The organism is Cutibacterium nasicola (assembly GCF_052654715.2).
Window position 1 is genome coordinate 746,982 of record NZ_CP199745.2, and the last position, 115,343, is coordinate 862,324.

Here is a 115,343-nt window from a genome sequence, read left to right on the forward strand (position 1 = left end):
TCCGAGTCGGGGTGGCCGGGGAGTTCGGAGTCACCGACGGCTTCGGGGCGACCGAGGGCTTGGAGGCCGGGGGTGGCGTCACTGACGGCGTGGGAGTCGGTTTGCCCCACGGGGCGGGCAGCTCGGTCTTGTCGCCGACGACCCAGGTGTAGGTGTGCGGCTTGCTCCGGAACGCCTTGCCATCCTTCTCGGCGCTGGCCTGGACGGTCATGGTGTACACGCCCGGCCTGCTGAACACCCAGTTGGCGTGCTCGTGGGTCGGCTGCTTGACGGTGATGGTGCCCGGCAGGGTGGTGGAGTCACCGTCGAGCAGGGAACGCACGTCACCGAGGGTGCCCTGGGAGAACAGATTGACAGTTCCGGGGCCCTTGACGTCGTTGACGTTGATCTTCACAGTGGTGAAGCCGTTGCGTTTGACGTCGAAGGTTTCCCAGCCCGGCCACAGCAGCCCGGACTTCTGGGTCAGCGGCAGCACGTAGCCCTTGGGGGCACCGGGCAGCCCGGAGGGGATGTCGGTCAGCGCGGAGTCCCGCACCTTGAGCAGCACGTTCTCCGGTTCGCGGAGCACACCCTCACCGGTGACGTCCTCCTTGAGCTTGAGGTCGATACCGCCGTCAGCTGAGGATCCGACTCGGAAGGCATCCAGGTGTCCGCGATCGAGCACGACGTTGTTGCTATCGGTGTGGGAGTTGTCGGGAACTGGATCAGGTTTCGGGGCGGGGTCGGCCGGCCTTCCCCGGTCGGGGGCCGACGTGCCGTTCAGCACCTCTCCCTTGCCCTGGCAGGCGTTGGCCACCGCGGCGTCACCGACGGCGTACTGCATCGTGAACGGGACGTAGCGATGCTGTTTCCGGCCGTTGGCGTCGGCCTTGCCGTGCACGGTGTAGTAGCCGCTGATCCGGTAGAACCCCGGCTTGGAGAACCACATCTCCATGGGGGTCTTCTCGGCCTTGTTGACGCGCATCACGGTGCGCAGGCTCGACTCGCTGGACGACAGGACGGTCCGGGTCTGGCCATCGGTGGTGTCGACGACGGACACCTGGCCACCCTGCGGCCCTTCGATCGGGTCCCACGTGATGTCGGCCTCGTAGAGGTTCACAAAATCGGTGCCGGTGGTGTCGAGCACCTGGTTCGGCTGGCCGTTCTGCGCGGAGGTGGGGATGCGATGGAACTGCGATCCAGCGGCGAAGGAGCTGTTGAACTCGTCGGTCCCGGCCTGCGGGGCAGCTGCCTTCAGGGAGTCGGGCACGTTGATGACGCCAGCCTCCCCTCCGATCTGCTTGCCGGAGTCGCCCGAGATGACGCTCATCTTCGGGCGAGCGGGCTTCTGCGGGTCATCGGACTTCCAACTGGCCTGCCAGTCTGCCTTCAGGGTGACGGGGCCACTGGCATGGTGCAGGCACCCTGCCGTGTTCGCGGTGGGGTTGAAGGCCAGCGGATCGTCGGATCGGGTGTCCTGGCCCTTGGCGATGGGGAACTGCTCGGCCGGGGTGGTGATCTCGTGGGCAGGCTGCGTGGAGCCCTTGTCGAGGCCCACCTGCTCGTCGGAACCGACCAACCACGAGACGACGGTGGGGTCGGACTCGATGGTCTTCCCGTCGCGAGTCTCCACGGCTGCCTGCCACGTGAGGTTGTAGCGGCCAGGTTGGGAGAAGGTCCAACTGGTGTGGGTGTGGCTGCCGGGGTGCACGACCTGCCGACGGTGATCGGTGCCAGTCGAGGAGAACAGGTGTGAGACGCCGAGGGGATTGACGGTGAAGGCGTTGAACTCGCCGGGGCCGTCGACGTCGACCAGGTTCAGGTGTAGCGTCTCAGGTTTGATGCGATCCATGAGTTCGTCGGGGAAGCTGTGACCGGCGCCAAATGCGGCTGCCACCGGGGCCCACTTGTCGCTCTCCCTCTGCGGGGCGGTCCACACGATGTCGCCGGGCTCACCGAGGAAACTGAATCGGGGGTCGTCGGGAATCTTGAGGCGAGACGTCTCCTGGCCGTTCGCGTCGGCGTCCGGCCCGAGGCGGATGTAGACGTCCTTGGCCTCCTTGAGCTCACTCTCGTTCCACAGGATCTTGATGGTTGGTCTGCCGCTCGCCTGGTCCCACTCCACGTGGGCGACGTCGGCGTGGCCATTGTGCAGGAGCTCGCGATCCGGTGCTGACGCGTTCGCCAGTGACGGGTTGACCGTCAGGAACGTCAGCAGGATGGCGAGGAGCGATGCTAACCGTTTCACGGTGGCCTCCATTGTCTTCTTGTGATTCACGGCTGACTATATAATGGGAACAGTTCTCAGTTCAATGGGGGGGTAGGTGCCCCGCTGTGGTGATGGGTCATGGTTCGGCGGTGCGCGGCGTGAGGAGTGCGGGCCACCCCCGTGAATGGCCACGCCCCGCTGTTGTGGTGGGTCGGGGTCTGACGATGCGAATCGGCCCCACGGGGTGCGCCGGATGGCGCTTGCAGCGGATTGGTCAGAGTCGATCCACACGTCGGGTGCGACCTCCTGAGAGTCCGGCTACAGGTAGACAGTGCGTTGGCGAAATCGGCCACCGTCCTTCTTGCCACTAGGATTCAACGTGGTCGTGGCCGGTCACGTCGAAGGGCGGCGGAGGGTCGAGCGCGGCCGGGAAGGTACACGTCGTGTTGACGCGCATGTCACAGCTCTTCGTCCGAACCCTGCGAGAGGATCCGGCCGACGCCGAGGTCCCCAGCCATCGTTGGCTGGTGCGGGCCGGGTACATCCGTCGGGTTGCTCCCGGCATCTACTCATGGCTGCCACTGGGTCTCCGGGTGATGCGCAAGATCGAGGCCATCTGCCACGAGGAGATGGCTGGAATTGGAGCTCAGGAGGTGTGCTTCCCCGCACTCCTCGCCTCCGATCCTTACAAGGAGACTGGTCGCTGGGTTGAGTACGGCGACAACCTCTTCCGTCTCAAGGATCGCAAGGGGGTGGAGATGTTGCTGGGCCCGACCCACGAGGAGATGTTCACCCTCATGGTCAAGGACCTGTACTCCTCGTACAAGGATCTGCCACTGTGTCTCTACCAGATCCAGAACAAGTACCGAGACGAGGCTCGTCCGCGCGCTGGCATCCTGCGTGGCCGCGAGTTCGTCATGATGGACGCTTACTCCTTCGACGTCGCCCCGGCGGGTCTCGACGAGGCCTACCAGGCCCAGCGCGACGCCTACATCCGCATCTTCAACCGTCTCGGCCTCGACTATGCCATCGTCAAAGCGATGTCCGGTCCGATGGGTGGTTCTCGCTCCGAGGAGTTCCTGGCCATAGCTGACAATGGTGAGGACACCTTCGTGCGTTCTCCCGGTGGCTATGCAGCCAATGTCGAGGCGGTTCGGATGACTGCCCCGGACCCGCTGCCGATCGAGGGGCTGCCGGATGCGGAGGTCGTCGACACCCCCGAGGTTCCCACCATCGAGTCCCTGGTTCGGATGGCCAACGAGGTGCGTCCTCGCGAGGATCGTCCTTGGACCGGGGCTGACACCCTCAAGAACGTCGTCTTCATGGTGACCCATCCTGACGGCAAGCGTGAGCCGCTGGCCATCGGTCTGCCAGGAAATCGCGAGGTCGACGAGAAGCGGCTCGAGGCCGCACTCGAGCCGGCCGTGGCTGAGCCCTTCACGGAAGAGGACTTCGCTGCCAACCCACAGTTGGTCAAGGGGTACATCGGCCCGGGATCCCTGGGCGAGGAGAACTCCTCGAAGGTGCGCTATCTCGTCGATCCCCGTGTCGTCACCGGCACGTCCTGGATCACCGGCGCCGACCAGACGGATCGTCACGTCTTCAACATGGTGGCAGGACGAGACTTCACCCCCGATGGAGTCATCGACGTCGCCGAGATCCGCGAGGGCGATCCCGCTCCCGACGGCAGTGGTGAGCTGCACCTGTCCCGCGGTATCGAGATTGGCCATATTTTCCAGCTCGGCAAGAAGTACGCCGACGCCCTGGGTCTCAAGGTGCTCGACCAGAATGGCAAGCTCGTGACCGTCACCATGGGTTCCTATGGTCTGGGTGTTTCGCGCGCGGTGGCCGCCATCGCCGAGAGCACCTGTGACGACAAGGGGCTGGCCTGGCCTCGCGAGGTCGCTCCCTTTGACGTCCAGGTGCTCGCCACCGGCAAGGGCTCGGAGATCCTCGAGGAGGCGACCAGGATTGCCAGTGAGTTGGCCGAGGCCGGACTCGAGGTGCTCCTGGACGACCGCAAGGCGTCCCCAGGCGTGAAGTTTGCCGACAGTGAGATCCTCGGTATGCCGACCTCGGTCGTCGTTGGCCGGGGGCTTAAAGATGGCCTGGTCGAAGTGCGCGACCGTGCCACGGGTGAGAACCGTCAGGTTGGAGTAGCCGAGGCTGTGCGCGCCGTCCTCAAGAAGGTGCACGGGTGAAAGCCGAAGTGGTGGCTCACGTTTGATCGACCAACATCTGTACGTTACTGAATGGTCGCCAACTGTTCTCGAAATCTGGCGCGGAAATGACCCAACAAAAGCCTGACAATGGTGTTCGTAAGTCAGGCTGAAAGACCCCTCGACCTTGCGAAAGGTGAACGATGCCGGAGAACGAAGACGAGTTGACCAGAAATGACGACAAGGCGGCCAGAAATACGCTGGGACGGCGGACGTTTCTTGGTGGTATGACCCTGGTCGCCGCTGCGGCGGTGACTGGCACCACCCCAGCGTTGGCCCATGCCTCGAAGCGTCTCCATTCCACGTCCGGCACCACCCTTGAACAGGTGGGTCTGCGGGATCCGGGCAGCGGCTACCGCAGGATCAAGGCACAGCGCGGTTACCCGCTCGTCGTCCGTGAGGAACTCGCTAGGGGCAAGAGCGGACGCGACGACCGCCGCGATGGCTTGGCGTCCTTCGTTCAGGTGACCGACCTGCACGTGACCGACGTACAGTCACCGATGAGGGTCGAATTCCTGCATCCGCTGGCTGGCCCGGCCTTCCGCCCGCAGGAGGCCTTGGGTCCACTTGCCACGGCCTCCCTGGTGCGTCGCGTCAATTCCCTCCGGGGCGGTCCGGCCACCGGACGGGCTTTCGACGCCCTCGTCAGTACTGGTGACAACACCGATAATCACGAACACGTGGAACTCGACTGGTATCTCACGTTGTTGGCCGGTGGCACGATCGTCCCGAATACTGGTGCTCGTGATCGCTGGGAGAGTGTGCAAACCTTCGGGGATCCGCTGTTTTACAATCCTGAAGCGCATCACGGCGACATGTACAAACGTGCCGGCTTTCCCCAGGTCGACGGCTACTTCCGTCGCGTCATGGCCCCGGTGTCGTCCGCGGGTGTGAAGATCCCGTGGTACGCGGTGTTCGGAAACCACGACGACTCAGTCCAAGGCACGCTGCCTGCTGATTGGGAGTTTCTGAAGGCGATGTACACCAGCGATCGAAAGATCACTGGTTTCGCCAGTGACAGGGACGCCAAGGCGTACGTTCAGGCTGCCCAAGGCGGCGGACCGGTCGCGCTGTCCAATGATGCCGTCTCGCTGACTCGGCGGGTCACTGCGGATGAGCGGCGCGTGCCCTTCACTCCTTTTGAGTTCATCAAGGCTCACTTGCGTGAGGATGTTGATGGTGCAGGTCCGCATGGTCACGGTTTCAGCGAAAATGACCTCAACGCGGTACGCGGTTATTACACCTTCCCGATCGCAGAAGGCGTGACCGGTATCAGCCTGGACTCCACCAACCGGGCCGGATACACCAATGGTTCCATCGACGACCGTCAGTGGACGTGGCTTGAATCCGTGCTGCGTGCCGGTAGCAGCGTGTACTACGACGATCTGGGTGTGCGGCAGCATCACGAGGCCAGCGACACCATGTTCGTCCTTTTCAGCCATCATGACTCGAAGACGATGAACAACCCCGTCCTCCCCGGTGACGGCACTGGTATTCGTCATCTCGGCCCTGAACTGGTCTCCCTGCTGTCGCACTACCCGAATGTGGTCGCGTGGGTCAACGGTCATGTGCATGCCAACAACATCACCGCTCACCGGCACGCTCTCGACGCCCGCCGTAGCTGGTGGGAGATCAACACGGCGTCGCATGTCGACTTTCCCCAGATGGCCCGTGTCATCGAGCTTGCTGACAATCACGATGGCACCGTGAGCATCTTCACGACCTTGATCGAGTCCAATGCCCCTTATCAGGCCGACTATGACACCACGGACCCGGATGGTCTGGCCAGTCTGTACCGAGAGTTTGGCGCGAACGACATCCATACGATGGCACGTAGGCTTGGTACATCGGTCGATCACAACACGGAGTTGCTACTGGCACATCCGTGGGCCTGAGGCATTTCCGGACCGAGAACATGTCGGGCCCCGCCCTTTTCAGGAGGCGGGGCCCCTAAGTGTTGGTGTCATACGGAAGGTTGACACGTGACGTCGTGGGTCTTTGCTGGTCTTGTCCTCGCCGCCTTCATGGCAGGGTGGGTCAACGCCGTCGTGGGTGGGGGCGGACTCATCATGCTGCCGTCCTTGTTGGTTGGTTTGCCGACCGAGACGCCGGTGGCGACGATCGTCGGGACGAATAAGACGGCCCAAGTCGTCGGGAACCTCACCGCTGGAGTGGGGTACTTGCGCAAGCAGCGCCCGGACTGGCGGATGTTCCTCTCAGCGGCCGGCATGGCCGTCATCGGCGCGGTGATCGGTGCTCGGATCGTCACTTACATGTCCCGAGCGGTCTACACTCCCATCCTGCTCATCGTCCTCGTGGTCATAGGGATCTACACCTGGAGACGACCAGCCCTGGGCGTGAGCTCGCACGGAGAGGGCGGGAAACACCCCGTTCTGGTTCCGATCATCGGCCTCTTCCTGGGGTGTTACGACGGAGCCATCGGACCGGGGGTCGGGACTTTCTGGGTACTCACCTATGTCGCTGTGGGTGGCTATTCCTTCCTCAAGGCGTCCGGGATGGCGAAGATCTGCAACGCGGTGACGAACCTCGTCACGATCACGACGTTGGCCATTCACGGTCATGTCTGGTGGCATGTCGCCTGGCCGCTCGTCATCGCCAACGTCATGGGTGGGTTGATCGGCACCCGGACGGCCATGAGGTATGGCAATGGTTTCGTCCGGACGATGTTCCTCATCATCACCAGCGTGCTGGCAGTACGGATGCTGGTTCAGCTGATCTGGGGAATCTGAGTCGTGTTGCCGCCGGGGCGCGGCTTCCTGCTCACACCCAGCCGGGCCAGGTCGTCACCCCAGTGCCCAGATGGGCGAGGACCTCAGTCTGGCTGGCCATCGCAGCGACGGCGTGCGGACGTGCCGGAGCCGGGCTCGCGGCTGTCACTCGACCCCAGCCAGACAGCACATTGTCTTCCAGGTCGGACCACAGCGAACGGGTCGCTGCCGCATTGACAGGGGTCGTCGGCATGGGGTAGCCAGGCAGATCAGGGGTCGGGGTAGCAGAGGCCTCGCGGATACCCCGGCGGACCTCGGCGCGCTGGGCGATGACCCGGTCGCGTCGCCGCCATCCCCAGGCGCGAAGCGGGTCGCCCTCGGCAAGGCGACCAATGCCCCATTCCAGGCCTGCCACGAGGGCATTGAGATGGGTCAGGAGTGCCTGCTGGGCATTGACGAGAGGTTCCTGCCCGACGGTGACCGGGACAACCTTGGGCGTGGGACGTGGAGCGGGGGCGTCGGGGTCGAAAGCTGAGCAGAACACCGAGAGACTGGCCCACACCAGGGATTCCGAGGGGTCACCCGCGGCTCGGCAATTCGACAGATATTGGGTAGCGGCAGCCTTTTCGTGACGCTGCAACAAGGCAACTGGCGATCCCTGTCCGGCGGTCAACGGTGAAGGTGAGACCGAGGAGGATGGAGAGCCCGTGTTTCCGGAGAAGGGGTCAGTCTGGCTCAGCACCTGACAATGCCGATGATGGGCAGCAGCGACGCGCTGGTACATCACCTTCCGGCCGCCACCGACGGTACTCGCGGCTTTCGTCGCCAACTGCGCCAGAAGGGCTTCCTGGGACACGGCATCGCGACGTTGTGGGGCTGCGCTGGCGATGGTTGAGCGCACCGGAGTCGTCTTCTTGGCGGGCTCATGATCGCACCCCGTCAGCCCGATGGCGACGAGACTGGCTCCACTGGCAAGAAGGGTTCTCCGAGCGATCATGTGTTCACCCTATCCATACTGAAGCTGTCCCTTCGACGTGACATCGGGGATCACCCAGGTGGGAAGGTGACGATATCCGGGCGACGGGACTGAGCGGCTAGACTCGGTGCGGACAATGTGCAACGACAACAGGATGAGACACAGATGAATGCAGAGAGGCTCACCAGTCTGCTGGAACCAGTCGTGTCCCAGCTCGGGCTCGAAGTCGATCGCGTCGAGATCGTGCCCGCCGGGCGACGCCGCCTGGTGCGAGTGACGGTCGACGGGGATGGCCCTGACGGCCACGGACCCAGCCTTGACGAGATTTCCGAGGCCACCGCCGAGATCTCCCGCTGCCTTGATGAGTCCGACGCCATGGGGGAGTCGCCGTACACCCTCGAGGTGTCGTCGCGTGGTGTCTCCACTCCGTTGACCCAACCGCGTCACTACCGACGCAACCTCGGACGCATGGTGCGATTCACCCTCAATCCAGCCGGGAGCCAGAAGCCGGGGGAGACCCTCGATGGTCGCATCGTCGAGACGGCGGAGGGGAAGGTCACTGTCGAGGTCGAGGCAGAGAACTCGAAGCCTCACAAGCCCGTGTACACCACCCGTGAGGTCCAGCTGGCCGACGTGGCGAAGGCCGTCGTGCAGGTGGAGCTCAATCGTCGCGACGCGCAGGCGTCGGAGGAGGAGAACTGAGATGGACATCGATCTGTCGACCCTGCGCATGATCGAACGGGACAAGGACATCCCGCTCGAGTACCTGCTGACGACCCTCGAGGACGCCCTCCTCAACGCCTACGACAAGACGGAGGCTCCCGAGAAGGGGGCCAAGATCCAGCTCGATCGCAAGACCGGGAACGTCGCCGTCATGATCCCGGAGAAGGACGAGGAGGGGGAGATCGTCGGCTGGTATGACGGCACCCCCGACGATTTCGGGCGCGTGGCTGCCTCAACGGCCCGTCAGGTGATCCTCCAGCGTCTGCGTGAGGCCGAGGACGAGCAGAAGTACGGCCATTTCGCGGCAGTCGAGGGTGACGTCATCACTGGGGTGGTCCAGCAGTCCTACCGCGACACCCGCACGGTTCGCGTCGACCTGGGCGCTCTGGAGGGCATCATGCCCCCGGCCGAGCAGGTCCCCGGTGAGGACTACTCGCATGGCCGTCGTGTCCGCGTCTACGTCGTCGCGGTGCGCAAGGAGCTTCGTGGCCCGCAGGTGATTGTCTCGCGCACCCACCCGAACCTGGTGCGCAAGCTCTTCGCCATGGAGGTCCCCGAGATCGAGCAGGGCGTCGTCGAGATCAAGGCCTTGGCTCGCGAGGCCGGTCATCGCTCCAAGATCGCCGTCGTCTCCCACAATCCCGACGTCTCGGCCAAGGGCGCCTGCATCGGACCGATGGGTCAGCGTGTGCGCGCCGTCATGCATGAGTTGGGCGAGGAGAAGATCGACATCATCGACTGGTCGGAGGATCCCGCCGAGTTCGTGGGTTCGGCTCTCTCACCGGCGAAGGTGGCGTCGGTGACGGTCATCGATCCCAAGGCCAAGGCTGCCAGGGCGATCGTCCCGGACTACCAGCTCTCCCTGGCCATTGGACGTGAGGGGCAGAACGCCCGTCTGGCAGCCCGACTCACGGGGTGGCGTATTGACATCCGTCCTGACAACCAGGTGTGAGACTCCTTGAGGTGGCCGACGCCCCGATCCTCTACGTGGACGATCGGGGCGTCGTGCTTTTCTCCCGCCCTCTCGCCTAGGGTTGTCGGGTGACCAGACGACCCCAACGCACCTGCGTCGGATGCCGACGCGTCGACGATCTAGCCCACATGAGGCGTTATGTGCTGATTGACGGGGTCGTCGTGGCAGACCCGACTGGCAGTGCAGCCGGAAGGGGAGCCCACGTCCATCCTGACGGCGAGTGCTGGAAGTGTGCCGTGGCCGGGGGATTCGCTCGGTCCTTCCGACAGCGGGTGACCGTCGATCAGAGTGACGAGGACACGTGGCCAGTGCGGTGAGTTGGGCTCGATGGGCCATTTTCGGTAAAGTTAACACTGCATGTCCGCCGGGAGGTCCGGCGGCCTCACCGAATCGTGTCCTTGGCAGGTCGGTCATTCTGGCTCGAGGGGACTGAATAGGAAGTGGGCACAAGCTCATGAACACTCGATGAGTTCGCACCAATGAGGATTCACAACAACTAGGCCCAGGTCCACCGCGGCCGGGCCCGAAGGAGAGTAGTGGCCAAGGTCCGCGTCTATGAGCTCGCGAAGGAGCTCGGACTGTCAAGCAAGCAGCTTCTGGGGAAGCTCAACGACATGGGCGAGTTCGTCCGATCGGCTTCCTCAACCATTGAGGCACCAGTTGCGCGGCGACTGCGTGACCAGATCGGTTCGGCTGAACCGGCTGGCGACGCCAAGCCCGCGAAGCCTGCGGCTCGCACGTCGCAGGCGTCTTCCAGGGGAAAGTCCAAGGAGGCCCCGTCGGCCAGGCCGACTCCCGGTCCGAAGCCGGGACCCGCACCGAAGCCGACGCCTGCCCCCCCTCCCGGTACCAGTGGAGGCCCGAAGCCGGGGCGCAGTTCTGCAGCTCGCACCAGCGCGACTCCGCGCCCGGGTCTCATGAAGTCTTCCGGTGGCTCCAAGCAGGAGACCCCGGCACCGAAGAGCGACGCCAAGCCGGCTCCCAAGCCTGGTCAGAATGCCGCCAAGCCCCGTACCCCGGCCCCCGGCCCGAAGCCGGGTGTGTCGGCCAAGTCCGCCATCCCGAAGCCGGGTGCCCGTCCGGGCCCGCGTCCGGGTGGGTCTGGCGGGCTGCCGTCGAGTGCTCGACCCGGTCCGCGTCCGGGTGCTGGTCGTCGGACCGGCGTACCGCGTCCCGGGAACAACCCGTTCGCCTCCAGCCAGGGAATGGGCCAGTCCCGGCATCGTCCTGAGGGCGGACAGCGCTCCGGTGGAGCTCCTCGTCCAGGTCAGGGCGAGCGTATGCCGCGTCCGGGCGGCAGCCAGGGATCGCGTGGCGGTTCCGGTATACCTCGTCCGAACCCGGCGATGATGCCGAAGCACCAGTCGTCCCAGATTGGTCAGGCAAACACTGGCCGTGGTGGCCGCGGCGGCGGTCGTGGTCGCGGCGGATCCCGTGGGGGCGGTTTCGGTGGAGGCTTCGGCGGAGGACCTCGTGGTCCCGTCGCCGGTGGCCGCGGAGGTCGTGGCGGTCGCGGTACCCAGGGTGCCTTCGGTCGTGGTGGTTCCCGGCGTGGTCGAAAGTCCCGCAAGCAGCGCAGGCAAGAGTTCGACGAGATGCAGGCACCGCTGGTTGGCGGTGTGCGTGTTCGCAAGGGTAATGGTGAGACCGTTCGACTGCGTCGTGGTGCCTCGCTGACCGATCTCGCTGAGAAGATCAATGCCGAGTCAGCACAGCTGGTGCAGGTGCTGTTCAACCTTGGCGAAATGGTGACTGCCACCCAGTCTGTGTCTGACGACACCTTGGAGATCCTGGGCGGCGAGCTCAACTACGACATTCAGGTCGTGTCCCCGGAGGACGAGGATCGTGAGCTGCTTGAGTCCTTCGATCTTGAGTTCGGCGAGAACGAGGGCGATGAGGAGGACCTCGTCGCACGTCCGCCGGTCGTCACCGTCATGGGTCACGTTGACCACGGCAAGACCAAGCTGCTGGACGCCCTGCGTCACACCCATGTGGTGGAGGGCGAGGCCGGTGGCATCACCCAGGCCATCGGTGCCTACCAGGTCGAGACCGAGGTCGACGACGTCGAGCGCGCCATCACCTTCATCGACACCCCGGGTCACGAGGCCTTCACGGCCATGCGTGCTCGTGGCGCCAAGTCGACCGACATCGCGGTGTTGGTCGTTGCTGCTGATGACGGCGTCATGCCGCAGACCGTTGAGGCAGTGAACCACGCCAAGGCTGCCGACGTGCCGATCGTGGTGGCCGTCAACAAGATCGACAAGCCGGAGTCCGATCCGGACAAGGTGCGCGGACAGCTCACCGAGTACGGATTGGTTCCTGAGGAGTACGGCGGCGACACCATGTTCGTCAATGTCTCCGCTCGTACCCACGAGGGTCTTGACGATCTGCTCGAGGCCATCATCTTGACCGCCGACGCAGCTCTGGACCTTCGCGCCAACCCGGACATGGCTGCTCAGGGTGTTGCCATCGAGGCCCACCTCGACAGGGGGCGTGGCCCGGTGGCCACCGCCCTCATTCAGCGCGGAACCCTGCACATTGGTGATTCCATCGTTGCCGGGTCCTCCTACGGGCGTGTTCGCGCCATGGTCAATGATCAGGGTGCGAGCGTTGACGAGGCTGCCCCGGCCACCCCGGTACAGGTTCTCGGCCTCACCTCGGTTCCCGGTGCTGGTGACAACTTCCTGGTCGTCGACGATGACCGGATGGCTCGCCAGATCGCCGAGAAGCGCGAGGCGCGCATGCGTGCTGCCCAGCAGGCCAAGTCGTCGCGTCGCAAGACTCTCGACCAGCTGTTCGAGCAGCTCGAGAAGGGCGAGACCGAGGAGCTGCTGCTCATCCTCAAGGGTGACGGCGCCGGCTCGGTCGAGGCTCTGGAGGACGCCTTGGCCAAGATTGACGTGGGCGACGAGGTCGATCTGCGCGTCATTGACCGCGGCGTCGGTGCCATCACCGAGACCAACGTCTCGCTGGCTGCCGCCTCGAATGCCGTCATCGTGGGCTTCAACGTTCGTCCGACCGCCCATGCCCAGCGCATGGCCGACGAGGAGAACGTCGACATCCGCTACTACTCGGTCATCTATGACGCCATTGACGAGATCGAGGCCGCCCTGCGAGGCATGCTCAAGCCGATCTACGAGGAAAAGGCGATGGGAACTGCGGAGATCCGCCAGATCTTCCGTTCTTCCAAGGTTGGTACGATCGCGGGCTGCATGATCACCGACGGCACCATCCGTCGTCATGCCAAGGCTCGTCTCGTCCGCGACGGTGTGGTGATCCAGGAGACCGAGGTCAACACGCTGCAGCGCGAGAAGGACGCCGTCACCGAGGTGCGCGAGGGTTACGAGTGTGGTCTGACCCTGACCAACTACTCCGACATCCACGTGGGCGACGAGATCCAGTGCTACGAGATGGTGGAGAAGCCTCGCGACTGAGGTTCTTGGTCACTGTCCTGAACGGGGCGTCCGTGCGAAAGCATGGTCGCCCCGTTCATGTGTTCCCAGCCACTTGACCCGTGGTCATCCAAATGATAGAATCTCCTGACCGGTCGGCAATGGGGCTGGCCTTGTTCTCCTGCGTATTCTTTTGGATGGGTGGTTGATGAATGTACAAAAGAGCCGCATTGTAGTTTTGTTGATATCTGCGGTGTCTGTCCTTGGCTTGTCCTCTGCTGTACCAGGACTTGCAGACACCGTCAGAGCGACTCCTGTGACAGCGTGGAAGAACTTGTCTGTCAAGGGAGGATCGGCGACAGCATCAGGAAAAACCCAAGGACATAAGAAAGCCTACATGTCATCAGATGGTGTCTGGCATTCTCGGGCTAATTACATTTTCACTGTCGCGGGTCACAAGAAAACTGACAGGGGCGGTTACGGCAAGATCGACGCTTCCGTTCTTTATTATACCTGTCAGCCCATGCCGGGTGGAAACTGTATACCGAAAGTCTTAAGAACCGGGGCATCAGGCAACACTGGGCGTTTGGTTGGTGGAAAGGCGTACAGATGGGATGCTGACGCCAAGATCCGCGTTGGTCGTAATCAAAGAGGCGGTTGGCAACGTTCTTCTAAGATTTGTATCGACCTAGTGGCTCGACGTGATAAGTGCAGCGATGGGTTGAATTGGTGAGTTCTGACACGATTGAACTTGACCAGGTGGTCGTCCGATACCGGTCCGGGTGGCAACTGGGGCCGGTATCGGCGACCTTTCCGGTGGGGGTGAGTGCCCTTGTCGGCCCCAATGGTTCGGGCAAGACGACGATGCTCGGTGTGCTCACCGGAATCAAACGACCGAGGGCCGGGACGCTACGTCGTGACGGGCAACCCGTGAGGAGACGACGGGAGGGCTCTGGGTACCGGGCCCACATCGGGTACGTTCCGCAGGAATGCACCTGGTCACCGTCGTGGCCGGTCGAAGACTTTCTCACCTTCTGTGCGCGCATGTATCGAGTACCGTCCACGCAGGTCAGGCACAGGTGCCAAGGCGTCATGTCCGATCTGAACGTCGATCAATTCGCCCACCAGCCCATCGGTACTCTGTCGGGCGGTCAAAAGCGTCGGGTCTTCCTCGCGGCGGCACTGGTTCACGACCCCGAGGTGCTCATTCTTGATGAGCCGACCGTGGGCCTGGATCCGGGGGAGCGGATCTCATTTCGCCGTCACGTCGTCGAGCAGGCGGCCTCACGGGTCGTCGTGCTGTCCACCCATCTCATGGATGACGTCGCCCTGTCCGCAGACCAGGTGCATCTGGTCGATGGGGGACACATTACCTGGAGCGGCACGCTGCCCGAATTGATGGCTGCAGCAGGAGAATCTGATTCACAGGACCACGTGTCAGTGGCTGAGCAAGGCTACCTGCACCTGATGCAAGGTCGCGCAGAATCCGAGCTCCTTGAGGGAGACCGATGAAAGCCTGTCTTCGGCAGGCCGTCTGGTCTGGGCTGGGGCTTGCCGTGTTGTGGGTCGCCACGAGCGTTGGCCTGATGCACATGTATCCCCGCGTGTGGAAGTCCTTCGCCTTGACGACGGGGAGTGTCTCGGTGGACACGGTCATCCTGTCTCCAGTGTGCTGCGGAGTCGGGGTGGCGTACGGCGCCCGTCTTCGCCGCGCCGGGGTCACGCGTACATCCCGAGCCTGGCCGCGCAGCGCCACCGCCGCCATCGTCACCACCTGGCTGGTGGGTGTCGGAGCCGTTCTGCTCCTGGCTGTGGGGGTAACGACCGCAATCCTCGCATTGGTGGCTTCCGGTGACGCCGATCCGCGACTCGTGATGGGTTCGGTCCTCACCGCCATGGCCGCCACGGCATTCCTGGCCCTGGGGGCCGTCCTTGGAGTGGCGGCTGGTTCCTATCTGCTCGCCGCTGTCGCTGCCATCGCGGTTTACTTGGTGGCGGGGGCCGTTCCTGAGGCCTATGACCTGCTCATTGGATGGTCTGGTCCTGCGGCCATCGACGGCGCCCCTTCGCATCTCACCTGGCACGCCATCGCGTTGTGGGCTGGACTCGATTGTGCCGTCATCGTCGTCTCCTTGGTGCTCGTGGCCGTGATCACGACACCCGGTGGTGGGCCTTGGCGGCGGTGGCTCACGGCGACGATTCTGGTGGCAGTGGTCATCGTTGACGCCGCAGCGACGATTCGGTTGGAGGAGGTGTGGGAATCCACGGATGATTGGCGGTGTCGTGAGGTCGGCAAGCACGGATCCATGGCATGCGTCTCCGGTGACCTGTCCTGGCGGCTGGAGGAATACGCAACGGCTATGGGCCGCGTCGATGACCTGTTGATGGCCAGCGGGGTCCAAAGACGCATTGTCTACGCCCCCGAGGGAGGGCCAGGGAAGGCCGGTTACCTGCCGGTGCGGACGCACGTGTCGACCTCCTCCACAGCGAGAGAATGGGCCGGGGATCTCAACGCACCCCTGCTGGGTGACAACCTGTTGGGAGTCGAGGATTCCACCTCCTCACAGTGTGACGGGACGGTCGAAATCCTTGACGACGCACTGGTGTCGGTCATGGACGGTCAACCCCTCGCCCCGGACTCGCTGCGATCCATGGTGGCACAGGTGAGGGCTTGTCCATGACGGGTCGGCTCTCCTGCTTCGGATGGTTCCTGCGCAGCCGCGGTCTGGTGGCCGTAGTGGCCTATCTGACGGTGGGAATGGTCTGTGCCCATCACCTTGGCGGCGACCTCGTCACCGTCCCGTTTGCCGGCAGCAGGTCGGTTGATGTGGGGCTGGGGCCTTCGAGCCTGAGTGGCATCCTCGCCTCCGTATTGTTCTCCTCCCCGGACCCACAACGGGAACAGGCCTTCCCCGACCGTCCCATTCGCACCATGAGGGTGGTGTGGGCCGTCATCGTGCTCGTCTGGCCAGTGGCATGGGCTGTCCTGTTCAACGGTGACCAACCTATTTCTCAGTGGTGGGTGCTGTGGTTTGCGCGCAACCATGTCCTGCTGGTGGGACTGGCGATGGTCGCCAGCGTCGTGCTGTCGGTGGCCTGGGCGTGGCTGCCGGGAACGATCTTCGTCCTATCGTGCTGGATCCTGGGTACCAAGGATTCCGCGGCGACTCCCTATTGGTGGGCGCTGCTCGACCGCAGTCCCCTTGACCCGTTGAGTCTGGTAGTGGCGGTCGGACTCGTCGTCGCCGGGTTGGCGCTGCAATGGCACACCCCCGGACCCCCTCGTTGACACTGGCTGCCGCGTGCGTCGGTGGGGAGGGTGTGCAAAAATGGTTGATCCGCTCAGGACACCGATGGCGAGGAGAGATCATGAAGCCACCCAATCCCCGGGTTGCCAAACTGGCCGACCAGATCAGGGTTGTCGTCGCCGAGACCCTCGAGCGTCGCGTCAAAGATCCTCGACTGGGGTTCGTGACGATCACCGATGTGCGTCTGACTGGTGATTCGCGTGATGCCACCTTGTTCTGGACCGCCATGGGCACTGACCAGCAGATTGCATCCACAGCAGCTGCGCTCGAATCTGCCAAGGGGCTGCTGCGATCCACGGTAGGCAAGCGGCTTGGTTTGCGCTACGCCCCGACCCTGACCTTCGTGCGCGATGCCACTCCTGAGACCGCCAAGTCGATCGAGGACGCCTTGGTACGAGCTGCCGCCTCTGATGCCGAGATCGCTCGACGCTCCCAAGGTGCCATGCCTGCCGGTGAGGCTGATCCCTACCGTCATAGCGACGAGGAGGAGTGATAACTCCTGACGACATGGCGTGGCCCCGGATATGAGTCCGAGGTCAGCGTTGTGCCGGAGCAATTAGGTCCACAGTCCGTCCGGGGCGAACACCTCCTCGACGAGTTCCTCGTACCACCCCGCCTCACGTGCCAGGTCCAGGACGGTGTAGCGGGAGCGGTAGTACATAGCCTTGGGGAAGGTTGCCCGCACGTCGGCGGCGGTCAGTCCAATGTCCTCGGGACGGGACGGGGCCCCGGCCCGACGGAGCTGGTCGGCGAACACGCGGGCCCTTACTAGCTGTTTCTCAAGGGCTGCTCGGGTCTCGTGCCATCGGTCAACGACCCGATTGAGACGGGCTCGCAGCCCGTCAGCGTCAACGTATTTGACCTTTGTCTCCTTGACGGCGTGGTCGGCCAGCGCACCCTTAAAGGTTGAGCGGATGTCGGACTCCACCGTCCGCCAGTCGGGCCATGCTGCGACTGCCGCGTCGATGTCGAGCCTGGAGAGGTCTCGGTCGAGGAACTTCTCGTAGAAGGCGAGCATGGCGAGGGTCCCGATGGCGACCTTGTGCCCGTGGGACAGTGGTGGGTTGCGGTCGGCACCCACGTGGGCCAGCTCCCAGATGTGGCTGAAGTAGTGTTCGGCCCCGGATGCTGGACGAGTGCCGTCATAAACCTGCATTGCCAGGCCTGACAGGATGAGACCTTCCACGAGTCCGGAGAATGCTTCCGGATCGCCGCGACGCAGGTCGTCGGGACATGATAGGGCGTCCCGGACGCCGCTCTGGACGAGGGCCCATACATGCTGGTTGAGTGGTTCTACCCCGGCGGCGTCAGCGATGATCCAGTCTGCACCACCGGGAATCTTGGCAGCTAGGTCGCCATATCCGGATGCTGTCATGACTTGTGGTGCGGCGGCGGTGATGTCCAGGTCGAATATGACAACTTGCGGTGCCACGCACTGCTTCGTCACTTTGACCCCATTGTCGCTGATGGGCGCCCCGGCCCCTGTGTAACCGTCCATGGAGGCTGCAGTTCCGACGACGGCGTAACGCCGTCCCAAGTCCTTGGCGGCCAGTTTCGTCAGGTCGTTGATGGTTCCTGACCCGACAGCGACCGGGACGACTGCCGAACCGGTCTCGGTGTCCAGGGTTTGCAGCCGGTCGGCGATGGTGTGGGCGTTGTCTAAGGAGGCATACAGGCAAGGCTCGGCAGGGAAGATCAGCGGGTCGCAGACCGCCACCCCGGCCGAGCGTAAGCCGGCGTCGACGGTTTTCCCGGCCACTGCCCAGGTGCGTTCGTCGGCGACGACAAGGGCGGGCAGGTTGTGGTCCTTGACATAGCACATATGCTCAGCCAGGACCTTTCCGACACGAACGAGGACTCCCCGTCCCACTTCGACGACGTCGGTGTCCCCGGCGTCCGTGACGGCTGCGGCGATGATCGCATCACTCATGGTCAATCGTTCCCTTCGTCTAATGCAGTGTGTGGTGTGGGGTCGTTTGTGGCGGACCTGAGGAATGTCCCGACTTCATGCAGTGTCTCAACCTCATCGGGGCCGTCGGCCAGGATCTCGACGATGTCGCCCTCGCGTACGTCCAATCTCAACAGGTCCGCAAGTCGGGTGAGACTGGCCGTCCCGCGCGAGGATCGCAGGAAGACACTGGCCGAGTGGCCGGAGGCCAGCAGTACGGCCTGTGCGGCCACCCTGGCATGGATCCCGGCAGGGTGGCCTATTGTCACCTCAGTGCGGATCATGCCGACTCGATGAGGATTCTGCTGCCTGCCTGTGGTCTGGGCAGCTCGCCATCGCACCGTACGTGGAGGGCTCCCTCGAGCCTGGGACCGTTGGCGCCGTCAAAGATGAGGGTGACGTGCCCTAAGGAGTCGAGGTTGCGCTGTGCGAGGGCGCCAACTGCTGTGATGGGGAAGCGGTGCTCGCCGATGGCGAGGACGTCGCCGACGCCGATTGTGCCGCTCGAGGTCGCCTCGGGTAGGGCGTAACAGAAATCGCGGAGTTCGTCGGGTGCCTTGCCTCCGAATGTGACAAGCATTTTTTCGTTGAGAAAGGACTCGGCCTGCGAGCCGACGGCGCAGATCTGATTGCGATAGATGACAGACATTGATGTTCTCCGGATCAGGTTTGAGTGTCAGGATGCGTACAGGCCGATGCTGCACAGCCAGGCGATGGCGACTCGTGGGACACCGTTAAGGAATCGCGAGTACAGAACGCTGGGAACGCCAACCTCGACTGTTTCCGGAGCAGCTTCGGCTAGTCCTAGGCCGACCGGGATGAAGTCGCAGGCGTTCTGGGTGTTGATGGCGAACAGCGCCGGAAGGGCCAGGCTGGGATGGATGTTGTGTTTGCCGATTTCCACACCGATGAGGGTTCCGATGATCTGACCGATGACGGCTCCTGGGCCGAGTAGGGGGGACAGGAAGGGCAGCGAGCAGATGAGGCCGAGGACGATGAGCCCGATGCCGTTGCCGGCCAGTGGGATGAGCAGTTTGGTGAACCAGGTACCGAATCCGGAGGCGTTGATGATGCCGATGAGCATGGCCACGAACCCCATGAAGGGGATGACGGTGGTCAGCATGGCCTGCACTGCGTCTCGAGCGGCTTGGTAGAACACTGAGATGACCTTGCCGGCGCCGAGGCCGATCTTGTCCATGACGGTCTTGTTCTTCTTCTCGGCGACGGCCTCGGAAATCTTCTTGTCAGTGCTCCATTTCCCTTGGACGGTGCCTGCCGTTCCGGCTTTTGACCGTGGCGCGACGGTGGCAGCTACAGCAGGGGAAGCGGTGGTGGTGGAGGAGGTAGGTGAGTCGGCCAACCGGACTTGGTCGGCGTCGACGGCGGAGACGTAGATCGACTCGTTGATGTATTGGGCTAACGGACCGCTCTTTCCGGTTGGCATGACGTTGATGGTCGGGATTCCCTTGCGGGGGTAGATCCCGCACCTTAGTGTTCCCCCACAATCGATAATGACGGCCATCGTCTGCTCATCGGGGACAGAGGTGTTGAACCCGTTGATCGGTTCGGCACCAGACAGCTCGGCGATGCGATCAACGACCGGGGGTCGAACGCCTCCGCCGACGATGTAGACGAGCTTGTGTTTAGCCTCGGTCGGGGTGATGGTAATGGGACCGCCGTAGCCGCCGGAGCCATGGGAAACGGTGACGGAATGGTACTCGGTCATCTCAGGCCTCCACAAGGGCGTCGACATGGATGATCTTCCCGTCCATGGTGTCGGGGAGGATGACCTTCTGCTGCCTGCTCACGTATCTCGTGGTCAGGTCGGTCACCCAGCCACCGACGAAGTTGAGGACGAGACCAACGAGCAGATAGCGGATCGCCAGCGGCCCGGTCGGTAGTCCAGCTTTCGTGATGCCCTGGGCGATGCCGAGCCAGATAAATAATTCGGCAGGGTTGATGTGTGGGAAGATCCCGTTGCTGGTGTGGCAGAACTGGGCCGCCGAAGCGAAGTAGCTCGGCTTGTAGCGCTCCGGGAGGAATCGGCCCAGGGAGTGCACCATTGGGTTGCACAGCATAAATGAGCCGATGAAGGGGAGCAGAAGATAACGGCTTACGGGATTGTTTCCGGCTTTCTGGGCGAGGTGGTTGATCCGGTCCTCACCGATGAGGCGGATGATCGAGTTCATGGCGATGAGAAGCATAAGCACCAGGGGTACGATGCTTCCCATCCAGCTCACGAATGTCTTCGCACCTTCTTGGAACAGGCCGACGAACCATTCGGCGGCCTCCACTAGGTAGTGCATGGTCAACTCCTTCGTGTGTGGTGGCGTTCGGGATGGCCCCGGCTGCGGAAGCACCGGGGGAGAATTGTGTTGGGCGGAGCCGATCAGTCGATGGCGGTGAGTCCAGGTCTGCGGGCGACGTGCCGGGTGACAGCTGCGGGTTGTTCACGGGTGTGTCCGACTTTCGCGTCGACTCGGTTGACGATTTTCATAAGCGGGGTCGGGGGCTCGACCGGGATCTCGCCGGCCCGGACTGTGAGGAAGTTGTCACGGGCGTTGGCGATGGCGTGCTGCGTTCCCCGATCAGTTCGTACAGTTGCAGGGTTGATCTCTTCGACAGGCAACCCGTCGAAGACTGGGAAGTCCCTGAACCGGGCCAGAACGGTGATGCCGTTCATACGGCGGCCTGCGACGACACGGTCTCTATCGTCGAGCAGGAACATGACGATGGCGCCCCGGCTCAGGGCGTTCTTTTGTTTGCCGATGGTGACTTTCCCGCGTCTGCGCAGCAGTGTGTAGGTCATGGAGAAATTCCTCATCTGACGCATGCCTAGGGTGACGTTGCACACATAGATGATCGCGACGGTGGCAAGAACGGGCCAGAACATCATCTCTCCTCGGAGTTAGACGGAATTGCAGGGGCGGGAGGCCATGAGCCAGAAGACGTCCTCATAGCTGGTGAGCAGGCTTAGCCGGTTAAGCAGGTCGGGCTCGTTGGTCAGGCGAACGATCTCGTCATAGACAGTGACGAGGATGGTGTCGTCGTAGTCGGTTTTGTCCGGAACACCCATTAGGAAGACGACGCGGGCGCCGGGCTGCTCTGGGCTGTGCGGAATGGTCGCCATCGCCAGCACGATGCGTTCGGCCCCTGGGATGGTGGCGTGCGGGAATCCGAAGCATGGTCGCGTCGTCTTCGCGGGCCCGTAGCGTGGCCAGGAAAGACTCGTTGACCAGGCCTTGGTCGACGAGGTGGGTTACGAGGGCCTCGGTCGCCGACCAGTAATCGGTTCCTGCTGGCATGTCCATGAACCGGTCGGGGGACAGCATCGACATGAGTAACGACGAGTTGGCACCAGCGAGTTGAAGATCGACGTGACCACGCAGGTTTAGCCGTGACATCCGGCTGATGAGTTCGGTGGGATCGAAGACCTGGCCGAGCTGAATGACCGGAACTTCACGGACGGCAAGGGCCGTGATGTCGACATCGGGGGTGGCGACGACGAGGTCCATTCTGGCCAGCGTCGACGAGTCGGCCTCGTCGCCGGTCAACATGAGGTATTTGGTGCCGTGGGGGAGCACCTTGTCGAGCTGGATTCGCATGAGGTGAGCCGAGACTCGCCCGGTTGCCGTGACGATCGCCAACCTGAGGTGGTGGCAGGCACGGTGAGAGTCGAGGAATACCTGGTGATAGCCGGCCAGTAGTCCGGTCTCGGAATCACTGATACGCATACCGGTGCGTTCCTCGATGACGTCGCGGCTAATCTCGGCCATCCGGTGGGCTACCGGGTACTGATAGCGAATGCTGTGCACAGAATCCTCGTCGATCGTGACGCGAAATCGCATCCGGTTGAGCATGAAAGTGAGGTGGTGAGCGAACTCGTCAGCAAGCTCGTCTGCGTCCAGATGGATCTGCATGACCTCGGCGATGCGTTCAAATATGGCGTCGACGAGGTCGGGAACCTCCTCGTCAGCGGGGAAGAGCTGACGACCTTGTGCACTGTCGGGGGTACGCATCCCGGCGACCGACATGGCGAGGAAGAGTTCCTCCTTGATTGAGAAGGTGGTCGAAACGAGACTTTCAGCTTCAGCGAGGAGTTCGGAAGCAATGCGGTGGGCGGGGGTGTTGCGAAGACGTTGGTACTCCTCGGGCATCTCGTCTAGTGGGTGGCCGGTGAGGGTTCGATCGAGTAGGACGGTGAGCCAGCGACGCACATAGTGACGTGATGGCCTGGACAGGTGAGCCTGCTCAGTAATCCGGGCAACGACGGCGACGATGTCGTCGTCGATAGGGTACTCGTCGACGAGTTCTTCGGGATAGAGGGTTAGTTCGGCCAGACGCAGATCGAGTTCCTTAGCGGCGAGCCTGAAACCCCAGTTCGAACGCCCCTCAATGCGTACTCCGAGGGGTTTGAGGGCTTCACGCAATCGGGCTGCATCAGCCAGGACGGTTGCTCGGGAGGTGCAGACGATGTCGGCCAGGTCGTCCGAGGTCACCGGGTGTTTGGCAGATAGCAGGACTCTGAACTCCTGTGCGCGGCGATGACGCGGGTCGTTGAGGGAGTCCGTGGCACGGACCAGATGACCACGAATTCGGCTGTATCCCTGTGGGTCGAGAATGTAGAGGCGGTAACAGCCGTTGGCGGGACGTACGGATGCTGCAGGGGCCAGCATACGGTTGAGCGTGGTGATGGCGTTGGTGATGGTGCGAGGGCTGACCTGTAGGCGCTCTGCCAGCGCTTCGGTGGAGGCTGCCAATGATGTTTCCAGTTGCCTGAGGATCCACATCTCTCGGTCCATGACGATCACCTCCTTGTGCTTGACCTCGTTGGTTGGCATGAAATTAACACCGCACCTGCGTCCCGGTCTTGCAACATTGTGTGTGTTTCTTTCCGACTCTTGGAAAGGCAGTGGCGCGATAGTCGCCCCGTGCGGTCGTGGCACACACGCAGCTGCATACTGCTGGAGGGGATAGCGCCCGAGTCGCCCCGTGCGGTCGTGGCACACACTCGCTGTTCGTCAGCTAGAGGATGATCTGCTGTTTGCTGTTCTGATGCCGGTTTTGATCCTCTCAGGACGACGATGCGGCATGTCCGTCGGCCTTGATCCCTCTGCGGTTGGCTGCTTGAGTCGACGCGCCATAGAAGGCGTGCGGTTTTCGATAGCTACCAGGCCCAGGGCTCTGCAGTACGATGCAGGACTCTGACTGGTCTTCTTGGGGATTCTGCACGGCAGCTGCGACATTCCAGTGAGCGCCGATTGGCGGTCCAACGTTACCGACTACTCCCACGCCACCGGCTGCTTGTGCGACGCAAGGTGCATTGATGCTATTACCGGAGCAGACCTTCCGGATTCGACCCCCGCCGTGCAGTTGGTGAACCGAATCGAAACACCTTCTTGACGTCAGTAAGAGATCCCCGCGTCGATCATCGCTCTGCACGGGGCGGGGCAACTTGCCCTCTGCTCCGTTGGGTTGACGACGGTGTCGATTATGAAGGGTAAGGCGGTCCTGACATGGTGTGTGAGTTTGAAGGCACGCTGTGAGGTCCTCTCCCCCCATGATGACTGTCCAACTGGCGGTGTCGGCATGATGCTGAACCCTCGAGGCACTTGACTGTCAGCTCGAAACACTGCCGAGGGGGCGCCGTGACTCTGAACTCTGGCGGCCTAGTGCATGTCGCAACGCGGCTGCCCCACGCGGTCAGAGAAGTTAATGCCCAGAAGAATGGCCTCGTACATAGTTATCGCGCACCTTTGCAGCAGGCCAGCTTGTTGGAGCCCTCCTGGGTCGGGATACTGGTTCCGATGAATACTCTCCAGTCTGGCGTCCTCGTCGTCGACAAGCCCGCCGGAGTGACCTCCCACCAGGTCGTCGGGCAGGTGCGTCGTCTCATGGGAACCCGCAAGGTCGGTCATGCTGGGACTCTCGACCCGATGGCCAGCGGGGTCCTCGTTGTCGGGGTGAATCGTGCAACTCGGCTGTTGGGCCACCTGTCCCTGCACGACAAGGACTACACCGCCACGATGAGGCTGGGGGAGAGCACTGTCACCGACGACGCCGAGGGAGACGTCACCGCGACCACCGACGCCTCGGTGATTGACGACGTGGCCATCCGTGCCGCAATGTCGCGTCAGACTGGGGACATCCAGCAGGTTCCCACTGCCGTCAGTGCGATCAAGATCGACGGCCAGCGTGCCTACGCCAAGGTACGAGCTGGCGAGGACGTCGTCTTGCAGCCCCGTGCCGTCACCGTTTCTCGATTTGAAGCGACTGGTATTCGACGGCAGGGTGACGTTGTTGACGTTGACGTCAAGGTGACGTGCTCCTCGGGAACCTATGTTCGGGCGCTGGCTCGCGACGTGGGTGCCGATCTTGGAGTCGGGGGACACCTCACGGCGCTGCGTCGCACCCGTGTCGGGCCTTTTGATCTGAGCACCGCATGTTCAGATGTTTTCGCGGCAGATGCCGTTCCCCCCGTCCCGATGACGATGGCTGAGGCTGCTCGGCTGAGTTTCCCCATCGTCCACCTCACGGCGGAACAAGAAGCCGCTATCCGGGTTGGAAGACCCCTACATTTCGTTGTGCCATCGGAAGTGACCGCAATGGTTTCCAGAAACGGTGAATTGTTGGCGCTGTATCGTCCCGATGACGACCATCCCGCTCAGAGTCGCGCAATATGCGTGCTGGTCTGATGGCCGGGAACGAACCACGTGAGGGAGAACGCCCCACAACGGCCCCAGACATGGCGCAACGTTGACGTGGCTGTTGGCGCGCTCATCAATGTTACCCGCGTATAAGTGTGTGCCCATGCCATAGTTGTATAAGTCTCACAACAATTCTACTTCTGTAATTAAAGATATTCGTGCTTGCGGGTGGCGATTTTGCATGATATCATAAAAAAGTTGTTTTGTGCTGATGTCGGCCCATCATTTCGGTGTCTGATATCGCCGTGGCGTGAGGCCGTGGTGTTTGTTGCGCCGCCTGAGTTATTTTCCAATCGTCAATACGAAAGGTAACGTACGACGTGGATTTGGTTCGAGCATCCCACCTGTACAAGGTTTTCGGTAAACACGAGCGACAAGTGATCGAAAGACTCAAGGCAGGTGAGTCTCGAGAAGATCTGGCATCTCTCGGCACTGCGGCTGTCATCGACGTGAACTTCAAGGTTGCCAAAGGTGAGACCTTCGTCGTCATGGGCCTGTCGGGGTCCGGAAAATCCACTCTCATCCGGATGATCAATGGGCTGTGGGCGCCCTCCGAGGGCACTGTTGAGGTCGCCGGCAAGGTCGTTTCCGACATGAACGACGCCCAATTGCGCGAGCTTCGTCGCGACCATGTGTCGATGGTCTTCCAGCACTTTGCCCTTCTTCCTCACTTGACTGTTCGCGAGAACGCGGCCTACGGGCTGAAGCTGCAGGGCAAGCTCAAGTCGAAGGACCGACTCGAGAAGGCCAATGAGTGGTTGCACACCGTGGGTCTCAAGGGATGGGGTGACAAGTACCCCCATCAGCTCTCGGGTGGTATGCAGCAGCGAGTCGGTCTGGCTCGCGCTCTGGCCGCGGAGACCGACATCCTTCTCATGGACGAGGCCTTCTCGGCCCTTGACCCGCTCATCCGTCGCGAGATGCAGGACCAGCTCCTCGAGCTGCAGAGCACTCTCAACAAGACGATCATCTTCATCACCCACGACCTCAACGAGGCCATGTACCTCGGCGATCACATCGCGGTCATGCGCAATGGTCGTGTCGCCCAGATCGGCACCTCTGACGAGATCCTCACCCAACCGGCCGACGACTACGTCGCTGACTTCGTCCAGGATGTCGACCGCAGCCGAGTGCTCACGGCATCGGCGGTCATGCGCCCGACAGAGGCCATCGTCTCCAAGTCGGCAGATCCTCGCCAGGTCCAGCGCATCATGGACCAACACGACTGGGCGGGCGTCTTCGTCGTTGACGAGCACCGCCGTCTGCTCGGCATGGTCGGTGACCAAGAGGTCATCGAGGCTGCTCGTCGTGGCGATCGCAGCATTGCTGGAGTCGTCGAGACCGGCGGCATCCTCACCGTTCGCACGGACACCCCATTGTCCGATCTTTTCGCCCCGTCCAAGGACGCACGAGTGCCCCTGGCCGTCGTCGACGAGGACTTCCACCTCATGGGAGTCATTTCCCGAGTCGCCCTGCTCGACTCCATGTCGCGTTCCCAGGACAAGGTGTCCGAGGGATCCGTGATGTCCCTGGAGGACACCGGGAAGCTACCCGTCATCAAGGGCGTCGGAGACCCCGTTGGTCTTCCACCAGCTGACCAGACGATGACCGCGACGGTTGCGTCCACTCCGACCATCGAGAAGGAGGCCTGATCGAGATGGGCTTCAATTTCGTCAACCCCCGTATTCCGTTGGGAAGCTGGATCGAGACCTTCTTCGACTGGTTCCAGCACGCCTTTGACTGGCTCATCACCTTCACCAACGTCGTCATCGGCGGTATGTACGACGGGCTCAACCTCGTCCTGTCCAAGCCGCTGTATCTGGTCATGCTGGTCGTCTTCGCCGCCATCGGCTGGGCCTGTGCGAACTGGAAGGTGGCAGTGTTCGCCCTCATTGGGTTCTACCTGGTCCGGGCGATGGATCAGTGGAACAACACCATGCAGACCCTGGCGCTGGTGGTTGTGGCCGTCATCCTGGCCCTCATCCTGGCGATCCCGTTGGGTATCTGGGCAGCCAAGTCGAAACGCTTCTCGGCCATCATCAAGCCGATTCTCGACTTCATGCAAACGATGCCCTCGCTGGCATACTTGGTTCCGGTCATCGTCCTCTTCGGAATCGGCCAAGTTCCCGGTGCCATCGCGACGATCATCTTCGCCCTGCCGCCTGGCGTGCGCTTCACCGAGTTGGGTATTCGCGGCGTCGACACCGAGACGGTGGAGGCCGGCGCAGCCTTCGGTGCTAGTCCGCGTCACATCCTGTGGCGTATCCAGATGCCGTTGGCCATGCCGACGGTGATGGCCGGCGTCAACCAGGTCATCATGCTGGCCCTGTCCATGGTCGTGCTGTCGGGCATGGTTGGTGCCGGTGGTCTTGGCGGTGACGTCGTCGCAGCCCTGTCCCAGGTCGACATCGGTCTGGGCATGGAGGCTGGACTGGCAGTGGTGATCGTGGCCGTCTACCTGGACCGCATCACCAATGGACTGGCCAATCGCACCTCGCTCGCCCGGGCACAGCGCGCCAACTGATCACAACAGGGCAGCTGAACCCAATAGGACGACTGAGTCCCATGCAGAACATGAACACGAGGTAACAATGAGGAGTACAAGTATGGTTCGACGCAAGTTCATCGCCGTGGCCTCCATCCTGACGATGGGTGCCCTGACCCTGTCTGGATGCGATGCCTCCAACAGCGGAAACGGAGAGTCCGGCAGCTCTGACACGGCCTCCGACAATGTCAACACGAAGTGGGCCGACTGCACCCCGGGCGACGGATCCAAGGACACGACGTCCATGAAGGCCGATGGCAAGAAGGACATCACGATTGGCGCCTTCAATGGCTGGGATGAGTCCTTCGCCACCGCCGGGATCATCAAGAACGTCCTGGAGAAGGACGGTTACAAGGTGACGATCAAGGGCTTTGACGCCGGTCCAGGCTATGCCGGACTTGTCGCCGGGGACATCGACCTCATCACCGACGGTTGGCTTCCCCTGACTCATGCCGACTACGTCAAGCGCTACGGAGACAAGATGGAGAACCTTGGCTGTTGGTACGACAACGCCAAACTCACCATCGCCGTCAACAAGGACTCCAAGGCGAAGACCATCGGCGATCTGAAGTCGATGGGTGATGAGTACGGCAATACCCTTTATGGCATCGAGGCAGGCGCCGGACTGACGAAGGCCACCAAGGATTCGGCCATCCCGAAGTACGGTTTGAAGAACATCAACTTCAAGATCTCGTCAACGCCGGCGATGTTGTCCCAATTGAAGAAGGCCACTGCCGCCAAACGTGACATCGCGGTGACGCTGTGGCGTCCGCACTGGGCCTACGGCGCGTTCCCGATCCGCGACCTCAAGGATCCCAAGAACGCCCTGGGCGACGCTGAGGTGATTTACAGCTTCGCTCGTCCGGGCTTCGAGAAGGACTTCCCGAAGGCCGCTCAGTTGATGCGCAACATGGCTTTCGACGACAAGACGCTTTCCGATCTTGAGGACACCATGTTCTCCGCGGACAAGTACGGTGGCAAGAACCAGGAGAAGGCCGTGGCGGAGTGGACCTCGCACAACGAGGCGTGGGTCGACAAGCTCAAGTCCGGTGAACTCACCGAGCGCTGAGTGGCTACGGACCGCATATGTAGGCGTCCCACCGCGTCATGACGCGGTGGGACGCCTACATATTCCACGAGGGCGACGCGCAGTGATGATTTTCGAATTCGGGTCATGGGCAGTTGGCGCCATAGACTGCCGAGCGTGTCTGTTCCCGAGCAATCGCCAACCGTCGTCATCGGAAACTTCGATGGTGTGCACCGTGGCCACCAGGCCCTTGTCCAACAGGCCAAGAGGCTTGACCCGGACGGTTGCGTTGTTGTCGTCACCTTCTGGCCCCATCCGCTGACTGTCCTCGCCCCTGATCAGGCTCCGGCCCTGCTGTGCCTGCTGGAGCGACGCATTGACTGGCTGAAGGAGGCCGGTGCCAGTGAGGTGCGCGTGGTCAATTTCACCCCGGAGATCGCGGATTGGTCCCCGGCGGCCTTTGTCGAGCGAATGATCAGCCCCCTGCAGCCCGAGCACGTCCTGGTGGGCCAGAACTTCCGCTTCGGACGTCACGCCGTGGGCACTCCGCAGACCCTGTCAGAGATTGGCCGGGGCCGCTTTGAGGTCCATGCCATGGATCTCGTCGCCATGTCCGGTGTCACGGTGTCGTCAACCCGGGTTCGCGAGGTGGTGGCAGCTGGCGATGTCGCGGAAGCCGCCGAGTTGCTCGGACGCCCCTTCGAGGTTGGTGGCGTCGTCGTCATGGGCGACCAGCGCGGACGCGAACTGGGATTCCCGACGGCGAACCTCGTCCTGCCGGCAGGGCGTGCCGTTCCTGCTGACGGGGTGTACGCCGGATGGTTGGAACCCAGTAGTGGTCCGGACGCTGGTCGCCGACTTCCCGCTGCGATCTCGGTGGGGACCAACCCGACCTTCGATGGTCTCGAGCGCCGAGTTGAGACCTACGTCATCGATCGCGATGATCTCGAGCTCTACGGGGTTGACGTCACGGTCACCTTTGCCGAGCGACTGCGTGGGCAGATCAAGTTCGACGGTGTCGAGCCGCTGATCTCGCAGATGACCGACGATGTCGACGCGGCTCGCAAGATCCTGGCCTGAGGCTGGCAATGACGTCCGGCAGTTCATGGGCCGGTGCGGGTGTGAACGTCGTGGGGCTACCCAGTGGGCCATGTTCTCCCTGACCACGTATCGAAAGGTCATTCAGTCGTGACCGGTCGTCCAGGCTTTGAATTCGCGCTCTGTGGGGACGAGATGATACTCTTTCCCAGTTGCCGTCAGATCGGCCGCGGCCTTGGAAGAGTCCCCTGCAATACGAGCGTCGGGGACGCCGCGCAACGGACAGGAAGGAACCCACCGAGATGGATGCTGCCGAGAAGAAGAAGATCATCGAAGAGTACGCAACCCACCCCGGAGACACCGGTTCCCCGGATGTCCAGGTCGCCATCCTCACCAAGCGCATCGCTGAGCTCACCGAGCACCTGAAGGTCCACAAGGGTGACCACCACTCCCGTCGTGGCCTGATGCTCATGGTTGGTCAGCGTCGTCGTCTTCTCAACTACATTGAGAAGAATGACATTGAGCACTACCGCGAGCTCATCGCTCGACTCGGTCTGCGTCGCTGAGCGTCACGGATCGACCGAATTGACGGGGTGTCCCTTCGGGGCGCCCCGTTTCGCATGTCCAGGAGCATCGTTGCCACTTCGTGGCACGACACCATGATTCGTGGGATGGGCCACAGATGCCGTAGACTCAAGATCACAATTAGATTCACTGTAACCGTCGACTGCCTCCCCATGACACATGGGTCCTCGGTAGTGGCCACCGGGGCACTGTCCCGGCGGCTTCGATCGAAGACCGGTGTGGTTGTACAAGAGGCGCCTTCTGGAGCGCCAGCGGGCGGCGGTCGGCCCTGCGAAAGGACATCCCTGTGGAGGGACCCGGACTCGAATTCACCGAGGCCATCATCGACAATGGAAAATTTGGCAAGCACGTCGTCCGCTTCGAGGCGGGACTGCTGGCCCAGCAGGCGGACGGATCCGCCGCCGTCTACCTCGATGGTGACACCATGCTGCTGTCGGCCACCACGGCTGCCAAGACTCCCCGCGATTCCATCGACTTCTTCCCGCTGACGGTTGACGTCGAGGAGCGCATGTACGCCGCCGGACGTATCCCCGGCTCCTTCTTCCGTCGTGAGGGACGCCCGTCCGAGGGTGCCATCCTCGCCTGCCGTCTCATCGACCGTCCGTTGCGCCCCTCCTTCGTCAAGGGTCTGCGCAACGAGGTCCAGGTCGTCGTGACCGTCATGGCCCTCAACCCGGCTGTTTACTACGACGTCGTCGCCATCAACGCCGCCTCGATGTCCACCCAGCTTGCTGGTCTGCCGTTCTCCGGTCCGATTGGCGGCGTCCGGATGGCACTCATTGACGACCAGTGGGTGTGCTTCCCATCCGTCGAGCAGCGCAAGGAGTCGACCTTCGACATGGTTGTCGCCGGTCGCGTCCTTGCCGACGGTGACGTCGCCATCATGATGGTCGAGGCCGAGTCCACCCCGGCCACCTGGGACTTCGTCCGTGGTGGACGCACAGCTCCGACCGAGGAGGTCGTCGCCACCGGTCTGGAAGCCGCCAAGCCCTTCATCAAGGTGCTGTGCGACGCACAGGTTGCCCTGGCCACCAAGCTGCCCAAGGAGACCTACGACTTCCCGGTCTTCAAGGACTACGAGGACGATGTCTACGCCGCCGTCGAGGAGAAGGCTGCCGACGAGCTCTCCCGCATTGAGCAGATCGCTGCCAAGCTGGAGCGTCAGGAGGCCGAGTCCGAGCTCAAGACCCGCATCAAGGCTGAGCTCGCCGAGGCCTTCCCGGAGCGCGAGGCCGAGATTTCCGGCGCCTTCAAGGCCGTCATGAAGAAGATCGTCCGCAAGCGTGTCCTTGACGAGGGTGTGCGTATCGACGGTCGTGGGCCCCGCGACATCCGCGCCCTGTCGGCTGAGGTCGGCGTCATCCCGCGCGTGCACGGTTCTGCCCTCTTCCAGCGCGGCGAGACCCAGATCCTGGGCGTGTCGACCCTCAACATGCTCGACATGGAGCAGAAACTCGACACCCTGTCCCCGGAGACCACCCGTCGGTACATGCACAACTACAACATGCCGCCGTACTCCACCGGTGAGACCGGCCGTGTTGGCTCCCCGAAGCGTCGCGAGATCGGCCACGGCAACCTTGCCGAGCGCGCCCTCATCCCGGTGCTGCCAACCCGTGAGGAGTTTCCCTACGCCATCCGCGAGGTGTCCGAGGCCGTCGGCTCGAACGGTTCCACCTCAATGGGTTCGGTCTGCGCCTCGACCCTCGCCCTGCTCAACGCTGGTGTGCCGTTGCGCGCCTCGGTCGCCGGCATTGCCATGGGCCTCATGAGCGAGACCGACGAGGAAGGCAAGACCAAGTACCTCGCCCTCACTGACATCCTCGGTGCCGAGGACGCCCTCGGCGACATGGACTTCAAGGTCGCCGGTACCAGCGAGTTCGTCACGGCCCTGCAGCTGGACACCAAGCTCGACGGCATCCCCGCGGACGTGCTGGCTGGTGCCCTCACACAGGCCAAGGAGGCTCGCACCGCCATCCTCGAGGTCATGAACGACGCCATCGACTCTCCTGACGAGATGGCTCCGACCGCGCCGCGCATCATCACCGTGCACATCCCGGTCGACAAGATCGGTGAGGTCATCGGTCCCAAGGGCAAGATGATCAACCAGATCCAGGATGACACCGGCGCCAACATCTCCATCGAGGATGACGGCACCATCTTCATCGGTGCCGACAACGGCGATTCTGCCGAGGCCGCCCGCACGATGATCAACGCCATCGCAAACCCGCAGATGCCGGAGGTCGGCGAGCGTTACCTGGGTACCGTCGTCAAGACGACGAGCTTCGGCGCCTTCGTCTCCCTGCTGCCTGGCAAGGATGGTCTGCTGCACATCTCCAAGATGCGTGACCTCAACGACGGCAAGCGCGTCGAGGCCGTTGAGGACGTGCTGTCGGTCGGTCAGAAGATCGAGGTTGAGATTGCCGAGGTCGACGACCGTGGCAAGCTCTCCCTGGTCTTGGCGTCCCATGAGGAGGACGACGACACCGAGGAGTGAGTCATCTCCTTGAATTGTTGATCCCGTGAAGGACTGACATTGACGGGCTGCCCCGGCACTTTCGCCAGGGCAGCCCGTTCTTCATGCGCGGATGACCAGTCCTCGGGAACGTCAGAACAGCTGGGTAGTCTGGACGCGGCGCCCGGACAGGCGCTGTCGTCAGGAAGGAAGGTCCAGATGATCAAGGTTGCCGTCTTCGGAGCCAAGGGACGTATGGGGGCTTCGGTGTGCCAGGCCCTCGAGGAGGCCGAGGACACCGAGCTCGTGGCCGCCATTGACAGTGGTGATGATCGTTCAGCCGCTGAGGGTGCCGACGTCATCGTCGATTTCACCACCCCCGACGCCGTGATGGAGAACCTCGCCTGGGCCATCGACCACGAGATCAACACCGTTGTCGGTACCACTGGTTTTGACGAGGACCGCTACCAGACGCTGCGCAACCAGCTCGCCGACCATCCCGACACCGGCTGCCTGGTCGCCCCGAATTTCTCCATCGGTGCCGTGCTCATGATGCACTTCGCCGAGCAGGCCGCGAAGTTCTACGAGTCGGTCGAGGTCATCGAGCTGCACCACCCCAACAAGGTTGACGCCCCCTCCGGCACCGCCCGCACCACCGCCGCCAAGATCGCCGCTGCTCGTCAGGAGGGCAGCATGGGGGATGTCCCGGACGCCACCCAGAGTCAGCTTGACGGGGCTCGCGGAGCCGTCGTTGACGGGGTCCACGTCCACGGCGTCCGTCTGCGTGGCCTCGTTGCCCATCAAGAGGTGCTCTTCGGAGCCGAGGGGGAGACCCTCACCATTCGGCATGACTCGATGGATCGGGTCTCCTTCATGTCGGGCGTTCTCACCGGCGTGCGCGGTGTCCTTGACCTTCCGGGACTGACCATCGGCATCGAAGGGCTGCTCGGACTTGAATGAGCGTCCTGACTTCTCGATGACGCCATCCGAGCCGACTCAGGTGCTGCCGCCAAGGCCTCAGATTGATCCCGGGGCGATGGTGACGGTCGAACGTGCTCGTCGCCCCCACCGCCTCATCACGTGGCTGATCGTTGTCGTCGTCATCGCGTTGGTCGCGGTCGCGGCAGTGATCACCGATCAGACCTTCCGGGCCAGGAGCGAGAAGGACGTTGCGGCCAACATTGCGAAGTCATTCGGGGCGGACGAGTCGAGCGTCGGTGTGACAATCCGCAATCGCCCCTTCCTCGGAGTCCTGCTGACTGACGAGCTCCAAGGGCTTGACGCGACCATACCGACGGCGACCGTCGCTCGGGACGAGACGACGGTGACCTTCCATGACGTGGACATCCACGCCAACGGGATCCGTCAGGCCCGTGAGGAATCCCGGACAGTCGCCGAGACAGCGTCGGCAACTGGCCGGGTCGACTGGTCTGAGCTTTCTCGGCTGGCAGGCGGCAAGATCACCTACAACAACGACACCGGGGACAACGGCACGGTGACCATCGTGCGCGACATGTCGGTTCTGGGAGCCCGAGTGGGCGTCAGCATCTCAGCCGTCCCTGGCGTCGAGGCCACCTCGCGGCGGGTGACGTTGACGAGTCCATCGGCGAGCTTGGATGGTATTGCGATTCCGGACATCCTGCTCAAGCCCATTCTGGAAGGCATCACTGAGCGATTCACCCTCCCCGATTTGGGCAATCTGCATTACGAATCCCTCGAGGCGACGCCGAAAGGATTGGAGTTTTCCCTTGTCGGGACAGAGGTGAAACTGTCCGACCTCACCGGCAAGTGATCCGCTGGGCGCGAATGATGAGGTGAGCCTAGGCGAAGAAGTCATATCCTGATCAGTGGTCGCTCGGCCGCTCATCCCATGTCGTCAGTTCCGTGGAGGTCCCTTTCATGAATGTTGCCGAACAGCTCGTCCAACAGCTCCTCGATGCGGGGGTGCGACGGATCTACGGTATCGTCGGTGACTCCCTGAACCCCGTCGTTGACGCAGTTCGCAAGACCGGCGGTTCTGTCAAGGGCGGTATCGACTGGGTCCACGTTCGTCACGAGGAGGCTGCGGCCTTCGCCGCTGCTGCCGAGGCAACCTTGACCGGCGAGCTGGCTGTCTGCGCAGGATCCTGCGGTCCGGGCAACCTGCACCTCATCAATGGTTTGTTCGACGCATACCGCTCCCAGGTCCCGGTTCTGGCCATCGCCTCACACATCCCCAGCGTCCAGATCGGCATGAGCTACTTCCAGGAGACCCATCCGGATCGCCTTTTCGTGGAGTGCTCCGATTACTGCGAGCTGGTCTCGACCCCTGAACAGGCTCCCCGCGTCTTCAACTCGGCCATTCGCCATGCGGTCGCGGGCAGCACCGTCTCAGTCGTGACCCTTCCGGGCGACATCACCGACAAGAAGGCTGCCGCTGCATCCCCGGTTTTCATCCCGAGCCGTCGTCCCTCCGTCGAGCCGAACCCGGAGGACGTCCGCCAGCTCGTCACGTTGCTCAATGACGTCAAGAAGGTCGCCATCTTCGCCGGCGCAGGCGTCGAGGGCGCCCATGACGAGGTGCTGGCCCTGGCTGACAAGCTCAAGGCCCCGATCGGTCACTCCCTGCGTGGCAAGGATTTCATCCAGTACGACAACCCCTTTGACGTCGGCATGACCGGCCTACTGGGTTACGGTGCCGCCGCCGAGGGCATGAACGACGCCGACGTGTTGATCCTGCTGGGAACCGACTTCCCCTACAACCAGTTCCTGCCGAACACCCTCACGGTTCAGGTCGAGAACCGTCCGGAGAAGTTGGGCCGTCGTACCGACGTGTCCTTCCCGATCCACGCCGACGTCAAGGCTTTGTGCAATGCCGTCACCCCGCTGATCAAGCGCCATGACGACAAGTTCCTCAAGGCCACCATCAAGCGTCACGCCAAGATCATGAAGGCCCCTGTCGGTTCGTACACCCGCAATGTCGAACGCATGAAGCCGATTCACCCCGAGTACGTCGCCCACGTCCTCAACGAGCTGGCCGATCGTGACGCCATCTTCACAGCCGACACCGGCATGTGCAATGTGTGGACTGCCCGCTACATCGATCCGCTGGGCACCCGTCGTCTCATCGGATCCTTCCTGCACGGGTCGATGGCCAACGCCTTGCCGCACGCCATCGGTGCGCAGGCCTCCCATCCGGGCCGTCAGGTCATCTCGGTCTCCGGCGACGGTGGTCTGTCGATGCTGCTCGGCGAGCTCGTGACGGCTCGCATGCTCAACCTGCCGGTCAAGGTCATCGTCTTCAACAACTCCACCCTTGGCATGGTCAAGCTGGAGATGCTCGTCAATGGCTTGCCCGACTTCGGCACCGACGTCCACGACGTGAACTATGCCGGGGTCGCCAAGGCGATCGGGTACCACGCTGAGCGTGTCGACGATCCGAAGGACGTGCGTCGTGCGCTCAAGAATGCCTTGGACTTCGATGGACCGGCCTTGGTCGAGGTGCTCACCGACCCCAACGCCCTGTCCCTGCCGCCGGAGATCAAGGGTGAGCAGATGATTGGGTTCGCCACCGCCATGAGCAAGATCGTGCTAAACCGTGGTGCCGGTGAGGCCGTCTCGATGGCCACCTCGAACATGCGTAACATCCCAAGATTCTGAGAGATCACGTTTTGGGGTCCGTCCGACGAGGACGGGCCCCACAGGCATTTTCGGACCAGGATCACGGGACCGAGGTTGGATGGCGTCAATGCAGGCAATGAACAGCGGTGGTGCTGCCGCATGAAGATCCTTCTTCCTCCAACCAGGAAATGGGACGACGGCCTCGACCCTTCGTTTTTCCCACGCATTGCGTGACCAGGGTCACGAGGTGCGTTTACTCAGCGTCGAGTCGACCCCGGTGCCCAGCACTCGCGGGATCCCCGTGGTCAGCGTGCCCGTCCTCTACCTGCCGCTCATCACCCACCTGGCTGACCTTCAGAACGTCGATCTCGCGCGCCCAGTCAGGGCCATTGTCTCCTCAGCGGTGGCCGAGGCTGACCTCGTGCATGTCGTCATGCCGTCGCTATTGGGGGCTTGTGCCAAACACGTGGCGCAGCATGCCGGTGTTCCCGTCACCGCGGGTTTCCACATCCAGCCTGAGAACATCACCTACAACGTGCACCTGGCCAACGCTCGACGCCTTGCCGACCGCATTTATCGCATGTTGTGGCTGGCGTTCTACCACGACGTGTCCCACATCCATGCTCCCAGTGAATTCATCGCCGATCAGCTGCGCAGTCACGGTTACGAACAGCACCTTCACGTCATTTCGAACGGGGTACCGCCAGAGTTTCGGCCCGGCCCGCCACGCGAGACGTGGATCCTGGGCGGCCCCGGTCCCGCCATCATCATGGCTGTCGGCAGACTCTCGCCCGAGAAGAGGATCGAGGTCCTCGTTGACGCCATTGCCCGGTCTCGACATCGCGATCGGATCCGTCTGGTGGTCGCCGGTCGAGGGCCGCAGCGAGAATGGTTGCAGAGGCGAGCCGAACGCACTGGGGTTGACGCCTGCTTCGTCAGCCACGACCGTCCGGAGGACCTCATCGCTGAACTGCGAGCCGCCGACCTCTATGTCCACCCCTCCGACGTCGAGATCGAGTCCTTGGCTGCCCTGGAGGCGTCCTCGGTCGGGTTGCCCTGCCTCATCGTCGACAGCCCGCTGTCGGCGACCAGCCAGTTCTGTCGTGTCCCCGAGCACGGACTGTGCCCGCCCCCGCGATCCGGAGAGGATGGCGGCTGACATCGACTGGTGGCTGGAGTGCCCGAGGGAACGTGAGGCTGCGGGCAAGGCCCAGGCGCGCTGTGGTCAGGAGTATGCCCTGGACAGGTCGGCTCGATTGCTGATCGAGATGTTTGACGCCGCCATTTCGGAGCCGACTGCATGACGAAGGTCCAACGCTTGGCCTATCTGACGATTGTCGGCCCAGCTGCTATGCTTCTCACCGGGGTGGCTTTTGCCTTTCGTCGACGAGGACACCACCATGTGGAGCCGGGGACGATCGTCGTCAGCAATCACGTCCACGATTTCGACTGCCTGGTCCTGGTGCGAGATCAGTCTGAGGTTCAACTCCCAACCTTCCAATTTCGGTATCCCGGTGGCCGGGCTCATCCTGCGAGCTTTCGGCACGATTCCGGTTGATTCTTCTGACGTACGCGGTTTCTTCTCGGCCAATGCGCAGGCAATGGCCGACGGTGACTGCGTCGTCATCTATCCAGAGGGAGACATCACCTGTTACGAGACCTCCGCAGGGACCTTCCGTCCAGGGGCCTTTGCCCTCGCGGTGCGCACCGGTGCCCCGGTGGTGCCAGTGGCACTGGTGCGGTCCGGGCGGAAGCTCGGAGTCAAGTGGCGGCGTCCGCAGCTGGAGGCCAAGGTGGGGCCGCCGATGTATGCCGATGAGACCCTGCCACGACGCCAGGCCAGGGAGGAGTTGCGCCAACGAGCTGAGAACTTCGTCTCCCAGGCCCTTGATGAAGCGGCCAGGACACATCGGGGCGAAGCTGTCGGAGTTTCCCGATAGGCTTCACGCCGTGGCTAATACTGGATTGACGACACCCCCGGACCTGCAACCGGACGTTCTGCGCATCATTCCCCTCGGCGGCCTGGGAGATGTCGGACGCAACATGTCGTGCTACGAAATCAATGGGGAGATCCTTCTCATTGACTGTGGGGTGCTCTTCCCGGAGGATGACCACCCCGGCGTCGACCTGCTGCTGCCAGGACTGGACTACCTCGACGATGAGAAGCTGGCCAAGGTGAAGGCGCTGGTGCTCACTCACGGCCACGAGGACCACATCGGGGCCGTGCCCTACTTGCTCAAACGTCGTCCCGACATCCCGATCTACGGGTCCAAGCTGACCTTGGCGCTGGTTGAGGCGAAACTGCGTGAGCATCGCATCAGGGGATACAAGCTCAATGTTGTTCACGAAGGCGACGTCGCCGAGGTCGGCGAACAGTTCGACCTAGAGTTCATTGCCGTCAACCACTCCATCCCTGACGCTCTGGCAGTGTGCGTCCGTACTGACGCCGGAACCCTCATCAATACCGGCGACTTCAAGATGGATCAGCTGCCGCTGGACGGCCGCATCACCGACCTGCGTACCTTCGCACGTCTTGGTGAAGAAGGTGTCGACCTGTTCATGGTCGATTCCACCAATGCCGAGGTGCCGGGCTTCGTGAAGTCCGAGACCGAGATCGAGCCGGCCATCGAGAGGGTTTTCGAGAAGGCGGACAAGAAGCTCATCGTCGCCTGCTTCGCCTCTCACGTGCATCGCGTCCAGCAGGTGCTCAACATGGCGGTCCGCCACAACCGCAAGGTCTGCTACGTCGGTCGATCCATGGTCCGAAACATGGCGGTGGCTCAGGAACTGGGTTACCTCCATGTGCCGGACAACACCGTCATCGAGCTGCGTGAGCTTGATCATTACCGTGACAACGAGGTGGTCATCGTCTCGACCGGGTCCCAGGGGGAGCCACTGTCAGCCCTGGCCCGAATCGCCAACCGTGAGCACCGCGACATCGAGGTGGGGGAGGGCGACACCGTCCTGCTGGCCTCCTCCCTCATCCCTGGCAACGAGAACGCCGTCTACCGTGTCATCAACGGTCTGACGAAGCTCGGTGCGGCCGTCGTCCACAAGGGCAATGCCTTGGTCCACGTCTCCGGCCACGCCGCGGCGGGCGAGCTGCTGTACGCCTACAACATCGTGCGTCCGCGCGCGGTCATGCCGATTCACGGTGAGGTGCGTCATCTGGTCGCCAACGCCGACCTGGCCAAGGCCACCGGAGTCGATGAGAAGAACGTCGTCCTCGTTGAAGACGGCGGGGTTATTGACCTCGTTGACGGGGTACCGCGTGTGGTGGGCAAGATCGACGCCTCCTACATCCTCGTCGATGGCTCTGGGGTGGGTGAACTCACCGAGGACACCCTCACCGACCGTCGGATCCTCGGGGAGGAGGGATTCTTGTCAGTCGTCACCGCGGTCGACACCCGCTCGGCCACTGTGGTGTCCCGTCCGGCGATTCAGGCTCGCGGCTTCGCTGAGGACGACTCAGTCTTCGCGGAAATCACCGACCAGATCGTCACCGAGCTTGAGAACGCCATGAAGGGTGGCATGGACGACACCCACCGGTTGCAGCAGGTGGTCCGTCGGACCATTGGCCGGTGGGTCGCACGGTCGTTGCGGCGTCGACCGATGATCGTGCCGGTTGTCGTCAAGATCTGAGGTCTTCGACGCTGGAGCCGACTGTACAAGGAGAATCGGGTGGCTACTCGAACTACTGTCCATCATGTTATTGAGCAGTTCCGGCAAGAGCCTTCGGCGGCGCGGCGGGGGGCGCGCTTTGAGGACCTCATGGTGTCTTACTTCCAGACGACGGACCCGACGCTGTCATCCGAATATGACGAGGTACGCACCTGGCCCCAATGGGTCCACAACGAGAACACCCACGACTCTGGTATCGACTTAGTGGCCCGTAATCGCTCCACTGGTGAGTGGACAGCGATCCAGTGCAAGTTCTATGACCCTGGCCACGCTTTACAGAAGCAAGACATTGACTCGTTCTTCACGGCGTCGGGTAAGGCATGGGACCACGTATGGTTCACTAACCGCATCATTATCTCAGCCACGGATCAGTGGTCGACACACGCAGAGAAAGCGCTCGAGGATCAGTCCATCCCCGTCCAGCGCATCGGCCTGACCGAGATCGCCGAGTCCCCCATCGACTGGATGCAGCAGTCCCGCGACAGCCTGAACTTCGAGCCACGACGAGCTGTGCGTTACGGGCTGCGTCCCCACCAGAAGGAGGCCCTCGCCAAGATCCACGAGGGATTCCAGACCCACGACCGAGGCAAGTGGATCAGCGCCTGCGGTACGGGCAAGACGTTCACCTCACTGAAGCTTGCAGAACAGATGTGCGCCGAGAATGGCGGTCGGCTCAAGGTACTCTTCCTGGCCCCCTCCATCGCCCTGGTTTCTCAGACCCTGCAGGAATGGATGGCCCAGTCCCAGACGACTATCCGGCCCATGGTGGTTTGCTCCGACACCCGGGCTTCCAGGAAGGCCGAGGACATCACCACCCACGACATCCCCATCCCCACCACGGACGCGGCCCGGCTTGCCGAACAGATGGCGGTCGGTGGCCGCCGGGGCAAGCAGATGATTGTGGTGTTCTCCACCTATCAGTCCATCGACGTCGTCGCCCAGGCCCAGCGCATCTCGGGTGAGCAGTTCGACCTCATCTTGTGTGACGAGGCCCATCGAACCACCGGTGCCTCCCTTGTCGGCGGCCAGGACGAGTCCGCTTTCGTCAAGGTGCACGACAACACCTATCTGCCAGCCGCCAAGCGGCTGTACATGACGGCGACTCCTCGCATCTATGGTCAGGAGGCAAAGAAGAAGGCCGAGGAAAACTCCGTCGTGCTGGCTTCGATGGATGACGAGTCCCTCTACGGCCCCGAATTCCACCGCTTGGGTTTCGGGGAGGCCGTAGAGCGTAATCTGCTTGCCGACTACAAGGTCATGATCCTGTGCGTAGAGAACGCGGCAATTGCCGACACCTTCCAGTCCCAGATTGCTGATGAGACCGGCGAGATCGGTTTGGACGATGCCGCCCGGATCATCGGTTGCTGGAACGGTCTAGCCAAGCGCACAACCGATATGGACTTCGGGCCCCACCCGGTGCCGATGCAGCGTGCAGTCGCATTTGCCCAAAGCATCAAGGCATCCAAGGCCTTCGCCGCCACGTTCCCGCAGGTCACGGAGGCCCTCTCGGCTGATGGCGGCCTCGACACCCCTGCACTGGAGGTGGCGTCGCACCACGTCGACGGCACGATGAACGCCCTCGATCGTGGTAACGAAATCGCCTGGCTCAAGGCACCCATCCCGGAAGGAGAGTGCCGCATCCTGTCCAACGCCCGCTGCCTGTCGGAGGGCGTCGGCGTGCCTGCCCTGGACGCCGTATTGTTCCTGGCACCGCGCAACAGCCTGGTAGACGTCGTGCAGTCGGTGGGCCGCGTCATGCGGAAGGCCCCCGGCAAAGACTACGGCTACGTCATCCTCCCAGTTGCGATCGATTCCAGCGAATCACCTGAGAAAGCCCTGAACAACAACAAACGATTCAAAGTGGTCTGGGACGTCCTCAATGCCCTACGCGCCCATGACGACCGGTTCAACGCGATGATCAACTCCATCGATCTGGACAAGGACACCAAGGGCAAAATCGGCATCAGTGTCTTCGGCGGCACCGCTCCCGACACCGGTCACGACACCAACGGCTCGCGGGCTGCCATCCAGCCGATGCTGTTCCAAAGCCAGATGCGTGACGCGATCCTCGCGCGGATCGTCAAGAAGGTCGGCGAGCGCGACTACTGGGATTCCTGGGCCGACGATGTCGTTCACATCCATTCCAACCAGGTCACCCGCATCACGAGTATCTTGGCGCAGGCCCGCGCCACCGATGGTCCGCTGGCTGGTGAGTTCGACACCTTTCTCTCCGGGTTGCAGGCCACAATTAACGACTCCATCACCGTCGACGGTGCGATTGACATGCTGTCCCAGCACCTCATCACCCAACCGGTGTTCGACGCGCTATTTCCCACCGGCAGCTTTGCGCACACCAACCCGGTATCGGTGAGTATGCAACGCATGATCACTGCCCTGGAGGGGCAGGGGCTGCAGGCCGAGACTGACGCGCTGGCCGGTTTCTACGCCTCGGTGCGTCGCTCCGCATCAACGGTCGAGAGTCCGGCGGGTCGGCAGACGGTTATCCACCGGCTCTACGAGGATTTCTTCAAGAAGTCCTTCCCCACTCAGGCCGCTAGCCTCGGAGTCGTCTACACCCCGGTCGAGGTGGTCGACTTCATTTTGCGTGCCGCCGATCAGATATGCCATGAGCAGTTCGGCTTCGGCCTTACTGACAAGGGGGTTCACGTCCTCGACCCATTCACCGGCGCTGGAACGTTCATCGTCCGGCTCTTGCAATCGGGGATTATCGATCCGGCGGATTTGGAGCGCAAATATGGCGTCGACGGACATGCGGGCGAGCTGTGGTGCAACGAGATCATGTTGCTTGCCTACTACATTGCCTGCGTCAACGTCGAGACCACTTACCAGTCCCTGCTGGCTGAACAGTAGGGTGTCGAGGCGGCGAAGGTTGCCTACCAGCCTTTTGGTGGTGCCACATTGACCGATACCTTCCAGATCAGTGAGGACGGGGACAAAGCCGACACCAGCCTCATCCCGGCCAACAATGCTCGGATCGAGACCCAGCTTGCCACCCCGATCAGGGTCATTGTCGGCAAACGTTGGTTGTCGCTATTGATACGAGATAACGGTGTGTGCGAGTACGCGTTAGCCGCTTAAAACCTGCTGGAAGGCAGGATCTAGGGAATCCGTGTGCTGCTCGCGAGCATTCTCGCGGTAGTAATGACAGGGGCGTTCGGGCGTCTTCCGCCTGAGCTACGGCACCATTTGTACCCACCAGGAGCACTGGAAGCCGTGGCGTCAAAATGTATCAGGGGGTGTTCGCCCTACTTCTTCCCGTGTCGTTTCTCCCGCAGGTAGTTCTTGTATTCCTCGCGTACTTGCTCGTATTCTTCATCGGTTTTGTTCTTCAGAAAGCTCAGCGCGGCTCCCGACCAAACGCAGGTTTGGTTGTGTTTGCCTCGCCAGACGTACGTGCCGTCCTCACGCAGCTGGTACTTCCAGGCCATGCAGGTCAGGTCATGGCTAGTTAGCTTCCTTCCGACCTTCCTAGAACGGTTCACTCGGTCGATCAGTTCTGTTGCTGAGTACGGGTGCGTTTCATTGGGGTCGGTTTTCCGCTGTACAACTGTGGCAGTGGCGTCGGAGTTGATAGCGACTTGGAAGTCAGCGCGACTGATTTTCTTGCCTGACTGCATGTTGTATTCCTGCACCACTGCGATGCGACCCATATCAGCTCCAAGGTCTTCCGCCTCGGCGATGATCCGGCGTAGGTCGCCGATGAACTCCTCTACGACTTGTGTAGATCCGCCATCTCCGTCCACCCGCAGTGATCTGACCATTTCGCTGGGCGTGGTGGCAGCTAGCGGTAGCAATGTCCACGTGATGTCGTCCGCTAGGTCCTTGCCAAAGACCGTAAGCACGAAGTCCCGGTAATTGATGATGCTCTGCTGCAGGAACATGTAGAGGATCGTGCCCAGGTCCTCGGAGACGTATAGGTGAATGGTCTTATTTCGGTAATCGGTAAGAACGTGCAGGTTGGCGCGTACGCCGTCCCCGTCCACGGTGTCTGGCCACAAATGGAATGCTTCCATGTCGGCTAGGCAGCGCTCGAGAGAGAAGGATCTGTAGTCCTCTCCGCGCTTCTTCTTGTAGAAGATATTCTTCCGGGATTTTCGCAATGCCGCCTTTAGAATGAGTTCCCACGCATTGACGACCAAGACGGTGACAACCTGCTCCCGGTACGTTGTCTGCGGCTTGTTGTAGACCTCGATCGCGGCGAGCATCGCGGCGCGTGAATTGTCGCAGAGCTTCTTGTGTGACACGTACGGTCTAGCCATCAGTCGCACCTTTCTCAACGACACACATCGTCAGATCACCTCCCAGGTGATGGTGAACAGTTCGCGACGGTTCTCGCTGGCATTAAGGGCATCGCGGGCGCTGTCGAGGTACTCCTCGGACTCGTCGCGCAGCCGGTTGCGTTCGGTGCGGTATTCATCCTCGGCGTCGTCGATCTTGCGTCGCCACTGGCGGGCTTCTTGCTTGAGCTTGAGCTCTTCGGTGGCGCTGGTCGCCTTGCGGGCGGCCTTTTTCGCAGTGGTCTCTTTGGCTTGGTATTCGCGGATCTTCGCGTCAAACTTCGCTTTGTGGTCCAGACGGGCTGCCTCGATGAGTTCTTCCTGCTGGAGGAAAAACCCAGCGTTGCGACCCTCCACGTCTTGCCCAAGCTCAGCGCGTTGAGCGTCGAGGGCGTCCTCGAACCCGGCGTCGTCAACCGCACCTGCGGTGATGTTGGTGCAGGCGAGGTCGAGGAGGTCGCGGACCTGTTCATGGTCCATCGGGGTGCCATCGTCAATGAACCCGGCGCTCAGCAGGTAGGACTCGCGCAGTTGTTGCTTGCCTGCCTTCATGGTGAAGGTAGCTTCCTCGATCCGCAACCGCCCGGACTTCTTCTTGAGCCGCTTCGCGACCGTCGTGGCGCGTTCGGAGCCTTTGACCTGAAACGTGAGGTGGGCCGGTGGAGTGTCGTGGTTTTTCGCATGCTCGATCACCCACGCACATAGCTCACTGGCATACCGGTATTGGTGTGCGCCTTTGCGCGGCTCGGACTTGAAGTAGTACTCGCCGGTCGGGATGCCCTCTTCTGGGGCGTCCTTGAGGGTGAATTGGGTGCCGGTCTCGTTAAAGGTGGCGATGTTGCCCAGCTCGTGGCGCGTGACTTCGATGAGGAGGCGCTCGAAGGCGTTGAGGACGACGCCGGTTTGGGCGTCGTAGGACTTGAGCTTGTCACGCACCTTCGGGTCGAGGTTGTCGAACACCTTGGCGCGGGTCTTCTTCATCTCCCGATTGATCTGCTTCGCATACTTCGCTTCGAGCGCAGTAAAAGCGGCATCGATCTCGGCAGAGGTCTTGCAGTTGTCAAGGATGTGGGCGATGTTCTTCTCGAAATCCAGGCCGTCTTCGATCTGGCCGAGAACCTCGTCGGAGGCGCCGAACACGGAGGTAAACAACTCGAACTTCTCCGTGAGTAGCTCCAAGATGCGCTCTTCGGCGAGGTTGCCCTTGTTGGAGAAGTTGACGACCACGACGTTGTGTTTCTGCCCGAAGCGGTGCACGCGGCCAATGCGCTGCTTGATGCGTTGCGGGTTCCACGGCAGGTCATAGTTGACCAGCATCGAGCAGAACTGCAGGTTGATACCTTCGGCGGCAGCCTCGGTCGCGATCATGAGCCGACCGCGTTCACGGAACTCATCCACGAGGGCTTTACGCCGGTCCGCAGCAGGAATACCTGTGACAAGATCACCGCCCTCGTTCTCCTCGAGCCACCGCTTGTAAATCGAGTTGGCTTCCGGGCTGGTATTGGTGCCGTTGAACAAGACGAGGCCTTCGCCCCATCCGGCCTCGGTGAGGGATCGGGCGAGGTAGTCCTGGGTGACGGTGGAGTCGGTGAAAATGATCGCTTTCTCCGGCGCACCAATCTCGCGCAGCTTCGCAAAGCCCTGTTCGAGCGCATCAACCAGCTTCACAGCCTTCTGGTTGACAGTAATGGAACGGGCAAGCGCCGCGAACTCGCGCAGCTCTTCGACTTCGCTGAGCATCGCCTGGCGCTGCTCCGGGTCAATAACCTCAGAGGTGACCGGGGTGTTTTCTGCTTCTTCCCGCAGCTCGCTGGTGACATCTGGGTCACCGACGAAACCACCGGCGTCGTTGCGTCGGCGTCCGGCGCGGACTTCCGCTTCGAGGCGGTCTGCGGTGCGCTCCAGAGTGGAGGCGACGGCGTAGGAGGAGGAGCCGAGGCGTTTGCGCATGATCAGCGCGGACAGGTGGCGTTGGGATTTCGCGAACGCCCACAGAAACGGCCGCTGCAGGTACTCGTTGATCTTGTCGTACAGCTCGATCTCGGCATCGCTCGGGGTAAACGCGACGGTCAGCGGCATGCGCTCGGTGAAGCGAATGTACTTATCCGCATCCTTGCGAAGCGTCCGTTTCGCCACCATCGCGACCCGCTGGGCGAGGTCGTCGTTACCGACCCCGTCAGGGTTGTCCAGGTAGCGTTCCTTGAATGCCTCGAGAGAATGGAAGTAGTCCGGCGCGAACACCGAGACCAGCCCGTAGAGTTCCTCGAGCCGGTTCTGCAGCGGCGTCGCGGTGAGCATGACGGTGTTCGAGGCGGCGCGGCAGATGCGGGCGACGTTTGCAGCGATCTTGGCTTGCCCGGTCCAGTGGGAGCGCAGGCGGTGGGCTTCATCGCAGACCACGAGATCCCAGGTACGGATCATCTTCGTAGTCTGCGAGTTCGCGAACTCATACGAGCAGATCAGGATCTGATCCTTCGCGCCAGGACCGGTCAACTCGTCGATGTTGGTGCGGTCGAGCAGGCTTGCAGGGAGGGCGAATTTTTCGTCGAGTTCCTGCTTCCACTGCTGGCGCAGCGACGATGGCGCGATGATGAGGATGCGCCGGTTGCGCTGTGCCCAGTATTGGGAGATGACGATTCCGGCCTTGATCGTTTTACCAAGCCCGACCTCGTCGGCAAGGATCACCCCGTCCAAGAACGGGGTTTGGAGGGCGAACAGGGCGGCGTCGACCTGGTGGGGCTTGGGCTCCACCTGCGCATCGAACAGCAGCCCAGCGAGCTTGCCGACATGGTCGGAGGCATAGGAGCGGTCGAGCTCGTGGGCGTAGAGCTTGGCCTGATAGTCACTCACATACTGCACGCTAGGTCGCTCCCCTTAGATTTCCCACCGTTCAGGGGCCGACACCGCATAATCCACGCCGATCGCGGCGAAGTGCTTCATCGCGGCCTTGATCTTCGCGTTCTCGTTCGGGCGGCGCTTCGCCGGGTCCTGGCTCGACTTCGTTTCCCTCACCAGGTACAGGTGCTCGGTGCCGTCCTCAACCTTGATGATCGCCCAGTCCGGGTTGTAATCACCCACCGGTGTAGGCACTCGGAACTTGTCGGGCAGTTTCATGAACAACTTGATGTCCTCACGCCCATCCAGGTATTGGGCGAACTGTCGCTCCACTGCCGAGTCGAGCACGAGGTAGTCGAAGTCCGTCTTCTCTTTGTTCGTGACCTTGTACAGCTGGTCGATGAAACGATCCTTCTCCTCCAGCCCATCGGCCTGGAGTTCGCGCAGCTCGTAGATGGAGCCGCCGATCGGCTCATACTGGATCCCATCGATGAGGGTGTGGGCGAGCTCGGTCTCGATGCGCTCGGTGACCATCTTGATGAAAGCATTCGGGTTCGTGAGGAAATCTCCGATACGGCCGGAGCCGATCAGGATCTCGATGATCGTCTTCCTGGTCAGTGAGGTCGCCTCCTGCAGCTGGCTGATGATGTCCGGCAGTGGGTAGGAGCCCGTGAGCACGGTGGACCGGGAGCCCAGTTCCGTGCCCTTCGGGCCGCCACGCGTGATCTCAAGCCCCGTGCGGGTGACCTGGATACGGATCGGATCGATCTGCGGCGCCTGCTGAATACTCGCCACACTTCGGCTGATGAGGTCCGCTCGGTTGAGGGCGACCCGGTAGGTGGTGCGCGCGGTGATTGCTTCCCAGAACTCTTCGAACTCGGGGGTGGCGTAGACCTGCTTGTTGAGGGTGCGGGGCTGGCGCTTGCGCTTCTGCTTGATAATCGTTTCGATCTTGCAGCCATCGACGATCCGGATGACGTCTTCCTCGTAAACCGCGAACTCTTCAGGAAGGTTTACGGTGAAGCCCAGCTGGTCTGGCACCCACGTGCCCATCACCTCACCTGCGGCGTTGATGTAACCCTGGCTGTGGAGCGACTCCCAGATCTCGCCAGAGCGCTTCGTCCCCAACCGCATCTCCTTACCAGTGACCTCATCAACAACAGGCAACGCAGCGAACTCGGTCCGACGCACGTATCCGATCGCCACACCAGCCTGCTTGTACTCATCTTGCAGCGCGGACGCGAATGCCTTGTAGGACTCGTTCGCCACGACAGTGAGTTGTGCGGTGCCCGCATCCTTGATCCGCTCACCATCCTGGTTCACGGGCAGGCGCAGGCCGCGTCCGATAGTCTGGCGGCGCTCGGTCTCGGTCGACATGTCGCGCAGCGTGCAGATCTGGAACACGTTCGGGTTATCCCACCCCTTACGTAAAGCGGAGTGGGAGAAGATGAACCGTACCGGCTCATCCATACTGAGCAAGCGAGACTTGTCCTTCATGATCAGCTCGTAAGCGTCATCATCGGCCTTCGTCTTACCTGTCGTGTCCTTGAACGTGAGCTGGGCGTTCTTACCCTTCCCGGCCTTCATCTGCGCGAAGTACCCCGAGCGCACCTCCACCGGATCCTCGGGCAGGAACGCGTGCGAGGCCGGGTTCTTCGCTCGCTCCTCGACATAGATCGCGTCGAAGGCCTCGGCGAACGGGCCGCGTGCATCGAGGTTGTTGATGCCCTCTCCGAGGTAGGAGGCGACCTTGTCGATGAAGAATAGCGACAGCACTTTGATACCGTGCTCGTGAACCTGGGTCTCCTTGCGGATGTGCTCACGGATGGTTTCGCGGATCATCTCCCGGAACACAGCGTCCTGGTTATCGCCAATCGCCTCACCCACCCGCAGATATCCGTGGTTGGTGAGCTCGATTTGCTCGGGTTGGATGCTGATCTCGTTGATCCGCCAATTCCCCTCATACGCCGGATTACCACCAGAAAGTCGCTCCAGATCGGCACCCTGGGTGGCGGAGACCTTCCGTTTGGCATACGAGCCATCTTTCTTACGGCAGATCAACTCCAGGCTTGCTTTGAACGACGGGTCGCGCTTGACCTCCAGCAACTTCACATACGGCTTCGCCGCGCTGCCCATCTCCAGGGCGTCGGAGACGACGATCTTCTTCACCAACTCCAGCCGGTGCGCATCCAGCGGATCGAGCCGGTACACCACGTTGCGAGTGGTCCGGTGGGTTGCCGAGTAGCGCAGTGTGCACAGCGGGTTTAGGTCGGCGACGGCGGACTGGGAGAGCTGGGACTCCATGTTTTGCGGCTCGTCCATGATGACGATCGGACGTGTCGCCTGCAAGAAGTCCAGAGGCCGCAGTCCTGAGAGCTTGTCGCGCATCTGGTGGATGATGCGGGTGTTTTTGTCGCCTTTGATCGAGTCGATCGTCATCACCAGGAACTGCAGCGACGTGGCCGTGGCAAAATCCCGTACGTCCTCAGCTCGGTCACCGGAGTAAACGCTGTAATCCATGTTGATTTGCGGGTACAAGTGGCGGAAGTGCTCGCGCATCAACTCGATGCTCGTCTTCACGCCCTCACGGATCGCGACCGACGGCACCAAAATGATGTACTTGTGGAACTTGTACTTCGACGCCAACTCGAACGCGGTACGCAGGTACACGTAGGTCTTGCCGGTGCCGGTTTCCATCTCGATGTCGAACTGCGAACCATCAACCAGGCCCTTGTTGATCTCCAGGCCGTTGCGGTCCTGCACCCGGCGCAGATTCTCCACGATCGTGTCCTCGTCTAGGACGAGGTTGTTGCCATATGCGCCGATCTCTTCGAAGATGTCGAAAGCTTCCTGGTTGCCAAAGTCCGGCAGGTCCAGGGACTGCTGGGGCGGAAGATGTTGCAAGCTCGTCAAGAGCTGGTCGGCATCGGCAGGCTGCCCATCGAACAGATCCGTGACAGCCTCGATGGCGCTGGTCTGGTAGGGCTGCCGGGGATCAAACTGAAAACGCATCACTCAGTCCTCGCCTTACGCCGTCCACAGATCAACATTGCGGGTGCGGCACTCCTGCACCAGATTCGTCTTCAGCTCATCATTGCCCTGGAACGCATCCTCGAGGGTCACGAGCCGCTCGGGCTCTTTCGCGACCAGTGCACGTAGCTGATCCAGAGTCGGCTGCGTGTGCTCATCGAGATAGGCCATCACGAGGCCATCGGCGACACTGAACACAGTGAGACCCTCAACGTCCACAGTTTCGATCTTCTCTGTCAGCGAGAATCCCAGCTTCAACAACACCTCAGTCAGCAGCGCCTCGGGGCGGGCATGATCAGCAGCCGAATCAGCAAGATCTGCGAACAAACCAACCAGGTCATCTTCGGAGAGACCTGAGTCTGCCTTCCACTTCGTGAAATTCGTGTCCACGAGCTTGTAGGCACGGAAACCAATATCCAGCGTGTCTGTGCGGCCGTCAAGCTTTGAACCTTCTTCCTCAAGGATCTTCTTGCCCGCTAGACGGATACGCTCACGAGAAATCCGAGAAATTGTTTCGTATCCTGCTCTGTGAGCGTCGGATTGTGCGTCAGTTAGTTCTGGGAGCTGAACTAAAATACAAGAGCGGTGGTCACCTGTTTCGGCATTTGACGCAAACACGGCGTGCGCTGTGGTCGCGGATCCAGCAAAAAAGTCCAAAACTGTGTCGCCAGACTTCACCCCGGACGCTTCAAGGAGAACCTGGATCAGTTTTACAGGCTTAGGGTGATCAAAGTAAGTCTTAGGTATGCCGACACTTTCTAGATCATTTGCGCCGGTTGTTGTTGTTAGGCCAGTAATTGTGTCCTTCAGGATCGTCTGATCGATGGAGCGCACTTTGGTGTAGACACGCCACTTGCCATCACCAGCCTCGCGAAAGTAGAGCTCACTACCTTCCTCAGCAATCTTTTCGCGACTCCAGCGAAAAGCATGGTAGTTATGAGTTCCGTTATTGTTCTTCTTTGGTGGTATTTTCACGAATCCCGGGTATAGGTGAACCTCGCTTCTGTCTGCAGTTCTCACTTCTCCGCTGTTGGGGTCGTAGTAGATGTCAAATACTAGATTGGGGCGAGTCTCTTCATTGAATTTTGAATTTGAATTGTAAAGCTCGTTCTTGACAATAAAGGGGCCGAGCTCGTCGGAATTGAGCTCATAGTCGAATCCTTTGTATGTTTCCGGCATCAATGGCTTTACTAAGTTAATTCGCACATCAAACTCGGGGGCAAATCGTCGATCTCTCGCATAGCAGAGTATGTACTCTTTCGTGATTGCGGCACCATTGGCTGAAATCTGTCGACCCTTAGGGTTGCTTACCCAAGCAAACGTATTCACATAGTTGCTTTCGCCAAATACTTGATCGCAAAGTGTCCTTAGCGCGGTTTGCTCATTATCGTCAATGCTGATGAAGATCACGCCGTCATTCTTCAAGAGATTTCGCGCAAGTTTGAGGCGTGGGTACATCATGTTTAGCCAGTTGGAGTGGAAGCGTCCGGCGGATTCGGAGTTGGTGGAGAGCTTGCCGCTTTCGTCGATTTGGCCGGTGAGTTCGAGGTAGTTGCCGATGGAGTCGGCGTAGTCGTCGGCGTAGACGAAGTCGTTGCCGGTGTTGTACGGCGGGTCGATGTAGATCATCTTGATCTGCCCGTAGTAGTGCTTTTGGAGGATCTTGAGCACTTCGAGGTTGTCACCCTCGATGAAGGCGTTCTGGGTGGTGTCCCAGTTGACTGAGTTCTCCTTGTCTGGCATCAAGGTTGCGGTGGTGGGCGTTTGGGCGGCGCGAATTGCATCGCGCTTGCCCGGCTATGTCAGACCGAATCGCTCCCGACCTTCCTCGACATCTATGTCGAGAATCGTCTTGAGAGTGTCGAGATTAATCTTTCCATCGGCTACAACCTCAGGAAAGAGTTCAGCGAGCTGGGATGCGGCTTCCGTGGTGAAGTCAGGGGTAGTACTTGAGACTTCGTTAAGTTCTTCGGTCATTGCTTGCTCCATGGGTTCGTGAAAGTCGGGGTGCCTGCGGCGGTACTGCCGCTGAATGCTGTCTGATTGGTCGGCTCCGGTGCCGGGCTGCGTGGGCGCATTCCCATTGCCCGTTTCTCCAGGTAGAGACCGGCGGATGTCAGTCCTCTACTCATCGCGCTCGCCTTTCTCGTCGTGGCTGGCTGGGGCGATCGAGGCGATTTGTTCGAGGTTGCAGTTCAGTTCGGTACAGATCCTGGCAAGAACCTCTGTAGTGACATTGCCGTCTTTGCCCATCTTGGCGATGGTGGCTGCGGACAGGCCGGTGGCGAGTCGGAGGTCTTCTTTGGTCATGTCGCGGTCGATGAGGAGTTTCCACAGTGGTTTGAAGGTGATCTTCATTGCTCCAGGTATCCTTCGCTGGCCTGCGGGCTGTCAGAGTCGGTTTCGGTGTTCCAGGTGAAGCCGTAGAGGGCCGCGGCGCCTTCGCCGAGATGGATGACTTGGGCTGGGGCGACGCGTTCTTCGGCCTTGGTGCCGTAAGCCTTGGTGGCGTCGAAGGAGAAGAACACTTGCTTCGGCTCGCCCGCTCTGCTGGTGAGGTTTGCGGTGTTGGTGTAGACGGCAAGGAGTTCCGCGACGGGAGCGAATGCAATCAGTTTGATGATGGCTGAGTCGTGGATGAGGAACGGCAACGGTGTGGAGCGCAAGACGGCGATGTCGAGAGCAACGAGGTGATTGAATTTCGCACCGGAGCCGGTGTCGCCGTTGTGGTCGAAGGTGTAGGAGACGCCTTTGGTGACGGCTTTGAAGGTGAAGATCGGGGCCGTCCGTGGTTCGCTTGGATACAAGGCGTCCATCACGTCTCGCATCTCGGCGTTGATCTGCGTGGTGAGTTCACCGAGCGTAGCGGGGATGCTTTCCTCGATCTCCTTCTTGAGGGCTTTGCGTTCTTCTTTGAGCTTCTGGTTGTGGTCGAAGGTGCGGATCTGCTCGTCAAGCTGGGTGATCTTCGTGTGCAGTTCGAGGGAGCGTTGGTAGGTTTCATCATCGAGTTGCACGGATTCGCCGAGCGAGACGATCCTTGCTTGCTGTGCCCGGATTTCCCGCTTCAGGGCCTCGACCTGCGTGGTGTAGAGGCGGCGTTGTTCGGTGAGCTGTTCTTCGAGAATGCCGGTGAGAGCATGGTGGTAGTACTCGACGGTTTCCAGGTGCTCGCGGTTTGCATGGGGGAAGTAGGTGTAGAACTCTTCGAGATCATCGGTGGTGATGCGAGTGCGACCAGCGAGGGTGGCTTCCACGATCGCCAGCTTCCCTGTCAGCTGGTCGAGTTGCTCAGTCAAGGGCCGCAGCTGGGCGCGGAGGAGCTGTTGTTCTTGGCGGGCCTTGCGGTCGGCATCGAACAGGTCAAGATCGGCCTGTCGATGGACACGCGTTGCCTCAGCCTTCGCTTCAGCGAGCTCACGCTCTGCCTGGTCGCGGTCGGTCTTTTTGGTGAGTTTGATGTAGTTGGAGTACTGGCCCTTCGCCATCGCATCGAGCGCATCGACCTCGCGGCGCACTCTTGCGTATCGGTCCTGGATTTCCTCTATTTCCGCATACGCACCAAACAACCGTAGTAGCGCTGCCGCGCCGCTGGTGTCGCTCTCTCGTGGGGCTGCGGCGAGGGGCTTGTCGAGCATCGCAATCCCGGATTCATCGACGCGGGAGAATCGGCCCACCAGGTCGCGCCACGTGGTGCCCGCCTCGTCGAGTCCGTAGGAGGTGAGCAGGAAACCCATGTACTTATCGATCGACATCTCGTCGCCGGGGATAGTCCAGCCGGGGTCTTGGTAGGTGGCGACGAATCCGGGACGTGAGGTGTCGCGGGAGAAGTGGTGGTTAGTGCCGTGGATGCGCAGCGTGAAATAGATGATGTGGTGTCGTACCGCCGTGGCCATCGTGACCGCATCCGAGCTCAAGAAATCGCGGCCACCGTAGACGAAGTCGATGATTTGCAGAACGGTGGACTTGCCGATCGAGTTTTGCGCCCCGTCTGCGCCTTCGATGATGTTCAGCCCGGCATGGAACTCAATCACCGGCCGTTTCTCACCGTGGTGTTTGAAGGCTGGGGACCAGAGTCTAGTGAGCACGAGCGATCACCCCTTGGTCGGTATCGAGGCTGAGGGTGCCGAGCGTGAGCAGCAGTGTGAGGGCGTCGATCATGTCCTCGGTCGCCATCTGCCCCTCGAGGCGGTCGTGAAGTTCGGCGACGCTCATGGGCGCAGTATCGAGGCTGCGCATGATGGTGACGAAATCGGCGAGGACGGTTTCGTTGAAGCGGTAGAGCTTGTTCGGGAGTCGGATCATGCGCTCACCGTCACTTGCCTTGGTGTGAACAGGTCGCAGATCTGGATCATGAACGCCACGACAACCCCGCACGCGTACCGGTCAACCTCGGTGTGCTCGTGGATCCATGCGGTTAGGCGCTGCCAGATGTCGTACTGGCTCATGCCGCTGTCGTCCAAGACGTCCCACGCCGATTGAATCTGACGGCGCATCTTCGAAAACTTGAAGTCCCCTTGAGCTTCGAGGGCCTTGGCGGTGTTGCGGACGACTGGCTCGTAAGTGGCCATCGCATCGAAACACAGGCGTAGCAGTGCCATGTCGTCGATCTTCTGTTGCAACGTCATCACGCTGTAATCCGTGTCGCGGACCGCCTCTTCGAAAGGCAATTGGTTGATGACAGCGAGCAACTGGCTGATCTTGCGGTCCAGCCCGAGCGGAGCAAGACCCTCGTCGACGCTTTCTGCTGCGGTGAGTGCTCGGTTGTGGGCGCGTAGCTCGGCAATCTCGGCGTCAGTGTGGGCGAGGTTGAAACGTTCCGCACACGGCTTGCACATGACAGCGAAGTGATCCGCGCTAAAAGGCTCGGTGGCGTCGTCGAGAAAGACGATGTCGTAGGAGACCTGTGAGGAATCGTGAGACCGGGTCCGAAGCGGCGTGCCGCAAGTGGCGCAGCCACGTGAGCGCGTCAGAAGTAAGTCACGGTTCTTGGTGAGCGCAGCGTGGATTTTACCCCGCTTGAGCACCGTGGCGGTCTTGTCGGAGAGCCCGGCTTTGTCGTGGAGGGTGCCGACGAGCAGCTTTGCGACGTCGTAGGCGAAGTGTTTCAAATCTACGTGTTCGTCGTGGGCGGCGATGTTCTGGGCGATGAGTTCCTGGGTAGCCAGATCCAACTCGTAAAGGCGCTCGATGAAGGCGTTGATGTCGAGGCGAGCGCAGATCGCATTGGCAAGCTTTTTGGAGAATGCCGAATCGCGGGATGTCATCGACTCGAGAACCGAATCTGACGGCAGTGTCGATGGGTCTCGGTGGGTGTCCCATTCGTCTTCGGTGACGGTGGTGAACATCGAGATCAGTTCACGCATATACGGGGCACGCGAAAGCCCTCCGGGCACAGCAGGCTCGAGGCATTTAGCCAGTTCAAAGAACTTCATCGCCCTCCTTGCCAAAAAGCCTCACGGTTCCTCACAGATTCGCCTCACGCTTTCTCACGGCCTGGTAGACCCCGATTTCTAGGGTTTTAACCAGATACCACGGCCAGCCGCGGTCACCGCGAACGTGAAGACGTTCTTCACATCGTACCGTGAGCCGCCGACAAATTGCGGCTCAACACGAGCGTGCAAGCCGTGCGACTGGCCAGGTGTCTTGATCGGGAAGCGTACGGCCTGGTCGTCAACCGAAAACAAGTTCATACGGAGACTCGCTAAGCGCTTGGCGGATACCTGCGACCACCCCCTGGCAACCGGGGTTGGTCGCGGGGTCCGCCTTTCTGCGCTTAGCCACTCGTCTTCGAACTTGACGCGCACACGCGGGTCTCCCTTCACGGAAGGGATTCCCCCTCAATGGCTACCGAGCCGAAAACTATCAAGATCCAGCTCAGGTTCGAGCGAACAGAAGGAGTTAGTGAACGCTATCCCACTAGCAGCGCGACGTATTTCATTACTGCTGACAAGGCCGAGATCATGGTGGAGCGTGATCTCGAACTGCGCCGCCAGGAAGCGGCAGATCCAGGACAGGTAGAGCGTCGCAGCATTCATGAGATCTGTGACGAGCTGAGTAAGCACGACTACAACAACGCCAAGCAGCACCTTCGTAACACCACCTATCGGTCCGTATCTGCAAGGGACGACGATGATGAGCTGTCCGTCGTTGACGTTGCCGTGTCTCATGAGGGCGAGGACCCTGCGGATTCCTGGGCGACTGCAGAGATGGTGCGTGAGGCCTTGGCGAGCCTCGACCCGAAGGATCGCCTGGTGGTGTTTGGCATTCATATGCACGGCTATACCCAATCCCAGATCGCTCGCGTATTGGGCATATCTCAACCAGCGGTGGCGAAGAGGCTGAAGAAGACCGAAGCACGCCTGCGCGAGCTTCTGTCCTAGATCGGTTATAAATCCGCACTGCCCGAAGCCCTTCCTATGCAAGGCCACCCCAGCCAGTTCCGGTTCCGGGTCTTGCATAGGAAGGGAGGTCCGCTGATGCGGCACCAATTGAATCTCGACCTGGCGACCCGTGAAAAGGTCGTGGGTCTGCGCCGGGTCCCCCTGCGTGAACGACTTGCCCGACTCATTCTCGGTGAGGCTAAGGATTTCACTGTGGTCGTCCCCGGCGACAGCGTCGGCCAGGTCACCATCACTCAGCACGGTGATGACGGCGACCTCATTGCGCTGGCTCGCGCCGTTGGTGTTACCCGGAGCGGTGGTGATGCCGCGTGAACGTCACCGAAGCGAACCGCTACATCCCGGCGCTGAACCGGATCGCACAGGTGCTGGCCAAGCTGCCGGACCTGAAGGCCTGGGCTGCCGACGTGGAAGCGCACGCGCTGTCGCTGGCGGTGAACCAGGGCAAGACCTGGCCCGGGTTCAAGCTCGTCGAAGGCCGCTCGATCCGCAAATACGCCGACGAGTCCGCTGTCGCCCAGGCGGCCGAGGCAGCCGGTGTCGGTGTGTGGGATCGCAAGCTCAAGACCATCACCGCGCTGGAGAAGCAGCTGGGCAAGAAGCGCTTCACCACTCTTCTCGGGGACCTCGTGGTTAAACCCGCCGGGAAGCCCACGCTCGTGCCCGAATCCGACAAGAGGCCCGCACTGGAGATCCAGTCAGCGGCCAACGAATTCACTGCCATCAAGTAACGAACAAGAAAGAAGGTAAGACAAGATGTCTGCAACGAATCCGACCCGTGTGGTCACCGGCGAAGTCCGCCTGTCCTACGCCAACATCTTCGAGGCGAAGTCCATCCAGGGCGGTAAGCCCAAGTACTCCGTGTCCCTGATCATCCCGAAGTCTGACACCGAGACCCTGGCCAAGATCGAACGCGCCATCGACGCGGCGATCGATGCCGGGGCGGCGAAGTTCGGTGGCAAGCGACCGAACAAGGCCGCCTTGAAGCTCCCGCTGCGCGACGGTGACATCGAGCGCGACGACGAGGCCTATGCGAACGCGATGTTCGTCAACGCCAACTCGACCACCCCGCCGCAGGTCGTGGGTACTGACCTGCAGCCCATCCTGGACGCCAGCGAAGTCTACTCGGGCTGCTACGCACGGGTGAGCATCAGCTTTTACGCGTTCAACACGAACGGCAACCGGGGTATCGCCTGCGGGCTGGGCAACATCCAGAAGCTGCGTGATGGCGAACCGCTTGGCGGCAACCGCATCAGCGCCGAGGCCGACTTCGGAGGCTTCGCAGCAGCCTCGGACGACTTCCTCAGCTAGAAGAGCGGAGAAGCATCATGAACGAGTGTTATTCAGCGGCGCTGTCCGCAAACACCACCACAGTCGTGGCACTGCTCGTTGGCGCTGTCCTCGGTCTCATTGTCATCAAGGTCACCTCTGCGATTGCCGAACGGCGGGCGATCCGCCAGGATCGCAAACGCATCGACAAGCTCATGACTGACACCGAGGCCGAGCTCAAGAAGTACCGCGCTGACCACGACCGCTAACTCCTCACCCGTGCTGGGAGGAACCACGCCCACTTCTCTGGGGTGTGGTCTCCTCCCAGCACTCATTGTTTTCTAGGAGCTGTTGCGCATGCGTGAACTCTTCATTGACATCGAGACCTTCTCGCCGGTGAACCTGGCGAAATCCGGTGTGTACCCCTATGCCGAGCACGACGACTTCGATCTCCTCTTGTTCGGCTACTCGATCGACGGCGGCCCGGTCGAGGTCGTCGATCTCGCCAACGGACAGCAACTCCCCGATAAGGTGCTGGCCGCACTGGTCGACCCGCGCGTAGTGAAGTGGGCGTTCAACGCCGCGTTCGAGCGCATCTGCCTCTCAAGCTGGCTCCTCCGACACCATCCAGAGCTCATGGCGGGGCGCAGGTTTCTGGACCCTGCGCAGTGGCGCTGCACCATGGTCTGGTCCGCCTACCTGGGCCTGCCGATGAGCCTGGAGCAGGTCGCGACCGTCCTTGACTTGCCGGTACGAAAAGACAGTGCGGGCAAGAAACTGATCACCCGTTTTTGCACCCCGGCCAAACCGAGCGTGTTCAACCAGGGCGGGATGCGTAACCCGCCTGCATCCGACCCGGACGGGTGGGAGCAGTTCATCTCCTACAACCGGCGCGACGTCGAGGTGGAGCTTGCGATCTATGACCGGCTGGCCGACTTCCCGCTCCCAGCGTCTGAGTGGGACACCTACGCCTTGGACCAGCGCGTCAACGACACCGGCATCCGGCTCGACCGGGTGCTCGTGGACAACGCGGTCCAGTGCGACCGGCAGCACCGCGCCACCACGCTGGCCCGGGCTCAAGAGGTCACCGGGCTGGAGAATCCGAACTCGCCAATCCAGCTGAAAGAGTGGCTCGCCGCTCATGGTGCGCCCTTGCAGTCATTGACGAAAGACGAAGTCGCTGCCGCGCTCGACAGCGCCACTGGTGAGGTGCGTGAAGTCCTCCAGCTGCGCGGTGAGCTCGCGAAGTCGTCGGTGAAGAAGTACGAGGCGATGCAACACGTCGCAGGTCGTGACGGGCGCGGACGCGGGTTCCTCCAGTTCTACGGGGCTGGACGAACCGGGCGTTTCGCTGGCCGCCTCGTCCAAGTCCAGAACCTGCCCCGCAACTACCTACCAGACCTCAGTGAGGCCAGAAGCCTCGTGCGGACCGGAGACTTTGATGCGGTCGAGCTGCTCTACGACTCCGTGCCCGACACCCTCAGCCAGCTGATCCGCACTGCGTTTATTCCCGCCGACGGGCACCGGTTCGTGGTGGCCGACTTCTCCGCAATTGAGGCGCGGGTCATCGCCTGGCTTGCAGGCGAGACCACCACGCTGCAGGCCTTCCGAGACGGGAAGGATTTGTACTGCGAGACCGCAAGCCGCATGTTCGGAGTCCCCGTCGACAAGCACGGAGCCAACGCCGAGCTGCGCCAGAAAGGCAAGATCGCCGTGCTCGCCTGCGGCTATCAAGGCGGCGTCGGAGCCCTGAAAGCCATGGGGGCGCTGCGGATGGGGCTGGCTGAATCCGAGCTCCAGCCGCTGGTCGATGCGTGGCGGGCAGCCAACCCCAGCGTGGTGCAGCTGTGGGCCGACATCAACGCCGCCGCCATCGAGGCCATCTTTACCCGCCAGCCGACCAGCGTTGGGGCACTGACCTTCACCGTGGAATCCGGGATCATGTTCATCCGCCTGCCCTCCGGACGCCGCCTGGCTTACGTGAAACCCAAGCTGGGTGAGAACAGGTTCGGTGGCACTGCCATCACCCACGAGGGCATCACGACGGGTCGCAAGTGGGGCCAGCTGGAAACCTACGGTGGGAAACTCACCGAGAACATCGTCCAAGCCGTCGCCCGAGACTTGCTCACGTTCGGCATGCACCAGGTCGATCGCGCTGGGCATCGGATCGTCATGCACGTTCATGACGAGATCGTCGTGGAGACCGCAACGGCCACCGTGGACGAGATCTGCGAGCTGATGGCTGCCGTGCCTGACTGGGCAGCAGGGTTGCCGCTAGCGGCAGACGGGTACGCGTGCGATTTCTATCAAAAGGACTGAGCCAGATACTTGAGCACCAGCTCGTAGAGCTCCTGGGCCTGTGGGCGCGGGTCACAGCGCAGCTGGTAGCTCCACTCGAACACCATCTCCTCGTCCATCAATCCCAGCACCTGCATCACGGTCGCTTTGTCCATGGCGGCGAGTCTGCCCGGCGGGTAGGTGGGTTGTCGGCTGGGTAAACCCGGTGCGACTTTTCGAGGGTCGGTTATCAAATGGGTCTCCTCGAAGCCCTCCTACTAGGAAGCCATACCTCTCTGCGTATTCATCGACGGCTTCCTAGAAAGGAGCCAGACATGGCTACGAGAGATCTTCAGGTATTCACCAATGATGCCTTTGGAACGATCCGAACTGTCGAGCATGAGGACAAGGTGTATTTCTGCGGCCGTGATGTGGTCACGGCGCTTGGATACACCAATACCAGCAAGGCGATTCAGGATCATTGCCGTGGGGTTCCGTTTCGTTACCCCATCGTCGATGCGCTCGGGCGCGCTCAAGAAGCCCGGTTCATCACCGAAGGTGACCTGTACCGGCTCATCTTCTCCTCGAAGCTCCCCGCAGCCCAGGACTTCGAAGCCTGGGTTGTCGATGAGGTCCTGCCGACGATCCGCCGCCACGGCGTCTACGCCCTCGACGAGCTCTTGGACAACGACGAGTTCCTCGAGCGTGCCATCATCCAGCTTCGCTCCGAGCGGGCCAAGCGACTGGCAGCCGAGCAGGCCCTGCTCGAGGCCGCCCCGAAGGTCTCCTACTACGACCTTGTGCTCCAGTCGGACTCGCTGCTGACCATCACGGAGATCGCCAAGGACTACGGGCTGTCGGCGAAGAAGCTGAACTTGCTGCTGCACGACGCCGGGGTGCAGTTCAGGCAGTCCGGCCGCTGGTTCCTCTACGCCCGGTTCGCCGAGCAGGGCTACACGCAGTCCAAGACCCACGAGTACGACGAGGGCAAGACCCGCACGCACATGTACTGGACCCAGAAGGGTCGCTTGTTCGTCTACGACCTTTTGAAGAACCAGTTCGGCCTGCTGCCGGTCATCGAGCAGAACGACGGCGTGGCATGACGACGACTGCTGTCAACATCGACCTGGGCTTCTCGCCCCACAACACGGAGGGCTACCCAGACCCCACCGCGTTCACAGCGCTGAAGAATCTCCAGCGCGCCGAGTACGGCTACCGGCCCCTGGTCTACATCTGCTCCCCGTACTCCGGAGAGATCGAGAACAACGTCGAGCTGGCTCGCGCGTTGTGTGCTCACGCGGTGTCCCGGCACAAGATCCCGCTCGCACCGCACCTGTTGTTTCCGCAGTTCATGGACGACACCGACGCGAGCGACCGTGAGCTGGCGATGTTCTTCAACCGAATTCTTTTGAGCAAGTGCGAGGCGATCTGGGTCTACACGGCCCGCGTCTCGGCAGGGATGCGCGCCGAGATCGAATGGGCCCACCACCTCGAGCTGCCGATCACCTATCTCGACGCTGACTTTCAGGAGGTCACCCTATGAAGGCGATGACGATGTTCACCGCGCAGGTGGCGGGCCAGCAAAGCAACGCCCACTACCCACACCTGCACACCGTGACCACTGCAGCCGACCTCGAAGCAGTCGCCAGGCTGGATCATGTGGTTGCCGAATACGTAGGTGGCAGGCGCTCGGCTGGCAGTTTCGTGACCTCGAACTGCCTGGTCATGGACGTCGACAACTCCCATACCGACGAGCCCGCTGAATGGATCACGCCGGAGTCCCTAGCTGAGCGAGTGGCGGGTGCGGCGTTGATGACCGCCACCTCCCGCAACCACCAGAGAGCGAAAGGTGCCCAGTCGGCACGACCCCGCTTCCACGTCTACTTCCCGATAAACCCCGTGGCTGATGCTGAGGCCTATGCGGGGCTGAAAAAGCAGCTTGCTGCCAGGTTTGAGTTTTTCGACCCGAACGCGATCGACGCAGGCCGCTTCATCTACGGCCACAATGCTCCGAGTATCACCGTGGTCGAGGGTGAACACACCATCGACGCCTGGCTTGCCGACGCGGCCGATGAGGACGTGTTCGCCCAGTGGGATGACGCCACCCAGTCCATCGAAGAAGGCTCCCGGAATGCGACCTTGTCGAGGTTTGCTGGCAGGCTGCTGATTCGCCTCGGCACGACCGATGAGGCACGCGACTTGTTCGACCGCAAGGCCGCCCGCTGCAACCCGCCACTGCCCGAGGCGGAGGTGGAGCCGATCTGGCGGTCGGCCACCCGGTTCGCCAAGACGGTCGAGAACCAGCCCGGGTATGTGCCACCAGAGGATTTCGAGGCGAGCCTGGATTCGGTACGCCCCGCCGATTACAGCGACGTCGGCCAAGCCCACGCCCTGTCCAAGGCGTACCCGGACTCGCTGCGTTACTCGGAGGCCACCGACTGGCTCGTCTATTACGACGGTGTCTGGTACGAATCCGCTCCCGCTGCCCAAGCTGTTGCCCAGGAGCTTACCGAGCGCCAACTGGCCGAGGCTCACGAGCTGCTCGAAGACGCCAAGGGCCAGCTCGCCGCCACGGGAGCTGCCATGTTGTTGGCGTCGATGTCGAAGGCGAAAGCCCAGGCCATGTTCAACGCTGCCCAACAGGAGGCCTTCGCCGCCTTTGAGGACGCCAAAACCTATGCGGCCTACGCGCTCAAACGCCGAGAATCACGCGGGATCACCAACTGCCTGAAAGAAGCCCGACCCATGCTGCTGACCACCCCTGAGCAGCTCGATGCCGACCCGTATCTGCTCAACACCCCATCAGGCACTTACGATCTGCGCCACGGAGCCGCATCGCGCCGCGACCATGACCCGGCAGATCTGGTGACCAAGCAGACCACCCTCGACCCGGGCACCGACGGAGCGCACCTGTGGCAAGAAGCCCTCGAGGTGTTCTTCCAAGGCGATGCCGAGCTCATCGCCTACGTGCAACGCATCGTCGGCCTAGCTGCGATCGGGCAAGTGTTCGTCGAAGCCCTCGTCATCGCCTACGGCGACGGACGTAACGGCAAATCCACCTTCTGGAACACCATCGCCAGAGTACTCGGAACCTACGCGGGCAACATGAGCGCTGATGTGCTGACGATCGGTGGGATGCGCAACGTCAAACCCGAACTCGCTGAAGCCAAAGGCAAACGCCTCATCATTTCCGCCGAGTCGGAGGAGGGCGTGCGCATGTCAACCTCCGTGGTCAAACAGCTGGCGTCAACTGACCAGATTTATGCGGAGAAGAAATACAAGGCACCCTTCGCCTTCACCCCCTCCCACACGTTGATTCTCTACACGAACCACCTGCCACGTGTAGGGGCGATGGACGCGGGGATTTGGCGGCGGCTGATCGTCATCCCCTTCGAAGCCAAAATCGAAGGAACTAGCGACATCAAAAACTATGCCGACCACCTCTACCGGCATGCTGGCGGAGCAATCCTCGCGTGGATCATGGACGGAGCCCGGCTCATCCACGCCGAAAACTACCACTTGACCCCTCCGGCACGGGTGGTGGCGGCATCGGCAGCGTACCGCGAGGAGAACAACTGGTTCGCCCAGTTCCTCGACGCCCACTGCGACATCGACGAGGGCCTGTCGGAGCGGGCGGGTGAGTTGTATCAGGCGTATCGGGCGTGGGCGATGTCCACATCCGGGTGGGCTCGCCCCATGGTCGACTTCAACGCCACCGTCGAACGCCACGGCTTCATCCGCAAAAAGTCCATGCACGGCATGTACGTCCATGGACTGGCGTTGAAAAGCGAATTCGACAACTGACGAATGGCTCTTATGACGACCTATGACGACCCATATGTAAGTTTCCTATAGGCAAGAAAAATAAGGCCTATAGAAAAGTCCATATCGCATCGTCATAGGTCGTCATGGAGCCTCCCAGAGAGGACCACCCATGAACGAACACCACATCGAACAAGCCCTGAAACACAGCGTTGAGGCGGCTGGCGGAATCTGCTGGAAACTCGTCAGCCCCGGCACCAACGGTGTCCCAGACCGCATCTGCATCATGCGCGGACGCATCGTCTTCGTCGAACTCAAAGCACCCGGACGCCAACCCCGCCCCATCCAACACCGCCGCATGAAGCAACTGACTGATCACGGCATGAGCGTGCTCGTCATCGATTCGACCGACGGCATTCGGGAGGTGCTCGATGCTCTATCAGCCGCATAACTACCAAGCCCAGGCCACCGCCTTCATCGAGACCCACCCGCAAGCCGCCGTGTTCCTCGGCCTCGGTATGGGCAAGACCGTCATCACCCTGACCGCAGTCTGGAACCTCCTGCTGGACTCGTTCTTGATTCGCCGGGTGTTGATCATCGCCCCACTACGCGTCGCCCGAGACACCTGGCCCACGGAGGCCCAGAAGCGGGATCACCTCGCAGGGCTGACGATCGCTATCGCAGTCGGCACCAAGACCGACCGGCTGGACGCGCTCGCCAGGAACGCGATGGTGACGGTCATCAACCGGGAGAACGTGCCTTGGCTGGTCAAACAGCTCGGGTCAACGTGGCCGTTCGACATGGTCGTCATCGACGAGCTGAGCTCCTTCAAGAACCATCGGGCACAGCGCTTCAAAGCCTTCACCACCGTCCGCCCACGGATCGCGCGGATCGTGGGCCTGACCGGCACGCCCGCGAGCAACGGTTTGATGGATTTGTGGGCCGAGTTCCGGCTCCTCGACGAAGGCCAGCGCCTCGGCAGGTTCATCTCCCACTACCGCAACCGCTGGTTTATTCCGGATAAGCGCAACGGCATGCAGATCTTCACCTACAAACCCAGGGTGGGTGCCGAGGACGAGATTTATGCCGCGATCGGCGACATTACGTTGTCAATGCGCACCACCGACCACCTGACCTTGCCTGAACTCACCGTCACCACCACAGCCGTCACGCTGTATGACAGGGAACGCGAAGCGTATGAGCGGTTGCGGGACGAGATGGTGCTCGACCTCGACGGGCAGATCGTCGACGCAGCGAACGCCGCCGCGCTCTCCGGCAAGCTCTTGCAGCTCGCTTCGGGGGCGATCTACGACGAGAACGGCAACGTGATCGAGGTGCACGACCGCAAGCTCGACGCGCTCGAAGACCTCGTGGAGGCGGCCAACGGCCAGCCCCTGCTCGTGGCCTACTGGTTCAAACATGACCTGCAGCGGATCACCGAACGGTTCCCGCAGGCCCGCGAGCTGAAAACCAGCGCCGACATCAAGGCATGGAACGGCCGGGAGATTCCGCTGGCGCTGATCCACCCGGCCTCAGCCGGACACGGGCTCAACCTCCAGCAAGGCGGCAACCTCCTGGTTTGGTTCTCTCTGACCTGGTCCTTGGAGCTCTACCAGCAAACCAACGCGAGGCTCTACCGGCAGGGCCAGGACCAGCCGGTGACGATCACCCACCTGGCCACCACCGGCACTCTCGATGAAGCCGTCCTCAAAGCACTCGATTCCAAGAACACGACGCAGGCCGCGCTGATTGAAGCGGTCAAAACCCAACTAACAACCACGAAGGAGAACTCATGATGCATGTGATGACGAAATACCTCGATACCCGCAAAGCAGCAATCTGCGCGCTAGAAGACTATCCATTAATGGAGCAAGCAGCCGCCCAGGACACTAGCGCTGAGGCCGACCAGCTGAGGGCTGACCTCGCCAGCCCCGCGAGCGCGAGGATCACGGGTGTTCCGCACGCGAAAGATCCTCATGCAGGTGAACACCGCATCGCAGCCACCCTCGACAAAATCAACCTGCTCGCTGCCCGCAAAAAGGAAGCACGCGAGTACCTGGACTGGTTCCTACCCGCCTGGGCGATACTCAGTGAGGACGACAGGTTCGTGCTAGAGAACTTCTTCTTGGGTGAAGGCAGTCAAGACGAGCGAGTGGCAATGATCGGCGACCACTTCTATATTCAGCGCGACAGCGTCTACCGGCGAAAGAACCGGGCCCTGGATCGCCTCGCCACCGCGTTGTATGGTAGGCGTTACGTAAGGAAATATGTTGCAAAAAGATCCCTCCGCAACCAAGTTTCCCGTAAAGTTAGGATTATCTAAGGAGGAAGTTTTTGGGCTTGAAGGTTTTCAATCGTCACATTAATTCACAGGAAGGAAGATCCATGATTTCTGGATTAAGTGCTTTGAAAAAGGGCGCAGTCGTCGTATTTTCTGTAAGCGCTTTAGTGCTAGGCGGCGGTGTTGCTAACGCGAGTCCTCCCGATGAGGGAACACGTGATGATCAAGTAGTTTCTGCTGCTGCAACGACTTCTTTTGATGATCAATATGTTCCAAGGAATAGGTCGTCTGAGGCAAGCGAGGCCGATCCGCGTGTTATAGACTATTGGACTCAGGACAGAATTGATAATGCCATCCCGGCAGACGCTTTCGCTAGTAGTAACAACTACGCAACAAGGGAAGCACTCCCTCCAACCGATGCAGTCTCGCCGCAACGAGTGCTAAGCGATCCCGTTTCTGGGCGTGTCGGAAAAATTCAGGAACGCAGCACTCGTTCAGTAACTAATTTTTCTGAAGTTAACGGTAAGGTTCTCTTCACTAATGCGAAAGATGGGCAGGATTACATGTGTTCTGGGTCTGCTTTAAACAGTCCTTCGAAGCGCTTGGTTATCACTGCTGGGCACTGCGTGCATGGTGGTGGCAAGAACGGGACATGGCATAAGAACTGGGTGTTTATTCCGGATTATCACTATGACCATCGGCCTTATGGGACGTTCCAAGCGAAAACTCTCACCACTTTTCAAGGATGGATAGATAACGGCGAGGGCAGACGGGGCTTCGAAAGAGACGTAGCATTTGTTACCACCTACATGAATGCCTCAGGGCAGAAGGTCGTAGATGCTGTCGGTGGATACGGTTTAAGGACCGGGGGATCGCGGAATTTTGATGTCACCGTATTTGGATATCCTGGAAACCTTGATGAGGGCGAGAGAATGTGGGCTTGCTGGGGAAGAACTACAACGCACAGGTGGTGGACGAGCAGCTTCCCTAAGATTACGGGATGCGATTTTGGAGGCGGATCTTCCGGAGGCCCTTGGATAGATGACTACAACAATTCCACAGGCTTGGGGCACGTTCGCTCAGTTACATCGTTCGGGCCAGAAGATAACTCCTATAATGGTGGCCCGTATTTTGATGATGCGGTAATGAATCTATATAACTCCACCCGGAACGATTAATACCCACCGAGATGAAAAAAGGAAGACGACTCATAGTATTTCTGGGAGCCTTTGCTATGCTGTGCGGGTGTTCGAGCAGCGACGCTAATCTGCATTCGGAAAAGATAATAAACTGGACAAAGCATGAAGTTACAGATTCACATGAGCTGACTTTCACTGCTAACACGGGTGACCCCAAGTGTTTCAAACTACGCATTGTTACCAAGGAAGCTAATGGGCGCATTGAGGTTGCAATTGTCGAGGGAGTGCTACCGGATGCGCCAAAGCACTGCACGGCTGTAGGTAGGATCGAAAAACTTACTGTTACAACTGAAGCTCCAGCACAAAACTTAGACGTCCACGCTTTGCCTGCAAGAGAAGTTGAGCTAAACCCCTAACTACTCGAGTGCGGGACATTCCTGCACGGATACTCGCTAGCTGCACCCATGCGTTAGCGAGTATCCGAACCCTGCTATGGATTTAGTGGTGTGGGCCTGAAATACTGTAAGTGGTTGAAAATATAGAAAAGCGAAACCCTCCGGGACGACAGCACGCCAGCTGACCGGAGGGTTTCGCTTTACCCAGGCAGAAAGGGTGGTGGGTGCGATGCCGAAGAAACCAGCCCGCCCCTGCTCGGCTCCCGGTTGTCCAGAGCTAACCCACGACCGCTTCTGCTCCAAGCACGCGAAGACTGAGGTCAAGCGCTACCGCAAGTACCAACGCGACCCGAAGATCAACCGACGCTACGGCTCGCGCTGGCGCAAGATCCGCGCCGCCTACATCGCCGCCCACCCATTGTGCGAAGACTGCCTAGCAGCTGGCCGCATCACCCCAGTCCAAGAGGTCCACCACGTCCTGCCCTTGGAACATGGCGGCAGCCACGACTTTGCTAACCTGCGGTCGCTTTGTAAGCCCTGCCACTCGCGCCAGAGCGCGTTGGACGGTGACCGGTGGAGGCAAGCACCCCAGGTCTACACCTACTGATTTTTCTTGGAATCGCGGCCTGTGCGCCTCAAATACCGCCGACCTCAAAGTTGTCGCCCTGCTTCTTGTTCGACGTTTACGGCGCAACGTGGCGCGTCTGGTTTGGGGTTGGGGCCATCGGATCTCTACGACCTGTCTGGAGGTCAGCGGGCGGGGCCAACCGTGCGCAAAACCGCCGAATCAAACGGGGTATTGACCCCTCGCGCCCTCCACATCAGGGCACGACACCCTCGGAAGGAGGCGAGACCATGGCCAAAGATGGCACCAATCGTGGTGGACGCAGGGTACGAGCGGGCACTAAGCCTGATGCTTTGAACGACAAGCTCGCTGCAGGTCGTCCCGCCACCCGGCTCACCACACCGACCGAACTCGATGTGTTCGATCTGGACGGCACCGACATCGGCGATGGTGCGCTGCTCGCAGGCGAGCCGATGCCAGAACCCGGCGCATACCTCTCGGCTGAGCAGCGCGACGGCCAACCGCTCGGTGCAGACCTGGTGTACCGGGAGACGTGGAACTGGCTGGATGAACGCGGCTGCACCGAGTTCGTCTCCAAACGCTTGATTGAGCAGTACGCGCAGGCGTTCGCCCGCTACATCCAGTGTGAGCAGGCGATCAGCAAGTTCGGACTGCTCGGCAAACACCCCACCACGGGAGCTGCGATCGCCAGCCCGTTTGTGGCGATGAGCCAGAGCTTCGGTAAGCAGGCCAACGTGTACTGGTACGAGATTTTCGACATCGTGCGTGCCACCTGCACCACCGACTACTCCGGCACCACGCCAGGCGATGAGGTCATGGAGCAGCTGCTCAAAGCCTCCTCCTAAGGCCTCTCATCCCGCTCGTTTCGTTTCCTGCCTGCCCGGCACCCGGGCGGGCTTTCTTGTTGTTGTTCGCTTTTGTGAAAGGAGCCCTCGCGTGTCTGTAGTGCGAAGTGCTGAATCTGTGTGTATCGGCCACCCCGACAAGCTGTGCGATCTGATCGCAGACCACATCCTTGATGACATCCTCACTCTCGACCCGGCGGCACGCGTGGCCGTTGAGGTCATGGCCACGGGCAGGCGCATCATCGTCACCGGCGAGATCACCACCACCATCCGTCCGCAGCTGCGCTCGTGCGCCCGGGAGGCGCTGCGCCGGGCGGGGTACAACCCGGACAGGTTCCTCATCTACGTGTGGGTGCGCCGCCAATCCGCCGACATCGGCGCAGGCGTCACCACCTCCATCGAGGCCCGCGCGGGCGATGAGTCGGCGTATGCGAGCCTCGGGGCGGGCGATCAGGGCACCGTCTACGGGTACGCCACGAACGAGACCAGTCAGCGCCTGCCGCTGCCGCTCGTGCTCGCCCACGAGATCTGCCGCCGCCTCGATGCCGTCCGCACCGACGGCACGATCCGTGGGATCGGCCCCGACGGCAAATCCCAGGTCAGTGTTGTCTACGACGAGCTGGGCACCCCGGTCGGCATCGACACCGTGATCGTCTCCATCCAACACGATGCGGACAAAGACCCCGCCGTGCTTGAACGGGAGGTGCGCACGCTGATCGTTGCTCCCGCTATCGAGGCGCATCTGCCCGGTGCCACGCCCGAGCGCGTGTTGGTCAATCCGTCGGGGCGGTTTGTCACCGGTGGGTCTACCGCTGACACCGGGCTGACCGGGCGCAAGCTCATGGTTGACACCTACGGTGGGCTCGGCCCGCACGGCGGTGGCGCGTTCTCGGGTAAGGACCCTTCCAAGGTCGACCGGGCGGGAGCGTGCATGGCTCGCCTGATCGCGAAAACCGTGGTGGACGCGCGCCTGGCCGAAGAATGTCACGTCGCTATCTCCTATGTGATTGGTAAGGCCGACCCGGTCGCCTTCCACATCGACACCTTCGGCACCGGTCAGTACCCGGACTGGCTGCTCACCGACGCCGCCCAGGCGATCTTCCCGCTGCGCCCGGCCGCGATCATCGAACGGCTCGGCCTGCGAGCTCCCATCTACGCGAAGCTTGCCACCTATGGGCACATGGGACATGGCCTGAGCGACTGGGAATGGACCCTGCCTTATACCGACGCACTTCGAGAAGAGGTGAACCGCCGTGCTCATCAAGCAGCTACCCATCGCTGAGCTCAAGCCCGCCGACTACAACCCGCGTAAAGACCTGAAGCCCGGGGATGCGGACTACGAGAAACTCAAGCGCTCTTTGATCGAGTTCGGTTACGTCGAGCCGGTGATCTACAACCACACCACCGGCCACGTCGTCGGCGGCCTCCAGCGCCTGAAAGTACTGGCCGACCTCGGCCACACCGATGTGGACTGCGTGGTCGTTGAACTCGATGAGACCCGCGAGAAGGCGCTGAACGTCGCATTGAACAAGATCAGCGGCGACTGGGACGAGAACAAGCTGGCCCTGCTCATCGCCGACCTGGACGCGGCTGACTTTGATGCCGAGCTCACCGGCTTCGACGATGACGAAATCGCCCAGATGATTGGCTCTCTCGACGATGACGAGGTCACCGATGACAGCTTCGATCTCACGAGAGCACTCGAGGCTGCCTCGTTCGTCAGGCGCGGGGACATCTGGACTGTCGGCAGGCACCGCCTGGTCTGCGGAGATGCCACCAACCCCGGTGATGTCGGAGTGCTCATGGATGGCAAGAGCGCGAACCTGGTGCTCACCGACCCGCCCTACAACGTGGCCTTCGAGTCCGCCGACGGGCTCTCAATGGGGTTTTAGAGGCTTACCATCCAGGTGGGCTCCGCAGAGAGGCCATCTATCGTCCATTCACCAAAGAGGCGCTTTACTTCGACCCGGTCTTCAACTCAGTTCCCGGTCAAAATGACACATACTTTCCCACCCCTCACCACACCAATATCGGCTACTACGTCGTCGGCATGGGATCTGCCGTACCGTTTTCGCTGGTTGCCTTGAACGATCTGCCCAATCTGCACGTGACGGGCGCAGGTAGTGGTGGTCAGTTCTTCCCCCGCTGGACTTATGAAGAAGCCACCGACGACACGCTCCTGGGCACTAGTGGCGACGTAGACGAGTGGGGTTACCGTCGCGTCGACAACATCACCGATGCGATCCTGACCCACTACCAGCAGGCTTTCGGGTCGCAGGTCACCAAGGACGACATCTTCTTCTACGTCTACGCGGTGCTGCACTCTGAGCAATATCGCACCCGCTACGCCGCAGACCTCAAGCGGATGCTTCCGCGCATTCCCCTGGCCGCATCAACCGCGGACTTCGAGGCGTTTGCCGAGGCCGGTCGGCGTCTGTGCGATCTGCACGTCGGCTATGAGAACGTCGAGCCCTATCCATTGCACGAACCGACCCACCCGCTCGACGTCGACGAGTGGGACCTGTACCGCGTCACCAAGATGCGGTGGAAGGACAAGACCACCAAACGCGACCTTGTCTACAACTCGTACCTCACCTTGTCTGACATTCCCGAGCAAGCGCACGAGTACATGCTCGGGTCGCGCTCCGGCCTGGAATGGCTCATCGACCGATACCGGGTGAAACCCGACAAGGCCTCGGGCATTGTCAACGATCCCAGCGACTGGGCGCGCGAGCATGACGACCCTCGCTACATCGTCGACTTGGTGAAGCGGGTGACCCGGGTGTCGGTTGAAACCGTCAATATCGTGAGGTCACTTCCTGAGTTGCCGATCTGACTATGTGTCTGCAAGGCGACCAATCGACTGCTCATTGTTGGCACATCGTTGTGGGACCGCGCCGAGGTGGTGAGGCGTCGATTTGGGTTCAGAGCAGGTAACCGTATAGTCTTGTCCAGTTCCCGAAGGAACCCCCGAACCCAACGATTGCGTCGGGTGCGTCATGCGCCCGGCCCTGAACAGGAGATCTCCCAGTGGCTGCTGTGTGTGACATCTGCGCCAAGCGCCCCGGTTTCGGACACAACGTCCCCTGGTCGAAGAAGAAGACCAATCGCCGGTGGAGCCCGAACATCCAGCGCGTCCGTGTCGTCGAGAACGGCACGCACAAGCGCATGAACGTGTGCACGTCGTGCCTCAAGGCTGGCCGAGTCAGCCGCTGAGCACTGCGTTCGACGTTAGAACCCGCCGTAAGGCGGGTTCTTTGTCGTTGTGGGTGTCATTGCCTATCGGTACGGTGACACTGTGAATGCAGTGACCAGGTGGCACACCCGCAGCCAGCAGGAGCTTCATCGCCCTTTGGCGGAGGCGGTGGGAGCCAAGACGGCAAAAGCATTCGCTGCGATGCACGTCGAGACGGTGGGCGAGGCCCTCGGTCACCTTCCGCGTCGCTACCTCACCGGTACCGAAACCACGGATTTGTCCCACCTCGTCGTTGACACCGAAGTCGCCTTGGTGGCCGACGTCGTCGGCGTCGAGGTCCACACCAACAAGACTGTGACAGGTCGAGAGAGGCGACCGCGTCAACGTCTGGAAGTCATGCTGTTCGACGGCAACGCACGTCTGCCCGTCACCTTCTTCGGCAAACCCCACATCGTGTCCTATTGGCAGCGCATTTTTTCTGCCCACACTCACGGCATCTTCGTCGGCAAGGTGGGGGAATTCCGGGGCAACCCGCAGCTCGTCCACCCCGACTTCGTCATGATCGACCGCAACGGCAAGGTCGTGGCAGGCCGTGAGGAGGGCAAGGTGATGGCTGCCCAGGTGCAACGCCACGGCTTGCTTGGCCTCTACCCGCAGACCTCGAAGTTGCGCACCTGGGAGATCGCCTCGGTGGAGTCGATGCTGCTCGAGTCCACCCCCGAACTTGAGGACACCCTGCCCGAATGGCTGCGTCAGGAGGCTGATCTGCCGAGCCTGTGGCAGGCCTACCACGCTATTCACCACCCGCATTCGGTGGAGGAAGCCAATCGCGGTGCCGAACGACTGGTGTGGGAGGAGGCCATCGCCACCCAGGTGACGATGGCGGTGCGTCGACGTGATGCCGAGGGTCATGATGCGCCGGTGTGTCGACGTCATGACGACGGCCTGCTGGCAGCCTTTGAGTCGAGACTCCCGTTCACCCCGACGGCAGGCCAGGACGAGATCAGCCAGGCCATCGACGCTGACCTGTCTTCCGATCACCCCATGCACCGACTGCTGCAGGGTGAGGTGGGTTCCGGTAAGACCTTCGTGGCCTTGAGAGCGATGCTCCAAGTCGTTGACGCTGGGTACCAAGCCGTCCTGCTGGCACCCACCGAGGTTCTCGCCCAGCAACATTACGCCACGATCACCGGGATGATGGACGAGTTGGCCGCGGGCGGTGGCCTCGACGCTCCAGAGAACTCCACCGGAGTTGCCCTGCTCACGGGTTCGATGAGGACGGCTGGAACTCGAACCGCCTTGGCCGACATCGCCTCGGGAGCGGCCGGAATTGTCATCGGAACCCATGCCCTGTTGTCGGGCAAGGTCATCTACAACAACATCGGTCTGGTCGTCGTTGACGAGCAGCACCGCTTCGGCGTCGAGCAGCGCAGTGTCTTGACGACTGGTGATGGTGCTCGACCTCACGAGCTCGTTCTCACTGCAACGCCGATTCCTCGCACGGTTGCCATGACGGTCTTCGGTGATCTCGAGGTGTCGACCTTGCGAGAACTGCCGTCAGGACGTGCCGACATCCAAACCACTGTGGTTGATCTGCCAGCCCACCGCTCGTGGCTCACCCGCGCCTGGGAGCGCATCCGAGAGGAGTGCGAGGCCGGGCATCAGGTCTTCGTGGTGTGTCCTCGTATCAGCAGCGATGACACTGACGACGTCGAGGGTGGTCGCCCGCCGACGGCTGCGGTCGAGGAGATCGCTCCTCAGCTGGCCTCCGGTCCGCTCGCAGGACTGCGCATCGACGCCCTCCATTCTCGGCTGGACGCCGATGAGAAGAAGGCCGTCATGGATCGCTTCGCTGACGGCGAGTCCCAGGTCCTCATCTCCACCACGGTCATCGAGGTCGGCGTCGACGTCCCCAACGCCACCATGATGGTCATCATGGATGCCGATCACTTCGGCGTCTCCCAGTTGCACCAGTTGCGCGGACGTATCGGGCGAGGAAAGCTGCCTGGCCTGTGTCTACTGGTCACGACGGCACCCCCCGGATCGGCGGCCCGTGAGCGGCTTGCTGCGGTGGCATCGTCCCGTGACGGCTTCGAACTGGCCGAACTGGACCTGGCCCAGCGTCACGAAGGCAACGTGCTCGGATCCTCCCAGTCGGGGTATTCCTCGCCACTGCGGTTGTTGCGGGTGCTCGACCACGCCGAGATCGTCACTGCGTCCAAGGACCTCGCCGAACGGTGGGTGCGAGAGGAGCCCGAGGATCCCCGGCTGCTCGACGTTGTCACCGCGACGGAGATGCTGGCTGAGGGCGATCTCATGGAACAGGGATGAGCTGACCAGGCGTGACGAAGGTCCGGAACGTTGACGACGATCCGGACCTTCATGAGTGGTCTGTCAGTTGTCCTTGGGCTCCGGACCGAAGGCGAAGGTACGGCCGGTGATCTGATCGGCCTGGACACGCACGTAATTGCGCTTCACGGTCGGCACCCACGGCAGCAGGGGCATCTTGTCGCACAGCGCGAGCTCGGCCTCGTCGGTGATGACCTCGGCGCTGCCGCGCACGACGACCGACCAGCCGGTCTCCTCGGTCCAACCGTCGGCCTCGAAGGCCACACGGTTGTTGGTGACGATGTCCTCAAGCTTGCTTCCAGCGGCGGTGCGGAAGACGATGCTCTGCCCGTCGACGACATAGTTGACGGGGAAGACCTCGGGCTGGTCATTGACGCTGGTGGCCAGGCGGCCGACCTCAGCCGTGTCAAGGTAGCCCCAGCAGCTGTCCTCCGGGACCTCGGTGATCGGGTTCTCCTCATTGATCATGGGGCCATTCTTCCTGAACACGGCCCACTTCGGGAACCGACCGGCACAAAGTTGCCGATGGTGGTGAGGATGGCTCGCCACATGACCATGTCGAGGGGTTTAGGAGTGGATGCAATGGGTACGGCGACGATGCGGGCGTGATCGGGCGAAACCGCTAGCCTGGAGGGGTGAGCAGGATTATCTCGGGTCGTGCTGGCGGACAGCGTCTGACCACTCCGTCAGGGCGGCTCACACGTCCTACGACCGATCGGGTGCGCGAGGCTGTCTTCTCTGCGTTGGCAGCCTGGAATGGAACGTCTGATGAGGCTCCCGAGGACCAGCTGGCCGGGCAAGCTTTCTGCGACCTGTTCGCTGGGTCCGGAGCAGTTGCCCTCGAGGCTGCCAGTCGCGGTGCATCGACGGTCGTTGCCGTCGACCGGGACCGCTCAGCGTGTCATGTCATGAAGGAGAACGCCCGGACCACGCGCTTGCGGATTCAGGTGGTCGCCCAGACGGTACCGACATTTCTCTCCGACAACCGGCAGACCTTTGACGTCGTCTGGTTCGACCCGCCCTACGACTTGGCCGACGACGTCATGGATGGCCTCATCGACGCCACCATTCAGAACGCCCTGGCCCATGACGGACTGATCGTGGTGGAGAGGTCGCGCCGCAGCCGACCGCCTCACGTCCCGGAAGGGTTTGAGTCGTGGAACTCTCGTTACGGTGAAACCGTCGTCTACTATGCCCAGCGCAACCACGAGCCCATGGAGCAGCAGTGAAAGCAGTTTTTTCAGGATCCTTTGACCCCATCACCCTCGGCCACGTCGACATCGTGACGCGAGCCGCCGAGCTTGTTGACGAGGTCGTCGTCGGGGTGGCGGTCAACTCGGCCAAGAATGGCATTTTCTCCATGGAGGAGCGGGTGGCCTTCGTCAGGGATGCCGTCGCTGACATCCCGGGTGTCGAGGTCGCCCTCGTCGACGGGTTGCTCGTCGACTTCTGCACCGAGCAAGGGGCTGACGCGATCATTCGTGGCCTGCGCTTTGGTGGGGATTTTGACTACGAGCTCCAGATGGCCCACCTCAACAAGGCCATGAGCGGGATCGAGACAATCCTGCTGCCGGCAGGGCGAGAATTCGGCACGATCAGCTCCTCCATGATCCGCTCGGCGGCATGCAATGGGGGCAATGTCTCAGAGTTCGTGCCAGCTATCGTCGATGCCGCGCTGCGAGAGAGGTTCCCGCGCTCCTGACGACCGGGGATCCTTGGGCCATGGTCCAGGCCTCCGAGTGTCGAGCATGAGGTCGCAGTCACACAGGTCAGCGGGCTAGAGCACCGGCGAGGGCCTCTCGGCCTGTGAGCCCATGGGTGGGATGAAAGACGAGCCTGGGTGCTCGTCCGGTCTGTATGGCTTCATCAACCCATCGGGCGAAGAGATCGCCCATGGGGAAAGACACCGACCGTCCCGCCCCGGTGGCCCAGTCCGCGCTGAATTCCAGCGGCTCATCGGCCTGTTCCTGGGGCTGAGCGTTATGCAAATCGGGCAGCACGTCCGACATGGCCAGGGCTTCCGGCTTTGGCTTGCCGTCGTTGGTGAACAGGCCGAGCGAATACTCCAGCTTCGGGAAATCCAACAGCTGGTCTGACACGTCGTGGGAGCACCACCATGTCACCGCCTCCAGACTCGGGGTGGTGGCCACCGAGGCCAGGGACGACGTGACGAAGTCCGCTGCCCGGTCGTCGGGAACATGGCTGCGAGGCGCACCAATTTCCTGCAGCCAGAGTGGACGGTGGGGATCGGGACTCCAGGCCCGGGCCAGTTCGAGCAGATAGCGCGGGAACCATGTGAGGGCGGGATGTCCCTCCCCGAAGTGCGGTCCGACCTGCGCGAACACCCAGGAATGGATGGTCGTCGATGAGCCCAGGGTGACGGCGTGACGCGGGGTGAAGGGATGATCGTCAACGAACCAGAGGTCGTCGTCGAACCCGAACCAGAACCGTCCGTCCGGCCACTGGTCCCGCATGGTCCCGAGCATCGTCTCCAACCACGTCTGGGCCTCATCGACGGTGCACCCGCTGCGCGTCGGATGATGGTGCCCCGGGGCCAGAGCAGCGTACTGCGGGAACTCGTTGCCCACCGTCATACCGGTGACGTTCGGCTCTTCCCGCAGGCGTGTTGCCAGTTGGCTGATGAGTTCGGTCTGGCCAGCCTTGACGAGCGGATCGGTGAAGAGATTTGACTCGTGCCATGTGACCACCCAGGAGGGCAGGAAGTCATAACTCGACAGATGGCCGTTGAGGGCGTCGACGGTGACCTCAAGGTCGAATTCGCCAGCTGCGCGCACGACGGAGATGACGTCATCGAGGGCGCGGGGACGCACCAGACCGCGATTGGGCTGCAACAACGGCCACAGTGGGAAGATCCGTACGTGATCGAGGCCCAGTCGTGCAATTGCTTCGAAATCGCGTCGTGCCGCATCGATATCGAGGTCAAGCCAGCTGTGGAACCATCCCTGTGACGGTGTGTGATTGACGCCAATCCTCATCGGTTGCGTCCCAACCTCAAGGTCGCAACCTGGAAGGGGCGCATGGACAGACCGATAGTGTCGTCAGCAAGGCCAGCGGTGATGACTGACGGATCGACCTGGGCGTGCGGGTTGCCCTCAAGGGGGTCCTCGAGCAGGTCGGACTCGACGGCGGACGTGGCATCAAAGCCCACCGTCATCGTGGTGTGAACATGACGCCCGTAGGGCTCGTATAGCCGGACGATGACATCACCAGAGCCATCCTCAGCCAATTTGACGGCCTCAACCGCAATGCCTTCGACGCTGACCAGTGGATCGACCGGCGATCCCTGACGACGACGCACGCACAGGTTGGCGGCATACCCGTCACGCACGGCATCGGTGAGATCGGCTCCGACGTGCAGAGTGTGGAAGAAGTCATGCTCTCCCTCGTCGGCGCGCGGGTCGGGGTAGCGGGCTCCCTTGAGAAGGGAGGCGCGGGCCATCGACCACGTGCCACCGTTGTCCTTGGGATGGCGGGACACATTCCATCCATAGGTACCGGAGTTGGCGATGGCGACGCCGAAACCGGGCTCGGAGATGTACACCCAGCGATGGGCATGAACCTCGAAGCGGAAGGCATCCCACGAGGTGTTGGTGTGGGTGGGACGGGAGATGTGACCCATCTCGATCTCATAGTCGGCATGATCGGTGTGGACGTCCACCGGCCAGGACAGTTTGAGCAGACTGTCTCGTTCGTGCCAGTCGACATGGGTGCGCACCTTGACGCGCGGATCTCCCGGATTCACGGTCAGCGACTGGGTGGCCCGGGAATCCCCGAACGTCCTTGTGACGCTGATGGTCACCGAATCACCGTTGCGGGACATGGTGGCCCTGCCATCATCCAGGTCGGTGACGTTGTTGGCGTAGAAGGGATCGATGTCCCACGCGTCCCACATGTTCGGGAAGTCAGGGTGAATCTGAAGAAGATTGCCACGCTGATCAGCCGGAATGGCATCGCGACCGGAAGCAGGGTCGACGAGGTGGGTGATGAGGCCATGCTCGTCAACGGTAAGACGCAGCAGGCCATTGTCGACGATGAATCCGTCAGCCGCATCCTCAGCCTGAACCCCGTGGGCAATTGCCGGAGCAACTCCGGCCCCCATGGCCACGGTGGAAGCCCACGGACGAGTCATCGGAGAAGAATCGAAGACGACCTGCTCGTCACCCTCTCCGGCTAGCAGCTCCTGGGCATGGTGAATGAGCTCGGTGAGTTCGTCAGAGATGCGCCGGTGATCGGCGACGACCTCGCGATACACCCACGCGATCGCCGATCCAGGCAGGATGTCGTGGAACTGGTAGAGACAGATGGTCCGCCAGATCTCGGCCAACCGCTCACCGGGGTAGTCCATCAGGCCGCGTACCGCTGCGGTGGCGCACCACAGCTCGGCGTCGCGCAGCAGGTGCTCATTGCGACGGTTGCCCTTCTTGACCTCGTACTGGCTGGTGAATGTGCCGCGGTGCAGCTCGAGATAGAGCTCCCCAACCCAGGCGCCCGGATCCTCGTGCTCGGCCTCGGCGCGGCTGAAGAACGTGGCCGGAGGCTCGATGGCCAGCTTGGGGGATCCGTCAAGATCGGTGACACGACGGGCCTGGGCGAGCATCTCGCGAGTGGGACCACCGCCGCCATCTCCATAGCCGAAAGGCACCAAGGAGGAATTGGCGCGGCCCTTGTCCTGGAAGTTGGACCGGGCGTGCTCGAGGTCCCGAGCCGAGAGATCGGAACCGTAGGTGTCGGCCGGCGGGAAATGCGTGAAGATCCGGGTGCCATCGATCCCCTCCCACCAGAAGGAGTGGTGGGGGAACTTGTCGACCTGGTTCCACGAGATCTTCTGGGTCAGGAACCACTGAGCACCGGCTAACTTGGCCAGCTGCGGCAGGGCTCCCGAGTAACCGAAGGAGTCAGGCAGCCACACCTCGGGGCAGTGATGGCCGAACCTCTCCATGAAGTAGCGCTGCCCGTAGAGCAACTGACGGCACATCGCCTCGCCACCAGGCAGGTTGGCGTCAGACTCCACCCACATGCCTCCGACCGGGATGATCCGTCCGTCGGCGACTGCCTTCTGCAACTTGGCGAAAAGGTCAGGATGGTCCACCTCCAGCCATGCCGAGTGCTGAGCAGCCGGAAAGGCGAACAGATGCGTGGGGTCGTTCTCGATGAGATTGAGCTGGTTGGAGATAGTTCGGGCAACCTTGCGCCGGGTCTCCCGCAGCGGCCACAGCCAGGCAGAGTCAATGTGAGCGTGGCCGATGGCCGTCATCGTCTGGGCAGAGTCATGAGCCGGACGAGCGAGAACGGGGGCCAACTGGGTGCGAGCCGCTGACGCCGTGGAAATGACGTCAAAAAGATCGATTCTGTCCATGGAACGATCCAGAGCGCGACGGATCTCCCACCGGCGTTCCGAATCCTCCGGCAGCTGGGCAGCCACACCGGACAGGGTCACGATGTCAGCGATGAGTTCGCGGATCTCGTCGTGGACGACGACCAGATCAGCTCGCTTGAGGGTGTAGTAGGCGTCAGTCGAGGCAGTGAGCTTGTCGCCGTCGTCGGTCGGCTGGAAGGGGGGCTGGGCCAACAGGATCGGGTTGGATGCAGCCTCGACGTAGATGTCGATGTGACCATCTGCGTCGGTCTCGACGGGAATCCACGTGTTGCGTGGATTGAGGGCCTTGACGACCGACCCGTCCGGACGCACCACAAGACCCTCGGACTGGAAGCCGGGGGAGTCCCATACACCGCCGAGGTCGACGATCATCTCGAGATGGTCGTCGCGATGCTCCGGTGGAACGGTGGTCGTGAGATGGAGCCAGGTCGTTCCCCATGGCGGGCCCCACTTGTCTCCCACCCGGAATGGCTCGTAGCTCATTGACAGCCCCTCGCTGATTGAGATGGGCTCTCCCTGTCCGCGGACTCCGGGGCGACTGTTCGGTCCCTCGATGGCGTCAGTGACGGGAGCCCACTCGACGTCGAGTTGGCATACCGTGGTGGTTTCGGCGGGGCGAATCTTCTCAGCGAGATGACGGTGCACCCGACCGTCAAGAATGGGCGCGTGATCATGCATGGGATTCCCTGGCGGTTGCGACATTGACAACGGATAGTTTCCACATTGAAGTGTAGTGACTAATACGGTTTAGGCAACTCGTTCGGAAGGAATTGCCCAGACGATCTCCAACAAGGCGTTGCGAAGAGGTTCGGGCGCTTCCTGGTCCAGCAGCATCGCGATGAGGTCGAGGGCAGGACGGCCACTTCGCAACAGGCGTGCCAGGCGAGTTTTCGTGGTGAATTCGATCTGAGCATCGTCGATGAGCGTGATGGCTCTCGCCATGAGGTCATCGACGCAGTCAGACGAGGCCGGAATGGTCGTTTCGACGACCTCGTCCAGACGATGCCGTCCCAGGTCAATCGTGATGGGACGTCCTCCTGAATGGACGCTCACGCGCCATCGTCGCGTCACATCCGTGCGTGGACCTCCGCATGGTCCGATTTGCAGGAGTCCGTCGGCATCGAGGCTGAGAGGAATTGTCCTCAGACCGTCGTCGTCCTCGAGCAAGTCAAAGTGACCGGCAGCACCTGGGACGACGACCAGGGTGAGATCGGTTGTCACGTCCCCCTTGGCCAAGGGGTCAGTTGCGGTCGGAATGATGGTTCCAGACTTGGCGAGGACGGGAACCTCGTCAATGGTGCGAGACATGGTGACGAAACGCTGTGGCGAATAGGTGAGCCCGGTGAGGAGGTCGACCCACCTAAGACCATCCTCAAGAGGAGGTAACCATGTTCGGGTGGTTGCGAGCCCCGTCGCAGGGTCGCGTTTGCTGGTGACCGGTCGCACCAGGAGTTGGCTGCCGAACCAGTACTCGTTGCGATCGACATAGGATTCCTCCCACTCCGGATGTGTCCAGTAAAGCGGTCGGACGAGTGGGCACAGGTCGCGATGACCCGAGAGGTTCTCGCTGTGCAGATATGGGATGAGGCGATGACGCATCCGTAGGCATCGGGTCATCACCATCTCGGTTTCGGCGCGGTAATGCCACGGCTCCTTGGACCCGAACTCGTCCTTGGTCGAGTGCAGCCGATTGATGGGGGAGAGCACCCCGAACTGGGCCCAGCGAGCCATGAGCTCGTCATCACGGGATCCGAAGAGGTGCCCGCCGATGTCATGGCTCCACCAGCCGTAACCGATGTTGGAGGCGGTGGCCGTGAACTCGGGCTGGAAGTTCAGAGTCTCCCAGGAGATCACGGAATCGCCCGAGAACCCGATGGGGTAGCGGTGAGAGCCCGGACCGGCGTATCTGGAGAAGGTCAGCGGGCTACGGCGTCCCTCGGGACGTGGGCGCCCGGAATCAATGTGGTGAACGTGGTTGAGCATCCACAGCGGGTCCAATCCGGGTACTGAGCACGTCTGCCCCTGCTGCCAGTCCACCCACCACAGGTCGACCCCTTCCTCCTCCATGGGGTGAAGGACGTCCTCGACGTAGACCTTGGCGAACCGGGGATCAGCAATGTCAAAGGGGATGGGATCACCCGAGTCCGGATCGACCCCCATGTCAGTGGCGACCTGCCGGTAACACTCTTCATGACGGCGGATGCCGTCAGCGGGGTGCAGATTGAGGCTAGTGCGCAGACCACGACGATGAAGGTCATCGAGAAAGGCGCGAGGATCGGGGAAGAGTTCTCGATCCCATGTATAACCAGTCCAGCCGTGTCCCAAAGCAGGGTCGATGTCGGTGAGGTGCCAGTCCATGTCAATGACGGCGACCGACAGCGGGATTCGGGCCGCCTCGAAGCGATCCATGAGCGCCTCGTACTCATCGGCGCCGTAGTCGTGGTACCGGGACCACCAGTTGCCGAGGGCCCATCGCGGAACAACCGGTTGCGGTCCGGTGATGCGGTAGAAATCCGCGACCGCGGCCGCGAAGTCGTGGCCGTGGAGGAAGAGGTAGACATCCTTGCCGCCGGAGTCAGCTGGGTTGTGCCGACGTACCGGTTGGGGCCATGGGGTGGATCCATCATCGTCCAGTGCGAGTGAATGAGAATCATCGAGGACGGCCCATCCCTGCGCACTCGCCACACCTGCGCCCATGTCACAACGGCCGTCGACGCAGTCGAGAGTGCGAGCGGTCCCGCCCAAATTGGTGGGGATTCCGAATGGGGTTTGCGAGAGTGGGTCATCGCCCCAGTGCCACACGGCGTGGTAATTGCCGACGCTCGTTATCGATGCGTGCAGCCCTTCCGGGGAAAACTCCATGCCGTTGTAGCGAAGCTCGTAATACCGGTTTCGAATGACGATATGGCCATTCTCCTCATCAATGGTGTTGGTGACCTCGTGGGGCGTGCGGTCCGCGACCACCTGTGTCGGTCGGTCCTCGAAGGGCTCCGTAGGGTCGTCGCGCCACTCACAGCGAATGAGTCGATCGGTGATGAGGGTTATGCGGTAGTGATCTGTGGCAAGACAGGTTGTCTGAGGCATGGCGTCTCCCAGCGTTGGGGACTCCCACCCTAATAGCCAATGAACCGCTCTGGAGGTCATCGTGAAGGCATCGCTGAAACGTTTTACCTATTCTCCGGTTTGGCCCTAGGATGATGCTGCGCGGGTGAAGGCCATGTGCTCCAGGGCGAGGATGCCGTGTGGCCTGCGCCCATCAGGGCATGCATGCTTCCGGAAGGGACCGTGGCTTCATGGGCAGGACGACGATCAAGGACATCGCCAGAGTCGCCGGTGTGTCGCCGGGCGCGGTGTCCTTTGCCCTCAATGACAAGCCTGGAGTTTCTGAGGCTACCCGAGCTCGTATCAAGGCTGTGGCCAAGGACATGGGATGGCGTCCGAACGTCGCCGCAAAGGCGTTGTCGGTCAACCGAGCCGGTGCCGTCGGTCTCGTCATTGCCCGTGACGATCGTAGTTTTGCCGGGGAAGGGTTCTTTCTCCACCTCATCGCGGGGATGGAGGAGGTTCTCACCCCTGCTCGCACGGCCTTGGTGCTGCAGCTGGTCAGGTCTGCTGAGGAGGAGTGCCAGATCCATCGGCAGTGGTGGGCCCAGCACCGTGTCGACGGCGTCGTCCTGGTCGATCCGGCCCGCAACGACCCACGGTGGTCCCTCATGTCGCAGATCAACATGCCGTGCACCGTCGTCGGAGCCACGAAGGACACCCCATTGCCGGGCGTCCATATTGATGATGCCGCTGCCGCGCGGAGCATCGTCAACCACTTGGCTGACCGAGGTCATCGTCGCATTGCCCATATCGGCGGTGACCCGACCCTCGAGCACAGCATGGTCCGGCGCCAAGTCTTCGCCCAGGAAGCAAGGAGCCACGGAGTCGTCGTCCTCGAGGCCGCGGCCAGCGACTACTCCGAGCAGTCCGGACTGCAGGAGACCAGTGCTCTTCTCTCCAGGCCCGACCGTCCCACCGCCATCGTCTATGACAATGAAGTATTGACTCTGGGGGGCATCACGTCCCTGGCACAACACCGATTGCGGATTCCTGCTGACGTCTCCGTCGTGTCCTTCGAGGATTCTCCGACGTGTCGAGTGATACCGCCTGGGATCACCGCTTTGCGTCGTGATCCGTCACTTCTGGGTAGGGACGCCGTAGCCATGCTGATGAGCATCATTGCGGGCCAGGACGTGGAGGACATCACCGAGCAGCCACCTGAACTCGTCGTCCGGGGTTCCACGGCCCAGCTCTGAACGTCCATCCACCTCTGGACGAGGCAGGACAAAACGGTCGAAACCCTGCGAGTTCCGACCGTCTCCTCACTCGTGTGTAGGACGCTCAGCCCTTCACACCGCCGCTCTCCACACCACGGAAGAAGACCTTCTGCATTGAGGCGAAGACGGCGATGATCGGAATGAGGGCGATGACCGTTCCGGCTGCCACCTCGCGTGGGTCGGTCGACATGGTTGAGCTGAGGTACTGCATGCCAACGGTCAGGGTGTACTTGTCAGGATCATTGAGGACGACCAATGGCCACAGGAAGTCATCCCAGGCACCGATGAAGGAGAACACCGCGACAACCGAGGCCATTCCCTTGATGTTGGGCCACACCACGTGCCGGATCTTGGCCCAGGTGTTGGCCCCGTCAACGGTTGCTGCGTCGAGGACTGACGGCGGGACCGCCCGACAGGCGGTGGCCATGAGGAGCACGTTGATGGCACCGACGACACCTGGGATCGCGACGCCGGCCAGGGTGTTGGCCAGGCCCATGCCCTTGATGACGAGGTACTGGCTGGTCAGTGTGACCTCACCGGGAAGCAGGAGCACTGACAGCAGGATGCCCATGACGACCCTCTTGCCGCGGAACTTCATGCAGGTCAGCGCGTAACCGGCCAGGGAGGCCAGCACGACGTTTCCGATGACGCACACTGTGGCGACGAGGACTGAGTGCCAGGCATAGCTGAAGATCGGGACGACATGGGCCACCCGACGGTAGGCGTCAACGCTGAAGTCCTGCGGGATGAGGTGAGGTGGGAAGGAATAGATGTCCTCGCTGACGCCCTTGAGCGAGGTGGACAGCTGCCACAGGAAGGGGCCGATCGAGATGATGGCGACGAAGACCAGCAGGATGTAACGCCCGATGAGTCCCGCAAGGGTGGGACGGGTCGGGTCGAACACCCGTCGGCTACGCCACGGCTTCGGCTTGGCCGGACGGGTTGCGCTCGAGGTGCTCATGCCATCGTCTCCTTCATGGTGGCCTGGACGGCTGCAGTCCGGCAGGCACGATGCCCAGCGCGCTTGGGCTTGCGGTCAGACCGTAGGTCCTTGTTGTTGGCCCAACCTATGGCTGCCAACGGAATGAGGGTGAGGAAGAACAGTACGACTGACAGGGCCGACGCGTAGCCGAGCTGTCCGGACAAGCCGGTACCGACCTGCTTGATGATCATGACCAGGCTGGAGTCCTCACCACCTGGGCCACCGGTTCCATTCGTGAGGACGTAGAGCTCGGAGAATATTCGCATTCCGGACACCGCGATGAGAGCGATGATGAGAACCATGGCCGGCCTGATCCCGGGGACGGTGACATTGCGGAAACGCTGGAAGCTGCCTGCCCCATCGAGGGCGGCGGCTTCATGGAGATCATGGTCGACGTTTCCGAGGGCTGCGAGGTAGACGATCATGTAATACCCGAGGCCTTTCCACACCGTCAGCAGGATCGCGCAACCCAACAGTTTCCACCGATCGACGAGGAAGGGGATGGGGCTGCTCGTGGCACCCATCCACTGCAGGGACTGGTTGATGAGACCACGGGAGTCGAACATCCAGCTCCAGATGAGGGCCACGACGACGACCGAGGCGATCACCGGGAAGTACGCGACGGTGCGGAAGAACGAGATCCCAGGGATCTTCTTCTCCACGAGCAGGGCCAACAGCAACGGCAAGATCGTCAAGAGCGGGATGCACACGATGACATAGATGAAGGTTGTCGCCATGGCATTCCAGAACATGGTGTCGTGCCACAACTCGACGTAGTTGTCGAAACCGATGAACTCCCCGCCGACGAGGGGTCGGGTGTTCGTGAAGGACAGGATGATCGTGTTGATGAAGGGGTAGAGGGCGAACACGACGGTCCACACGACTGCCGGAGCCACCAACAACCACGGGGTGTACCAGCGGTGGGAGTTCATGGGCGCAGATCCTTGGCGGGGTAGGGGCGTTGTCAGGCGGGAGGTGAGCCGGCCCCGCGTGGGAACGGGGTCGGCAGGGAGATCACTTTGCGATGTGGTCGTTGCAGTACGTGACGGCCTTGTCAAGAGCGTCCTTGGCCTTGATGTCACCACGCATGGCCGAGGAAACCTGCTGGCCGACGTAAGCCTTCATGGCGTCGGTGTATGCCATCGGCTCACCGATCTGCGCATCCTCCATCTCCTCCGCGAGAGCCTCGGCAGCCTTCTTCATCTGCGGATCATCGATGACCGAGGTGAAGGACCCCGGGTTCTCGTTCGCTTTCCTGGTGCCGGGCAGGAAGCCCTGGGCCAGCTTGACGAATTCGACCTGGTTCGCGTTGCTGGTGACGTACTGGGCGAAGGCCACCGCCAAGTTCGGGTTCCTGGAGTCGTTTGAAACACAAATACCCTGGACGAACAACGGGGGAACACCGATGCGCTTGGTCATCGCGACGTACGGAGCGAGCCTCGGAGCGTCCTTCTTGAGGTCGACCGGGAAGGAGGCTGAGCCGGTGGTCCATGCGACCTTACCCTGGATGAAGAGCTTGGAGTTGCCCAGGTAGTTGTTCTGTAGCACCTCCGGCGGCATGGCCTTCTTGGCGTAGAGCTCGACGTACTTCTCGATGATCGTGACGGCTTCGTCGGTGTTGAAGGTGAACTTGCCGTTCTTGAAGACCTCGACACCTTGGGCCGCGAGATCGCCGAGGGTCGGAGCGGTGGAGATGAGGGGCATCGTGCCGCCGGACTTCTCGGCCATGGTGATGGCCTGCTCGTGGAGCTCGTCAAGGGTGGTCGGCAGCTTCGTGGGATCGAGGCCGTACTTCTCAAAGGCCTGGGTGTTCCACCAGTTGAGGTCGGTGCCGAGGTACCACGGGTAGCCGTAGACACCCTCATGGCCATCGAAGGTGTAGGCGTCGATGCCGCCCTTGGTGTATGTGTCAATAGTCTTGGCATCGGCCTTCTTGAGGTCCATGACCTTGTTGGCCTTGAGGAGCTGCCACGCGAAGTTAGGGGGCATGTTGACGACGTCGGGCAGCTGGCCGGCGGTGGCCTGCTGCTGGACCTTCTCCTCGTAGCCCTCACCCGGCTGGTCGACCCACTTGATGGTCGTGCCAGGATGCTTCGTCTCGAAGGACTTGACGAGTTTTTCGAAGTAAGGAGTGAATTTCTCGTTCTTGAGCGACCACGTCTGGAACTGGATGCTGCCCTCGAGCTTGGCGGAGGTGTCGACGGATGCCTGGCTCGACGGCTTGTCTCCCGATCCGCTCATGCCGCAGGCGCTGGCAGCCAGGACAGTTGCCAGCGTGGCCGTACCACCGAGAAGTTGACGTCGACCGATGGTGAGATTTGCCATGTTCTCTTCTTCTTCCTTGAAGGGGTCCTCAGAGGGATCCGACTCCAGCGTCGGTGTCGGGCCTCAGAGAACTAATACGCTTTAGTTCAGAGTGCCTGAAACAGCGCTCCCAGTCAAGCCGGCGCACAGTTTTGGCCGGGTGTCGACTCCCGATGTAGAGTGGACGGTCGGTCATGACCTCGTCGTGTTCCACCGGTCGAAGGGATCTTTGCGATGAATACCACCCATCGCCACCCCGACGCACACTCGGATCTCGTCATCGAGACCCATTCCTTGCGTCGGCAAGTGGGTCAGATGATCCGGGTTCAACGGACGGTGCCCGCTCCGGCGGATCTCGGCGTCGACATGATCGGCGTTCCCGAGGACTTCCCTCTCGATCTCGACCTTCGGTTGGAATCGGTGGGTGAAGGAGTTCTCGTTACCGGGACCGTCGAAGCCACCCTGAAGGGGGAGTGTGCTCGTTGTCTGGATCCCATCGTGGAGGATCTCGTCCGCGACATCCAGGAGCTGTACTTCTACCCGGACAAGGAGGCTGAGGAGGATGCCAGCCGGGTCAGCGCCGAGGAAACGATCGACCTTGACCCCGTCGTCCGTGCCACGGTGGTGCTGAACCTGCCTTTCAGTCCGCTGTGTCGCGACGACTGTGAGGGACTTTGTCCAGACTGCGGCGCCAACCTCAACGACGACCCGGACCATGACCACCCGGATCGGATCGATCCACGCTGGGCAGCTCTGCGAGGGCTCGTCAGTGAGGATGATTCGGACAAGTCCTGAACGTCCCGAACGGCATCCGTCCACGACGGATGTCACACCTGAAGCACACCAAGGAGAAGATCGTGGCCGTCCCGAAGCGGAAGATGTCCCGCAGCAACACCCGGCACCGTCGTTCGCAGTGGAAGACGGTTGCCACCAATCTCGTCACCTGCGCCAACCCGGCGTGTGGTGAGAAGCACTTGCCTCACACCGCGTGCCCCTCCTGCGGTGAGTACGGCCCACGTGGCGATCGCCGTCAGGTTGCCGAGGTCTGAGATCGGCACCGTGAGCGCACGAAACGGCCAGAACGTCAGTTCACCCGAGTACGGCGAATGGCCCTTTCTGGGTCTTCTTGAGGAGTTGGGGATCAGATGTGACCCCCAACTCCTCGATCTCGCGCTCACACATCGCTCCTATGCCTTTGAGAACGGTGGGATTCCCACCAACGAGAGGTTGGAGTTCCTCGGTGACGCCGTCCTTGAGGTCGGCGTGACGGACTACCTGTATCGCGCCTTCCCGGACAAGCCGGAAGGTCAACTCGCCACGTTGAGGTCAGCGGTTGTGAGCACGGTGTCCTTGGGGCGGTTGGCCCGTCGTCTTGACATCGGGCCGCGCGTCAAGCTGGGCAAGGGCGAGGAACGGACCGGCGGCCATGACAAGACGTCGATCCTGGCCGACACCACCGAGGCCTTGCTGGGCGCCGTTGAATTGTCCTCGGGATTGCCGGACGCCCTGCGTCTCATCCACCATCTCTTCGATCCCCTCGTTGACGAGGCGGATCGATCCGGAGCTGGCACCGACTGGAAGACAGTTCTCCAGGAGTACTGCGCTGAGCAGGGGTTTGACGCTCCGCGATACGACATCGTGGGGTCAGGCCCGGACCACAATCGCCGTTACTGTGCCAGGGCAAGAGTGGATGGCAAGCTGCACGCTGCCTACACCGGACACAACAAGAAGGAGGCCGAGCAGGGGGCGGCCCAGCTCGCGGTCGCCGCACTGAACCCTCCTCGCACCGGTGCCTGAGCTTCCTGAGGTCGAAACGGTACGAGCAGGACTCGAGAACCTCATCATTCCCTCCATCGTCGAGCGTGTGAACGTCGTTGATGCCCGCGGTCTACGCCCCACCGGTGGCTCGGAGGAGGCCAGAGTCTTCGAGGCGACGATGACCGGTCGCCAGTTCACCGCCGTCAATCGGCGGGGCAAGTACCTGTGGTTCGTCCTCGACGACGGCACGGCGATGTTGGCCCATCTGGGGATGAGTGGACAGTTCCGTGTCGTCGACAGGGGAACCCCACGACATCGCCATACCCGTGTTGTCATCGGCCTTGACGACCGCCGCGACCTACGTTTTCTGGACCAGCGCACTTTTGGCGGACTCACTGTCGCCCCGCTGATCAACGGCGTGCCCGGGCCGGTCGCCCATATCGCTGCTGATCCCTTCGAGGATTCTTGTGACATTGATGAGGTCGCGCGACGACTGCGCGCACGCATGTCGACTGTCAAGCGCAGTCTGCTCGACCAGACACTGATGTCCGGAGTCGGCAACATTTATGCCGACGAGACACTGTGGCGAGCTCGGTGTCACCCGGAGACGCCGTGCTCGCGCCTGCGCCAACGCAAGGCCGTGGAGTTGTTGGAGACCGCGCGCCAGGTGATGGCCGAGGCGATTGCCCAGGGAGGGACGTCCTTTGATGCCCTGTACGTCAATGTCAATGGGGAGTCGGGGTACTTCGACCGAACCCTTGACGTGTACGGACGCCAGGGCAAGGAGTGTCGACGATGTGGTACCCCCATCGTCCGGGAGTCCTTCGCGAACAGGTCGTCACACCGTTGCCCGAAGTGTCAGCGGTTGCGCCGGTGACCTGGTCACATCCGTTCCCACGGCTCGACAGGTCCTGGTATGACGACGAAAAGCGGGTGAGGGCGCGGCTCGTCGAGACGGGGAAGCCACTCCGGTGCTCTGGCGGCGACCTTGGTGCGAAGGTGTTCCATCTCTTAATCGAGCTGCTCAGATGTCACGGTGAGCGACCCCCATGGCGCCGGATCGCAGGTGATCTTCGTTTGGTTGAAGCGGTAGCCACGCTCAGCGGCTTCGTGGGCCAGAGCTGTCAAGAAGGCGGCTGTCAGAGAACCGGAACTTGCGCTTCTGAACCTCTCCAGTTGGGGGTGGTGACGATAACCACGAGTGTGGCCTGCGAGCACCTTCTGGGCCAGCAGGCCTTCCCTCCAGCCGGCGACAAGTGCAGCCCGGTCCAGCAGGGCGGGGTCGAGGCTCCACAACCGCATGACCTGCCTCCTTCTCGGGGTGGCCAGTGTTCACAAGCTCATTTTCCTGTCCTTGTTCAACAGGGCATATCATGCTGCGGGTGAGCACTGAGCCATCCGCACCTGTGAGACGACGTATCAAGAGGCGTCACGTCATCGAGTTCTTGAAATTCGGAATCGTGGGTGGTTCGGGATTCGTGGTCAACATTGTCGTTGCCATCATCATGAACAAGCTGAATGGTGGTACTGAGCATGCCCAGGACATCCTGTTCAGCCTGGCGGGAACACGATGGAACTTCCGGTTCACCAGCCTTGTCTGGCTGGTGGGCTTCGTGGTGGCCAACGTCACCAACTTCCAACTCAACCGCTCCTGGACCTTCAAGAGGGAGCATCGCCGTGGCTGGTGGCATGAGTTCTGGCCTTTCTTCGCTGTGGGGTCCGTGGCAGCGATCATTGGCATGTTCATCAAGGTTTTGTTCACCAACCCGACCTCCCCGATCTACCTTCCCGAGCCGTGGTTCCACGAGAGCAAGGGGTTTCACTCGCGTGAGTATTGGTCGCAGATCTTCGCCGTCATCGTGACCATGCCCATCAACTTCGTCGTCAACAAGTTGTGGACATTCAGAGCGGTCACCCACTCAGGTGAGGTTCCCATGGTGGCTCCCGTTGTTTCTCCGGAAAGTTTCGACGCGGATGACTCGTCCCAGGTTCGTCAGCACGTCTGAGAGACACCTCGCATCAGGTAGCCTGCACTCGATACCCGGTTGACGGAAAGGTCGTGCTCGGATGGTCGTTTTCATCATCGCGATGATTCTTATCCTGGCGGTCGCGCTGAGCGTCTGTGCTGTGGTGATGTTTGGTTTGCGCCATCCTGGTGACGATCCCGATGCGAGTTTCTGGCGCCATACCGCCACTCGCGTTGGGGAGGATCTCAGCGGTATCCGACGCCGTTGAGACGTTGCGAATCCCTGGTGGCGTGATACGAGCGACTAATATCGGCGGACGTGGACCTGACTTACCTGATTTGGATCATTGCTGGCATCCTCGTCCTCGTGACGGTGGTTGCCGCCATCACGGCTGGCCTCTCACGACGTAAGGCTCTTCGCGAGGGTTCCAAGCCTGCGGAGGTTGAGCAGACCCCGACCAAGGGCCCCGAGGCCACTGGTGAGGAGAAGCCGGAGACTGGCGAGGCCACTGCCCCCGCTCCTGCGCCCGAGGTTGAGACCCCGGAGGCCGCGGGCTCCCGGATGGCCCGACTTCGCCGACGTCTGGCCAACAGCAACAACGCCTTGGCTCGTGGCTTGGCAGAGCTCCTGAGCGCTGACAAGCTCGACGACGACACATGGGATGACTTCGAAACCACTCTCATCACCTCTGATCTTGGTGTTGGCCCGACTACCGAACTGGTCGAGAAACTGCGCTCCGAACTGGCGATTGACGGTGTCCGCGACCCGGATCACGCTCGCGAGGTGCTGCATCGCGAGCTCGTTGACCTTGTCGGTCCGAACATGGATCGCACCATCAACCTCGACCATCCCGAGGACAAGCCAGCCGTCATCGTCATGGTTGGCGTCAATGGCACTGGCAAGACGACGACCTGCGGCAAGCTGGCCCGCGTCCTGGTTGCCGAGGGCAAGACGGTTCTCCTCGGCGCCGCGGACACCTTCCGAGCTGCCGCTGGGGAGCAGCTGGAAACCTGGGGCGAGCGCGTCGACGTGCGTACCGTCCGTAAGGACGAAGGGGCTGATCCCGCTTCGGTCGCCTACGAGGCTGTTCAGGCCGGTATCGACGAGGGCGTTGACGTCGTGCTCGTCGATACCGCTGGTCGTCTTCACACCAAGGTTGGCCTCATGGACGAGTTGGGCAAGGTCAAGCGCGTCATCGAGAAGCTCGCTCCCGTCAGCGAGGTCCTGCTCGTTCTCGACGCCACCACCGGCCAGAACGGCCTGACCCAGGCTCGTATCTTCTCCGAGGTCGTTGACGTCTCCGGCATCGTGCTGTCCAAGCTCGACGGCTCCGCCAAGGGTGGCATCGTCGTGCAGGTGCAGCGTGAGCTGGGTGTTCCGGTCAAGCTCATCGGTCTTGGTGAGGGGCCTGACGACCTGGCTCCCTTTGATGCCGAGGGCTTCGTCACCGGTCTCATGGGTTATGACCCTGATGGTCACTGACGAGGAATCGTCTGGTGACCGATGCGATGTTGCTGCCTGCTGCCGCGATGATGGTCAGCATTCTCAGCCCTGAGCTGTGCACTGCTGCCCTCATCGTGGCCTTTGCGCTACCGCTGGCCTTCGTCATATGGCGTGCCGTGCGCGGCACGGACGGATGGTGGCGCAAGGCCTTGCGTGGACTGGGCCATTTCGTGGTGATCCTGTTGGCCCAGGCGCTGTTGATCGTGGGGGCTTTCCTCTACATCAACCGTGAATACGGGTTCTTCACCAGCTGGTCAGACCTGCTCGGCGAGGTCGAGCCGGCAGGTCCGGTCCACGATCTTGTCCCGATTCGTCGTACCAAGGTCAAGGACATCCCTGTCAGCAAGGACAATCCGCATCCCAACGGGCAGCTGGCGAGGTCGGCGATGCCTGGCGCGGATCCTCGGTACGCCCACGTTCCGGTGTGGTTGCCGCCGCAGTACTTCGAGAAGTCCGAGCAGGGCACCCGTTTCCCGGTGCTGTACTACATCGGGGGAGTCAACGACACCGGCGATCACGACAACGTCTCCATGGACCTCATTGCACCAGCCCGGGAACTGGTCAAGGGTCGAAAGATCAATCCATTCGTCATTGTCTTCCTGCCCGGTCGTATCCGCAATGGCGTTGACAGCGAATGCCTCGACGTCGGTTCGGTCCACCACGAATCGTGGATCATGAAGACCATCATCCCCCACATCGAGTCGCAGTACCGTGTGGGGCATGAGCGGGGATCCCGCTTCCTCAGTGGGTGGAGCTCTGGCGGATACTGTTCGGCCAACCTCACCACGAAGTATCCGAAGACCTTTAACGCTGGATTCGGGATCGGCGGGTACTACCACCCCACGTTCGACGGGGCGGTTCTCAGCAGCGTCACTCAGCCGCTCATCGACGACAACTCAGTGGTGCTCAGGGTGAAGGAGAAGAAGGTCGACCGCAGCGTGCGATTCCTGTCCGTCCTCAATCGCAGTGACGTGCAGAGTTGGGGCCCGGGGCGAGACCCCGCGATCATTGACGGCCAGGTTGGACCCGACGGTGGGCGGTTTCATCGACTCGCCAAGGGCCACAAGCAGTTCACCTTCATCGTGTTGAATGGAGGTGGGCACCGCAACACCGTGTACATGCCCTACGTCCAGCAGTGCTTGGAATGGCTGGGCCAGTTTGGTTTGTGACCTCGCACTGAACCATCATGGCTGTCCGGGACGGTAGGCTGTCCGGGTAAGGAACCAGCGCGCTGAAGGACAACCGTGTTCGACACTCTCCAAGACCGCCTCGCATCCACCTTCAAGGGACTGCGCGGCAAGGGGCGTCTCACCGATGCCGACATCGACGCCACGACTCGTCAGATCCGCATCGCCCTTCTCGAGGCCGACGTCAACCTGACGGTCGTCAAGGAATTCGTCGCGGCGGTCAAGGAACGCTGCCACGGCGAGGAATTGTCGAAGGCGCTCAACCCCACTCAGCAGATCGTCAAGATCGTCAACGAGGAACTCGTCGAGATCCTTGGTGGCCAGACCCGTACGGTCCGGTTCGCGAAGACCCCCCCGACCGTCGTCATGCTCGCTGGTCTTCAGGGCGCCGGTAAGACCACCCTGGCGGGCAAGCTCGCTCGGTGGTTCAAGGAGGAGGGGCACTCGCCGCTGCTGGTCGCCTGCGACCTGCAACGTCCCAATGCGGTCACCCAGTTGCAGGTTGTCGGTGAGCGGGCCGGTGTGCACGTCTTCGCCCCGGAGCCGGGCAATGGTGTCGGCGATCCCATCCAGGTGGCTCGTGACGCCGTCGCCGAGGCCCAACGCAAGCTCTATGACGTCGTCATCATCGACACCGCCGGGCGTCTGGGTGTCGATGCCGAGATGATGGCCCAGGCTGCCGACATCAAGGCCGCCACCAATCCTGACGAGACGCTGTTCGTCGTCGACGCCATGATCGGTCAGGATGCGGTCAACACCGCAGTGGCCTTCCAAGAGGGAGTCGGCTTCGACGGAGTCGTCCTCACCAAGCTCGACGGCGACGCCCGTGGTGGTGCCGCCCTGTCCATAGCCCGCGTGGTCGGCAAGCCGATCATGTTCGCCTCCTCCGGCGAGGGACTCAAGGACTTCGACGTCTTTCATCCGGACCGGATGGCCTCGCGCATCCTCGACATGGGCGACATGCTCACCCTCATCGAGCAGGCCGAGAAAGCCTTCGACCAGGAGCAGTCCCAGGCTGCCGCCCAGAAGATCATGGCTGGTAAGGGGGAGTTCGGACTCGATGACTTCCTGGGCCTGATGCGCCAGATGCGCCGCATGGGTCCGATGTCCAAGATCATGGGGATGCTGCCCGGTGTGGGCCAGATGAAGGACCAGATCGACAACATTGACGAACGTGAGATCGACCGTATCGAGGCCATCATCTGCGCCATGACCCCGGCAGAACGTGCCGATGTCTCGATCCTCAACGGTTCGCGTCGCGCCCGCATCGCGAAGGGTTCCGGCGTCGAGGTTCGCGACGTCAACAACCTCGTCAACCGCTTCGTCGACGCTCGTAAGATGATGAGCCAGGTGGGCCAGATGATGGGTCCGGGTGCTGGCCGCATGATGGGGTCGATGGCCAAGCGCGGCTCCAAACAGTCCAAGAAGAAGCAGAAGAACCGCAAGGGTTCTGGTAACCCGGCAAAGCGTGCGGCCCAGGCCCGCAAGGCTGTCGAGAAGCCGCAGCAGAACAGCGGCGAGGCTTTCGGCCTGCAGGGACAGCCACAGCCGAGCCAGGAAGACCTGCAGAAGGCGATGAGCGAATTCAAGATGCCGTCGGCGATGCAGCAGATGTTCAACCAGACCAACAAGGGTCCGCGCTGATCTGGCGTGCCGTCTCCCGCGGCTTCGTGTCACGATGGGGACATGACCGACGACACCCAGCCGCTGTTCCACACCCACACCCATGGCGGGGTGACGCACACTCACGTTGCTCCCGCGGCTCACACTGCTCCTGCCGAGGATCTGCGGATCCGGGGAGCTGTCCTGCCCGACGGACAGGAGCGTGAGCTGTGGGTTCACGACGGCGTTCTGGTCGAGGGACCGCTGCCGGGCGCTCGCACCCTCGCCGACGGTTGCTGGATCATCCCTGGTCTGGTTGACGCCCACAATCACATCGGGCTGGATGGTCATGGTGGCGTCGACAAGGAGACGGCTGAGGACCAGGCGCGTACCGAGGCGAGGACCGGCACCCTCCTCATCCGCGACGCGGGGTCGCCGAGCGACACCCATTGGATTGACGATCGCGACGACCTGCCTCGAGTCATCCGTGCCGGACGTCACATCGCTCGTCCCAAGCGCTACATCCGCAACTACGCGGCCGAGGTCGATCCGGAAGACCTCGTCGCCGAGGTGGATCGCCAGGCTCGAGCGGGTGACGGCTGGGTCAAGCTCGTCGGAGACTGGATCGACCGTGCCGAGGGGGACCTGGCACCGCTGTGGCCAACTGACATCGCGAAGCAGGCGATTGATCGTGCTCATGAGCTCGGCGCCCGTGTCACGGCCCACTGCTTCTCCGAGGAAGCTCCCGCCCAGCTCGTCGATGCCGGCATCGACTGCATCGAGCACGGAACCGGCCTGACCGATGAGACCATCGCCACCATGGCCGAGCGCGGGGTCGGACTCGTCCCAACCCTGGTCAACATTGAGACCTTCCCGTCCATCGCAGCTCAGGCTGACGCCAAGTTCCCCACCTATGCAGACCACATGCGCCATCTGCATGCCCACCGGATGGAGACCATCGGCAAGGCCTTCGATGCCGGCGTTGCGATGTACGCCGGTACTGATGCCGGTGGCACCATCGAACATGGTCTGATCGCCTCGGAGGTAAGGCTGTTGGCGACAGTCGGGGGAGCAGAGATGGCAGTGGGGGCAGCATCCTGGCGAGCCCGTGCCTGGTTGGGTGGCGAACAACTGGGAACTGGGGATTCCGCCGACCTTCTCGTCCTCGATCGCGACCCGAGGGTGGATGTCGGAGTCTTGGAGTCTCCCACCCACATCCTGCTGAGAGGCCGAGTCGTCATTCGGTAACGGTCGTCATTCGGTAACGGGTGGCCGGACAAGCCCCCGGACTCGCGTGGGCGCCCTGGATGTGGCACAATACTCAGAGTTCATGTCTGTTCGGTGCCCTCTCAAACCGGCGGACGGTTCCATCCGAGTTCGGTTGCGGTGTCCCCACATCGCGATCCGCACTCACCCGTAACTTCCCGGGTCTCGTCCCGGGCGTCTCACTACAGGAGATACCACACACGTGGCTACCAAGATTCGTCTGAAGCGTCTCGGCAAGATTCGTACCCCGCACTACCGTGTCGTCGTCATGGACTCGCGCACCAAGCGCGACGGTCGTGCCATTGAGGAGATTGGCCAGTACCACCCGAAGAACGACCCCTCGGTGATCGAGATCGACTCCGAGCGTGTCCAGTACTGGCTCGGCGTCGGCGCCCAGCCGACTGAGGCCGTCGTTGCCCTGCTCAAGCGCACCGGTGACTGGCAGAAGTTCACCGGCGACACCTCGGCCTCCGGTGTGACTCCGCAGGCTGAGCGTCCCAACAAGGACGATCTGTTCAACGCCGCTCTGGCCGAGGCTGACGAGGCCCCGCGCGAGGCCATTACCAAGAAGGCTGAGGAGTCCGCTGCCGGGGAGGCTGCTGAGCCAGCCACCGAGGAGAAGTCCGACGAGAAGGCTGAGGCCTGATCGTGCTCGCCGACGCCCTGGAACACCTCGTCTCCGGCATCGTCGCCAATCCTGACGACGTCCGGGTTTGGGAGAAGGACCTGCGACGCGGCCAGATGCTCGAGGTGCGTGTCAACCCCTCCGACATCGGCAAGGTTATCGGTCGTCAGGGCCGTACGGCCTCCTCGCTGCGCACGGTCATTGATGCCCTGGCCGGGGATGAGCAGATCAGGATCGACTTCGTCGACGTCGACCGCCGTGGTTCGGGACGCCGTTCCGATCACCGTGGCCGTCGTCACTGAGTCGCCAGTTCTCTGACGCACCAATCAATTGGCAATATGGGCCGTGGTCCCGCTCAGGCGGGGCTGCGGCCCATTGTCGTGTTTGACGCTTTTGTTCAGCCGCAGGCGCGGCAATACCCACGAGGTTCAGGAGTCACAGTGGAACAGCAGGCAACGATGGAGGTTGTCGTCGGTCGGGTGGGACGTGCCCATGGCCTGCGCGGAGACGTTGTCGTCGAAGTTCGGACAGATGAGCCCGACGAGAGGTTCGATGTCGGTGCGATGGTTCGCATCGAAGGGACTCGGCGAGAGCTGACAGTTGTCAGATCTCGATGGGCCAAGGACAGTCTCATCGTGGCCTTCAAGGAGGTCGCTGATCGAAATGGTGCCGAGGAGCTGCGAGGATCGGTATTGGTGGTTGACGTCGGGGCCGACGAGGAGCCAGCCGATCCTGAAGAGTTCTGGGATCGTCAGTTGCGAGGCCTGGCAGTCGTCGACGAGACCGGTCGGGTGCGGGGGACCGTCAAGGACGTTCTCCACATGCCCGCCCAGGACGTACTCGCCATTGATGTCAACGGCGAGGAGCATCTGGTGCCGTTGGTCCGGCAGCTCGTCCCCACCGTCGACGTTGCCGCCGGCAAGATCGTCGTCACCAGCATCCCTGGACTTCTCGACGACGACGCCGAGGAGGCGAGGTGACGATGAGGCTGGACTACCTGTCGATCTTCCCCGGGTACTTCAACGTTCTCGACATCTCCCTGGTGGGAAAGGCTGCCGACAACGGTCTGGTCGATGTCCGCGCCCATGACCTGCGCGACTGGACCCATGACCGCCACCGCACTGTCGACGACACCCCGTGTGGCGGCGGCGCCGGCATGGTGATGAAGCCTGATCCCTGGGGCGAGGCCTTCGACGGGATCATTGGTATTGAACCCGATCCGTCGGTCCACGTGATCTTCCCGACTCCCTCCGGAATTCCGTTCACACAGTCCGCTGCCCAGGAGCTGTCGACGGTTGAGCGGGTCGTCTTCTGTTGCGGACGCTACGAGGGCATCGATCACCGGGTTATCGACTACGCGCGAACCATGTGGACCGTCCATGAACTGAGTCTGGGCGACTACGTCCTCAACGGGGGAGAGGTCGCTGCCCTGGCGATCACCGAAGCCATCGTCCGTCTGATCCCCGGATTCATGGGTAACCCGGAGTCCCTCGCGGAGGAGTCGTTCTCGCCGGGCCAGGAACGACTGTTGGAGTACCCGCTGTTCACTCGACCAGTGTCATGGCGAGGGATGGATGTCCCTGAGGTCCTCATGAGTGGGCACCACGGCCGTATCGCCGAATGGAGACGAGAGGAGTCGTTGTTGCTCACTCGTGATCGTCGTCCGGACTTGACTGATTAGGACCCACGGAGACTACCTATTAGGAGTCGCCAACACCATAAATTCGAACCAAAACGGTTGCGTTATTCTGGGGTGAAATACCTAGTCAGACGGTAGTTATAGGGAGTGTTTGAAAACGCTGGGGGTCGTGAGGCAAAAGGACTGTGAATTGGATAGTCTTTCCCCCGTGGCGACTACAACACTTACTACTCATCAGAGAGCAGTGCGATCAACTGTCGCGGCGAAGGCCCTCATGGCCGTCACCGGCATCATCTTGGTCCTCTTCCTGCTCATGCACATGTTCGGCAACTTGAAGTTGCTCGGTAGCAACGAGGAGTTCAACGACTACGCCAGCTACCTCCGTACGATTCTCAACCCGATCCTTCCGGGTGAGTCGTTCCTGTGGATCTTCCGAATCTTCATGTTGCTGGCGATTGTGCTGCACATTTGGTCGGCGATCCGCGTCACGAAGCAGCGTCGCATCGGTACTGGTGGCGCTGGTCGTTACTCCGTGAAGAAGAACCTCTCCCCGGAGAACACCTACGCGGCCCGCACGATGTACTGGGGCGGTTGGATCATATTCGCGTTCCTCATCCTTCACCTGCTGCAGTTCACCATCAGCCCTGATCTGTTCAACAACCCGCCGACCGACGCGGCTGGGCGTGCAGGCATGGTGCTCACAGCCTTCAGTCACTGGTGGTTCGTGCTCATCTACCTCATCGCCATCATCGCGGTGTGCATGCACGTTTCCCATGGTTTCTGGAGCGCCTTCGCGACCCTCGGTGTCAACGTCTCTGGTACCGCTCGCGCTGTGCTGCGCGTGTGCTCCTGGATCGTCGCCATCGTGATCCTCGTGGGCTTCATGGTTCCTCCCTTCCTGATCCTGTTCGGGGTGATCTCCTGATGACTGCAACTGCTGCATCCAATATCAACGCGGCTCTCGCCGACCAGTACTGGACGACCGGCGACGAGATTCATGACACGAAGGCCAACCACGACCTTCCGATCGAGAAGATCTGGACTGATCGTCAGTTCACCTCTCGTCTGGTCAACCCGGCCAACCGCCGCAAGATGACCGTCATCATCGTCGGCACCGGCCTGGCCGGTGGCTCCGCTGCTGCCACCCTTGGTGAGGCTGGTTACCGCGTCGAGAACTTCTGTTACCAGGACTCTCCGCGTCGTGCCCATTCCATCGCCGCCCAGGGTGGCATCAACGCTGCGAAGAACTACAAGAACGACGGTGACTCCATCTACCGCCTGTTCTATGACACCGTGAAGGGCGGCGACTACCGCTCCCGCGAGACGAACGTCTACCGTCTGGCCGCGGTCAGCGCGAACATCATCGACCAGTGCGTCGCCCAGGGTGTTCCGTTCGCCCGTGAGTACGGTGGCCTGCTCGACAACCGTTCCTTCGGTGGCGTCCAGGTGCAGCGCACCTTCTACGCTCGTGGACAGACGGGTCAGCAGCTGCTGATCGGCGCCTACCAGGCCCTCGAGCGTCAGGTCCATGCCGGAACCGTCCGCATGCACACCCGCCACGAGATGGTCGAGCTCATCGTTGCCGATGGTCGTGCTCGCGGCATCGTGACCCGTGACATGGTCACCGGCAAGATCGAGGAGTGGTTCGGCGACGCGGTCGTCCTGGCCACCGGTGGTTACGGCAACGTCTTCTTCCTGTCGACGAACGCCATGGGCTGCAACGCCACTGCTTCGTGGCGCGCCCATCGCAAGGGTGCCTACTTCGGTAACCCGTGCTACACGCAGATCCACCCGACCTGCATCCCGGTGCACGGCGAGAACCAGTCGAAGCTGACCCTGATGTCGGAGTCGCTGCGTAACGATGGTCGTATCTGGGTGCCGAAGCGCGCCGAGGACTGCGAGAAGGATCCGCGCGACATCCCCGAGGAGGACCGCGACTACTACTTGGAGCGCATCTACCCGTCCTTCGGCAACTTGGTTCCTCGCGACATCGCCTCCCGTCAGGCCAAGTACCGTTGTGACGAGGGCCGCGGGGTTGGCCCGAAGGTTCGTGAGGTCGATGCTGACGGAACCGAGCACATGCGCGCCCGCGGTGTCTACCTTGACTTCTCCGAGGCCATCGAGCGCATGGGCAAGGATGCCGTCGAGAAGAAGTACGGCAACCTTTTCGACATGTACCAGCGGATCACTGACGAGAACCCGTACGAGGTTCCGATGCGTATCTACCCCGCTGTGCACTACACCATGGGTGGCCTGTGGGTCGATTACGACCTGCAGTCGACCATCCCGGGTCTGTTCGTCTGTGGCGAGGCCAACTTCTCCGATCACGGTGCCAACCGACTCGGTGCCTCGGCCCTGATGCAGGGTCTGGCTGATGGTTACTGGGTGCTTCCCAATACCATCACCGACTACCTGGCTGACGCCCCGAGGTTCGGCAAGGTGGACGAGAAGACCCCGGCCGCAGTGGAGGCCCGCCAGGCCGTCGAGAGCCGCATCAACAAGCTCTTGACGATCAACGGAACCCGCACCGTCGACTCGATCCACAAGGAACTCGGCCACATCATGTGGGAGTACTGCGGTATGGAGCGCAACGAGGCCGGCCTCGTCAAGGCCATCGGTCTCATTCGCAACTTGCGCAACGAGTTCTGGACCAATGTCAAGGTCACCGGTGTCAACGAGGAGCTCAACCAGACTCTCGAGCGTGCCGGACGTCTCGTTGACTTCTTGGAGCTCGGTGAGCTGATGTGCATCGATGCTCTGCATCGTCGCGAGTCCTGTGGCGGTCACTTCCGCGCTGAATCTCAGACTGAGGAGGGCGAGGCCCTGCGTCACGACGATCAGTACCAGTACGTCGCTGCCTGGGAGTGGACTGGTGAGGGCCACAAGCCGACCCTGCACAAGGAGCCGTTGGTCTACAAGTCCATCCAGGTCAAGCAGAGGAGCTACAAGTGAAGATCAACCTGCGAATCTGGCGCCAGCGCAACACCCAGGATCAGGGCCGTCTCGTCGAGTACACCCTGGATGGTGTCTCCGGCGACATGTCCTTCCTCGAGATGCTGGACATGCTCAACGAGAACCTCACCGCTCAGGGTGAGGAGCCCGTGGCCTTCGACTCGGACTGCCGCGAGGGCATCTGTGGTCAGTGTGGCGTCGTCATCAACGGCGTGCCGCACGGTGGCATGGGTGTCGCCCAGCCGGTGCGTACCACCACCTGTCAGTTACACATGCGCTCCTTCGCTGATGGCTCGACCATCACGATTGAGCCTTGGAAGTCGGGTGCCTTCCCGATCCTGCGTGACCTCATCGTGGACCGCTCGGCCCTCGACCGCGTCATCCAGGCCGGTGGCTATGTCTCGGTGAACACTGGTGCTGCCCCGGACGCCCATGCCGTCCCGGTCAACAAGAAGCGTTCTGACCGCTCTTTCGACGCCGCCACCTGCGTCGGTTGTGGTGCTTGTGTGGCTGCTTGCCCGAATGGCTCCTCGATGCTGTTCACCTCGGCTAAGATCACCCACCTGGCCATGCTTCCGCAGGGCCAGCCGGAACGGATGCGTCGTGTCAAGGCCATGGCTGCCCAGAACGACGCCGAGGGATTCGGTGGCTGCACCAATATTGGTGAGTGCGCCTCGGTGTGTCCGAAGGGCATCCCGCTTGAGTCCATCAGCCAGCTCAACCGCGACCTCATCGCCGCTCTGTTCAAGCATGACGGCAAGGACGACTGAGTTCTGACTCACGTGGTCGACCACACGGGGCTCCGGCACCATCTGATGCCGGAGCCCTGTCGGTTGTATGGGGCAAGGACGTCTCCGGTCCTGTGGTGTGTGATTTGGTGTCTGACCTTGGAATGTGGGAGAATTCGTTGCTGTTGTCCGTGTCCGGCTCCTGCCATGGGGGGATCGTCCGGGGCACGGGGGACTGTATCCTTTGAACACGAGCACCAGGTGACCTGTGGCACCGGCGAGGAAACACCATGAGCAACATCATCGACGAGATCGACAAGGCCTCGATGCGCGAAGACATTCCTGAGTTCCGTCCTGGCGACTCGGTGAAGGTCCACGTCAAGGTCGTCGAAGGCAACCGCACTCGTGTGCAGGTCTTCGCCGGAACGGTCATCTCGCGTACCGGTGGTGGCGTCCAGGAGTCCTTCACCGTCCGCAAGCTGAGCTTCGGAACTGGTGTCGAGCGTACCTTCCCGCTGCACTCCCCGATCATCGAGAAGATCGAGGTTGATCGCCACGGTGCCGTCCGTCGCGCCAAGCTGTACTACTTGCGCGGCTTGCGTGGCAAGGCTGCCAAGATCAAGGAGAAGGGCGCAGCTCGCTGACGTCGTCGTACTCACAGCAACGGGGTTTCGCTTCTGCGAGGCCCCGTTTCTGCGTGTGTGATGACGCCTGGGTTGACCGGCACACGACCGAGCGACCCGAGTGTGTTCCCGACGTTGGTTACACTGCAGGGTGGCACCCGACGGGAGATTCCCAGGGGAAGAGGGGGAGGTATCGCCGTGGCCGATGACTACCAGGCGCGAAGGACCGTCGACGGTGACACCGCTGGCGCCACGGCTGCATCGCAACGGCCGAGCGGATGGCAGCGGTTCCGATCCGGGATGATTGAAATCGTCCTCATCATCGTCGGAGCTCTCGTCATCTCGGCACTCCTACGGGCCTTCGTGGGACAGATGTTCGTCATTCCCTCCAAGTCCATGCAGAACACCCTTCAGGTCGGTGATCGCGTGGTGGCAGTCAAGGCCGCAGATGTCCATCGTGGTGACGTTGTCGTGTTCAAGGACACCGAGCACTGGCTTCCCGCCGCTCAAGATCGTCGCTCTGCCCCGGGCAAGGTGCTGGAGTTCGTGGGTCTGTTGCCCAACACGAGCTCCAACTACCTCATCAAACGCGTCATCGGAATGCCCGGCGACACCGTTGCCTGCTGCAACATCAGGGGCCAGGTGACCGTCAACGGGAAAGCCCTCGACGAGCGTTCCTACCTGTACTCGCAGAACGGTCGGATGGTCGAGCCGTCGACGATGACGTTCCGGGTCACCGTTCCCAGAGACCGCATGTTCGTGATGGGGGATCACCGCAATGCGTCGGGAGACTCCCGTTACCACATCCAGGATCTTGATCCTGACGGGTACACGGGTGCCCCCGGGTTCATTCCCCTCGACAATGTCGTTGGGCCGACAAAGGCCATTCTCATGCCTCTCAACCGCATTGGCGGGCTGGGAGCCCCCGACACCTTCAGCGGCATTCCCGACCGGTCTGGTTCAGCCCCTGACAAGGCGCGCATCTGCGTTGGTGACGAGTGCGCACCCCGATGACGACGTCATGGCCGTGACGGTACGCGTCAGACCCGGCCCCATGGGTCATGAACGGGCCCTGACGAGAGCAGGTCTGGGTCCGGTTGCCGGGTGCGACGAGGCCGGCAGGGGCGCCTGCGCCGGCCCCTTGGTGGCCGCAGCCGTCATCCTTGATGATCGCAAGTCAGCACGGATCGAGGGGATCGCCGATTCCAAGGCCTTGTCGGCCACCAGACGAGAGCGACTGTTCGACATCATCATGGACAAGGCGCTGGCCGTGTCATGGGTTCGTGTGGAGGCCGACGAGTGCGACCGGCTGGGTATGCAACAAGCCGACATCAGCGGGCTGAGGCGCGCCGTCGCACGGCTGCATGTCGAGCCTGGGTACGTGCTCTCGGACGGGTTCTCCGTGGACGGACTGACCGTTCCGGACCTGGGAATGTGGAAGGGGGATGCAGTGTGCGCCTGTGTGGCGGCAGCGTCGATCGTGGCGAAAGTGGCCAGGGACCGCATCATGATTGCCATGGACGAGGAGATTCCTGGTTATGACTTCGCGGTGCACAAGGGGTACTCGACGGCCTTGCACCAACGACGGCTGGAGGAGCTGGGGCCGTCACCTCAGCATCGGATGAGCTACGGCAATGTGCAACGAGCGGCTAGGCTTCATTCATCATGAGTGCCGAGGATCTGGAACAGTACGAGAACCGCATGGAGCTTGAGCTCTACCGCGAGTACAAGGACGTCGTCGGCATCTTCAAATATGCCGTGGAGACCGAGAGACGGTTCTACTTGTGCAACGTTGTTGATCTCAAGGTACGTACCGAGGGCGGTGACGTCTACTACGAGGTGTCCATGGCGGACGCCTGGGTGTGGGACATGTACCGGCCCTCCAGGTTCGTCAAGAGCGCCAAGATCCTCACCTTCCGTGACGTGTCGATCGAGGAGATCGTCCATTCCGACTTTGACGAGGTTCCGGCCACGTAAGCGACGTCTCTGCTTGTGGACAACTCGTGGTGTTCATGGCCGCCCTCATTCTTCTGTGGATAACTGAATAATCGGCGTCCCCACGACGACAACTGTTGTCGGAGGTGGTGCATGATGACACCCAAGCCGTTGTCGGCAGAATTGACGACCCCTCGCGGAGCAGCCTTGCGAGGGCGTCGTGGAGGCAAACCCGCGTTCGGTGCGTGGGGTGAGGACATTGCCGCTGAGTACCTGGAATCCCTCGGGTGGACGACTGTCGCCCGAAACTGGGCGTGCAGTGTCGGGGAGATTGACCTCATCGCGGACGATGATGGGACCATCGTCTTCGTCGAGGTCAAGACGCGGTCCGGGACTGGATTCGGACATCCCCTGGAATCCATCACGGCGACGAAGGTTCGCAAGCTTCACGAGCTCGCACTGGCCTGGCTGGTCGACCATGACGAGGGAGTCCACTCGGTCCGGATTGATGCCATCGGGGTCATGATGCGCCCGGGTGAACGGCCGACCATCACGCATGTGCGGGGCATCCGGTGACCGGGGCAAGCGCATGGTCGGTTGCGCTGGTGGGGATGGAAGGCTCCTTGGTTGAGGTGGAGGCGGCACTGTCCTCCGGCCTTCCGCGCACTGTTCTCGTCGGTCTTCCGGATGCTGCTCTTCACGAGGCGCGAGACCGATGCCGAGTCGCCGTTGGCGCCACCGGCATGTCGTGGCCGAGCAATGTCCTGACGATCAACCTGACCCCAGCCGGTCTGCCAAAGGCCGGAACTCACTTCGATCTCGCCATCGCTGCTGCGACCCTGGCCGCGGACGGAAAGATCCCGCAAACCCTGCTTGAGTCAACGGTCCTGCTCGGAGAGCTGGGGCTTGACGGACGAGTACGACCAGTGCGTGGGGTACTCCCGGCATTGCTGGCAGCCCGCGAGGCAGGGTTCGAGCGAGCCGTGGTGCCGTGCGGTCAGTATGCCGAGGCAACATTGGTGGAAGGGGTGACGATCTGGCCGGTCGGTCATCTGCGTGACGTTGTCGACGTTCTGCACGGCCGTCCGGTACTGACGACTGAGGAACCCGTGACGGACGCCACGGATACCGATTCGGGGCTGGGAGATCTGGCTGAGGTCATCGGGCAGCAGGAAGCGCGTCGCGCCCTCGAAGTGGCGGCAGCCGGACGTCATCACCTCTTGTTGCGGGGAGCCCCGGGGTGTGGAAAGTCGATGCTGGCTCGACGGCTGCCGGGGGTCCTTCCACGATTGGAGCACCATGATGCCCTTGAAGTGACCGCTCTGCACTCATTGGCAGGCCGAGGGAGCGGGTGTCTCATGACTAGGCCACCGTTGGCCGAGCCGCACCATTCGGTGTCGATGGCTGCCATGGTCGGTGGAGGGGCGCGGATCGCCCAACCAGGTGCCATCTCGCTGGCGCACCGGGGCGTCCTCTTCCTCGACGAGGCTGCAGAATTCGCTCCCAAAGTTCTCGATTCACTGCGAGGACCCTTGGAGACCGGGGAGATCGTCATCGGCCGATCTCAGGCCCATACGACGTTCCCAGCGCGCTTTCAGCTCGTCATGGCCCTCAACCCGTGCCCGTGTGGAATGGCTGACGATTTATCCGGTCGGTGCACCTGCACCCCTCAACAGGTCCGTCGGTACTCAAGTCGGCTGTCCGGGCCGATCCTCGACCGAGTCGATGTGACGGTACGCATGCGCCCGCTGACCTCAGCTCACCTGCTTGACGCCTCAACGTTGCCCGCAGGGGAGTCCAGCGCCGTCGTCCACGACCGGGTGGCAGAAGCCCGGCTGAGGGCTGCGCATCGCTGGGAGGGAATGCCGTGGAGCTGCAATGCCGAGGTGCCTGGGAAGGCGCTGCATCAGATGCTGCCAGCCAATGACGCCACCCGCATCATCGAGGATGCCTTGACGACTGGGCGGCTGACAGCGCGCGGGGTGGACAAGGTGTTGCGGATCGCATGGACCGTGGCCGATCTGGAGGGCAAGGACGAGGTGGACAAGGCATGTGTTGCCGAGGCCATGGGAATGAGACGAGGACGACTGCGGTGACGACGATTCCGATGACCTGGGACGACGAGAGAATGGCACGTGCCGCCCTGACAGCTGTTGTTGAGCCGGGGGACACCATCACGGCGCGGCGACTGGTGGACATGACGGCGGAAGAAGTGTGGCGCCAGCTGCTGACCGATGTCGACGAGAGATGGCACGAGCGAGCCCGAGGGACGGATGTCGATGAGGTGTTAGCTCGGGCGGAAAAAGCCATGATGAGGTTCCTCGTGCCGGGAGATGAGGAGTGGCCCGCTGGGCTCGATGACCTCTCGCGGGTCGAAAAGGCGGGAATGGGTGGAGTTCCCCTTGGCATATGGGTTCTTGGCCCGGCACATCTTGATGAGGCGTCTGAGCGGTCGGTTGCGATCGTCGGCTGCCGAGCTGCGACGGGCTATGGCCAGGATATTGCCATGGAGATGGCGCACCATCTTTCTCAGGGACACAGTGACGGGAGCGGACGTCAGGTCATCGTCTCCGGTGGCGCGTTTGGTATCGACGTCGCTGCGCATCGAGGCGCCTTGTCCGTCCATGAAACGACGATCGGAGTCCTGGCGTGTGGGCTTGACGTCTTGTACCCGAGGGGCAATGCCGCGGTGCTGGAACGCATTGCCGAAACGGGCGCCTTGGTCTCGGAAATGCCACCAGGTCGACATCCCACGCGTCCGGGGTTCCTTGCCCGAAACCGTCTCATTGCTGCGCTGACGGCAGGGACCGTCATTGTTGAGGCGGCGTGGCGATCAGGGGCTGTCAACACCGTCTCATGGGCGAATGCGCTGGGCCGGGCAGTCATGGCTGTTCCTGGTCCTGTGACCTCGAGTAGGTCGACCGGTACGAACAAGCTCATCCGTGACGGTGAGGCGATTTTGGTGCGCGATGCCGACGATGTTCGCGGGATCGTCGGAGAACTTGTCCCTGAACCCGGACGACCGAAAGGTCGCAGCCTTCCGACGGATGCCCTGGATGCCACGGAACTGGCCGTGCACGAAGCGCTCCCAGCCCATGGGTCTTGTGGGCTGGACGAGTTGTCCGCGTCGGCAGGAGTGTCAGTGGCTCGGTGCTCTGCGGCCTTGACCGTTCTTGAACAACTGGGGATGGCAGCCTGCTGTCTGGATGGCACGTGGTCCGTCACGCTGGGGGCGGACAGGAGGTGATGTGGTGGGCTTCCATGTCCAGCAAGAACCGTTTGATGACCGGTCCGCCGAGGTAGCCGCCGAGTTCGCCATCACTACGCAGGACTCGGTGGCACGGGATGACGACCGGCAATGGGTTCTTGGCGCAGGCACTGCCGACGGCACGCGATGCCTGTGGATGCCCGATGAGGGTGGCCAAGTCGCGATAACTGACGGTCTGGCCGTAGGGGATGGTCTGCAGTTCGTTGAGAACGGTGCGGTGGAAGGCGGTCGTGGTGGAAAGGTCGAGAGGGAGGTTGAAACCAGTACGGGAGCCGGAGAGGTACTCGCTGATCTGGTGAGCTGCGTCGTCGAGGATCTTCTCGCAAACCTGGTGGTCTTCTGTTGTCCCTTGAATGGAGGAGAGTGCAGGTGACGTCGTGAACGTGACCTGCGCCAGTCCCAGTGGGCTTGCGGTCAACGCCAACGTCCCGATATGCGTGTCGAGGTGGCGCCATGACGTGTTCGACATGAGGGCATGACAAAGGCCGGGCACCATGGCCCGGCCTCGTGTCGTCAGTCCTTCAGCTTGTCAGTAGCAGCTTGGACGTTGTGTTTGAGGTCAGTTGCGTTGTCCTTGACGTCCTCGACCTTCTGGTCCACCTTGCCACTGGCCTTCTGATCGGCGCCCTCGGTGTGGAGGTTGTCGTTGTCGGTCACCTCTCCGATCTTCTCCTTGGCAGCACCGACGAGCTCGTCGCTCTTGCTCTTGATCTTGTCGCTGAGGCCCACGAGTGGCTCCTTTCGTCAATCCCAGGACCGCTAATCAGTCCGGGGCATGTATTCATGGTACCGAGCCACCCAAGTCTGACCAGCAGTGTGAGTTGCGAGGGTGTTCTCGGGTCACGAACACGGATTGTTCATGAGCCCTGAACGAGGCTGTGGGAAAAGCTGAGAACTGGGTTACGTGAGCGAGTGTGGCTCCTCGTCGCGTGCGCGCGTTCCCCACACGTGTGGGGAACGCAGCCTTTGTCAGGGAGCAGGTCAGATCACGCTCACTTGTTGTGGGCGTCAATCCAGTCGACAGCGGTCTTGATGACCTGGTCCTTGGTGGGCTCGTTGAAGAGCTCGTGCATGAGGCCATGCCACTGGATGATCTTCTTGTCCTTCGAATTGATGGCGTTGTACCAGTTCACGTCGAAGTAGCTGGGGACGAGGCCGTCGTTCTCGCCGTGCATGATGAGGGTCGGGGCGTCGAACTCATGGGCATTCATGATGTTGTACATCTGGCCGACACCGAGCTGCTCGACCAGACCCAGACGCATGTAGTGGTTGTACAGCGGGTCACGCTGCCAGTGGTCGATGCGGACCTGGGGATCGGAACACAGACCATAGGCCGGGTAACCAGGGAGGATGACGTTGGCAGACACCGGACCAGATGGCATCCGAATGCTCTTGGGATCCTTGACGGCAGCCCTGGCAAGACGACCGTTGAATGCTGTCAGACGAGACATCGGGAGAACTTGGCTGATCTGCGGGAGAGCATGACGGGCGAAGAAGTTGAGGTTGTCAGGGGTCACGGTGGTGACGCCCTCGGTGTTCGGTCCGTCAACGCTGGCGAACGTACCGCCACCGGAGGAGACGATGCCGTCGACAGTGCCCGGGTACATGATTCCGTAGGACTGAACGGCGATACCGCCCATCGAGTGGCCGAGGAGGAAGACCTTCTTGTCGGCGTTCTCCTTGTGTGCGGTCTGGACGACCTGGTGGATGTCGGACTCGATGTTCCACCAGTCGTCGAATTGGCCGCGCGGGATCGCGTTGTTGACGTACGGGGCGGCGCTACGACCGTGACCACGGTTGTCGAAACGGTAGACGCTGTAGCCGGCGTTGGTGAGACTCTTGGTCAGGTACTCGTAGTTGGAGGAATTCTCCATGAGACCGTGGACCAGGACGACGGCACCCTTGGCGTTCGGGACGATGTCCTTGCGGTGGAAGAGCTTGGTCCCAAGCTTGTCAGTGGTCTTGAAGTAGCCGGTCTCCTTCTTCACCTGGTCGGTTGCCGGAGCAGCGGCGGCAGGCTGGGAGCCTCCTTCAGGTACAGCCATGGCCGGGGTCGCCATGGTCGCGCCGGTCACCGCCATGGTGCCGGCGATCGCCAGTGCGCTGAGTTTGCGTGGGAATGACATCAAGATGCTCCTTTGCGTCGTGTGTGCCCGTCTCATCCCTGAGTGACGGCCACCTCGGATGTCCAGGACGATATGAGTCGAAGAGTCGATGAGTGGGCTGAACGACAGAATTGGTCGTTCGTGCACAGGCGACAATTCAGCTGAAGAAATTTGTCCACTTCCATGCCAGGATGGCTGAAATGAACCCGTCATGTGTGTCCGCGGCGAGAAATGTCACAGAGCACGTCAGAATTGGCCTCATGGCACCAGCGCCGGAACTGGCTACGAAGAAACCCCGCCTGACACGCTCAATCAGACGGGGTTTGTTGTGTCCGAGAGAGGACTTGAACCTCCACAGCCTTAATCGGCCACTAGCACCTCAAGCTAGCGCGTCTACCAATTCCGCCACCCGGACTCGGGTTTCTGGCTCGTCGCTTCTACTCCGAGCCGGACAGTCACGAGATTCTAGTCGAAGCTTGCACCGCAATGCAAATCGGCGTCCATCGAGTGTCCCGAGTGACGCTGCAGACCCCTGGCGGTGGCACAATCGCGACATGTCAGATCTCTTCAGCATGCCTCTCGAAGGCCTTGTCGACGGGCCGAACAGTCCGCAAGCCGAGGTGGTCGACATCTGCTCGCGCATGATTCAGATCGACTCGCAGAACTTTGGTCCACAAGACGCTCGTGGCGAGGTCGACATGTGTCGCTACGTCTCCGGGCTCCTGGAAGAGATCGGGGTAGACGTCTCGATCTACGAATCCGAGCCCAGCCGAGCCACCCTGGTTGCTGAGTGGGCACCCGAAGGCACCGACATGAGTCGTCCCGCCTTGTTGCTTCACGGCCACAGCGACACCGTGCCCTTCGAAGCCGAGGACTGGGCCCATCACCCGTTGTCCGGCGAGGTTCACGACAACTGCATGTGGGGCAGGGGAGCCATCGACATGAAAGGTTTCCTCGCGATGGTGCTCTCAGCCATCCGAGCCCGTCATCGTCGCGGTGAGGTGCCGTCGCGTCCGATTCGCATCATCATGTTCGCTGACGAGGAGGCATCCGGCACTCTCGGATCCACCTGGCTGGGTGCCAACCATCCGGAGATCTTCGACGGCGTCACCGAGGCCATCAGCGAGGTGGGTGGGTTCTCCCTGACGACCCCTGGGGGCACGCGGGTCTACGTCGTCCAGTCAGCCGAGAAGGGCCTGTGGTGGTTCCGAATGAGTGCCACCGGCAGCGCCGGCCACGGCTCCATGCGCAACCCGGACAACGCGGTCAGCCACTTGTTGGAAGCTCTGTCGCGCATTGATTCCCATCAGTGGCCCGACCTGGGCCACCCCGTGCAGGAGGAGTTCCTGGCCAAGGTTTCCCAGATGTGGGGTCTGACGATCGACCGGGACGACCTTGAGTCGTGCCTCGCACCGATTGGGCCGCTGTCCCGCATGGTTGCCGCGTGCTGCTCCCACAACGTCACTGCGACGGTGCTGTCGGCCGGGTACAAGGTCAACGTCGTGCCGACTCGGGCCAGCGCCGAGATTGACGCCCGCTTCATTCCCGGGTCTGAGGAGGAGATGATCTCGACGATCAAGTCCTTGGCTGGTCCCGGGATCGATATCGAGACGATTTCCCTCAAACCAGCAGCGGAAGCGCCCTTTGAGGGGGCAGCCGTCAATGCCATCCGTCATGCCATTGACGCTGAGGATTCGGGAGCGATCGTGCTGCCGTATCTCAATTCAGCAGGCACCGACGCGAAGGGGTTTGCCGTTCTCCCGAACGGCCGTCGCATCAACTGCTACGGCTGCACCCCGCTGCGACTTCCCGCTGATTTTGACTTCATCAGTCTGTTCCACGGCGTCGACGAGAGAGTCCCAGTGGCCTCCCTCGTATTCGGTGCCAAAGTCGTCGATCACATTTTGCAGGAGGCCTGACGATGAGCCACGAAACGCACGACATTGCAACCCTGATCCTCGACGGTCAGGAGTACTCCCTTCCTGTCATCACCGGCACCACCGGCGACCGGGTCATCGACATCTCTGATCTTCGCCGGATGACCGGCGGCGTGACAACCTTCGACCCTGCCTTCGCCAATACCGCATCCTGCCGGTCTGCCATCTCCTGGATTGACGGCGAGGATGGTGTGCTCACCTATCGAGGACTCCCCATCGAGACCTTTGCCGAGCAGAAGGTCTCCTTCGTGGAGACGGCTTGGCTGCTCATTTTCGGCGAGTTGCCGACCGAGGCGCAGCGTGACGACTTTCGGAATCGGCTGACCGAGTATTCCGCGCTGCACCGGTCGATGGATCTTCACTTCAATGCCTTCCCTCCCAACGGCCACCCCATGGCGATCATGTCGTCAATGATCAATGCGATGAGCACCCATGACCGCCCGCGCATCACGGACGAGAACTCCTTCACCGACGCCGCTGCCAAACTGATGTCCAAGGTGAGGACGATCGCGGCGGCCTCGTACAAGGCGTCGATCGGGGAACCGGCGATCTACCCGCGCTACGACCTCAAGTACGTCGAAAACTTCATGCACATGATGTTCTCCCTGCCGTACCGCGACTACGAGCCTGACCCGATTGCCGCCAGGGCCCTCAACCTCTTCCTCGTCCTCCATGCCGATCACGGCCAGAACTGTTCGACTTCGACGGTCCGGATGGTGGGGTCATCCGGTGCCAACCTCTTCACGTCGTGCTCGGCTGGTGTCTGTGCCCTCTGGGGAGACCGCCATGGGGGTGCCAACGTCAACGCGGTGCGGGCTCTGCAGCGCATCCATGACTCCGGCCTTTCCCCGCGTCAGTATCTGGCCAAGGCCAAGGACTCGGGGGAGAGGATTTCCGGCTTCGGGCACCGCGTCTACCGCAACTGGGATCCCAGGGCAAGGATCTTCCGCGGTGCTGTCGGTCCGTTGCTCGAGACGATGCACAAGCCCGACCCACTGCTCGACGTCGCCATGGAGCTCGAGGACGCCGTGCTGGCCGACGACTACTTCGTCGAGCGCAGGCTCTACCCGAACGTGGACTTCTACTCCGGAATTGTGCTGAGGGCTCTTGGCATCCCGCTCAACATGTTCACCGTCATGTTCGCCATTGGCCGGATGGCCGGCTGGATTGCGCACTGGAAGGAGGTCGCCGAGGATCCGACGACGAGAATTTCCAGGCCGCGTGAACTCTACGACGGTCCGGTTTCGACGCCGTGGATGCCTCGCGCCGAACGTTGAGACCGGGACGGCCCTCAGGACTCCTCGCGGGCCAAGTTCGGCCCGCCCGTGATGTCGTCGAGGGCCGCGCTGATCTCCGGGGGCAGCACGATGTCATCGGCACCCAGTAGTTCCTCGAGCTGCGCCGTCGTTCGCGGTCCGACGAGGGCCGACGAAACGACGGGGGCGTCGCGCACCCAGGTCAGAGCAATCTGCGCGGCCGTCGCTCCTAGCCCGTCGGCCGCCTTCGAGATGGCGTTGACGACAGCTCGGGATTTGGGCGTCAGATAGGGCTGCACGAACCACGAGAGACGGTCGGAACCGCCACGAGAATCCTTGGGAGTGCCGTTGCGGTAACGACCAGCCAGCACGCCACGACCCAAGGACGACCACGCCAGCAGGCCCATGCCGTGATGCTGGGCGGAGGGGACGACCTCGATCTCGGCGCGACGAGCCAGCAGGGAGTACTCGACCTGGTTGCTCACCAGCGGAGTGCGAGCTCCTGTCGCTCGCTGCCAGGTGGCCGCCGTTGCCGACTGCCAGCCGACGAAATTGGAGACGCCGACGTAGCGGGCCATGCCTGAACGCACAGCGTGGTCGAGGGCAGCGCAGGTCTCCTCGATGGGGGCATCTCCCCAGGCATGCACCTGCCACAGGTCGACGTGGTCGGTGTGGAGGCGACGTAGGGATCCCTCCAGATCGCGCAACAGAGCGGTTCGGGAGGTGTCGACGACCCGTTTCTTCCCCTCGGCGACGAATCCAGCCTTCGTGGCGATGACGAGGTCGTCTCGGCTGATGTCGGTGTGAATGAGCTTGCCAATGAGCTGTTCGGCGAAGCCACCACCATATGCAGGGGCGGTGTCGACGAGGTTGCCACCGGCGTCGACGAAACGGCGCACCATGGAGCGAGCCTCACGAGTGTCGGTGTGACCTCCCCAGGTCAGGGAGCCCAGACCAATGGCAGACACCTTGAGGCCGCTGGCCCCGACGGTTTTCATGCGCATGTGCGTCCTCCTCGCTCAGATCACCCTAACGGAGCACCCTCAAGCCGGCCTTGAGGCAAGACGCCAGGACCAGGCGCAATACAGCGACGCCGTGGCACGACTTCTGCTCATTCGACACGGGCGTACTGAGGCCAATGCGAAGGGAGTCCTCGCTGGCCGTTCGAGCCATCCCCTCGACGAGGTCGGTACTCGCGACGCGGGGGCGCTGGCTTCCCAACTGACGGACGT

General features: G+C 61.8%; 106 protein-coding genes, 1 tRNA gene and 2 pseudogenes (1 of these 109 only partly in view). 77 read left to right on the forward strand and 32 right to left on the reverse strand.

The window, feature by feature from the left end; translation table 11 throughout:
- On the reverse strand, positions 1-2,257 hold the 5' portion of the coding sequence (locus ACUCCZ_RS03420; protein WP_435918078.1) for a TIGR03773 family transporter-associated surface protein. Its footprint begins 1,703 nt before the window's first position; only the first 2,257 of its 3,960 coding nucleotides appear in the window; the start codon lies at positions 2,255-2,257; the stop codon falls past the left edge of the window.
- A 386-nt stretch (positions 2,258-2,643) separates the two neighbouring features.
- On the opposite strand from ACUCCZ_RS03420, the gene ACUCCZ_RS03425 reads away from it, so the two are divergent.
- The 3 genes from ACUCCZ_RS03425 (at position 2,644) to ACUCCZ_RS03435 (ending at position 7,157) form a co-directional block, all read left to right on the forward strand.
- On the forward strand, positions 2,644-4,389 hold the full coding sequence (locus ACUCCZ_RS03425; protein ID WP_435918077.1) for a proline--tRNA ligase: 1,746 nt from the start codon (positions 2,644-2,646) through the stop codon (positions 4,387-4,389).
- Positions 4,390-4,550: 161 nt separating this feature from the next.
- Positions 4,551-6,302 carry a TIGR03767 family metallophosphoesterase gene (locus tag ACUCCZ_RS03430; RefSeq protein WP_435918076.1) on the forward strand — a complete coding sequence of 584 codons (1,752 nt, stop codon included), beginning with the start codon at positions 4,551-4,553 and terminating at the stop codon, positions 6,300-6,302.
- 129 nt (positions 6,303-6,431) lie between these two features.
- Positions 6,432-7,157 carry a sulfite exporter TauE/SafE family protein gene (locus ACUCCZ_RS03435; RefSeq protein ID WP_462981555.1) on the forward strand — a complete coding sequence of 242 codons (726 nt, stop codon included), beginning with the start codon at positions 6,432-6,434 and terminating at the stop codon, positions 7,155-7,157.
- A gap of 31 nt (positions 7,158-7,188) precedes the next feature.
- Here ACUCCZ_RS03435 and ACUCCZ_RS03440 read toward each other — a convergent pair whose 3' ends face one another.
- Positions 7,189-8,133 carry a DUF4439 domain-containing protein gene (locus tag ACUCCZ_RS03440; RefSeq protein WP_435918074.1) on the reverse strand — a complete coding sequence of 315 codons (945 nt, stop codon included), beginning with the start codon at positions 8,131-8,133 and terminating at the stop codon, positions 7,189-7,191.
- A gap of 144 nt (positions 8,134-8,277) precedes the next feature.
- Between ACUCCZ_RS03440 and rimP the strand changes: the two genes are divergently transcribed.
- The 8 genes from rimP (at position 8,278) to rbfA (ending at position 17,001) form a co-directional block, all read left to right on the forward strand.
- Entirely contained in the window at positions 8,278-8,814 is a 537-nt protein-coding gene (gene rimP / locus ACUCCZ_RS03445) for a ribosome maturation factor RimP (RefSeq protein ID WP_435918073.1), read from the forward strand.
- A gap of 1 nt (position 8,815) precedes the next feature.
- Positions 8,816-9,787, forward strand: coding sequence for a transcription termination factor NusA (nusA, locus tag ACUCCZ_RS03450; RefSeq protein ID WP_435918072.1), 972 nt, complete (start codon positions 8,816-8,818; stop codon positions 9,785-9,787).
- An 89-nt stretch (positions 9,788-9,876) separates the two neighbouring features.
- Complete coding sequence (locus ACUCCZ_RS03455) at positions 9,877-10,125, forward strand: YlxR family protein (RefSeq protein WP_435918071.1); 249 nt, start codon at positions 9,877-9,879, stop codon at positions 10,123-10,125.
- 219 nt (positions 10,126-10,344) lie between these two features.
- Positions 10,345-13,242 (forward strand): translation initiation factor IF-2, encoded by a 2,898-nt coding sequence (gene infB, locus ACUCCZ_RS03460; protein WP_435918070.1) that lies wholly within the window; start codon positions 10,345-10,347, stop codon positions 13,240-13,242.
- A 666-nt stretch (positions 13,243-13,908) separates the two neighbouring features.
- On the forward strand, positions 13,909-14,712 hold the full coding sequence (locus ACUCCZ_RS03465) for an ABC transporter ATP-binding protein (protein WP_435918069.1): 804 nt from the start codon (positions 13,909-13,911) through the stop codon (positions 14,710-14,712).
- Positions 14,709-15,881, forward strand: a complete 1,173-nt coding sequence (locus ACUCCZ_RS03470) for a conjugal transfer protein TraL (RefSeq protein ID WP_435918068.1) — start codon at positions 14,709-14,711, stop codon at positions 15,879-15,881. Before ACUCCZ_RS03465 ends, ACUCCZ_RS03470 begins: the two co-directional genes overlap by 4 nt.
- Positions 15,878-16,489, forward strand: a complete 612-nt coding sequence (locus ACUCCZ_RS03475) for a hypothetical protein (protein ID WP_435918067.1) — start codon at positions 15,878-15,880, stop codon at positions 16,487-16,489. The genes ACUCCZ_RS03470 and ACUCCZ_RS03475 overlap by 4 nt, the downstream gene beginning before the upstream one ends.
- Before the next feature lie 80 nt (positions 16,490-16,569).
- Positions 16,570-17,001, forward strand: coding sequence for a 30S ribosome-binding factor RbfA (rbfA, locus tag ACUCCZ_RS03480; protein WP_435918066.1), 432 nt, complete (start codon positions 16,570-16,572; stop codon positions 16,999-17,001).
- A 63-nt stretch (positions 17,002-17,064) separates the two neighbouring features.
- Here rbfA and ACUCCZ_RS03485 read toward each other — a convergent pair whose 3' ends face one another.
- The 7 genes and pseudogenes from ACUCCZ_RS03485 to ACUCCZ_RS03515 form a co-directional block, all read right to left on the reverse strand.
- Complete coding sequence (locus ACUCCZ_RS03485; RefSeq protein ID WP_435918065.1) at positions 17,065-18,438, reverse strand: sn-glycerol-1-phosphate dehydrogenase; 1,374 nt, start codon at positions 18,436-18,438, stop codon at positions 17,065-17,067.
- A gap of 2 nt (positions 18,439-18,440) precedes the next feature.
- Complete coding sequence (locus ACUCCZ_RS03490; RefSeq protein WP_202725537.1) at positions 18,441-18,740, reverse strand: HPr family phosphocarrier protein; 300 nt, start codon at positions 18,738-18,740, stop codon at positions 18,441-18,443.
- The gene (locus tag ACUCCZ_RS03495) at positions 18,737-19,105 is read right to left on the reverse strand and encodes a PTS glucitol/sorbitol transporter subunit IIA (RefSeq protein ID WP_069102733.1); all 369 of its coding nucleotides are present in this window, start codon (positions 19,103-19,105) and stop codon (positions 18,737-18,739) included. The genes ACUCCZ_RS03490 and ACUCCZ_RS03495 overlap by 4 nt, the downstream gene beginning before the upstream one ends.
- A gap of 27 nt (positions 19,106-19,132) precedes the next feature.
- Complete coding sequence (srlE, locus tag ACUCCZ_RS03500) at positions 19,133-20,182, reverse strand: PTS glucitol/sorbitol transporter subunit IIB (protein ID WP_202725536.1); 1,050 nt, start codon at positions 20,180-20,182, stop codon at positions 19,133-19,135.
- 1 nt (position 20,183) lies between these two features.
- Positions 20,184-20,762: a PTS glucitol/sorbitol transporter subunit IIC gene (gene srlA / locus ACUCCZ_RS03505; RefSeq protein ID WP_069102735.1), complete on the reverse strand. Its 579-nt coding sequence runs from the start codon at positions 20,760-20,762 to the stop codon at positions 20,184-20,186.
- An 83-nt stretch (positions 20,763-20,845) separates the two neighbouring features.
- A complete protein-coding gene (locus ACUCCZ_RS03510; RefSeq protein WP_202725535.1) occupies positions 20,846-21,352 on the reverse strand; it encodes a transcriptional regulator GutM in 507 nt (168 codons plus the stop codon).
- A gap of 12 nt (positions 21,353-21,364) precedes the next feature.
- Positions 21,365-23,258 (reverse strand): annotated as a pseudogene (locus ACUCCZ_RS03515) (BglG family transcription antiterminator).
- 1,005 nt (positions 23,259-24,263) lie between these two features.
- Between ACUCCZ_RS03515 and truB the strand changes: the two are divergent.
- The 16 genes from truB (at position 24,264) to ACUCCZ_RS03595 (ending at position 43,190) form a co-directional block, all read left to right on the forward strand.
- A complete protein-coding gene (gene truB, locus ACUCCZ_RS03520; RefSeq protein WP_435918064.1) occupies positions 24,264-25,151 on the forward strand; it encodes a tRNA pseudouridine(55) synthase TruB in 888 nt (295 codons plus the stop codon).
- 332 nt (positions 25,152-25,483) lie between these two features.
- Positions 25,484-26,815 (forward strand): quaternary amine ABC transporter ATP-binding protein, encoded by a 1,332-nt coding sequence (locus ACUCCZ_RS03525; protein ID WP_435918063.1) that lies wholly within the window; start codon positions 25,484-25,486, stop codon positions 26,813-26,815.
- Positions 26,816-26,820: 5 nt separating this feature from the next.
- The gene (locus ACUCCZ_RS03530) at positions 26,821-27,687 is read left to right on the forward strand and encodes an ABC transporter permease (RefSeq protein ID WP_069102739.1); all 867 of its coding nucleotides are present in this window, start codon (positions 26,821-26,823) and stop codon (positions 27,685-27,687) included.
- A gap of 82 nt (positions 27,688-27,769) precedes the next feature.
- Complete coding sequence (locus ACUCCZ_RS03535) at positions 27,770-28,777, forward strand: glycine betaine ABC transporter substrate-binding protein (protein WP_435918062.1); 1,008 nt, start codon at positions 27,770-27,772, stop codon at positions 28,775-28,777.
- A 105-nt stretch (positions 28,778-28,882) separates the two neighbouring features.
- On the forward strand, positions 28,883-29,815 hold the full coding sequence (locus tag ACUCCZ_RS03540; protein ID WP_435918061.1) for a bifunctional riboflavin kinase/FAD synthetase: 933 nt from the start codon (positions 28,883-28,885) through the stop codon (positions 29,813-29,815).
- A gap of 260 nt (positions 29,816-30,075) precedes the next feature.
- Positions 30,076-30,339, forward strand: a complete 264-nt coding sequence (rpsO, locus tag ACUCCZ_RS03545; protein ID WP_435918060.1) for a 30S ribosomal protein S15 — start codon at positions 30,076-30,078, stop codon at positions 30,337-30,339.
- 305 nt (positions 30,340-30,644) lie between these two features.
- Positions 30,645-32,852, forward strand: coding sequence for a polyribonucleotide nucleotidyltransferase (locus ACUCCZ_RS03550; protein ID WP_435918059.1), 2,208 nt, complete (start codon positions 30,645-30,647; stop codon positions 32,850-32,852).
- Between the two features lie 177 nt (positions 32,853-33,029).
- Entirely contained in the window at positions 33,030-33,770 is a 741-nt protein-coding gene (gene dapB / locus ACUCCZ_RS03555) for a 4-hydroxy-tetrahydrodipicolinate reductase (protein WP_435918058.1), read from the forward strand.
- Between the two features lie 16 nt (positions 33,771-33,786).
- A complete protein-coding gene (locus tag ACUCCZ_RS03560; protein ID WP_435918057.1) occupies positions 33,787-34,602 on the forward strand; it encodes a DUF2993 domain-containing protein in 816 nt (271 codons plus the stop codon).
- Between the two features lie 107 nt (positions 34,603-34,709).
- Positions 34,710-36,449, forward strand: a complete 1,740-nt coding sequence (locus tag ACUCCZ_RS03565; RefSeq protein ID WP_435918056.1) for a pyruvate dehydrogenase — start codon at positions 34,710-34,712, stop codon at positions 36,447-36,449.
- Positions 36,450-36,657: 208 nt separating this feature from the next.
- On the forward strand, positions 36,658-37,569 hold the full coding sequence (locus ACUCCZ_RS03570) for a glycosyltransferase (protein WP_435918055.1): 912 nt from the start codon (positions 36,658-36,660) through the stop codon (positions 37,567-37,569).
- Entirely contained in the window at positions 37,559-37,714 is a 156-nt protein-coding gene (locus ACUCCZ_RS03575; protein WP_435918054.1) for a hypothetical protein, read from the forward strand. Before ACUCCZ_RS03570 ends, ACUCCZ_RS03575 begins: the two co-directional genes overlap by 11 nt.
- A 96-nt stretch (positions 37,715-37,810) precedes the next feature.
- Complete coding sequence (locus tag ACUCCZ_RS03580; RefSeq protein ID WP_435918053.1) at positions 37,811-38,350, forward strand: lysophospholipid acyltransferase family protein; 540 nt, start codon at positions 37,811-37,813, stop codon at positions 38,348-38,350.
- Between the two features lie 10 nt (positions 38,351-38,360).
- The gene (locus ACUCCZ_RS03585; RefSeq protein ID WP_435918052.1) at positions 38,361-40,052 is read left to right on the forward strand and encodes a ribonuclease J; all 1,692 of its coding nucleotides are present in this window, start codon (positions 38,361-38,363) and stop codon (positions 40,050-40,052) included.
- Positions 40,053-40,091: 39 nt separating this feature from the next.
- Positions 40,092-42,962, forward strand: a complete 2,871-nt coding sequence (locus ACUCCZ_RS03590; protein ID WP_435918051.1) for a restriction endonuclease — start codon at positions 40,092-40,094, stop codon at positions 42,960-42,962.
- Between the two features lie 48 nt (positions 42,963-43,010).
- Positions 43,011-43,190: a hypothetical protein gene (locus ACUCCZ_RS03595; RefSeq protein WP_435918050.1), complete on the forward strand. Its 180-nt coding sequence runs from the start codon at positions 43,011-43,013 to the stop codon at positions 43,188-43,190.
- Positions 43,191-43,357: 167 nt separating this feature from the next.
- On the opposite strand, the gene ACUCCZ_RS03600 is transcribed toward ACUCCZ_RS03595, so the two are convergent.
- From ACUCCZ_RS03600 to ACUCCZ_RS03640, 9 genes are all read right to left on the reverse strand, one after another.
- A complete protein-coding gene (locus tag ACUCCZ_RS03600) occupies positions 43,358-44,356 on the reverse strand; it encodes a DUF3644 domain-containing protein (RefSeq protein WP_435918049.1) in 999 nt (332 codons plus the stop codon).
- A 45-nt stretch (positions 44,357-44,401) separates the two neighbouring features.
- Positions 44,402-47,140, reverse strand: coding sequence for an SNF2-related protein (locus tag ACUCCZ_RS03605; protein ID WP_435918048.1), 2,739 nt, complete (start codon positions 47,138-47,140; stop codon positions 44,402-44,404).
- Between the two features lie 123 nt (positions 47,141-47,263).
- Positions 47,264-49,921 (reverse strand): restriction endonuclease, encoded by a 2,658-nt coding sequence (locus ACUCCZ_RS03610; RefSeq protein ID WP_462981547.1) that lies wholly within the window; start codon positions 49,919-49,921, stop codon positions 47,264-47,266.
- A gap of 330 nt (positions 49,922-50,251) precedes the next feature.
- Positions 50,252-51,997, reverse strand: a complete 1,746-nt coding sequence (locus tag ACUCCZ_RS03615) for a site-specific DNA-methyltransferase (RefSeq protein WP_435918046.1) — start codon at positions 51,995-51,997, stop codon at positions 50,252-50,254.
- A gap of 54 nt (positions 51,998-52,051) precedes the next feature.
- On the reverse strand, positions 52,052-52,231 hold the full coding sequence (locus tag ACUCCZ_RS03620; protein ID WP_435918045.1) for a hypothetical protein: 180 nt from the start codon (positions 52,229-52,231) through the stop codon (positions 52,052-52,054).
- Positions 52,232-52,378: 147 nt separating this feature from the next.
- Positions 52,379-52,612, reverse strand: coding sequence for a helix-turn-helix domain-containing protein (locus ACUCCZ_RS03625; RefSeq protein WP_435918044.1), 234 nt, complete (start codon positions 52,610-52,612; stop codon positions 52,379-52,381).
- On the reverse strand, positions 52,609-54,288 hold the full coding sequence (locus ACUCCZ_RS03630) for a DUF2326 domain-containing protein (protein WP_435918043.1): 1,680 nt from the start codon (positions 54,286-54,288) through the stop codon (positions 52,609-52,611). Before ACUCCZ_RS03630 ends, ACUCCZ_RS03625 begins: the two co-directional genes overlap by 4 nt.
- 43 nt (positions 54,289-54,331) lie before the next feature.
- Positions 54,332-54,559: an ABC-three component system middle component 7 gene (locus ACUCCZ_RS03635; RefSeq protein WP_003853191.1), complete on the reverse strand. Its 228-nt coding sequence runs from the start codon at positions 54,557-54,559 to the stop codon at positions 54,332-54,334.
- Positions 54,556-55,689, reverse strand: coding sequence for an ABC-three component system protein (locus ACUCCZ_RS03640; protein WP_435918042.1), 1,134 nt, complete (start codon positions 55,687-55,689; stop codon positions 54,556-54,558). The genes ACUCCZ_RS03635 and ACUCCZ_RS03640 overlap by 4 nt, the downstream gene beginning before the upstream one ends.
- A 408-nt stretch (positions 55,690-56,097) precedes the next feature.
- Here ACUCCZ_RS03640 and ACUCCZ_RS03645 point away from each other — a divergent pair, with 408 nt between their 5' ends.
- From ACUCCZ_RS03645 to ACUCCZ_RS03670, 6 genes are all read left to right on the forward strand, one after another.
- Entirely contained in the window at positions 56,098-56,637 is a 540-nt protein-coding gene (locus ACUCCZ_RS03645; RefSeq protein WP_435918041.1) for a sigma-70 family RNA polymerase sigma factor, read from the forward strand.
- Positions 56,638-56,733: 96 nt separating this feature from the next.
- The gene (locus tag ACUCCZ_RS03650; protein ID WP_435918040.1) at positions 56,734-56,970 is read left to right on the forward strand and encodes a hypothetical protein; all 237 of its coding nucleotides are present in this window, start codon (positions 56,734-56,736) and stop codon (positions 56,968-56,970) included.
- Entirely contained in the window at positions 56,967-57,386 is a 420-nt protein-coding gene (locus ACUCCZ_RS03655; protein ID WP_435918039.1) for a DUF2800 domain-containing protein, read from the forward strand. The genes ACUCCZ_RS03650 and ACUCCZ_RS03655 overlap by 4 nt, the downstream gene beginning before the upstream one ends.
- 25 nt (positions 57,387-57,411) lie before the next feature.
- Positions 57,412-57,966, forward strand: coding sequence for a DUF2815 family protein (locus ACUCCZ_RS03660; protein WP_435918038.1), 555 nt, complete (start codon positions 57,412-57,414; stop codon positions 57,964-57,966).
- Between the two features lie 17 nt (positions 57,967-57,983).
- The gene (locus tag ACUCCZ_RS03665; protein ID WP_435918037.1) at positions 57,984-58,193 is read left to right on the forward strand and encodes a hypothetical protein; all 210 of its coding nucleotides are present in this window, start codon (positions 57,984-57,986) and stop codon (positions 58,191-58,193) included.
- A gap of 88 nt (positions 58,194-58,281) precedes the next feature.
- Positions 58,282-60,243, forward strand: coding sequence for a DNA polymerase (locus ACUCCZ_RS03670; RefSeq protein WP_435918036.1), 1,962 nt, complete (start codon positions 58,282-58,284; stop codon positions 60,241-60,243).
- On the opposite strand, the gene ACUCCZ_RS03675 is transcribed toward ACUCCZ_RS03670, so the two are convergent.
- Positions 60,231-60,377 (reverse strand): hypothetical protein, encoded by a 147-nt coding sequence (locus tag ACUCCZ_RS03675; RefSeq protein WP_435918035.1) that lies wholly within the window; start codon positions 60,375-60,377, stop codon positions 60,231-60,233. The genes ACUCCZ_RS03670 and ACUCCZ_RS03675 overlap by 13 nt on opposite strands.
- 159 nt (positions 60,378-60,536) lie before the next feature.
- Here ACUCCZ_RS03675 and ACUCCZ_RS03680 point away from each other — a divergent pair, with 159 nt between their 5' ends.
- The 14 genes from ACUCCZ_RS03680 to ACUCCZ_RS03745 all read left to right on the forward strand — a co-directional run bounded on the left by ACUCCZ_RS03680 (position 60,537) and on the right by ACUCCZ_RS03745 (position 74,736).
- Positions 60,537-61,304, forward strand: coding sequence for a phage antirepressor (locus ACUCCZ_RS03680; protein WP_435918034.1), 768 nt, complete (start codon positions 60,537-60,539; stop codon positions 61,302-61,304).
- Complete coding sequence (locus tag ACUCCZ_RS03685; RefSeq protein ID WP_435918033.1) at positions 61,301-61,744, forward strand: DUF7768 domain-containing protein; 444 nt, start codon at positions 61,301-61,303, stop codon at positions 61,742-61,744. Before ACUCCZ_RS03680 ends, ACUCCZ_RS03685 begins: the two co-directional genes overlap by 4 nt.
- Positions 61,741-64,005, forward strand: a complete 2,265-nt coding sequence (locus ACUCCZ_RS03690) for a phage/plasmid primase, P4 family (RefSeq protein WP_435918032.1) — start codon at positions 61,741-61,743, stop codon at positions 64,003-64,005. The genes ACUCCZ_RS03685 and ACUCCZ_RS03690 overlap by 4 nt, the downstream gene beginning before the upstream one ends.
- A gap of 130 nt (positions 64,006-64,135) precedes the next feature.
- Positions 64,136-64,414, forward strand: a complete 279-nt coding sequence (locus tag ACUCCZ_RS03695; RefSeq protein WP_435918031.1) for a VRR-NUC domain-containing protein — start codon at positions 64,136-64,138, stop codon at positions 64,412-64,414.
- Positions 64,395-65,759, forward strand: coding sequence for an SNF2-related protein (locus ACUCCZ_RS03700; protein ID WP_435918030.1), 1,365 nt, complete (start codon positions 64,395-64,397; stop codon positions 65,757-65,759). Before ACUCCZ_RS03695 ends, ACUCCZ_RS03700 begins: the two co-directional genes overlap by 20 nt.
- The gene (locus ACUCCZ_RS03705; protein WP_435918029.1) at positions 65,756-66,286 is read left to right on the forward strand and encodes a hypothetical protein; all 531 of its coding nucleotides are present in this window, start codon (positions 65,756-65,758) and stop codon (positions 66,284-66,286) included. The genes ACUCCZ_RS03700 and ACUCCZ_RS03705 overlap by 4 nt, the downstream gene beginning before the upstream one ends.
- Before the next feature lie 17 nt (positions 66,287-66,303).
- Positions 66,304-67,422 (forward strand): trypsin-like serine peptidase, encoded by a 1,119-nt coding sequence (locus ACUCCZ_RS03710; protein ID WP_435918028.1) that lies wholly within the window; start codon positions 66,304-66,306, stop codon positions 67,420-67,422.
- Between the two features lie 585 nt (positions 67,423-68,007).
- Positions 68,008-68,385 carry an HNH endonuclease gene (locus ACUCCZ_RS03715; protein WP_435918027.1) on the forward strand — a complete coding sequence of 126 codons (378 nt, stop codon included), beginning with the start codon at positions 68,008-68,010 and terminating at the stop codon, positions 68,383-68,385.
- A gap of 248 nt (positions 68,386-68,633) precedes the next feature.
- Positions 68,634-69,209: a P27 family phage terminase small subunit gene (locus ACUCCZ_RS03720; RefSeq protein WP_435918026.1), complete on the forward strand. Its 576-nt coding sequence runs from the start codon at positions 68,634-68,636 to the stop codon at positions 69,207-69,209.
- 91 nt (positions 69,210-69,300) lie between these two features.
- Positions 69,301-70,491: a methionine adenosyltransferase gene (gene metK, locus ACUCCZ_RS03725; RefSeq protein WP_435918025.1), complete on the forward strand. Its 1,191-nt coding sequence runs from the start codon at positions 69,301-69,303 to the stop codon at positions 70,489-70,491.
- A complete protein-coding gene (locus ACUCCZ_RS03730; protein ID WP_435918024.1) occupies positions 70,463-71,101 on the forward strand; it encodes a ParB N-terminal domain-containing protein in 639 nt (212 codons plus the stop codon). The genes metK and ACUCCZ_RS03730 overlap by 29 nt, the downstream gene beginning before the upstream one ends.
- A gap of 35 nt (positions 71,102-71,136) precedes the next feature.
- Positions 71,137-72,045 (forward strand): type ISP restriction/modification enzyme, encoded by a 909-nt coding sequence (locus tag ACUCCZ_RS03735; protein WP_435918161.1) that lies wholly within the window; start codon positions 71,137-71,139, stop codon positions 72,043-72,045.
- Between the two features lie 194 nt (positions 72,046-72,239).
- Positions 72,240-72,425, forward strand: coding sequence for a 50S ribosomal protein L28 (rpmB, locus tag ACUCCZ_RS03740; protein WP_002514277.1), 186 nt, complete (start codon positions 72,240-72,242; stop codon positions 72,423-72,425).
- A gap of 91 nt (positions 72,426-72,516) precedes the next feature.
- Positions 72,517-74,736 carry an ATP-dependent DNA helicase RecG gene (locus ACUCCZ_RS03745; protein WP_435918023.1) on the forward strand — a complete coding sequence of 740 codons (2,220 nt, stop codon included), beginning with the start codon at positions 72,517-72,519 and terminating at the stop codon, positions 74,734-74,736.
- A 63-nt stretch (positions 74,737-74,799) separates the two neighbouring features.
- Here ACUCCZ_RS03745 and ACUCCZ_RS03750 read toward each other — a convergent pair whose 3' ends face one another.
- On the reverse strand, positions 74,800-75,222 hold the full coding sequence (locus tag ACUCCZ_RS03750) for a pyridoxamine 5'-phosphate oxidase family protein (protein WP_004808626.1): 423 nt from the start codon (positions 75,220-75,222) through the stop codon (positions 74,800-74,802).
- Between the two features lie 206 nt (positions 75,223-75,428).
- On the opposite strand from ACUCCZ_RS03750, the gene ACUCCZ_RS03755 reads away from it, so the two are divergent.
- On the forward strand, positions 75,429-75,983 hold the full coding sequence (locus ACUCCZ_RS03755) for an RsmD family RNA methyltransferase (protein ID WP_462981556.1): 555 nt from the start codon (positions 75,429-75,431) through the stop codon (positions 75,981-75,983).
- The gene (gene coaD, locus ACUCCZ_RS03760) at positions 75,980-76,456 is read left to right on the forward strand and encodes a pantetheine-phosphate adenylyltransferase (protein WP_065674206.1); all 477 of its coding nucleotides are present in this window, start codon (positions 75,980-75,982) and stop codon (positions 76,454-76,456) included. The genes ACUCCZ_RS03755 and coaD overlap by 4 nt, the downstream gene beginning before the upstream one ends.
- 67 nt (positions 76,457-76,523) lie before the next feature.
- Here the strand turns inward: coaD and ACUCCZ_RS03765 are convergent, their stop codons facing one another.
- The 3 genes from ACUCCZ_RS03765 to ACUCCZ_RS03775 form a co-directional block, all read right to left on the reverse strand.
- Complete coding sequence (locus tag ACUCCZ_RS03765; protein ID WP_435918022.1) at positions 76,524-77,750, reverse strand: glycoside hydrolase 5 family protein; 1,227 nt, start codon at positions 77,748-77,750, stop codon at positions 76,524-76,526.
- Positions 77,747-80,830, reverse strand: coding sequence for an alpha-mannosidase (locus tag ACUCCZ_RS03770; RefSeq protein WP_435918021.1), 3,084 nt, complete (start codon positions 80,828-80,830; stop codon positions 77,747-77,749). The genes ACUCCZ_RS03765 and ACUCCZ_RS03770 overlap by 4 nt, the downstream gene beginning before the upstream one ends.
- 69 nt (positions 80,831-80,899) lie before the next feature.
- The gene (locus ACUCCZ_RS03775; RefSeq protein ID WP_435918020.1) at positions 80,900-83,236 is read right to left on the reverse strand and encodes a TIM-barrel domain-containing protein; all 2,337 of its coding nucleotides are present in this window, start codon (positions 83,234-83,236) and stop codon (positions 80,900-80,902) included.
- A gap of 209 nt (positions 83,237-83,445) precedes the next feature.
- Between ACUCCZ_RS03775 and ACUCCZ_RS03780 the strand changes: the two genes are divergently transcribed.
- Complete coding sequence (locus ACUCCZ_RS03780) at positions 83,446-84,453, forward strand: LacI family DNA-binding transcriptional regulator (RefSeq protein ID WP_435918160.1); 1,008 nt, start codon at positions 83,446-83,448, stop codon at positions 84,451-84,453.
- Between the two features lie 85 nt (positions 84,454-84,538).
- Here ACUCCZ_RS03780 and ACUCCZ_RS03785 read toward each other — a convergent pair whose 3' ends face one another.
- From ACUCCZ_RS03785 to ACUCCZ_RS03795, 3 genes are all read right to left on the reverse strand, one after another.
- Entirely contained in the window at positions 84,539-85,435 is an 897-nt protein-coding gene (locus ACUCCZ_RS03785; protein WP_435918019.1) for a carbohydrate ABC transporter permease, read from the reverse strand.
- Positions 85,432-86,388, reverse strand: coding sequence for a carbohydrate ABC transporter permease (locus ACUCCZ_RS03790; protein ID WP_435918018.1), 957 nt, complete (start codon positions 86,386-86,388; stop codon positions 85,432-85,434). The genes ACUCCZ_RS03785 and ACUCCZ_RS03790 overlap by 4 nt, the downstream gene beginning before the upstream one ends.
- Positions 86,389-86,470: 82 nt before the next feature.
- Positions 86,471-87,781 (reverse strand): ABC transporter substrate-binding protein, encoded by a 1,311-nt coding sequence (locus tag ACUCCZ_RS03795; RefSeq protein WP_435918017.1) that lies wholly within the window; start codon positions 87,779-87,781, stop codon positions 86,471-86,473.
- A 213-nt stretch (positions 87,782-87,994) separates the two neighbouring features.
- Here ACUCCZ_RS03795 and ACUCCZ_RS03800 point away from each other — a divergent pair, with 213 nt between their 5' ends.
- The 4 genes from ACUCCZ_RS03800 to mutM all read left to right on the forward strand — a co-directional run bounded on the left by ACUCCZ_RS03800 (position 87,995) and on the right by mutM (position 90,395).
- The gene (locus tag ACUCCZ_RS03800) at positions 87,995-88,555 is read left to right on the forward strand and encodes a YceD family protein (protein ID WP_435918016.1); all 561 of its coding nucleotides are present in this window, start codon (positions 87,995-87,997) and stop codon (positions 88,553-88,555) included.
- Between the two features lie 62 nt (positions 88,556-88,617).
- Entirely contained in the window at positions 88,618-88,809 is a 192-nt protein-coding gene (gene rpmF / locus ACUCCZ_RS03805; protein ID WP_435918159.1) for a 50S ribosomal protein L32, read from the forward strand.
- A gap of 10 nt (positions 88,810-88,819) precedes the next feature.
- The gene (rnc, locus tag ACUCCZ_RS03810) at positions 88,820-89,557 is read left to right on the forward strand and encodes a ribonuclease III (RefSeq protein WP_435918015.1); all 738 of its coding nucleotides are present in this window, start codon (positions 88,820-88,822) and stop codon (positions 89,555-89,557) included.
- The gene (mutM, locus tag ACUCCZ_RS03815) at positions 89,550-90,395 is read left to right on the forward strand and encodes a bifunctional DNA-formamidopyrimidine glycosylase/DNA-(apurinic or apyrimidinic site) lyase (protein ID WP_435918014.1); all 846 of its coding nucleotides are present in this window, start codon (positions 89,550-89,552) and stop codon (positions 90,393-90,395) included. The genes rnc and mutM overlap by 8 nt, the downstream gene beginning before the upstream one ends.
- Before the next feature lie 134 nt (positions 90,396-90,529).
- Here mutM and ACUCCZ_RS03820 read toward each other — a convergent pair whose 3' ends face one another.
- On the reverse strand, positions 90,530-90,820 hold the full coding sequence (locus ACUCCZ_RS03820; protein WP_435918013.1) for a pyrimidine dimer DNA glycosylase/endonuclease V: 291 nt from the start codon (positions 90,818-90,820) through the stop codon (positions 90,530-90,532).
- A 71-nt stretch (positions 90,821-90,891) separates the two neighbouring features.
- On the opposite strand from ACUCCZ_RS03820, the gene ACUCCZ_RS03825 reads away from it, so the two are divergent.
- The 20 genes from ACUCCZ_RS03825 to dprA all read left to right on the forward strand — a co-directional run bounded on the left by ACUCCZ_RS03825 (position 90,892) and on the right by dprA (position 108,792).
- Positions 90,892-91,524: a GtrA family protein gene (locus ACUCCZ_RS03825; RefSeq protein WP_435918012.1), complete on the forward strand. Its 633-nt coding sequence runs from the start codon at positions 90,892-90,894 to the stop codon at positions 91,522-91,524.
- 61 nt (positions 91,525-91,585) lie between these two features.
- On the forward strand, positions 91,586-91,753 hold the full coding sequence (locus ACUCCZ_RS03830) for a hypothetical protein (protein WP_435918011.1): 168 nt from the start codon (positions 91,586-91,588) through the stop codon (positions 91,751-91,753).
- Positions 91,754-91,803: 50 nt separating this feature from the next.
- A complete protein-coding gene (gene ftsY, locus ACUCCZ_RS03835; protein WP_435918010.1) occupies positions 91,804-92,967 on the forward strand; it encodes a signal recognition particle-docking protein FtsY in 1,164 nt (387 codons plus the stop codon).
- A 47-nt stretch (positions 92,968-93,014) separates the two neighbouring features.
- A complete protein-coding gene (locus ACUCCZ_RS03840; protein WP_435918158.1) occupies positions 93,015-94,157 on the forward strand; it encodes an alpha/beta hydrolase in 1,143 nt (380 codons plus the stop codon).
- Between the two features lie 75 nt (positions 94,158-94,232).
- On the forward strand, positions 94,233-95,819 hold the full coding sequence (gene ffh / locus ACUCCZ_RS03845) for a signal recognition particle protein (protein WP_435918009.1): 1,587 nt from the start codon (positions 94,233-94,235) through the stop codon (positions 95,817-95,819).
- A gap of 42 nt (positions 95,820-95,861) precedes the next feature.
- Complete coding sequence (locus ACUCCZ_RS03850; protein ID WP_435918008.1) at positions 95,862-97,025, forward strand: amidohydrolase family protein; 1,164 nt, start codon at positions 95,862-95,864, stop codon at positions 97,023-97,025.
- A 220-nt stretch (positions 97,026-97,245) separates the two neighbouring features.
- Positions 97,246-97,689 (forward strand): 30S ribosomal protein S16, encoded by a 444-nt coding sequence (rpsP, locus tag ACUCCZ_RS03855; RefSeq protein ID WP_435918007.1) that lies wholly within the window; start codon positions 97,246-97,248, stop codon positions 97,687-97,689.
- A gap of 2 nt (positions 97,690-97,691) precedes the next feature.
- Positions 97,692-97,970: an RNA-binding protein gene (locus ACUCCZ_RS03860; protein WP_435918006.1), complete on the forward strand. Its 279-nt coding sequence runs from the start codon at positions 97,692-97,694 to the stop codon at positions 97,968-97,970.
- A gap of 138 nt (positions 97,971-98,108) precedes the next feature.
- Positions 98,109-98,648, forward strand: a complete 540-nt coding sequence (gene rimM, locus ACUCCZ_RS03865; RefSeq protein ID WP_435918005.1) for a ribosome maturation factor RimM — start codon at positions 98,109-98,111, stop codon at positions 98,646-98,648.
- A gap of 2 nt (positions 98,649-98,650) precedes the next feature.
- Complete coding sequence (gene trmD, locus ACUCCZ_RS03870) at positions 98,651-99,349, forward strand: tRNA (guanosine(37)-N1)-methyltransferase TrmD (protein ID WP_435918157.1); 699 nt, start codon at positions 98,651-98,653, stop codon at positions 99,347-99,349.
- Positions 99,350-99,581: 232 nt separating this feature from the next.
- Positions 99,582-100,232 carry a succinate dehydrogenase cytochrome b subunit gene (locus tag ACUCCZ_RS03875; RefSeq protein ID WP_016665665.1) on the forward strand — a complete coding sequence of 217 codons (651 nt, stop codon included), beginning with the start codon at positions 99,582-99,584 and terminating at the stop codon, positions 100,230-100,232.
- Entirely contained in the window at positions 100,232-102,259 is a 2,028-nt protein-coding gene (locus ACUCCZ_RS03880; RefSeq protein WP_435918004.1) for a fumarate reductase/succinate dehydrogenase flavoprotein subunit, read from the forward strand. Before ACUCCZ_RS03875 ends, ACUCCZ_RS03880 begins: the two co-directional genes overlap by 1 nt.
- Positions 102,256-103,029 (forward strand): succinate dehydrogenase/fumarate reductase iron-sulfur subunit, encoded by a 774-nt coding sequence (locus tag ACUCCZ_RS03885; protein ID WP_435918003.1) that lies wholly within the window; start codon positions 102,256-102,258, stop codon positions 103,027-103,029. The genes ACUCCZ_RS03880 and ACUCCZ_RS03885 overlap by 4 nt, the downstream gene beginning before the upstream one ends.
- A 248-nt stretch (positions 103,030-103,277) precedes the next feature.
- Entirely contained in the window at positions 103,278-103,631 is a 354-nt protein-coding gene (gene rplS / locus ACUCCZ_RS03890; protein ID WP_435918002.1) for a 50S ribosomal protein L19, read from the forward strand.
- A 177-nt stretch (positions 103,632-103,808) separates the two neighbouring features.
- The gene (gene lepB, locus ACUCCZ_RS03895) at positions 103,809-104,624 is read left to right on the forward strand and encodes a signal peptidase I (RefSeq protein WP_435918001.1); all 816 of its coding nucleotides are present in this window, start codon (positions 103,809-103,811) and stop codon (positions 104,622-104,624) included.
- 40 nt (positions 104,625-104,664) lie between these two features.
- Positions 104,665-105,279 (forward strand): ribonuclease HII, encoded by a 615-nt coding sequence (locus ACUCCZ_RS03900; protein ID WP_462981548.1) that lies wholly within the window; start codon positions 104,665-104,667, stop codon positions 105,277-105,279.
- Positions 105,276-105,587, forward strand: coding sequence for a DUF2469 domain-containing protein (locus tag ACUCCZ_RS03905; RefSeq protein WP_435918000.1), 312 nt, complete (start codon positions 105,276-105,278; stop codon positions 105,585-105,587). Before ACUCCZ_RS03900 ends, ACUCCZ_RS03905 begins: the two co-directional genes overlap by 4 nt.
- Positions 105,588-105,698: 111 nt before the next feature.
- Positions 105,699-106,121 carry a YraN family protein gene (locus ACUCCZ_RS03910; protein WP_435917999.1) on the forward strand — a complete coding sequence of 141 codons (423 nt, stop codon included), beginning with the start codon at positions 105,699-105,701 and terminating at the stop codon, positions 106,119-106,121.
- Positions 106,118-107,641 carry a YifB family Mg chelatase-like AAA ATPase gene (locus ACUCCZ_RS03915; RefSeq protein WP_445439667.1) on the forward strand — a complete coding sequence of 508 codons (1,524 nt, stop codon included), beginning with the start codon at positions 106,118-106,120 and terminating at the stop codon, positions 107,639-107,641. Before ACUCCZ_RS03910 ends, ACUCCZ_RS03915 begins: the two co-directional genes overlap by 4 nt.
- A gap of 11 nt (positions 107,642-107,652) precedes the next feature.
- The gene (dprA, locus tag ACUCCZ_RS03920) at positions 107,653-108,792 is read left to right on the forward strand and encodes a DNA-processing protein DprA (protein WP_435918154.1); all 1,140 of its coding nucleotides are present in this window, start codon (positions 107,653-107,655) and stop codon (positions 108,790-108,792) included.
- Here the strand turns inward: dprA and ACUCCZ_RS03925 are convergent.
- The 4 genes from ACUCCZ_RS03925 to ACUCCZ_RS03940 all read right to left on the reverse strand — a co-directional run bounded on the left by ACUCCZ_RS03925 (position 108,767) and on the right by ACUCCZ_RS03940 (position 111,333).
- Entirely contained in the window at positions 108,767-109,306 is a 540-nt protein-coding gene (locus tag ACUCCZ_RS03925; protein WP_435918153.1) for a methylated-DNA--[protein]-cysteine S-methyltransferase, read from the reverse strand. The genes dprA and ACUCCZ_RS03925 overlap by 26 nt on opposite strands.
- 20 nt (positions 109,307-109,326) lie before the next feature.
- Entirely contained in the window at positions 109,327-109,542 is a 216-nt protein-coding gene (locus ACUCCZ_RS03930; RefSeq protein WP_435917998.1) for a CsbD family protein, read from the reverse strand.
- A gap of 263 nt (positions 109,543-109,805) precedes the next feature.
- The gene (locus ACUCCZ_RS03935) at positions 109,806-110,939 is read right to left on the reverse strand and encodes an alpha/beta fold hydrolase (RefSeq protein WP_435917997.1); all 1,134 of its coding nucleotides are present in this window, start codon (positions 110,937-110,939) and stop codon (positions 109,806-109,808) included.
- Positions 110,940-111,247: 308 nt separating this feature from the next.
- Positions 111,248-111,333 (reverse strand) — tRNA-Leu (locus tag ACUCCZ_RS03940).
- Positions 111,334-111,472: 139 nt separating this feature from the next.
- Here ACUCCZ_RS03940 and ACUCCZ_RS03945 point away from each other — a divergent pair.
- The gene (locus ACUCCZ_RS03945; protein WP_435917996.1) at positions 111,473-112,837 is read left to right on the forward strand and encodes a M20/M25/M40 family metallo-hydrolase; all 1,365 of its coding nucleotides are present in this window, start codon (positions 111,473-111,475) and stop codon (positions 112,835-112,837) included.
- Between the two features lie 2 nt (positions 112,838-112,839).
- Positions 112,840-114,132 carry a citrate synthase gene (locus tag ACUCCZ_RS03950; protein ID WP_435917995.1) on the forward strand — a complete coding sequence of 431 codons (1,293 nt, stop codon included), beginning with the start codon at positions 112,840-112,842 and terminating at the stop codon, positions 114,130-114,132.
- Positions 114,133-114,146: 14 nt separating this feature from the next.
- Here ACUCCZ_RS03950 and ACUCCZ_RS03955 read toward each other — a convergent pair whose 3' ends face one another.
- Entirely contained in the window at positions 114,147-115,115 is a 969-nt protein-coding gene (locus tag ACUCCZ_RS03955; RefSeq protein WP_435917994.1) for an aldo/keto reductase, read from the reverse strand.
- Here ACUCCZ_RS03955 and ACUCCZ_RS03960 point away from each other — a divergent pair.
- Positions 115,114-115,314: pseudogene (locus ACUCCZ_RS03960) on the forward strand (histidine phosphatase family protein); the annotation flags it as partial. The gene ACUCCZ_RS03955 and the pseudogene ACUCCZ_RS03960 sit on opposite strands and share 2 nt — an antisense overlap.
- Positions 115,315-115,343: the final 29 nt, after the last annotated feature.

Excerpts from the sequence above, each read along its gene's own strand:
- ACUCCZ_RS03765 (WP_435918022.1), bottom strand. The coding sequence starts at position 77,750 with ATGAGGATTGGCGTCAATCACACACCGTCACAGGGATGGTTCCACAGC.
- ACUCCZ_RS03675 (WP_435918035.1), bottom strand. The coding sequence starts at position 60,377 with ATGGACAAAGCGACCGTGATGCAGGTGCTGGGATTGATGGACGAGGAG.
- ACUCCZ_RS03470 (WP_435918068.1), top strand. The coding sequence starts at position 14,709 with ATGAAAGCCTGTCTTCGGCAGGCCGTCTGGTCTGGGCTGGGGCTTGCC.
- nusA (WP_435918072.1), top strand. The coding sequence starts at position 8,816 with ATGGACATCGATCTGTCGACCCTGCGCATGATCGAACGGGACAAGGAC.
- rbfA (WP_435918066.1), top strand. The coding sequence starts at position 16,570 with ATGAAGCCACCCAATCCCCGGGTTGCCAAACTGGCCGACCAGATCAGG.
- ACUCCZ_RS03880 (WP_435918004.1), top strand. The coding sequence starts at position 100,232 with ATGACTGCAACTGCTGCATCCAATATCAACGCGGCTCTCGCCGACCAG.
- ACUCCZ_RS03850 (WP_435918008.1), top strand. The coding sequence starts at position 95,862 with ATGACCGACGACACCCAGCCGCTGTTCCACACCCACACCCATGGCGGG.
- srlE (WP_202725536.1), bottom strand. The coding sequence starts at position 20,182 with ATGACCGAGTACCATTCCGTCACCGTTTCCCATGGCTCCGGCGGCTAC.
- ACUCCZ_RS03475 (WP_435918067.1), top strand. The coding sequence starts at position 15,878 with ATGACGGGTCGGCTCTCCTGCTTCGGATGGTTCCTGCGCAGCCGCGGT.
- ACUCCZ_RS03485 (WP_435918065.1), bottom strand. The coding sequence starts at position 18,438 with ATGAGTGATGCGATCATCGCCGCAGCCGTCACGGACGCCGGGGACACC.
- ACUCCZ_RS03635 (WP_003853191.1), bottom strand. The coding sequence starts at position 54,559 with ATGATCCGACTCCCGAACAAGCTCTACCGCTTCAACGAAACCGTCCTC.
- ACUCCZ_RS03830 (WP_435918011.1), top strand. The coding sequence starts at position 91,586 with ATGGTCGTTTTCATCATCGCGATGATTCTTATCCTGGCGGTCGCGCTG.
- rplS (WP_435918002.1), top strand. The coding sequence starts at position 103,278 with ATGAGCAACATCATCGACGAGATCGACAAGGCCTCGATGCGCGAAGAC.
- rimP (WP_435918073.1), top strand. The coding sequence starts at position 8,278 with ATGAATGCAGAGAGGCTCACCAGTCTGCTGGAACCAGTCGTGTCCCAG.
- ACUCCZ_RS03440 (WP_435918074.1), bottom strand. The coding sequence starts at position 8,133 with ATGATCGCTCGGAGAACCCTTCTTGCCAGTGGAGCCAGTCTCGTCGCC.
- ACUCCZ_RS03540 (WP_435918061.1), top strand. The coding sequence starts at position 28,883 with ATGGGCAGTTGGCGCCATAGACTGCCGAGCGTGTCTGTTCCCGAGCAA.
- ACUCCZ_RS03935 (WP_435917997.1), bottom strand. The coding sequence starts at position 110,939 with ATGTCATTCCCACGCAAACTCAGCGCACTGGCGATCGCCGGCACCATG.
- ACUCCZ_RS03750 (WP_004808626.1), bottom strand. The coding sequence starts at position 75,222 with ATGATCAATGAGGAGAACCCGATCACCGAGGTCCCGGAGGACAGCTGC.
- ACUCCZ_RS03700 (WP_435918030.1), top strand. The coding sequence starts at position 64,395 with ATGCTCTATCAGCCGCATAACTACCAAGCCCAGGCCACCGCCTTCATC.
- ACUCCZ_RS03665 (WP_435918037.1), top strand. The coding sequence starts at position 57,984 with ATGAACGAGTGTTATTCAGCGGCGCTGTCCGCAAACACCACCACAGTC.
- ACUCCZ_RS03840 (WP_435918158.1), top strand. The coding sequence starts at position 93,015 with ATGATGGTCAGCATTCTCAGCCCTGAGCTGTGCACTGCTGCCCTCATC.
- ACUCCZ_RS03910 (WP_435917999.1), top strand. The coding sequence starts at position 105,699 with ATGATGACACCCAAGCCGTTGTCGGCAGAATTGACGACCCCTCGCGGA.
- ACUCCZ_RS03955 (WP_435917994.1), bottom strand. The coding sequence starts at position 115,115 with ATGCGCATGAAAACCGTCGGGGCCAGCGGCCTCAAGGTGTCTGCCATT.
- ACUCCZ_RS03825 (WP_435918012.1), top strand. The coding sequence starts at position 90,892 with ATGCTGCGGGTGAGCACTGAGCCATCCGCACCTGTGAGACGACGTATC.
- ACUCCZ_RS03620 (WP_435918045.1), bottom strand. The coding sequence starts at position 52,231 with ATGACCGAAGAACTTAACGAAGTCTCAAGTACTACCCCTGACTTCACC.
- ACUCCZ_RS03495 (WP_069102733.1), bottom strand. The coding sequence starts at position 19,105 with ATGTCTGTCATCTATCGCAATCAGATCTGCGCCGTCGGCTCGCAGGCC.
- ACUCCZ_RS03715 (WP_435918027.1), top strand. The coding sequence starts at position 68,008 with ATGCCGAAGAAACCAGCCCGCCCCTGCTCGGCTCCCGGTTGTCCAGAG.
- ACUCCZ_RS03875 (WP_016665665.1), top strand. The coding sequence starts at position 99,582 with ATGGCCGTCACCGGCATCATCTTGGTCCTCTTCCTGCTCATGCACATG.
- ACUCCZ_RS03770 (WP_435918021.1), bottom strand. The coding sequence starts at position 80,830 with ATGCATGATCACGCGCCCATTCTTGACGGTCGGGTGCACCGTCATCTC.
- dprA (WP_435918154.1), top strand. The coding sequence starts at position 107,653 with ATGACCTGGGACGACGAGAGAATGGCACGTGCCGCCCTGACAGCTGTT.
- ACUCCZ_RS03430 (WP_435918076.1), top strand. The coding sequence starts at position 4,551 with ATGCCGGAGAACGAAGACGAGTTGACCAGAAATGACGACAAGGCGGCC.
- ACUCCZ_RS03820 (WP_435918013.1), bottom strand. The coding sequence starts at position 90,820 with ATGCGGTTGTGGAGCCTCGACCCCGCCCTGCTGGACCGGGCTGCACTT.
- ACUCCZ_RS03535 (WP_435918062.1), top strand. The coding sequence starts at position 27,770 with ATGGTTCGACGCAAGTTCATCGCCGTGGCCTCCATCCTGACGATGGGT.
- ACUCCZ_RS03685 (WP_435918033.1), top strand. The coding sequence starts at position 61,301 with ATGACGACGACTGCTGTCAACATCGACCTGGGCTTCTCGCCCCACAAC.
- ACUCCZ_RS03615 (WP_435918046.1), bottom strand. The coding sequence starts at position 51,997 with ATGCCAGACAAGGAGAACTCAGTCAACTGGGACACCACCCAGAACGCC.
- srlA (WP_069102735.1), bottom strand. The coding sequence starts at position 20,762 with ATGCACTACCTAGTGGAGGCCGCCGAATGGTTCGTCGGCCTGTTCCAA.
- ACUCCZ_RS03565 (WP_435918056.1), top strand. The coding sequence starts at position 34,710 with ATGAATGTTGCCGAACAGCTCGTCCAACAGCTCCTCGATGCGGGGGTG.
- ACUCCZ_RS03905 (WP_435918000.1), top strand. The coding sequence starts at position 105,276 with ATGAGTGCCGAGGATCTGGAACAGTACGAGAACCGCATGGAGCTTGAG.
- ACUCCZ_RS03800 (WP_435918016.1), top strand. The coding sequence starts at position 87,995 with ATGAATACCACCCATCGCCACCCCGACGCACACTCGGATCTCGTCATC.
- ACUCCZ_RS03670 (WP_435918036.1), top strand. The coding sequence starts at position 58,282 with ATGCGTGAACTCTTCATTGACATCGAGACCTTCTCGCCGGTGAACCTG.
- ACUCCZ_RS03780 (WP_435918160.1), top strand. The coding sequence starts at position 83,446 with ATGGGCAGGACGACGATCAAGGACATCGCCAGAGTCGCCGGTGTGTCG.
- ACUCCZ_RS03690 (WP_435918032.1), top strand. The coding sequence starts at position 61,741 with ATGAAGGCGATGACGATGTTCACCGCGCAGGTGGCGGGCCAGCAAAGC.
- ACUCCZ_RS03435 (WP_462981555.1), top strand. The coding sequence starts at position 6,432 with ATGGCAGGGTGGGTCAACGCCGTCGTGGGTGGGGGCGGACTCATCATG.
- ACUCCZ_RS03695 (WP_435918031.1), top strand. The coding sequence starts at position 64,136 with ATGAACGAACACCACATCGAACAAGCCCTGAAACACAGCGTTGAGGCG.
- ACUCCZ_RS03510 (WP_202725535.1), bottom strand. The coding sequence starts at position 21,352 with ATGATGTTCTGGCCCGTTCTTGCCACCGTCGCGATCATCTATGTGTGC.
- ACUCCZ_RS03490 (WP_202725537.1), bottom strand. The coding sequence starts at position 18,740 with ATGATCCGCACTGAGGTGACAATAGGCCACCCTGCCGGGATCCATGCC.
- rpsO (WP_435918060.1), top strand. The coding sequence starts at position 30,076 with ATGGATGCTGCCGAGAAGAAGAAGATCATCGAAGAGTACGCAACCCAC.
- ACUCCZ_RS03785 (WP_435918019.1), bottom strand. The coding sequence starts at position 85,435 with ATGAGCACCTCGAGCGCAACCCGTCCGGCCAAGCCGAAGCCGTGGCGT.
- ACUCCZ_RS03950 (WP_435917995.1), top strand. The coding sequence starts at position 112,840 with ATGAGCCACGAAACGCACGACATTGCAACCCTGATCCTCGACGGTCAG.
- truB (WP_435918064.1), top strand. The coding sequence starts at position 24,264 with ATGAATACTCTCCAGTCTGGCGTCCTCGTCGTCGACAAGCCCGCCGGA.
- ACUCCZ_RS03575 (WP_435918054.1), top strand. The coding sequence starts at position 37,559 with ATGGCGGCTGACATCGACTGGTGGCTGGAGTGCCCGAGGGAACGTGAG.
- ACUCCZ_RS03650 (WP_435918040.1), top strand. The coding sequence starts at position 56,734 with ATGCGGCACCAATTGAATCTCGACCTGGCGACCCGTGAAAAGGTCGTG.
- ACUCCZ_RS03610 (WP_462981547.1), bottom strand. The coding sequence starts at position 49,921 with ATGGAAACCGGCACCGGCAAGACCTACGTGTACCTGCGTACCGCGTTC.
- ACUCCZ_RS03645 (WP_435918041.1), top strand. The coding sequence starts at position 56,098 with ATGGCTACCGAGCCGAAAACTATCAAGATCCAGCTCAGGTTCGAGCGA.
- dapB (WP_435918058.1), top strand. The coding sequence starts at position 33,030 with ATGATCAAGGTTGCCGTCTTCGGAGCCAAGGGACGTATGGGGGCTTCG.
- ACUCCZ_RS03720 (WP_435918026.1), top strand. The coding sequence starts at position 68,634 with ATGGCCAAAGATGGCACCAATCGTGGTGGACGCAGGGTACGAGCGGGC.
- ACUCCZ_RS03425 (WP_435918077.1), top strand. The coding sequence starts at position 2,644 with ATGTCACAGCTCTTCGTCCGAACCCTGCGAGAGGATCCGGCCGACGCC.
- ACUCCZ_RS03560 (WP_435918057.1), top strand. The coding sequence starts at position 33,787 with ATGACGCCATCCGAGCCGACTCAGGTGCTGCCGCCAAGGCCTCAGATT.
- ACUCCZ_RS03580 (WP_435918053.1), top strand. The coding sequence starts at position 37,811 with ATGTGGAGCCGGGGACGATCGTCGTCAGCAATCACGTCCACGATTTCG.
- ACUCCZ_RS03945 (WP_435917996.1), top strand. The coding sequence starts at position 111,473 with ATGTCAGATCTCTTCAGCATGCCTCTCGAAGGCCTTGTCGACGGGCCG.
- ACUCCZ_RS03640 (WP_435918042.1), bottom strand. The coding sequence starts at position 55,689 with ATGAAGTTCTTTGAACTGGCTAAATGCCTCGAGCCTGCTGTGCCCGGA.
- ACUCCZ_RS03530 (WP_069102739.1), top strand. The coding sequence starts at position 26,821 with ATGGGCTTCAATTTCGTCAACCCCCGTATTCCGTTGGGAAGCTGGATC.
- ACUCCZ_RS03775 (WP_435918020.1), bottom strand. The coding sequence starts at position 83,236 with ATGCCTCAGACAACCTGTCTTGCCACAGATCACTACCGCATAACCCTC.
- ACUCCZ_RS03625 (WP_435918044.1), bottom strand. The coding sequence starts at position 52,612 with ATGAAGATCACCTTCAAACCACTGTGGAAACTCCTCATCGACCGCGAC.
- ACUCCZ_RS03900 (WP_462981548.1), top strand. The coding sequence starts at position 104,665 with ATGGGTCATGAACGGGCCCTGACGAGAGCAGGTCTGGGTCCGGTTGCC.
- ACUCCZ_RS03680 (WP_435918034.1), top strand. The coding sequence starts at position 60,537 with ATGGCTACGAGAGATCTTCAGGTATTCACCAATGATGCCTTTGGAACG.
- trmD (WP_435918157.1), top strand. The coding sequence starts at position 98,651 with ATGAGGCTGGACTACCTGTCGATCTTCCCCGGGTACTTCAACGTTCTC.
- ACUCCZ_RS03790 (WP_435918018.1), bottom strand. The coding sequence starts at position 86,388 with ATGAACTCCCACCGCTGGTACACCCCGTGGTTGTTGGTGGCTCCGGCA.
- ACUCCZ_RS03795 (WP_435918017.1), bottom strand. The coding sequence starts at position 87,781 with ATGGCAAATCTCACCATCGGTCGACGTCAACTTCTCGGTGGTACGGCC.
- ACUCCZ_RS03705 (WP_435918029.1), top strand. The coding sequence starts at position 65,756 with ATGATGCATGTGATGACGAAATACCTCGATACCCGCAAAGCAGCAATC.
- ACUCCZ_RS03660 (WP_435918038.1), top strand. The coding sequence starts at position 57,412 with ATGTCTGCAACGAATCCGACCCGTGTGGTCACCGGCGAAGTCCGCCTG.